Source organism: Vibrio sp. 10N.286.48.F5 (assembly GCF_041469785.1).
GTDB classification, from domain to species: Bacteria; Pseudomonadota; Gammaproteobacteria; order Enterobacterales; family Vibrionaceae; genus Vibrio; species Vibrio crassostreae_C.
The window spans coordinates 1-115,343 of sequence record NZ_JBFRLG010000016.1 but is presented as its reverse complement, the minus strand read 5'-3'; the positions used below and the strand labels follow the sequence as shown (position 1 = coordinate 115,343).

Genomic DNA, 115,343 nt, shown 5'->3' with positions numbered 1-115,343 from the left:
GTTTCAGGTCTGTTGCGCCTGGTAGCGGTGCAATCAAGATACCGCCCGTTTCTGTTTGCCACCATGTATCAACAATTGGAGATTGCTCATTACCGATTGTTTTGTAGTACCACTCCCACGCCTCTGGGTTGATAGGTTCACCCACTGAGCCCATGATTCTTAGGCTGTCACGAGAAGTACCTTCAACGGCTTCATTGCCTTTCGCCATCAATGCACGAATAGCCGTTGGCGCCGTATAAAGAATATTAACTTGGTGCTTATCGACCACTTCGCTCATGCGGCTGGTGTTCGGGTAATTTGGCACGCCTTCAAACAGAATCGTTTTTGCGCCATTAGCAAGCGGTCCGTAAACAAGATATGTGTGACCGGTAATCCAACCCACATCGGCTGTACACCAGAAAGTCTCGCCTTCTTGGTAATCGAATACGTATTTGAAGGTCATCGCAGCATAAACAAGGTAGCCACCTGTGGTGTGCATAACGCCTTTAGGTTTACCTGTTGAGCCTGACGTATAAAGGATGAATAGTGGATCTTCTGCGTTCATCTCTTCTGGTGGGCAATCTGCAGATACATTAGCAATAGCATCGTGCCACCACACATCGCGATGTTCGTGCCATGCCACATCACCGCCAGTGCGTTTGAATACAACAACCTTCTCGATGTTTTTCACTTCAGGGTTCGTCAGTGCTTCATCGACATTCTTTTTCAGTGGAACAGCACGGCCGCCACGCACGCCTTCATCGGCAGTGATAACGACTTTAGAATTTGAATCGATAATACGACCAGACAGTGCTTCTGGTGAGAAACCACCAAATACGACTGTGTGAACCGCACCGATACGGGTACACGCCAGCATGGCTACTGCCGCTTCTGGCACCATTGGCATGTATAAACAAACCACATCACCTTTGCGCACGCCTTGCTCTTTTAGAGCATTCGAAAACAGGCACACTTCTTTATGCAGTTCATTAAAAGTTAGAGTTTTATCATCTGCCGGGTCATCGCCTTCCCAGATGATAGCGACTTCATCACCGCGCTCAGCAAGGTGGCGGTCGATACAGTTAGCCGAAACGTTAAGCGTGCCATCTTCAAACCAGCGAATATCAATGTGGCCAGGGTCGAAAGAGGTGTTTTTTACTTGTGTGAAAGGTTTGATCCAATCAACGATTTTTCCGTGTTCACCCCAAAAGCCTTCAGGGTCAGAAACAGATTGCTGGTACATGGCTAGGTAAGTGTCATTATCCGCGTGTGTGGTTGATTTAATATTTTCTTTTACCGGATAAACGTGGGCTTCACTCATTGCATCTCTCCTTGTGCCTACATTCCTAATGAACTGGCAACTTCCTTTGTGTTCAGTTTCTAGGTCTATTACAGAACCGTCTTTGTGTTATCACTCTCGGCTAGGACGGCGATTTCCACAATTAGACTTTAGGATGAGACGCTGCTTTTCACTTACAAAATAGCGAGTTAAGTTCAATTTTGAGATGTTGCTCTCTATGTGAAGCGCCAGTGGTTGAATTAAGAATAAGAAGAGTTGAAACGGGGAAGGTCACCATGTTTCAGGCGCACAAAGATCAGCGCAGCGGAGATAGCGTCTTGTAATGCATCATGTTTATTGACCGGGATAGGTAAATCGAGTTGGCGACAGATGGCGTCCATACTGAGATCAAAATAGGCATTGGGCAGCTGTCTTTCGAGTTTGTCTTGATAGAGTTGGCTCACTTCGACTAATCGGTTAGGCAGTGGAAATCCAAGCTGTTTTAAACAGGCGCGGTCGAGAATTTTTTTATCATAGCGGATGTGATAGCCGACTAAAGGACGATTTCCAATGAAGTTCAGTAGCTCGATTAAAGCCTGTTTTTCTTCGATGCCGTGCTTTAGATCTTGATGACGGATACGGTGGATTTTTATTGAATTGCAATCGAGCGATTGGGGGGCGCGCAACCGGACTTCAAAAGGTTGGCTGGTAATGATTCGGTTACCGATGATCTTGGTCGCGGCAATGGTAACTAATTCTGCCTGATTGGGATCTAGGCTGGTGGTTTCACAATCGAGCGATACATATTCATGATCAATAGGCGCGGTAAACAGAGGCTGATAGAGGGAGCCTTTGAGCTTGTGATGCCAGTAATAGCGAACCAACCTATTCATCGTTCAATGCCTAATCCCGTATCTGATAGTGGTAGCCGAGCCATTGCTTGAATTTCTTCACCACGTGCAGGCTATGACGAAGCAGATCCCTGTCTGCTCGTTCCATCAGTTTGACGTTAATCTTGTTGCTGCTGTGCTGCTGAGAAAGCCTTTGGGCTAAGCGCCACTTAAAGAATTGCTTGAGTGCTTCACTGAGATTATCGGCAGTACTTTGCTCTAATACTTTCTTGCTGACCAGCTGCTCAATGCGTTCGAAGGTGTTGTTGACCGTGACACCATGTTCTAGGCAAAGCGCTCTCACACCATGCACGATAGGGAAAATACCGCCTTGTTTGATATCGAGTCCGGACTTAGATTGCTTCACATTACCAAACAGGGTCAGGGGAACTGAGAAGTTCAGCGCCGGGCGGCAGAACTCCGTCAGAATCAATTCTTGTCCGAGCATTAAATCACTGAGGTGCTGCTTTACAGGTTTTAATAACTCTCTATTCCCCGCTACTGCGTGTGCATCTGCCATGATCGCGATATCCATCACGGTGTCTGGCGTGGCTTTTTTTACCCAATGGGTGAGGGTTTGTTTCCACTCTTGTTCTGAATGCACCCATTTCGGATTGTTGACCATTACGTTGCCCGGGCACAGTGGGTAACCCAATTGTTGAAGGGTATGGGTGAGGTCGTTCATGGCACTTTGGCATTGATGCCATTCCAAACCATCTTGAATAATCAGAGCGTTGTCTTGATCGGTTTTGAGAATTTGCTCTCCACGCCCCTCAGAACCCAACACGATTAGGCAGCAATGATTATGCAGTGCAGGTGGGATCACCAACTCAAAAGCCTTCTCTATGATCTGTTCGTTGACCGCAGAAATCAGCTCCATGATAAAGCGTGTGCGAATCCCATTACTGAGCAAGCTCTCGACCAGTTGACGTTGTTTGTTGGATGCCATTGCCAATTCTTCAACGCTGGTGGCGCGCGCAATACGCAAAGTAAGAACGTGGGAGTGTGTGGAGAATGCACTGAGAATCTGTGTCATATCCACCATGCCGACCGCATTTTTACCATCACAAACCATCAACCTTTTTACTCGATTTCTGGTCATGGTAATCATGGCGTTAAATAAGAAATCGCCTTGGTTCACGTGCATCACCGGAAACGTTGCGATCTCACCGACAGGCGCATCCAGTGTGAAATTATCGAGCATCACAGCATGCAATAAATTGGTTCGAGTGACGATTCCATACGGCAAGGAACATGATGATCCAAAAGCTTTTGGATCATTATGTTCCAAATGGACTAGGGCCGAGTCTAACCCTTGTTCTTTAAGGGTTTGAGTGACTTGGTTGATCGGTTGGTTTGGTTCAAGTATCAGTGGTGGGTGATAGATAGAGTCATCCACTTTGGTTAATATAAACTCGGCAAGATTCTGTTGCTGCTGGGCGGCTTCTATCAAAGCTTTTCGTGTTGATAGGTTGCTATCAAAGTAGGCAGCGAATTGGCCATTGGCGTGGTAAAGCTCAAGAAAAATATCGGTGGGCAGCAGATAACTTAATGTATCTTCGAGTGCGATATATTGGTGTTTGGTGTGGGGTTCAAACTGGCTGCGGACATCAAAAATATCGTCATTGGCATAGTGTGCGTAAATCTCACCATCACTGCTCGCGCGCTCTTCAACAGCTCCTTTGATCAAAATATGCAGGTGTCGGCTCGGCCTTTCAGCTTCCAGTATCACTTCTTGAGAGCGGTAATACACCACGTCTAATGAAGAGCGAAGCTTCAACTGTTCGGCGTCGGACAGGCTATCGAAGGGCGGGTGCTGCATATTAAATTTGTCAGGCATAAGCATCACAAGAAGAAATGGGAGTCTTTAATCAGTCTGACAAAATACCAGCGAAGCTCCAGACGACTTTAGTCTAAATGCGAGTATGAGTATTGATGAGCGTGAAATCTCTTGTTGAAATGCGATATCCAGACCCATTGAATATGGGAATACTATCCCAGTAATAATTCCCTTTTTCATCGTATGCGAGATAGGCATAATTGGTGCTGCCTTTTTCCGCACACTTTATAGGTCATTTATGTTTAGCCCTTCACCCTATGGCTGGATCTCTCAGTATTTTCTTGGTTTCTTTTTTGCGTATGGCGTGTATTTGCCATTTTGGGCGTTGTGGTTTGAAGACCAAGGCGTGTCTGCTGGTGATATTGGCGTATTGATTGGTATCGGCTTTGCGACTCGTTGTGTGGCCAACTTAGTGATTACGCCGCGTATCCATAAAGTGGAACACTTGATGCCAGCGCTACGCTGTTTGAGTTTCGCTGCGCTGCTGTTTGTCGGTTTCCACTTCTTCACCGGTGGCAGCTTTATACTGATGTTGTTGGCAACGGTACTGTTTAACCTCTGTTGTGGGCCGATCATTCCTCTTTCTGATGCGATGGCTAACCATTACAGTCGTTTGAAAATGCTCGACTACGGCCGAACTCGTCTTTGGGGATCAATTGCCTTTATCGCAGGTTCAACGGTTGTTGGCTATTTGGTGGCACAATTCGGCACTGACATGATTTTGTATACTGCGCTTGCCGGTGTGTTGCTGTCATTGATTCTTGCGATGAGAAACCCCAATGTGATGCCAGTAACACAATCTGAGCAACAAGCGGCGCGACCAAAACTAGGTGAACTGCTGCGTGAGTCGTCAGTGGTAAAGTTTTTAGCCTTGATGGCGCTGCTGCAAGGTAGTCATGCGGCTTACTACAGTTTTAGTGCGATTTATTGGAAAGAAGCGGGTCACTCAGAAGCTATCATCGGTTATTTGTGGAGTTTAGGTGTTGTTGCTGAAGTGGCCGTATTTGCTCTGAGTAAGCGATTATTCTCAGGCTGGTCACTGCGTACTTTGTTTGTCGTCGCGGCTATTGGGGTGATGGCGCGTTGGGGTATTACCGCATCAACGACAGCGATTTTCGCACTGGTTATGGTGCAGCTACTGCATGGCGTGACCTTTGCCATGGCACACATCGCCGCGATTCAATACATCCAATCTGAAGAACAAAACAAGATGGTTGTGCTACAAGCTCTGTATAACGCGATTCCATTAGGTGCCTTTATTGCACTGATGACCACCTTAAGTGGTTGGGGTTATGAGCTTTGGGGTGCAAATATCTTCTGGGGTATGGCTGCTATGGGTGCACTTGCTCTGTTCATTAAGTTGGATGAAAGAAGTTCAGTGGTTGAGATTAATCAATCAGATTCGGAACAGTCAGAATCTCACAGCAAATGCTGATAATTAGAGTCTAAAGCACAGAATTTAAGCGATGCGATTGAGTTAATCACCCATCCTTAGTTAAATGAAACCTCTCCCTTATGGAGAGGTTTTTTTATGGATGAAAAAAGGGTTTTCAATGCAAGGATGGATAGTAATTCCAGTCTCTTTAGCCTACTTGGGCGTGTTATTTCTGATCGCTTGGTATGGAGACAGGCAGGTTCGTTGGCTATCGCGTTGGCGCCCGTGGATCTATAGCCTTTCGATTGCCGTGTATTGTACCTCTTGGACCTTCTATGGAACGGTCGGGCAGGCGAGTAACAACCCTTGGTCTTTTTTACCCATTTACCTCGCCCCGATTCTAGTCTTTACACTAGGCTGGCGGATCTTGGCGCGGCTGATCCTGATTGCGAAGCGGGAACATATCACCTCCATTGCCGACTTTATCGCGGCTCGTTATGGAAAATCTCAGGGCTTAGCGGTGGCGGTGACGGTTATCGCCGTGGTTGGTATCCTTCCTTATATTGCTCTGCAACTGCGTGGTATTACCATGGGGTTGGATATTGTTGCACCCAACCTAGCGGCTGACTTCGGTTATCAGGACTATCATGTGTCTTGGTTTGTGGTCGGTGCTTTGGCTATTTTCACCATGCTGTTTGGTACAAGACACATTGATAACACAGAGCATCACCGTGGCATGATGATGGCGGTGGCGTTTGAATCCATCGTTAAGCTCGCGGCATTCCTGATCGTTGGCCTATTCATCATGTATCTGGCGATGAGCAGCGACAAGATCGACTTGCTTGATGTGGCGGCTTCCACCTACGAATCACCCAATATTCCGACCTTAATTATTCATACCGTTTTGACCATGTTGGCGATTGTCTGTTTGCCCCGCCAGTTCCATACCATGGTGGTAGAGAACGAACGTCCTCAAGACCTGCATACCGCTCGTTGGTTGTTTCCGCTTTACCTGATTTTGATGGGACTTTTCGTGCTGCCAATTGCTTGGGCAGGACAAGGACTACTTACTGGTATGCCAGCGGATACCTATGTGATCAGTGTGCCAATGTCAGAAGGCGCTAATCACATTGCCTTGCTGGCTTTCCTTGGTGGTACGTCTGCGGCAAGTGGCATGGTGATAGTGTCGACCATCGCCTTGGCGATCATGGTGTCGAATGATTTAGTGATGCCACTGTTACTGCGCCGTATGCGCCTAACCCAAAGAACCCATCGACACTTTTCTGGCCTGCTATTGGTGATTCGCCGCGGGCTAATTTTACTGCTGCTACTGGGTGCTTGGCTGTTTTATCAAGCGCTCGATACCATCCATTCACTGTCAGCGATTGGCTTTCTTTCCTTTGCTGCGATTGCTCAATTCGCGCCAGCACTTATTGGTGGTTTGTACTGGCGCCCGGGTAACCGCAAGGGCGTGTATGTCGGCTTAATGGTGGGCTCGTTGATTTGGCTGATTACCTTGATGAGCCAAACCAGCATGTTGGCTGGCGACAGTGACAGTAACCTTTTACTGTGGATTATCACGCCGCCAGAACTGCTCAGTCGCTGGAATATCAGCAGTTCAAACTGGGGCATTGTGCTGAGTATTTTACTCAATACCTTGTGCTATGCCGTGGTCTCGATGACGACTAGGCCAAGCCTAAGTGAGCGCTTACAATCGGCAGCATTTGTTGGTACACCATTGCCTGAAAATGAGAATATCAGCCTCTATCAAAACCGTGTGACAGTCGCTGAATTAGAGATGTTGGCATCACGTTTTGTGGGTCGCAAGCGAGCGAAAAGCGCCTTACACAGCTATTGGCAGCAGCACGGTCAGCCGTTACTTCCCAATCAACAGGCGCCTGCAAGTCTGATTCGACACGCAGAGCGCGTGCTCGCCGGAGTATTCGGTGCTTCGTCTGCTAAGTTAGTACTTACTTCCGCTTTACAGGGAAGAAACATGCAGCTTGAAGAAGTCGCGACCATCGTGGATGAAGCTTCGGAACTGTACGACTTCAGCCGTGGTTTACTGCAAGGCGCGATTGAACATATTGGCCAAGGCATCGCAGTAATCGACAAACAAATGAGGCTGGTGGCGTGGAATCAGCGCTATCTAGAATTGTTTGAGTTCCCTGCTGGTTTGATACAAGTGGGCAGGCCGATCTCCGATGTGATTCGCCATAATGCTCAGCAAGGTTTGTGTGGTCCGGGTGACCCTGAAGATCATGTGCGTCGCCGTGTTTATCATTTGGAGCAAGGCACTCGACATACCTCTTCTCGCATTCGTCCTGATGGTCGAGTGATTGAAGTGCAAGGTAACCCGATGCCAAGTGGTGGCTTTGTGATGAGCTTTACCGACATCACGGTATTCCGACAAGCAGAGCAAGCGCTAAAAGATGCCAACGAAAGTTTGGAATCGAGAGTGCATGAGCGAACTCAAGAACTCGAAAAACTGAACCATCGCTTGGTAAAAGCCACGCAGATTTCGGATCAAGAATCACAATCTAAGAGTCGTTTTCTAGCCGCGGTAAGCCACGATTTGATGCAGCCGCTCAATGCCGCACGTCTATTTGCTTCGTCACTGTCTGAGGTGGCAAAAGAGCAAGAGGTGAAGCAATTGTCATCTCACATCGAGAGTGCACTTGGCGCCGCAGAAGATTTGATTGGTGACTTGCTGGATATCTCTCGATTGGAGTCCGGAAAGTTAGAAACCAACATTCACGCGATTGCCGTGCATGACGTATTAACCAATTTGAACGCGGAATTTAGCGCTCTAGCGAGACAACAGAAAATTGAGTTTAAGATGATTCCGTCGTCATTGTTCATTCATTCAGACCCTAAGCTGTTGAGGCGTGTGATTCAGAACTTTTTGACCAATGCGTTTCGTTACAACCCGGAAGGGAAAGTAGTACTGGGTGCGAGACGAGTGAATGGTCAGGTTAGAATTGATGTGTGGGATAACGGAACCGGTATCGATGAAGACAAGCAACAAGAGATCTTCGAAGAATTTACTCGTGGTAGCCAAGTGCGTGCTGATCAGGGGTTAGGGCTAGGATTAGCCATCTCCAAAGGTATTGCCCATGTGCTTGGTCATCAAATATCGATGCGCTCATGGCCGGGGCAAGGCAGTGTCTTTTCCATCACCTTAGCTAGAGCGGAAAAAGTGGCTCCAGTTGTGCAAGCTTCGACGCCAATGGCGACCAGCGACATCGAACATCTCAAGATATTGTGTGTCGATAATGAACGAGAAATCTTAGTCGGTATGGAAAACCTGATCGGACGTTGGGGCTGTGAGGTTAAGACGGCGGTTGATTTGGTCGAAAGCTTGCAGTGCCTAGATGAGGGTTGGCTACCTGATGTGATTTTCTCTGATTACCGTTTAGATAATGGCAGAACGGGTCTCGAAGTCCTGCAGCAGTGTCGCTTGCGCCTCGGAGACTCTTTTGAAGGGGTCATCATTAGTGCCGATAGAACCGATGACATGTTGGCAGCGATAAAGGCCAACAGCTTTCGCTTTATTGCCAAGCCAGTGAAGCCACTTAAGTTAAGAGCGGTCTTGAATCGAGTGAGCTAGTTTGGGTTAACAGGCTCGGATTAGTACGTTCGTGAGCGGATAGTGAAAAGGCCTCAGATGAGGCCTTTTTTGTCTCTGTTTTTTTTGCGAACGCCGATTCGCTTGTTAATTCAATAACTAACCAGCAATGCCACCTTGTGTCAGTGTGGTTGGATCAAGCAGTTTACTGAGCTCTTCTCGGCTAAGATCGGTTTCTCTTTCTGCGACATCCAGAATTGGTAAGCCTTCTTTGTAAGCTTTCTTGGCAATATCAGCCGCCTTCAAGTAGCCAATCACAGGGTTAAGTGCGGTCACTAGGATTGGGTTCTTTGACAGTGCCAAATCGAGATTGTCTTGGCGTACCGTGAAGGTCGCGATGGCTTTGTCCGCTAAAGCGACTGAGCTGTTTGCCAATAACTCAATACTTTCCAACACGTTATGAGCAATCACTGGCAGCATCACATTAAGTTGGAAGTTACCTGATTGTCCGGCTACGGTAATGGTGGTGTCGTTGCCAATGACTTGCGCCGCCGCCATAGCTGCAGCTTCTGGAATCACAGGATTTACCTTGCCAGGCATGATCGATGAGCCTGGTTGTAGAGCCTGTAATTCAATTTCCCCTAAGCCAGCCAACGGCCCAGAGTTCATCCAGCGAAGATCGTTTGAGATCTTCATGATCGCAACTGCTGCCGTTTTGAGCTGACCTGACAGCGCAACGATCGCGTCTTGACTGCTGAGGCTAAAAAAGAAGTTTTCACTCGAGCTAAAACTGATCTTTGTCGATTGAGACAGGTTACTCGCAAACTTATCGGCAAAGCGTGGGTCAGCATTGATCCCTGTTCCAACCGCAGTACCACCTTGTGCTAAAGCCTTGATAGCGGGCAGGGTGTTCTCTATTGCTTGCTTAGCGTGTTCTATCTGAAATTTCCAACCACCTAGCTCTTGAGCAAAGGTCATTGGCATCGCATCCATTAGATGAGTGCGGCCGGTCTTCACGACCTCCGCAAGTTCCTGTTGTTTGATGGTGAGTGCTTCAGAAAGGTGAGTTAATGCAGGTAATAGCTTATTTTCAGCCATCAAAGCAACGCTCACTTGAATTGCGGTTGGCACCACATCGTTACTGCTTTGGCCCATGTTGACGTGATCATTGGGGTTCACGTCGCCTTGCAAGCTTCTTGAGGCAAGCGTAGCAATCACTTCATTGGCATTCATGTTGGAACTGGTACCTGAACCGGTTTGGTAGACATCGATAGGGAATTGATCGAGGTGTTTACCCTCAATGATCTCTTGGCTGGCTTCGGCTATCGCGTTGGCAATATCACCTTCCAGTAGACCTAACTGAGCATTGGTATCTGCCGCTGCCTGTTTAATTAACGCCAGTGCTTGAATAAAACTGGTCGGCATCTTGTGAGAGCTAAACGCGAAGTTATCCGCTGCACGCTGAGTTTGTGCTTGGTATAGCGCATCGGCAGGGACTTTCACTTCGCCCATGCTGTCTTTTTCAATCCGAAATTGTAGGGTCATGTTCTATCCTTGTTAGCCAAGTGGGGCTTGGACTTGTTTTAGTGTTTGGCTGAGATTCAAAAAACGCGCTTGGCCTTGAGGTTGCTGGCAGTAGTGGCGCTTCAAATAAAATAGTGGTGAGTGAATAGAGTCTAGGCAGATATGACGAAAGGCGAAACTGCGCTGAGGAGACTCAATCGCTTCAATCAAATGAAAGAAAACTTGGCGTAGATACAGCTCGCACAACAAGATGTTTTCTTGAGCGGCATGCTTTTCATAGTAAGCCGAAAGCGTCAGTGCACACTCGATATACTCTCGAATTACAAACGGCTCATGGTCTTGAACTTGTTCTAATGAAGCAAAGCGATCCTGTGCTTTGTAAAATCTCGAATAGAGAACCTGCTGCTCTATCATCATCATCTGCATCTCTTTATTGGATGTTAATGATAATTATTATCAAATAAAATTTTAAAAACAACCCTTTGTTTATCTTTTTATAAAGTGAGCAGAAAAAGAAAAAGCCGATACACGAAGTATCGGCTTTCTGGAGTCAGTACCTAATCCCTACAATGTAAGTACTGATTCATTTTTTGCTAAACATCTTTGTTTAATGGTCGTGCTTAGTGGTCGTGAGCTTCACCTGCACCTTTCGGGTAACGGATGTTCTCAACCATATCTTGTACATCTTGTGGTACTTCAGCAGTTACTTTGTTTACAGCAATCGATACTACGAAGTTTAGACACATACCTAGCGTACCGATGCCTTCTGGGCTGATACCAAACCACCAGTTTTCAGGTGTGCTTGCTGCTGGGTTAATGAACTTGAAGTAGATGATGTAGCTTGCTGTGAAGGCAATACCTGACAACATACCTGCAATTGCGCCTTCCTTGTTCATCTTCTTGTAGAAGATACCTAGGATAATCGCTGGGAAGAAGGATGCTGCGGCTAAGCCGAAGGCAAACGCTACTACCTGTGCTACAAAGCCTGGTGGGTTAATACCTAAGTAACCGGCACCGACAATCGCGACCATGGCTGCCAGACGAGCGGCTAACAGCTCCTGCTTGTCGGTCATGTTTGGTCTGAAGCCTTTCTTCAACAAGTCATGTGAAATCGACGTTGAGATGACCAATAGTAGACCCGCGGCTGTTGATAGTGCGGCTGCTAGGCCACCGGCTGCAAGCAGTGCTACAACCCAGTTTGGTAGTTTCGCTAGCTCTGGAGAAGCCAGTACGATGATGTCACGGTTAATCTTCATCTCGTTGCGCTCATCGCCCGAGTAGAACATTTTGCCATCGCCGTTCTTATCTTCCCAACCTACTAGGCCAGTGCTTTCCCAGTTTTTGTACCAGCTTGGTGCGTCCGCTGCAGCGACACCTTGCATGTCAGGGCCGTTGATTGTTTCGATCATGTTTACACGAGCGAATGCTGCAACGCCTGGTGCTGTTGTGTATAGCAATGAGATGAACAGTAGTGCCCAACCCGCTGAGATACGAGCATCACGTACTTTTGGTACCGTGAAGAAACGAATGATTACGTGTGGAAGACCCGCAGTACCGACCATTAGAGCCGCACAGATGAAGAATACATCTACCATGCTCTTGTTACCTTCGGTATAGGCGGTAAATCCGAGTTCTTCGGTCAGTCCATCCAGTTTATCAAGAAGGTAAACATCTGTGCCTGATAGCGTAGAGCCCATACCAACTTGTGGAAGTGGGTTACCTGTCATCATGATTGAGGTAAAGATTGCTGGAACAAGGAAGGCGAAAATGAGGACACAGAATTGAGCTACCTGCGTATAAGTGATGCCTTTCATGCCACCTAGTACTGCGTAGAAGAACACAATACCCATACCAATGATGATGCCTAGGTTAATATCAACTTCTAGGAAACGAGAGAATACAACGCCCACACCACGCATCTGGCCTGCAACGTACGTAAACGATACGAAGATTGCACAGAATACCGCTACCATACGTGCCGTTTTCGAGTAGTAACGCTCACCGATGAAATCAGGAACCGTAAACTGACCGAACTTACGTAGGTAAGGTGCTAAACATAGCGCAAGTAGTACATAACCACCTGTCCAACCCATTAGGTAAACCGCACCGTCGTAACCAACGAATGAGATGATACCTGCCATTGAGATGAATGATGCTGCCGACATCCAGTCAGCGGCGGTCGCCATGCCGTTTGCTACTGGGTGTACACCACCGCCAGCAACGTAGAACTCACTAGTAGACCCTGCACGAGCCCAGATTGCGATGCCGATATATACCGCGAAAGTAATACCGACGAGAATAAACGTCCAAGTTTGAATATCCATGTTCTAGCCTCTAGTCTTCCTGTACGTTGTATTTTTTGTCGAGCGCATTCATGCGGACAACGTAAATAAATATCAGCGCCACGAAGGTGTATATCGAACCTTGCTGAGCGAACCAAAATCCTAGCTTGAACCCGCCAAACTGAACGGTATTGAGGGCATCCACAAATAAGATGCCAGCGCCGTAAGACACCGCAAACCAGACCGCGAGCAGTGTTCCCATAATTCCCAAGTTTTCCTTCCAGTAGGCTTGAGCATGTTCCGTAGATTCGAACGCCATTGCCTTCTCCTTTATTCCGTTTTCGTAGAAACTGTTTTTGTGAAACCGTTTTGTAAAATAGCGTGTTAACGTAATGTTACGATTTAGAATGTAGCAAGGATAAGTCAAGGGATCTGTGCAACTTTAGTCGGGATGGTATTAGCGCTAATGTACTGAAATATGGGAGCTAGGAGACATAACCATAGAAAAATGTGATGTTAAAATGTTGTTAAATTAGCCAAAGGTCTAACAAAAAGGGATGAATTAGACTGCGAGTCATAAAATTTAACAACTAAATGACCGAGAAACGGTATTTAGCCCTGCTTATGACACGAAGCGAAACATAAGTTTGTTATAGTAACAACGGCACTTTCACCGACCGTGCCTTGCTAAACGGCAGAAGATCAACAAGCTAGTGGCAAAAGATCAACAGGCTTAAAGCTCGGATTTTATTCTTTGGGGGAACGAATTGGACGCAATAACCATTAACCACTTATTCTTGACTGGTGCCGTACTCATCGCCATCAGCGTGCTTTTCTCACAAGTGTCCTCTCGATTGGGCGTTCCTATTCTTTTGATCTTTTTGTTCGTTGGTATGTTAGCGGGTGAAGATGGACCCGGTAATATTCATTTCGATGATTACTCACTGACCTACTTGGTGAGTAACCTTGCGCTTGCCGTGATTCTGTTGGATGGCGGTATGCGAACCAAGGTGGCGAGCTTCAAGGTCGCTTTCTGGCCTTCGCTCTCGCTGGCGACGATAGGTGTCGCATGTACAGCAACCTTAACCGGATTAATGGCGGCTTGGCTGTTTGACTTGTCATTAATGCAGGGCATCTTGGTCGGGGCGATTGTTGGTTCAACCGATGCGGCAGCGGTATTCTCTTTGCTGAAAGGACAGAGTCTCAATGAGCGTGTTGGCTCAACCCTAGAGATCGAATCGGGCACTAACGACCCAATGGCGGTCTTCCTGACGGTGACCTTAATTGCGCTGTTAGGTAACCCTGACGCTGAGATGGAAATGAACTTCCTACTGCAAAGTTTTGCGATGCAGTTTGGTATCGGTACTCTTGTTGGTATTGGCGGCGGCTGGGTTCTATGGAGCTTAATCAATCGAGTACAATTGGCTGATGGCCTTTATTCCATTCTGGTACTCAGTGGGGGCGTGGCTCTGTTTGCGTTCTCTAACATGCTTGGCGGCAGCGGCATCTTATCGATTTACCTAGTGGGCTTGTTCATTGGTAATCGTCCGACGCGCTCGCGACACTCGATTCTTAATGTTCTTGATGGCATGACGTGGCTAAGCCAGATCGTGATGTTCTTGGTATTGGGTTTATTGGTGACGCCATCAACGTTGATGGACATTGCTCTGCCTGCGCTGGCACTGGCCTTCGGTATGATTTTGTTTGCTCGTCCGCTGTCGGTTTGGTTGGGTTTGCTGCCGTTCAGAAGCTTTACCACCAAGGAACGTTGGTTTGTTTCTTGGGTCGGTCTACGCGGCGCGGTACCGATCATTCTGGCGGTGTTCCCGATGATGGCTGGCCTGCCTAATGCTCAGCTTTACTTCAACATCGCGTTCTTCGTGGTTATGGTGTCGCTGATTGTTCAAGGCGGCAGCTTGATGAAAGTCGCGAGATTGGCTCAAGTGACGCTACCTCCAACGCCGACACCGATTTCTCGTACTGGCATTGAAATTTACCCTGCTAGTGAGTGGGAGATGTTTGTCTACAAGCTGAAAGAAGAGAAGTGGTGTGTGGGCGAACCACTAAAGCGTTTGTCTATGCCGGAAGGAACGCGAATTACTGCACTGTTTAGAAAGGATGCCTTGCTTCACCCATCAGGCAGCACCGTGTTAGAGGCGAACGATATCTTATGTGTGCTTGGTCAAGATAAAGATCTAGATAGCCTAAGTGAGCTCTTCAGTGAGGCACCTTTGGCAGAAGAAGCCGCTCGATTCTTTGGTGACTTCTTCTTAGATGTTGGGTTGTCGGTCGCTGCGGTAAGCGATTGTTATGGTATTGAACTTGGCTCGGAAGAAGAGCGAGAAATGACCCTAAAACAATTGGTTGATCAGGAGCTTGGTGCACACCCGGTATTAGGCGACAGCTTCGAGTGGCATGACATCACTTGGGTGGTTGCAGATATAGATGATCATAAAGTCGTCAAGCTGGGTTTATGTTTGCCTAAGACGACTTTAGAAGAGGATGTAAACGAAGCTTAATTGTGGATTTCTTGTAGCAAGATAACTGCTTGAGTTCGGTTTTTCACATCCAGTTTACGGAAGATGGCTGTCATATGCGCCTTGATGGTCGCTTCCGAAACATTTAATTCATACGCGATTTGCTTGTTAAGCAAGCCGTCAGAAAGCATCCCTAATACCTTGTATTGCTGAGGCGTCAGTGTGGAAATCTTTTCTGCAAGGTCGCTACACGCTGCATTATTGGTGATAAGCCCTTCAGGGAAGAACGGGTCGCCATTCAGCACTTGATTCAGTGCACTCACCAACTCACGCATATCACTCGACTTAGGAATAAAGCCAAACGCACCGTGGCTCTTCACCTGAGTGACCACGCTGGCATCTTCACTGGCAGAAACCACCACAATCGGTAGATCTGGGTATTCAGCGCGCAGTTGAATTAAGCCTGACATGCCATTGGCGCCCGGCATTTTCAGGTCGAGCAGTAATAGATCCGGCTCGCCTTCTTTCTTTAGCAGAGTCAGTAAGGCATCGAGAGAATCGGCCTCAAGCAGGTTCGCACCACTGATCGCCATATGAACTGACTGAAACAGGGCGTTGCGAAAGAGAGGGTGGTCATCAGCAATGATGATGGTATAGGTCGAGTCCATGACGTTCATACTTTTAACAATTTAGTTAATATTTATTATCATCCTGATTGAGTATGTGGACAATATCTATACATTAAAAGTCTGAACCATATCGACTTTTATCCCCGGAATAAGAAAGCGTTACTCTGAATAGCAAAAAAGCCGCACTGCCATCTCGTTACGGAGGGGCGGTGCGGCTTTCGATTCGGCTTATATTTTAGTGAATATTGCCGTTATAGCTGGTGGTTTTGCATGTGTTTTAAGAATACATCGGCAGGCATAAAACCGGTTACACGAGCATTTGGAACATGGTTACCCTCACCATCCCAGAACTCAATCGTAGGTAAGCCAAGTACCTGTAATTGTTTAAGCAGTTCAATGTCTTGAGGCATGTTTCTCGTTACATCGGCTTGTAGCAGTACGAAGTCAGAAAGCTTGTTTTCCACATCAGCTTGATGGAAGGTGTACTTCTCGAATTCTTTACATGCCACACACCAATCGGCGTAGAAGTCGAGCATCACAGGCTTACCGAGTTTCTTCGCTTCGATGAGCTGGATTTCTAGTTCTTCAACCGTGTTGATGCGTGCAAATTGGATGTGTTGTTCTACCGTCACGCTCTTTTCTGCAAACCAGTAATTGAGCGCAGGTTGAGCTGATGCGAACAGGCCAAGCATCGCAATGATGCCCACAGCGCTTTGCTTCCAGCCACCAAATGGCAGTGCATTCTTACTGTGGTAAAGCCAACCAAAGGCGATGAAGCCAAGGCCAGACCAAAGCACGGTTGCCCACAATTCAGGAATGATGCGCTCTAGCAGGAAGATAGGCGCGGCAAGCAAGATAAAGCCGAATACGATCTTCACCTTGTTCATCCAGCTGCCCGCTTTAGGCAATAGCTTATTACCAAACACTGCCACTAAAATCAGTGGGATACCCATACCCATAGCCAACGCGTACAGAGCAATTGCACCGGTAAATAGGTCACCACTCTGAGCCACATACAGCAGTGCGCCTGACAATGGCGCCGTGGTACAAGGTGAACACACCAAGCCAGAGATAGCGCCCATTGCGAATACGCCCAAGGTATTGCCACCTTGCTGCTTGTTGCTTTGGTTGTTGAGCCAAGTTTGGATGCTGCTTGGCAGTTGCAGGTTATAAACGCCAAACATCGACATTGCTAACGCCACGAACAGAACACTCAGCGCGATCAGCACGTAAGGGTGCTGCATAGCGGCTTGGAATTGCATGCCTGCTGAAGCAACCACTAAACCTAATAAGGTGTAGGTTAACGCCATGCCTTGCACGTAAATAAAGGACAGCATCAGCGCGCGACCTTGGCTGAGTTTGCCACCACCTAAAACGATACCCGTTAGAATCGGATACATAGGCAGCACACACGGCGTAAAGGCTAAACCAACACCGAGTGCTAAGAATAATAGAGGGGTCCACCAACTGTCACCGAGCTTATCGGCTAAGCCTGCTTCTTTTGAAACGGGAGCATTGGTTTGTTGATTGGTATTGCTTGCTGCGTCAGCTGTAGGAGAAGAGGGTTGTACTGAATTGTCTGCTTCACCAGCTGCAGCAGATGAACCTTGTGAGGCACTGCTGTTTTGGGCATCACCACTGTTACTGTTTTGCACATCACTGCTCTTTATATCCCCAGGATTCGTCGCAGTAAACGGTTCGATGTCGATTACTCGAGTTTCTGGTGGGTAGCAGAAACCAGCATCTGCACAACCTTGATACTTAACGATCAGCTGTGAGCCATCTTGGTAACTCTGTAGCGGAACTTGCACGAATAACGGCTGAGTATAAATGCTCACCTCACCGAAGAATTCATCTTGGTGTGGTTGGCCATCTTCCATTTCAACATTGCCGATAGCGAGATTTTGGCCAGTGAACGAGAGGCTATGTTGATAGAGGTAGTAGCCCTCTTTTACTTGCCAGTCGAGAAGGACCTTGCCGTCTTGCTGGTAGTAATTGAAAGGGAAAGCTTGGTCTACAGGGACAAAACCGTTGTTATTGCCTCCGAAGCTTGGCTCGGCGTTGTCGTTTCCAAAAAGCGCCCACGCAGGCTGGGTGAACAGGGAAACACAAACAAAAAGTAATGTGGCAAGTCGTCGCATACTATTTAGTCATCAAAATGGAGTTGAAGGTATCTTAACTCAATCAGACCGTAATAGTTTGTGATTAGTTTCATCGACCAGCAAATATCCGCTAGGGCGGATGAGCCACTTTCTTAGGCAATCGAGAGAGGGTTAGCAGCGCAACTGCAGTGAACTGCCCTTGCCAATAAGACATTTAGGCAACACCCAAGCGTGCTCTTACTACTTGTTCGCAAGCATCAATGTTCATCGTGTCTTTCGGGATAATTAGCACGGTGTCATTGCCGCCAACCGTACCGATAATCTCAGTATGTGGGTCGATATCGACTAATCTTGCGACTAATTGAGCACAACCTGGATGAGTTTTTACGATGACCATCGCTTGGTTATGAGTGATGAATTCGATTTGCGATGAGATGGATGCATCGACACGAACCGGTGCACTTTCAACCGTGATGCAGTAAACCTTTTTACCGCAAGCATTCTGAATTTTGACAACACCAAGCTGTGACAAAATACGAGATACGGTCGATTGGCTGATACCGGTATAGCCAATATCGACGAGTTTCTCTCGCAGTTGATTTTGGGTCGAGAAGCTTTGTTGTTGTAGTAAGCGTTTGCACGCTGCAGTCAGTGTTTTATCTTCAGCTGAATACAAGCAACCGTGCTCAGTGATTGGGTTCATGAACAACTCCTTAAGGTCAACATGTGGTTATCGCTTGTCCATAGCGCCGAGCGTACTCCCAAAGCCGTAGAGTACGATTGTTAAATAGGGCTTACCGATGAATCCCGAAATAAAGAGGGAAGGTATGCGTGATGTATGATCGTCTATCCATTGAGTCTACCACTAAAGGATAGTTATCTTTTTGAAGGGGATCACCAAATAAAATTCTAGTTAATTGCTTTTATTTTGGAGTTTTATTCTTTTGTTAAATGGATATTTATTCCAAGTTTGGCATAAATATCCATCGGTATTAGGGTGCTTTGGAGACCGTGATAATGGCGCTAAGGGTTAGCGAATTTCACTCATGATCTCGCGAGAGAATACATTTTCACAGTAGTGACATTTTAGCTGCACGTTTTCCTGTTTTAGCTGCACTTTAAAGCTGCTTTCGACTGGCTCACCGTGCGAAATACAGTTGCTATTCGGGCAAGAGTAGACACTGTGGATTTGCTCTGGCAGCACAAGGGTTAGCTTATTAACCACTTTATACTCTTCAATCTGATTGACCGTTGCCTGCGGAGCATAAAGAGCCAATTGGTTGGCTTGTTCCTTGGTCAGGAAGATGTTCTCAATCTTGATTAGATCTTTATGGCCAAGTGCCGATGATGGCAGGTTTAAGCCCATAGTGATGCGCTGTTCTGTCTTGTGTAGCTTAAACAGTTTAAGGATTTTGATACCAAGGTGAGCAGGGATGTGGTCAATCACGCTGCCGTTACGGATCGCTTCTACTTGTAGCTGAGTTTGTTTAACCATGACTGTTTCTCCTGCTTATAAAGTGTCGTTAAGAACTAGGGCCAATAGGGCTTCGCGAGCGTATACACCGTTTTCAGCTTGTTCGAAGTAGTAAGCGTGTGGCGTTTTATCAACGTCGGTGGTGATTTCGTCGACGCGTGGCAGCGGGTGAAGTACCTTCATGTTTTGACGAGCGTCTTTCAATGTATCGGCGGTGAGGATGTAAGCCGATTTCATGTGCGCGTATTCCGACGCATCAAAGCGCTCTTTCTGCACGCGAGTCATGTACAGAACATCCAGTTCCGGCACGACTTCTTCAATGCTGCTGTGAGTGCTGTATTGGATGCCCATCTCTTCCAATTCTTCACAGATGTAATCTGGCATCTCTAAGACTTCTGGCGCGATAAAGAAGAAACGCACGTTATTGAATTTCGATAGTGCTTGGGTCAATGAGTGCACGGTACGGCCATATTTTAGGTCGCCGACGAACGCCACATTGAGGTTATCGAGCGTGCCTTGTGTTTCGTAAATCGAGAACAGGTCCAGCAAGGTTTGCGTCGGGTGCTGGTTAGCACCGTCGCCGCCGTTTACTACCGGCACACCGTTAGAAAATTCAGACGCTAAACGTGCTGCCCCTTCTTGTGGGTGACGCATTACAAAGGCATCGACGTAGGATGAAATAACCTGCACTGAATCGGCAAGTGTTTCGCCTTTCTTCGCCAGTGAGGTGTTACCGCCATTATCAAAGCCAATGACCGTGCCACCAAGGCGCTGGACGGCGGTCTCAAATGAAAGGCGAGTTCGAGTTGAAGGCTCAAAGAAGCAGCTCGCAACGACTTTATTTTTCAGCAACTCTGGGTTTGGCTCGGCCTTGAGTCTTGCTGCTGTGTCGACGATAAGCTCCAGTTCATTACGAGTGAGCTCAGGTATGGAGATGATGTGCTTGTTAAATAACGAATGCGCCATAACGGGTCTTCCTTCTATGCATACAGTCAAATTGCGGACAAAAAAAAGCCCCCTAAAAATAGGAGGCTTCGAAACGATCAATAGAGCAAAATAAAAATGACACCACCGCCACTCTTTGGCGTGTAGTTTGACAATCATGTGCGACAGAATTGCAGTTCATTTTTTGCTCTCTTAAGACAAATTGCGGAGGATTATACTCAGATAAAAACGGCATGCAATACTTTCTGTAAAGTATTCATTTAATGGATTTTTATGCGAAATAACCTCTACATTTTGCTTTGATTTAAGCCCTTGTTGAAACAGAAAATCTCAGGGTTTTTGGGGCGATAATGCCCTCAAGTACATGAAAAAAAATGCGGGCTTTATCCAAGGGCTAAATCCCAAGTTCGCCGCCCGCATTTCCCTGTCATTACACTTAACTTGTCAATGTCTCGCGAACAAGTGAGTGCTTAACTTCTTAGTTGTTTCGATTCTTAGCTGTTTAGGTAATTAACTGCCTAGTGTTGCAACCATTACTGCTTTGATGGTGTGCATGCGGTTTTCAGCTTCATCGAACACGATAGAGTATTCAGACTCAACTACCTCATCAGTCACTTCCACACCGTCTTTTAGCTGTGGATATTCAGCCGCAAGTTGTTTGCCTACCGTGGTATCTTCGCCATGGAAAGCTGGCAGACAGTGCATGAATTTCACATGTGGGTTACCCGTTGCTTTCAGCATTTCCATGTTCACTTGGTAAGGCATCATTAGGTTGATACGCTCAGCCCATGCTTCTTTCGCTTCGCCCATAGATACCCAAACGTCGGTGTACAGGAAGTCACAACCTTGCACGCCTTCTTGAACATCTTCAGTCAGTGTAATTTTGCCACCTGTGTGCTCTGCGATTTCACGACACTGAGCCAATAGTTCTTCTTGTGGCCAGAACTGTTTTGGAGCAACAAGGCGAATGTCCATGCCCATTTTCGCTGCGCCAACCATCAGAGAGTTACCCATGTTGTTGCGAGCATCACCTAGGTAAGCAAAGCTGATTTCATGCAGTTGTTTACCACGGCCGTATTCCGTCATGGTTAGGAAGTCAGCAAGAATTTGTGTAGGGTGGAATTCGTCAGTCAGACCATTCCATACTGGAACTCCAGCGTAAGCGCCTAGCTCTTCAACAATCTCTTGACCGAAGCCGCGGTATTCAATGCCATCGTACATACGGCCAAGAACGCGAGCGGTATCTTTCATTGATTCTTTGTGGCCAATTTGAGAGCCAGATGGGCCTAAGTAAGACACGCGAGCGCCTTGGTCGAATGCCGCTACTTCGAATGCACAGCGAGTACGAGTTGAGGTTTTCTCAAAGATAAGCGCAATGTTTTTGCCAGTTAGTGTTGGCTGTTCGTAACCGTTGTACTTCGCTTTTTTTAGCTCCATAGAAAGATCTAATAAGTGTTGAATTTCGCGTGGAGTGAAATCTAGTAGTTTTAGGAAGTTACGATTGCGTAGGTTAAAAGCCATGATGTATTCCTTCTTAGATTTAGGCGCTTTCTTGTTACAGGGAAAGAAAATTCAAGAAAGCGCGATTCAATTTTTGTGTATTAATTTCAGTTCAAACGGTGATTCAGTTTTCTCGCAAGGTTTGAAAAGCTCGCGAGTAGATTAATCTTTGGTGATGTTGGTGCCCGCCAAGCCTTGCAGGATTTGCAAACCATCTTCGAGTGCACCAATACCGACGACTTTGCCGCCTTGCTGAATGAATTCGCACGATGCTTCAATTTTTGGTCCCATAGAGCCTGCATCAAATTCGAATTTCGCCAGTTCACTTGGTGTGGTGCTGCGCAGTGCGTGTTGAGTCGGTTTGCCCCAATCAAGGTAAACAGCGTCCGCGTCGGTCAAAATAAGAAGTGCATCCGCATCCAGTTGTTTCGCTAAGAAAGCCGCTGACATGTCTTTGTCGATAACCGCTTCAACACCCACTAATTTGCCGTTCTCTTTTTTCACTGGGATGCCACCGCCGCCAGTACAAATCACTAGGTGGCCTGCATCGATAAGTTGGGTGATCGCTTCGTGCTCAACAATGCCAGTAGGGCGTGGGCTTGGCACAACGCGACGGAAGTGTTGGCCGTCTGGTTTGACGATCCAATGGAATTTCTCCGCCAATTCACGCGCTTCCGCTTCTTCGTAGATCGGGCCAATCGGCTTCGTTGGATCGGCGAATGCAGGATCGTTTGGATCAACGGTCATTTGCGTCAACATGCACGAGATGTTGCGGTTAGGTAGATAGTTCTTGAACTCTTGCATCAGCATGTAGCCGATCATGCCTTGAGTCTCACTGCCCAATACATCTAGCGGATACGGGTTTACTTTTTTGTATTCCAAACCTTGCAGAGCCAGTAAACCAACTTGTGGGCCATTACCATGTACTAGAACCACGTTGTACACTTTCGCGATTTCAGAGATGGTTTTAACCGCTGTTTCAATATTACGGCGTTGAACATCGGCTTCTAACGGCTCACCGCGACGAAGTAAGGCATTACCGCCGAGTGCAACAACAACAGTTTGCTTAGTCATAATTGTGTTCTCTCATTTTGGCCAAGCTGAGATTATTTAAGATCATTCAACTTGGCCGTTTTCGTCTTAGTGATTAGATACCATCACGCTCAATTGGGCAGCTCATGCAGCGTGCGCCACCGCGACCGCGGCCAAGTTCATCTCCAGGGATAGGAAGAACTGTGATGCCTGCTTTATCGTATTTTTCATTGGTGTAGGTGTTGCCTTCGTAGCCAATCACAACGCCAGGTTTAACCGTTAGAACGTTGTTTGCATCGTTCCACTGCTCACGTTCTGCATGGAAGTTGTCACCACCGGTCGTGATTAGGTTTAGCTTGTCTACGCCAAGTGCTTTTTCGATAGCTGTTACGAAGTAGCCTTCTTCTTTCACTTTCACTGCGCCAGACTCATCACCAGTTAGGTTCCAGCACTGTACGTCTTTACTCACCACTTCAGGGTAAACAGAGAACGTATCTTCGTTCATGTGCGTCATAACGGTGTCTAAGTGCATGCAAGAGCGGTGTTTTGGTAGCTGCATTGCGATAACTTGTTTCGCTTGACCGTGTTTGAATAGGCTAGATGCTAAGTGCTCAACACCTTGTGCTGTTGTACGCTCAGACATACCGATAAGAACCGTACCGCGACCGATTACAAGAACGTCACCGCCTTCAATGGTTGAGTTGTCGTAGCTGATGTTTTCTTCATCGCCGAAGTACTTAATGAAGTCTTGGCCAGCAAATGTTGGGTGCCAGCGGTAAATAGCGCGAACGTGGTTGGTTTCACGTTGACGAGCAGGTTTCGCCATCGGGTTGATGGATACGCCACCGTATACCCAGCAAGATGTGTCACGAGTAAATAGGTGGTTTGGTAGCGGTTCGATAATGAAGTCGGTTGGTGCGTGCATGCCTTGCATCATTGAAGATGATTTCATTGGCATCTCAGCGTAAGACAGACCACCCGTTAGGATTTTTGCTAGTTCTAGGTTTGGTAAGTCGCCCAAGTAGCAGCGCACATCGTTAGCAAAGGTTTTGCCTAAGCGGTAATCAGAAACTTGATGATTCAAAAGCCAATCTTTCGCTTCTGGCACTGCTAGCGTGTCTGCTAGTAGGTCAGTAAGAAGAAGAACTTCAACACCTTGATCACGCAGCGTTTGAGTAAATGCGTCATGCTCTTTACCAGCACGTTCAACAGCCAGTACGTCATCAAATAGTAAATCGTGACAGTTAGAGGGTGTTAGGTGAGTCAGTGCGCGTCTTGGACGGTGAACTAGAACGCGGCGTAATTGACCTATTTCAGAACCTACATAGAACTTACTCATGATCGTCTCTCTCTTATATATTTGAATTACTTTTATCGCTAAGAGTAATTATTTATTTTCAGTTGAGAAGAATGAATTATTTATTCATATCTCTTGTCTGGAATTAATATTACGCCTGCTAGTCAGGTATTCTTAGAGATCTATCACAAATCGTTTTTTATCCCGCAGCCCTTTAAAATTAAGGGTTTTAACAAACTTTATGCACTTTCAGTTATGAATAATACATTCTAAATAGTTAGCAGTTAGGGAACTTTATGCACGCTTTTTTGACGAAACTTACTAGAATCTAATTTACGAGGGATTATATGCAGAATAGTTTTATTGATAAGAGTGTACTTAGCTTGGAAGTATGCAGTGTTTTTATTTAGATATTTAATTTTGGATGTGGAATTAATTGTTTATTAACAAAGTAAATGCGAATAAAGCTGTTGCGATCACATTTTAAAATCGGCTGTTTAAGTGTGTTTTTTGATAGAAAAGGGCATTAATCCTCGTCTGTTTATTAGGCTATTAATTACTTTAAATATAATTAACGCTAATAAGTGACTAACTATTTGTTTAAACATCATGGTTGAAAATAGAGTGTTATTTCATCAAGAAAATTAGATGTTTAAAAGTAGGATTGATTCTTCTATTGCGAGTGCTTTGAGTTTAGTTGAGCTTGGCTACGAACAGAAGAACCTTGAATATCGCGTGTATGGCTTTGAGGATCTGTTTCAGTGGCAGAGGATTACATTGAGAGGGAACAATAAAAAAGCCGCTGTGAGAAGCGGCTTTGGATGAGAAAGGAGTGAAGTGCTGTTAGTTAGATCAGCGCACCAATACTCAGTACAACAATGCAGAACACCATCAATATACCGACTAGTGGCATCACCCATTTAACCCAGCGCACGTAAGGGACACGAGCAATCGCCAAACCACCCATCACCACCGCGGAGGTTGGGGTGATTAGGTTCACCAAGCCAGATGCAGATTGGTACGCAGTGATAACCAAGTCACGACCTACGCCAGCAAAGTCGGCCAGTGGTGCCATGATTGGCATGGTCAGTACCGCTAAGCCAGAGGTCGATGGCACTAAGAACGACAGTAGAATCTCTAAGAAGAACATCACGTTAATGAAGATAACCGAAGAAAGCCCCGTTACCATCTGTTCTGCTGAGAAGAGAATGGTATCGGTGATCATACCGCGGTCCATCACCACTACGATACCACGTGCAATACCTATGATGAGCGCAACGCCAAGTAGGTCGCGGGCACCATCAATGAAGCTGGTGGTAAACTCTTCTTCGCTCATGCGAGCCACAATACCAACGATGATGGTTGCTGCTAAGAACATCGCTGAGATCTCAGCCATCCACCATCCAGCAACGGATACACCATAAATCATTACAGCGAACGAGCCACCAAAAATGGTCAGAATCAGTTTGCGAGTCGCGGTGAATTCAAGTTTTTCGCCGCTCGCATTACCTAAGAAGTGCGCTTTGTTCTCTTCGTATTTGTCGTAGACAATTGATGTTGTTGGATCGGCTTGAACCATTCTTGCGTAACGCATTACGTAGGCAACACAAATACCCCAACCAATAATCAACATCGCAATGCGCAACACGATACCGTCTGTAAATGGAATACCAGAGGCGTTGGCAGCGATCACGGTTGCGAATGGGTTAATCGTTGAACCCAGCACCCCAATACCTGCACCAAGCAGTACGGTCGCAGCGGCAACAAGAGGGTCAAAGCGAGCTGCCATCATTACCGGCACTAGCAATGTATAGAAGGGCAGTGATTCTTCCGCCATGCCGTAGACGGTACCACCTGCGGCAAATAGCGCCATCAGTATTGGTATCATCAACTCTTCTCGCCCTTCTAAGCGGGCGGTGACGCGCTCGATACCGGCATCAATGGCACCCGTTTTGGTTACTAGCCCTAAGAAGCCACCAATGATTAAGATGAACAGCGAAACGTCGATAGCCGCCGCTTCATAGCTATTGTGGTCATAGAAGCCGTCAATAGGCGCGAGCAGTACATCAATCACGCCTTGAGGGTTACCTTCTACCGCTTGATAGGTTCCGGTTACGGGTACTTCTCGGCCTAGCTCTTCATTCATTGCACGGTCGTATTGGCCTGCTGGAACAATCCAGGTAAGCAGTGCGACGAACGCAATCAGAATAAATAGAATGGTGTAGGCAGAAGGGAATTTAAAGTTGGCAAAGAAGCCGCCCTTTTTTTTCTCGCTTGGTATCGTTTGAGTTGTCATGGCTATCTCCTTACATCATCTTAAATAGAAGTGATGTGAATTAGCGACTAATGATTTATAGATTGTAAATACACGGACACTTATAAAGCACTCAACGATATAAAGTTGCTGACTTTAAATATAAGTATCTTTATATTTATATATCCAAATGAATTTAGATTTAATTTAACTGCGGTTATTTTATTCCTTACGTTGGAATTTAAGTTTGGTATTGTTCACAAAAATAGTGACCAATGAATAGGCTGGAAAACGTTAGAAAAAGAGCAAGGTTTTTTGGTTGGTTAGCTTGGATTAATATTCGATGTTAATTAGAAAGAAACAAGGGGTGGTTGTGTTGGCAGGCATTGTTAATGAATGACGTGAATATTCCTGGAATTTTATTCAAACTTTATTTTTGTTCGGGTTTTTAGATTTATAATGTTTATTTGATACGTATCAAATAAACACATTGTTCAGAAAAGAAAAAAGGAAGCCGAAGCTTCCTTTTAGGTTTGGTTTTTCACCGAGTGTTAGATAAACAGACCGCCGAATGCGAAGCCGAGTGCTACCGCTGTACTGATTGTTGCCACACCAGGAATGAAGAATGGGTGGTTAAATACGTACTTACCAATACGCGTTGAACCTGTGTCATCCATCTCAACCGCTGCCAGTAGCGTAGGGTAAGTTGGAAGTACGAACAGTGCACTTACCGCAGCAAAAGAAGCCACGGCTGTTAGTGGTGCAACGCCAATCGCTAGAGCTGCAGGCATCAGTGCAACCGTTGTTGCGCCTTGAGAGTAAAGCAGCATAGAAGCGAAGAACAGAACAAGAGCCAGCATCCAAGGGTAGTCAGCCAGTAGAGCACCAGCAACGTCTTTGATTTCAGCAACGTGTGCATTCACAAACGTTGAACCTAACCAAGCCACACCCAGTACACATACACACGCAGTCATACCAGAGCGGAATGTTGGAGCCGAAGAAATCTTCGCTGCATCAATCTTAGTGAACATCACGATTGCCGCTGCTGCTGCCAGCATCACAGACATGATCGCTTCGTTACGGCCCAGTGCTGGGTTTTCAATTAGGCCAACAGAGCTAGAGATAGCGGCTGCGTAGCAAACAACAAAACCAATCGCCGCAAGGAAGATGTAAGTCGCTTTCTTCGCTGTTGGTAGAATTTCGCGTTTCTCTTCTGTTGCTAGCTTGATTAGACCTTTCTCTAGACGTTCTTGGTAAATAGGATCGTCTTTCAGTTCGCTGCCCATGTAGTTCGCGACAACCGCACCAACCATACAAGCGATGAAGGTTGTTGGAATACAAACCATCAATAGCGTTAGGTAGTCGACACCAAAGGGTGCCAGCATCGCTGCGAAAGCCACAACTGCTGCCGAAATAGGCGAAGCTGTGATCGCAATTTGAGAGGCTACAACTGCGATAGACAGTGGACGAGAAGGACGAACACCTTGGCCTTTTGCTACTTCTGCAATAACAGGCAACGTAGAGAATGCTGTGTGACCAGTACCCGCCATCAGTGTCATTACAAAGGTCACAATCGGCGCGTAAAAGGTGATTCGTTCAGGGTGTTTACGCAAAAAGTTTTCTGCAATTTGTACCAACCAGTCCATACCGCCAGCAACCTGCATTGCTGCAATTGCGGTGATAACCGACATGATGATCAAAATTACATCGACCGGGATGAAAGATTGGCTTGTTGGAACGCCAAGAATAAGTGAAAGGGCAATAACACCAGCACCACCGGCAAAACCAATACCGATACCGCCAATTCTGGCCCCCAAAAAGATAAAGAGCAGGACGACAAACAGTTCTACTGCAATCATAAGTAACACCTCATTTAGATTTTATTATGTGAACATTCGCCGCTGGAATGTTCACATAATAGTTCTATGGTTTAGATTCAATTTGGCAAAAGCGCAACCAACGGAAATCCACAAAATAATCATGGTTAACCGTATTGGAGCCTAAAAAAGGGCTCCGTTTGGAACCCTTTCTCGCTAACTTTATTCGTAGCGCTTCGCTTTATACTGAGGATGCATCAAATTTTCAACAGAGAAAATGTCATCAAGTTCTTCTTCGGTCAATAAACCGCGTTCTAGAACTACATCACGAACACTCTTACCTGTTTCTGCACAGATCTTACCAACAATGTCACCTTCGTGGTGGCCAATGTATGGGTTTAGGTAAGTGACGATACCGATAGAGTTAAATACGTGCGCTTCACATACTTCTTTGTTTACCGTAATGCCGTCTACACACTTGTCGCGCAGGTTCACACAAGCGTTTGTCAGAATGTCTAGAGACTCAAACATGCTTTGTGCAATAACAGGTTCCATTACGTTCAGTTGAAGTTGACCACCTTCCGCAGCGAAAGAAACCGTGTTGTCGTTACCTAGAACTTTGAAGCAAACTTGGTTTACTACTTCAGGTACAACTGGGTTTACTTTAGCAGGCATGATTGAAGAACCTGCTTGCAGTTCAGGTAGGTTTAGCTCGTTCAAACCAGTACGTGGACCTGAAGAAAGTAGACGCAAGTCGTTACAGATCTTAGATAGCTTAACTGCTAGACGCTTAAGTGCGCCGTGCGTCATTACGTATGCGCCACAGTCAGACGTTGCTTCGATTAAATCTTCAGCCGCTACACACTCTAGGCCTGTTACTTCTGCTAGGTGTTTCACTGCTAGGCCTTGGTAACCCGGTGCTGCGTTCAGACCTGTACCGATAGCCGTTGCGCCTAGGTTTACTTCAAGCAGTAGTTTTGAAGTGTATTCTAGGTTTTTGATTTCTTCATTGATGGTTACAGCCCAAGCGTGGAACTCTTGGCCAACCGTCATTGGAACTGCGTCTTGAAGCTGAGTACGACCCATCTTCAAAATCGTGTTGAATTCTTGGCTCTTAAGCTCGAATGCACCTTTTAGGTATTCGATCGCATCAATCAGTTTACGAACGCTGTTGTAAACAGAGATACGGAAGCCAGTTGGGTAAGCACAGTTTGTAGATTGGCTGCGGTTTACATGGTCGTTCGGGTTGATGAACTCGTATTGGCCTTTTTCTTTGCCCATAAGTTCAAGAGCTACGTTCGCAACAACTTCGTTTGCGTTCATGTTTACAGAAGTACCAGCACCACCTTGGAAAACGTCCGATGGGAACTGATCCATGCACTTACCCGTGTCTAGAATTAGGTCACAAGCTTGGATGATGTATTTAGCCACTTCGCTTGGAATTACACCTAACTCTTTGTTTGCTAAAGCCGCCGCTTTCTTAGTCATCACCATACCGCGAACGAATTCAGGTACATCTGAGATCGTTACATTTGAGATGTTGAAGTTTTCAACTGCGCGTAGAGTGTGGATGCCGTAGTAAGCATCAGCCGGAACATGACGTTGACCTAATAGATCTTCTTCGAGACGAGTAGCTTGAGGAGCTTCAACTTGAGCTTCTGATTGAGTAGCCATAACAGGATCCTTAGAGAATTATTCTGATTATATAGTTAGTTATTAGCCTATTCTGTGTGCAAATACTCCGTTCGCTAGAATATTGGGCTGATAAATCCGTCCTGACTTATGTGGCACATGATACTGTACTTAGCGCATAAAAATATTAAGTGGATCACCTTTTTCGGTTTTGTTTCGTCAATATTTTGCAAAGTTATTCTTGGTCAATAAACACGCTTATTTACAGGATAAATTTGAGATTGTTAGGGCTTTCAGCGTAAACTGCAAGTAACAAAGGAGGGCGTGTGTTTCCTATCTTATTATTACTATTTATCTTCGTACCCATCATTGAGATTGGGCTATTTATTCAAGTTGGTGGCTTCTTAGGATTGTGGCCAACTATTGCGTTGGTTTTGATCACTGCATTTGTGGGTGCATCGCTGGTTCGTAGCCAAGGCATTCAGACACTTATGTCTGTGCAAGGTCGTTTGCAACAAGGCGAAATGCCAGCACAACAGATTCTTGAAGGCGTGATGCTTGCAGTTGCCGGTGTATTGCTGCTGACTCCGGGCTTTATGACGGACGCACTCGGTATGTTGGTATTACTGCCAGCACCAAGAGCGATGATTGCCAAGAAAATGATGGAAAAAATGGTGGTGACTAATATGTCTGGCGGTTTCCATGCGGGTGGGCAAGCTGGTTTTGGCCAGAGCCCATTTGGACAAGACCCATTCAATCGCGAACCATCTGACCAATCAAAAGACGGCAACACCTTTGAAGGTGAGTTTGAGAAGAAAGACGACGACAACGATCGTAACCGCTTAAACTAATTAATTTTTTCTCTCTTTATATAGAGGGAAAACAGAAAAGGCTCTTACCTTTATCCTTCGCAAGAAAGTGATAATGGTAAGAGCCTTTTTTATTGTCTGTCGCTAGCTGTTACTTACTGTTACTTAATGTTTATTATTGATAACAGATAACAGATAACAGATAACAGATAACAGATAACAGATAACAGATAAGCTTGAGCGTTCGGTTATACCGCGCCTTCAAATCCCATTTGTCGCCATGCTTCGAACGCAATAATGGCCACTGCGTTAGACAGGTTCAAGCTGCGTGCTTCTGGCATCATTGGAATACGAATACGTTGCTCCATTGGCATACTTTCGATGAACTCAGCAGGCAGGCCGCGAGTCTCAGGGCCAAACATCAGCACATCGCCTTGTTGGAATTTCGCATCAACGTGGTGGCCTGTCGTTTTTGTGGTGCAAGCAAAGATGCGGAAATCACCCTCACGTTCATTCTCTAGATACTCAAGGAAAGCTTCTAGGTTCTTGTGACGCTTAACTCGCGCAAGGTCGTGGTAATCCAAGCCAGCACGACGAACCTTCTTCTCTTCAAAATCAAAGCCAAGCGGTTCAATCAGGTGCAGATTTGCGCCGCAGTTAGCACATAGGCGGATGATGTTACCCGTATTGGGTGCAATTTCTGGTTCGTATAGAGCGATATCAAACATGTTGGTTCACAAGAGTAATCAAAGATAGCCCGAGTATACGGTGGCAAGCTTAGTGAGTACAGTTCGCCACCGTCACCATTCGCTTACGCTTGGTTCGTTAGTGCTTGCGCGTAGTTTTCAGATACGGCATTCCAATTCACCACATTCCACCATGCATTGATGTAATCAGGACGACGGTTTTGGTAGCTGATGTAGTAGGCGTGTTCCCAAACATCGAGCGCGAGAATCGGTTCGCCATCACTCGCCACGGTATCCATCCACGGATTATCTTGGTTCGAGGTTGAGATGATCTTCAGTTGCCCTTGCTCTACCACTAGCCAAGCAAAGCCGGAGCCAAAGGTATTGATCGCCGCTTGGGCGAACTGATCTTGGAATGTCTCGAAATCACCGAAGGTACTCTTGATAGCCTCACCAAGCTCGCCCGTAGGTTCACCACCACCGTCTTGCGACATGCAATTCCAATACAAGATGTGATTGTAGTAGCCGCCGCCATTGTTACGCACGGCAGGGCTGTGCTGAGATATGTTGGCAAAGATCTCGGTCAGAGATTGCTGTTCTAGCTCGCTGCCAGACACTGCCGCAACAAACTTATCGTAGTAGGTTCTATGGTGCTTGCTGTAATGCACTTCCATTGTCTTAGCGTCAATGTAAGGCTCTAGGGCATCGTAAGCGTAGGGTAAAGCAGGGAAAGTGTGCGACATGGTAAATCCTCCTTAATTAGAGGATTTACCATAATGATAATAACAATCATTATCAACTGTGATCTTTGTGGGGGTATTACACCGGTAAGATAGGCAGCGTGATTTCGAGTTGTAATCCACCGAGCTGGCTGCGGGTTGCGGTGATGGTTCCGCTGTGTTGGCGAATCGCACTTTCAGTAATGGTTAATCCAAGCCCTGTGCCGCCAGAGTTTCTGTCACGCGCTGTTGAGACACGGTAGAAAGGTCTGAAGATAGAATCGAGTTCATCCTCTGGAACACCATCACCATTATCATTGACGCAAATTGTTAGCTGATCTTGAACCACATGGAACTGTACATCCACTTGGTCTTTACCGTAGTAGATGGCATTGCGTGTAATGTTGTCTAGCGCACTCATCAGCAGTTTAGGGTTCCCCGAAATAGAGCGTTCTGGGATCTCCGAGAACGTCAGTTGTTTGCCCATCTGTTCGGCTTCAAACTCTGCGTCTTTTAAGATCTCTTCCCATAGGCTCGAGATAGGCTGAACCTCACGAGTAATATGGCTGTCGACCTGCATACGAGATAGCGTTAGCAGCTCACTGATCATCTGTTCCAAACGCTGTGCTTCGGTATCAATGCGTTCTAACTCTTGGCTCTCGCCTTGTTTACGAATCGCCAGTGCATTGGCCATGCGAAGACGTGTCAGTGGCGAGCGGAGCTCGTGTGAGATATCAGAGAGCAGGCGTTGTTGCCCCGAAATCATCTGGTTTACCGCTTCTACCATCTGGTTAAAGCTTTCACCAGCTTGTCTGAACTCTGAAGTACCTTTTTCGAGTGTTGGATCGACCTCGAATTGACCTTTCGCCACGCGTTGTGCCGCGCGTTCTAGCCTGCGAGCGGGTTGACTCAGTGCCCAAGCTAGCCAAAGCAATAGCGGGGTACTCGCTAGCATAACCGCAAGCAGTAACTGCAGAGGTCTATCAAACAGGCGTAACAAGAACGGAGGTGGTTGAGTCCACTTTATTCCGGCGTACATCAACAACTCTTCACCCGCGAGTTTGATGGGTACTGGACCTGCCACCATGTAGTGTCCGTACAGTTTTTGTGTCGGCACTTCAGGGTTATCTATCGAGGTAACAAAGTTACGAATCGCCTTTAGCTTATAGTCTGAATGCCTTTTCGAGGTAAGGACTGCGCCCTCAAGATCGGTCAGGTAGATGCGAGCTCTAGAATCCTTGCGGCTGCGTGGTGCCTCCAGTTGGAAGACAATCTTGCCCAGATTAGGTTCTTTGGCGTAGCGTTTCTCTGTGATTTTAGCGATACGCTCGAGTTTATCGAGGTGATCTGCGGGCACATCTCGCGCGACTCGAGGGTCTAAATGGGGAAGTGACAGCACCGACAAAAGCACCAGTAACATGGTGAACCAAAAGATAGCAAAGATACGTCCATATAAGCTGGTGATTTTAGGTATACGCATTAATCTTCCTCTACCAATAAGTAGCCACGGCCTCGTAAGGTTTTGATGCGTGATTTGCCGTCAGTGCGCTCAGGAATCTTCTTACGTAGATTAGAGATGTGCATGTCTATCGCGCGGTCAAACGCTGCGAGCCTTTTACCCAGCACATCCAAACTCAATGCTTCTTTGGTGATCACTTGCCCTGGGTTTTGGATAAGGTGACTCAGTAGGGCGAACTCGGTTGTGGTGAGGTCGATGAGCTCCCCATTGCAGTAGGCTTCTTGTTTGCCAGGGAAGACTTCGATGTCTTGATATTGAACTCTATCACTGGCCGCCTTAGGTGCGGTGTTGGTTTGAGTACGACGCAAGATAGCTCGAATACGAGCTAACAACTCTCGGTCACTGAAAGGTTTAGGCAGGTAATCATCCGCGCCAAGTTCAAGACCAATCACACGGTCGATCTCTTCGCCTTTTGCGGTCAGCATCAGCACTGGTGTTTCCCAATTTTCTCTCAGTTTCTTTAGTGTTTCCATGCCATTAAGACGCGGCATCATCACATCCAAAAGAATCAGGTCAATCTCATCATTGATAGCTTCCAGCCCTGCATAGCCATCATTGGCTTCGGAAACAGTGAAGCCCTCAAAGCTCAGAATGTCTTTGAGTAAGCTGGTTAACTCGGTGTCGTCATCAATAAGAAGAATGTTCGCCATTGGGAAGCCTTAATCGGTTATCTACTATTTACAGGTTAATAATACTGCTAATTATTCGTCAACTTTCACTCTTTACGATTCTTTACGCTTTCTAAACGTCACTTTACGAGGGAAAGACTAATCTATATCTAAGCGCTGAGAAACAGACGCAACACATGACTTATTATACCGAATTGAGGCAACAATTATGAAAATGACTAAGAAACTTGTACTAGCAGCTGCGGCACTTCCACTAATGTTAGGTACAGCAAGCGCGTATGCTTACGGTGGTGGTGATAAAGGTGACCACAAAGGTATGCACGACAAGTGTGGCGGTTTCGATAAAAAAGTAATGCGCCAACTAGACCTAACCGACGCTCAAAAAGAACAGTTAAAAGAGATGCGTGAAGCAGACCGTGCTGAGATGAAAGCAAAGCGCGGTGCAAACAAAACGGCAAAAATGGCGCAAATGAAAGCGCATCACGAAAAGGTTCAAGCATTGGTACTTGCTGACAACTTTGACGAAGCAGCAGCAAACGACCTAGCAAGCCAAATGGTTGAGAAGCAAACTGAGCGTCGCGTAGCAATGCTTAAGAAGCAACACCAAATGATGAGCGTACTAACGGCTGAGCAAAAGACTCAACTGAAAGAAATCCAACAAGAGCGCATGACTAAGTGTGCTGACAAAATGGGAAAACGCATGAACAAAGACAAGTAATTCATTGCTTGAAAAATCAGCGTTGAATGAAAGTGTTTAGAAAGAAGCGGCCGAGTGTCGCTTTTTTTGATCCTTAAAAATGAATGTTTCACATCATGGCTGTCATATTCAATTGGTGGTTTGCAGGTTATACTTTGTGCTATCAGTCACTTTATAGCCAAGTTATGAAACAAGAATACGCACGTTTAGTTACGCTCGCCGCTTGGGCAGCCACCACCATCGCCACTATTTTATTGATAGTGAAAGTCGCAGCTTGGTGGGTGACAGGTTCCGTGAGTCTGTTGGCTTCCGTCGTGGATTCAATGCTGGATATCGCGGCCTCTGTCGTTAACCTTATCGTGGTTCGTTACTCTCTGCAGCCTGCCGACAAAGAGCACACCTTTGGTCATGGTAAGGCTGAATCTCTCGCTGCATTAGCGCAGGCAATGTTTATTTCAGGCTCTGCATGTTTCCTTATTCTCAATGGTATTGAGCGCTTCTTCCGACCTCATGAACTGAACTCTCCAGAAATTGGTATCTACGTCAGCCTGTTCGCGATAGTGATGACCTTTGGTCTGGTTCGCTTCCAAAAACATGTGGTCAACAAAACGGGTAGCCAAGCTATTGCAGCCGATTCATTGCACTATCAATCAGACCTTTATATGAACGCCGCGATTATGCTGGCACTGGCATTGAGTTGGTTTGGGCTTGGCCAAGCGGACTCTGTATTTGCGGTGGGTATAGGTATCTACATTCTGTACAGCGCTTATCAAATGGCGATGGAAGCCGTGCAATCTTTGCTTGATCATAAGCTGCCAGACGAAGAGCTGAAACAGATTAAAGAGACATCATTGAGCATTGAAGGTGTGTTGGGTGTGCATCAATTACGAACTCGTCGTTCGGGGCCGATTCGCTTTATCCAACTGCATTTAGAATTGGAAGATAATATCCCACTTATTGAAGCGCATCGCATTTCTGATGAAGTGGAGGCCAAGCTTATCTCTGTGTTCCCTGATGCTGATGTATTAATTCATCAAGACCCGTATTCGGTGGTGTTTGGCCCGGAGAAGCAGCAGAAATTCCATTCTTGGTAATAGGTGGGAAAAGCAGCCCGCAAATGGTAAGTGGGTGGCTTTTGAACTAAAGTGAGTAAAAATTGCGAATTCTTTGGTGATACAAAAACCACCGCATAACAATTAATGTTGATTCTGATGTGAATCAACAAAGTTACTGAGTAAAACTGTAATACTCTTACAGAAGTAGAAATGTTACATAAATTTACGCGATTTAAGTGCTATTCCCATTGAGGAAATGTAACATAAAGCACATATATAGATTTAAAATCTTGTTGATATACAATCGGCAAGCAAAAGAATTGAATAATAGATTCCCAAAAATCGAGGGTGAGCATGATTAAGAAGATCGGTGTTTTGACCAGTGGTGGTGACGCTCCAGGCATGAACGCAGCAGTACGCGGCGTAGTTCGTACCGCACTATCAGTTGGCATTGAAGTTTACGGCATTTACGATGGCTACCAAGGCCTTGTTGAAGACCGTATTGAAAAGCTTGACCGTTCAAGCGTATCTGACGTCATCAACCGCGGCGGTACTTTTTTAGGTTCTGCACGTTTCCCTGAATTCAAAGATGTTAAAGTTCGCGAGAAAGGCATCGAGAACCTTAAGAAGCACGGTATCGAAGCACTTGTTGTTATCGGTGGCGACGGTTCTTACATGGGTGCTAAGAAACTGACAGAAATGGGTTATCCATGTATCGGTCTTCCAGGCACTATCGATAACGATATCGCAGGTACTGACTACACAATCGGTTACCTAACTGCGCTTAACACAGTTATTGATTCAATTGACCGTCTACGTGACACGTCTTCTTCTCACCAACGTATTTCTATTGTTGAAATCATGGGCCGTCACTGTGGTGACCTTACGCTTATGTCAGCAATCGCCGGTGGTTGTGAGTACATCATTACTCCAGAGACTGGCTTAGATAAAGAACAGCTTATTAGCAACATCCAAGATGGTATTGCGAAAGGTAAGAAGCACGCAATCATCGCTCTAACTGAGCTAATGATGGATGCGAACGAACTGGCTAAAGAGATCGAATCTTCAACAGGTCGTGAAACTCGTGCAACGGTTCTTGGTCACATCCAACGTGGTGGTCGTCCTACTGCATTTGACCGTGTACTGGCTTCTCGCATGGGTAACTACGCTGTTCACCTTCTTCAAGAAGGTCACGGTGGTCGTTGTGTTGGTATCGAGAAAGAAGAACTTGTTCACCACGACATCATCGACTGTATCGAGAACATGCAGAACCCAGACCGTTCTGAGCTGTTCCGCGTTGCAGAAGAGTTGTTCTAAGCCACGCCTAGCGTTCGCTTAAAGAATTTAAAAACCGCTGATTATTCAGCGGTTTTTTTGTGCCTGCCGTTTGGGTTTCAGAAACGACAGGTAATAAAAAAGGCCAACCTAAGTTGACCTTTCATCTAATCTAAACGGTGAGGTTTAAATTAAGCTTTTGCTTCAGCTGCTGCTTTAGCGATAGCTGCGAAGCTTTTCGCGTCTAGAGCTGCGCCGCCAACTAGAGCACCGTCGATGTCTGGTTGTGCGAAGTAAGCTGCTGCGTTTTCTGGCTTAACAGAACCGCCGTATTGGATAACAACTTTCTTAGCAACTTCTTCAGATTTCTCTGCGATGTGTGCACGGATTTGAGCGTGGATGCGTTGTGCATCTTCAGCTGTAGCTGCTTTACCAGTACCGATAGCCCAGATTGGTTCGTAAGCGATGATAGCGCCTTCAAGAGCTTCAACACCTTGAGTGTTGATAACAGCGTCAAGTTGACGAGCACATACTGCAACAGTTTCGCCTGCTTCGTTTTGTGCTTCAGATTCACCGATACAAAGAACTGGAGTTAGGCCGTTCTCTTTTAGGAATGCGAATTTCTTAGCTACGAACTCATCTGATTCGTTGTGGTATTCACGACGCTCAGAGTGACCGATGATGATGTGAGATGCGCCGAACTCTTTAAGCATTGCTGGAGACATGTCGCCAGTGAATGCACCGCTGTTGTTTAGGTCAGAGTTTTGAGCACCTAGGATGATCGCGCTGCCCGCTTCAGTAAGCGTACGCTCTGCTAGATCAACGAAAAGTGCTGGTGGAGCAACTGCTACGTCTACGCCTGTTACGCCTTCAAGTTCAGCGTTAAGACCGTTTAGTAGATCAACAACCATTTCTTTGCTGCCGTTTAGTTTCCAGTTACCCATAACTACAGGATGACGCATAGGAATATCTCCAAAGTATTTAAATAAATCGAATGTAAAAAAGTAAACTTTATTACGAAATAATATAACAGATTAATATCAACAGATCATGACTGTGGTCATGACTTTCTTGGATCTTACTCAATGGTCAGAGTAGATTTTGAGCATATATCAGTGATCCGGCAGACAGAATAATAGCTAACTTCTCGGATTTTTCATCGTTAGTTGTTATTAAGGGACAAACGATTGCGTTAACAACAGGAAGTAACAATGCCGAATCTAGTTCTAGAGTACTCCAATTCAGTGGATGAGCGAGTAAATATCCAAGGCTTACTGGAAGATCTCCACCAAGTCGCTCTCACATGTGGCTTGTTTGATGTGCCATCAGTGAAATCTCGTTCACTGCGTTGCCATAATTGGTTGGTCGGTGATGAGGAAGATAGTGTAGACTTTATTCATATCAGCTTTGAGTTACTTTCGGGACGAACGGAAGAGCAAAAGCGAGAATTGTCACGATCGTTAATGCAGATCCTGCAAGAACAAGCGAGTCATGTAAGAAGCTTAACGGTGAATATTCGTGATATGGATAAAAGTTGCTTTCAAAAAGTAATAAACTAACCATTGCTGCTGACTTTTAGCGGCGTATAAATTTGAGTATTTAAGATGTCGATGAAAGAATTACTGCTCTCTTTCAAGGGGAGAATTGGTCGTAAGACTTACTGGATTTGGAATGTTTTCTACTACATAGCGATTACCGGTTTTGCTTCAGGTATCTCTGTGTTGTTCCCTGCTTACTCTTATATCCTGCTACCAATCATCCTATTGATGCTTGTGATCCCAGACCTTGCGGTAACCGCTAAGCGCTGGCACGACCGCAATAAGTCTAATTACTGGCTACTATTGAATGTGCCATTAGTATTGGGTCGTTTAGCTTCGCCAATGGTTGCAACGACGACAGAGCCGGTATCGCCAATTCATATGGCGGCAACCGTCGCGGCATTAGTGTGTGGTTTCTGGATTCTGATTGAGTGTGGTTTGTTGAAAGGTACAGAAGGCCGTAATGACTACGGCGAAGACCCATGTAAATATTGAACAGCGAACCAATAAGAAGGGGGCATTACGCTCCCTTTTTCTTTTTAGTGCTTTGCTAATTTCAGTACATTTTAGGTTCGGTATTCGGCTTAAAAGGCACGACATTTTCAGGCAGAGATTCTTCAAAGCCGCAGCGCCCTTCGAGTGCATCTTGGAACTTACAGACCTGACAGCGCAGCTCTTGCATGAGTACGACATTGGCGTGGTGTGGGTTTTTACAACGGCTAACCACTAAGTCGATGTGACTTTGCTGCGCACGAAGTCGGTCTTGCATCACGTCTGAAGCCGAACAAATCATCTGTTCGCACATCTCGTGTTTGAATTGATTGAATGCTTTCGGGTCGCTTTTCGCGAGTTGGACAAGTTCATCAAAGGGTGGCAGTTTTTGAGCGGGTTGTGGATGCGCCATCATTCCTTCCTTAGCATTAAGCGTGTTTCATATGCTCTAAGCTTAAGAAAGAAATCTGTACAAATTTTAATCTATTTGTATTTTCTCAATATTGAGACGGTATTAGCCGATTACCTTTGCAATCAAAGGGCGGGTGTTAAGGTGTAAGTGCAGCGTCGTTCGCCAGCAATGATGTGCTCTGTACGGCTCACGTGACACTCATCTTTTAGTAACTCAGTAAACACGTTGAGCTCAGATTGGCACAGGCTAGGGCAGCGAGTTGCAGCCTTACAGATAGGGCAGTGGTTCTCAATCAAGATGTAGTGATCATCATACTCTTGAAGCTCAGCCATGTAGCCTTCGTCTTCACGAAGCTGGGTGAGTTTTTTAAGCTTGCTGATGAGTGAATCACAGCCAGACAGCGCAGTTTGATACTGCTTAAGAGTGTGTTGTTCACGCTCGGCAGCAACCTTAGCCAGCCCTTCTTTACCAAATAGATTCTCGACAGCATCAATCACTTGAATGGTGAGTTCACCATGTCGGTCTGAAAATTGGTTATGACCTTGTTGAGTCAGGGACCAGTGGCGAGTCGGGCGACCCACTTTCACTTTCACATCATGAAACGCAAGAATACCGTCATCTTCCAGGCTTTGCAGATGTTGCCTTGCCCCCATTGTCGTCATGCCAAATTCTTCTGACAGTTGTTTCGCGGTTACCGCGCCTTGACGCTTAATGGTCTGTAAGATTCTGTCGCTTGTTTTCATACTATCCCTACCTAATGAACCTTACTATTATGAGGCAAGGTGTTTATAAAGCAAACCATTTACTATATTGATGATAATTTACTCTATAGATAGCGTTTTACTCTATTGGCTGCCATGGTCAGATTCTGGTGCGCTAATAAAACAAAAGGCTGATACTAGGTATCAGCCTTGGAATATTCTGTTTCACCGAATTTAGGCTTACAGGATATGACCTACTACTTCTGGATCTTTACGCTCTAGGTAGTGGATAGATTTGATGCGGCGAATTGTACGGCAGCGGCCACGGATAAGCAGGGTTTCTGTGGTTGCGATATTACCTTGACGAGAAATACCTTCTAGCAAGTCACCCTTAGTGATGCCTGTTGCTGAGAATACAACGTTGTCGCTGCGTGCCATGTCTTCCATCTTCAATACGATACCCGCCGTTACGCCCATTTCTGCGCAGCGCTCAAGTTCAAGTTCACCGTGCTTGCGGTTCTCTTCTGTGTCGCCTTTCACTTCGTGGCGAGGTAGAAGACGACCGTGCATGTCGCCGTCGAGTGCGCGAATTACCGCCGCCGAGACCACACCTTCAGGTGCGCCGCCGATGCAGTACATGACGTCTACTTCACTGTCTGGCATACAGGTTAAGATAGAAGCCGCAACATCACCGTCTGGCACAGCAAATACACGAACGCCCATTGCTTGCATGTCGGCGATGACTTGATCATGACGAGGCTTAGCAAGCGTGGTTACGACTAGAGTATCAAGTGTTTTACCTAGTGCTTTAGCGATGTTTTCTAGGTTTTCTGTTAGTGGCAGTTCTAGGTCAATCACGCCTTTAGCGCCAGGGCCAACAACCAACTTTTCCATGTACATATCAGGCGCTTTAAGGAAGCTGCCTTTTTCGCCCGCAGCCAATACAGCCAATGCATTTGATTGGCCCATTGCTGTCATGCGTGTCCCTTCAATTGGGTCAACTGCGATGTCGACAGCGTCGCCGCCCACACCTACGTTTTCGCCGATGTATAGCATAGGTGCATCATCGATTTCACCTTCGCCGATAACAATCTCACCGCTAATTTCGGTTTTGTTTAATAGGCTACGCATTACTTCTACAGCAGCGCCATCTGCAGCGTTTTTATCGCCACGGCCAAGCCACTTGTAACCAGCTAGTGCTGCACCTTCTGTGACACGAGAGAATGACATTGCTAAATCGCGTTTCATGCGGACTCCAAAATTTTCAAAGGGGGAATAGAAATTTCGCGGCGAATTTTACCATATCCAAAAGGAAACGTTTGCCTTTTTGTTTTTTGGAGATTGCTCTCGATCAATTCGCAGTGGAAAACAGTTATTATTCATCAAAATAATCGGTTTGCCGTTGTGGCGGTAATCGTTCACGTCAATATTCGGTAAAAAGTGCTGTTTTTTTCATCGAATGGCGCAAAATATCGAATATATTGAGTGTTTATCCTTGCTCTGCTGAGTAGAATGGGGAAATAAGTGGAGTGAACCTTCACCATCAAACGGATAACTTAAAGGTAGGCCAGAATGTCTTTTGAAGTACTAGAGCAGCTAGAAGCAAAAATTCAAACAGCAGTAGATACAATTGCACTTCTTCAAATGGAAGTGGAAGAGCTTAAAGAAGAGAAACAAGCACTAGCAACAGAAGCTGGTGAGCTTAAAGCAAGCCGTCACGAGCTAGAGCAAAAAACTCAGCAAATGCAGGAAGAGCATTCAGCATGGCAAGATCGCATCCGTAACCTTCTTGGTAAAATGGATGAAGTAGAGTAATCGACTCTTCAGATTTAAAAAAACGCCCGCTACTCAGTAGCGGGCGTTTTTGTTTGTGTTCTTATGATTTGTTTTATTATTTGAAGCTGAGTGAGAGTTACTCGACGTCTTCTTCCTCGACATCCAAATCGAGTTCTACATCTAGAGGTTCGGCAGAAAGAATGATGCCAGTGTTGTCTGCGTAGAGGTAATCTTCAGGTAAGAAGGTCACGCTGCCAAAGTTCACTGGAACGTCTAATTCACCGACACCTTCTTGGCTCGCACCAACAGGGATAGAAGCCAAGGCTTGGATACCTAGGTTCATGTCTTCAAGCTCATCGACTTCACGAACGCACCCGTAAACCACAATCCCTTCCCACTCATTGTCTTCGGCAAGTAGGGCTATCTCAGCATCGATCAGCGCTTTACGTAGTGAGCCGCCCCCATCGATTAACAACACACGCCCCAGACCGTCTTGCTCTAGTACAGAGCGAATCAAAGCGTTGTCTTCAAAACACTTTAATGTCGTGATCTGTCCTGCGAAGGATGCACGTCCACCGAAGTTGCTGAACATTGGCTCCACGACATCAACTTGATCCAAATATATGTCGCACAGTGCTGAAGTGTTGTATTCCATTAGTATACCTTTTGAACAATGAGCTTACTTTGAGTATATCGGCGCTTGATCCCTTTGCAATGATTAGTCTCATTTAACTCAATAGAGTTTGAGCTACGACAACCCCTGCAAACAATAGGTTAGTGACCAGTGAGCATTTCACAATCACGGGCATCATTGGTGCAATTTGCGCTGGCTTTTCGGTTTCCCAAACGGCTTTGCCATGCTTGTAAACAATAATAATGCTCAGCAAAAACGGCAGGCTGATCCAGACCGGTTTTTCTTGAATAAGCAGGTAGATAGCGAAAGACGCGAGAGCCAATCCAAGAAGTGCAAAGTGGTATTGCTTAGCTTTGCGTTGTCCTAGACGAACGGCCATGGTGCGTTTCCCGCATTCACTGTCGTTTTCGATATCACGCATGTTATTGATATTGAGTACCGCAACCGCCATCAGTCCGCAGCCTAACGCTGGAAGAAATAGACTTGGTTCAACATGACCAGTGTGTAAGAAGTAAGTACCAGAAACACCTAACAAACCAAAGAAGATAAAGACAGATAAGTCCCCTAGGCCAATATATCCATAGGGTTTGTTGCCTACGGTATATGCGATAGCCGCGACAATCGCTAATACGCCGAGTGCGATGAAAGACAGAATGCTTTCAATTGATGTCAGCGCATGGAAAATCAGAATGAGCCCTGCGATAACGGTAAACACGATATTGAGGATGATCGCTTGCTTCATGGTTGTTGCCGTCACCGCGCCAGATTGCATTGCGCGTGTTGGTCCTAGACGATTTTCGTTGTCGGTGCCTTTAGCCGCATCGCCATAGTCATTCGCTAGGTTCGATAAAATTTGTAAGAGTGTGGCGGTTAAAAAAGCCAGTAGTGCTATCGATAAAGAAAAGTGATCGCTGGAGAACGCTAAACTACTTCCTGTAAGAATAGAGACGAGTGCGAGAGGCAGAGTTTTCGGTCGTGCGGCATCAAGCCAAATCAGTAGAGATTGTTTCATCGTAGGTCTATTTCTTTGTAAGTCTTCGTTTCAAACTGTGATTTGAGTATACGCCCATTCTTCAAGTAATAAAAAGCCCACTCGAAAGTGGGCCTTGAATTCGCTTATTAGCTGCTATTTCTTTGAGATAGAGCAATAAGTTGGAGTTTCGTGTGCTACAGGATGAAGCGGCTTAGGTCTTCGTCTTCAACGAATTCACCGAGCTTCGACGTTACGTAAGCTTCATCAATGACGAGTTTGCTGCCGGCTTTTTCTGTTGCGTCGAATGAAATCTCATCCATTAGGCGTTCCATAACAGTATGTAGGCGACGCGCACCGATATTCTCCGTGGTTTCGTTAACACGCCATGCCGCGTCAGCAATCTGATTAATGCCATCTTCAGTGAACTCAATGCTCACATCTTCTGTTTTCATCAGGGCAATGTATTGCTCTGTTAAAGATGCTTTTGGCTCAGTAAGAATTCGTTTGAAGTCATGTGCAGAAAGCGCTTCAAGTTCTACACGGATTGGTAGACGACCTTGCAGCTCAGGGATCAGGTCAGATGGCTTAGCCACTTGGAATGCGCCTGATGTGATAAACAAGATGTGATCAGTTTTAACCATGCCGTGTTTCGTTGATACTGTGCTGCCTTCGATAAGAGGCAGTAGGTCACGTTGAACACCTTCGCGAGATACGTCTGGGCCTGAGCTGTCACCACGTTTACAGATTTTGTCGATCTCATCGATGAACACGATACCGTTGTTTTCAGCGTTGAAGATCGCGTTCTCTTTTAGCTCTTCCTGGTTCACAAGCTTCGCAGCTTCTTCTTCTGTCAGTGCTTTGAATGCGTCTTTGATTTTCATCTTACGCTTTTTCTTGGTGTCGCCAGCGAGATTTTGGAACATGCCTTGTAGCTGGTTAGTCATCTCTTCCATACCTGGAGGTGACATGATTTCAACACCCATTTGCGGTGCCGCTACATCAACTTCGATCTCTTTGTCGTCTAGCTTACCTTCGCGCAGTTTTTTACGGAAAATCTGACGAGTGTTTGAAGAGGTTGTGTCTTCAGTTGATTGCTCATTCTGACCCCAAGCATCACGAGCTGGTGGTAGAAGGGCATCAAGAATGCGTTCTTCAGCTTGTTCTTCAGCGCGGTATTGTACTTTTTCCATCGCTTGTTGGTGCGTCATCTTGATCGCAACGTCCGTTAGATCACGGATGATGGTTTCAACTTCTTTACCAACGTAACCCACTTCGGTGAACTTAGTCGCTTCTACCTTGATGAAAGGCGCGTTTGCTAATTTCGCTAGGCGGCGAGCGATTTCAGTTTTACCTACACCCGTTGGGCCAATCATTAGGATGTTCTTTGGTGATACTTCAACACGCAGGCTTTCTTCAAGCTGCATACGACGCCAGCGGTTACGCAGGGCAATAGCAACTGAACGCTTAGCGTTGTCTTGGCCGATAATGTGGCGATTGAGTTCGTGAACAATTTCGCGAGGAGTCATCTCAGACATGGTTTTTCCTTAATTCTTTAATCACTGTTGAATACAACGTTATTGATGGAAGCGGTCGTTACTCTGGCTTTGGCAGTTCAACGGTGCTTTCTAGTTCTTCAATAGTGTGGTGATGGTTGGTGAAGACACAGATATCGCCGGCAATGTTCAGCGACTTTTCTGCGATTTCACGCGCATCTAAATCAGTATTTTCTAATAGTGCAGTAGCTGCTGCTTGAGCGAAGTTACCGCCCGAACCGATCGCAATCAGATCATTCTCAGGTTGAACTACGTCACCGTTACCAGTGATGATCAGTGAAGCGGTCTCATCCGCTACTGCAAGCAATGCTTCTAACTTACGTAGAGCACGGTCGCTACGCCAATCCTTCGCTAGCTCAACGGCAGCTTTGGTCAGGTGGCCTTGGTGCATTTGTAGCTTGCTTTCAAATTTTTCGAATAGCGTGAAAGCATCAGCGGTACCGCCAGCAAAACCTGCCAGTACTTTGTTGTTGTATAGGCGACGTACTTTACGGGCATTGCCCTTCATTACAGTATTGCCTAGAGATACTTGTCCATCACCCGCGATGACGACTTTATTATTACGACGTACAGATACAATGGTAGTCACGAGTAGGGCCTCTTAATATTTCTTATCTTTGGGTATAAAAAGTATATGAGGATGGTGCTCGGATAATTCAAGGAAGGGCGAGTGATGTCGCGCAACTTATCGGCGGAAGTTGTAAGGAAAACTGACTAAAGGGAGTAAATAAAAGAAAACCTCCACAATGGGAGGCTTTCGGAGTTTGTTTTTCGGCTTTTGCTAAGATTAAGACTACGACTATCGCTAAATCTAATCGGTGTCTTTCCAAATAGCGCAAGGTTCGATTTTCGCCCGTTGCAGCTTATGGCGATCGCGCTCGGCGTCACGCTTCAACTTGTATGGCCCTAGAACCACACGGTACCAGCTACTGCCGTCTTTTTTACGGATTTCACTCGAGATACCTTGGAACGCAATATCTAACTTGCGCGTTTCTGCCTGTGCTGACGTTTTGTATGCGCCACACTGCATCACGTAAGGGATCTTAGAGATCTCTTGTTCTTTGGCTTTAACTTCAATCTCGCGGCTTGGCAGCGTTTCAACGTAGTCCCACTTCTCTTCTGGAGGCGGTGGAATCACTTTCGCTGGTTTTGGCTTAGGTTTTGGTTTGGTAGCCACAGGTGTTGGTGCTGGCGGCTCAGGATCATTACTCAATAAGTAAAGTCCATAACCAAAACCACCGGCAAGGAGGATCGCCAAAAGACCACTGCGCCAAGGTTTACGGCGAGGGGCTTGTTTCTTGGTCGGTTTTTTCGTGCCACGACCGCGTTTTACATAATCTCTATTAGCCACAAGACAATTCAATAGTTGCTGATTCTGTCCTCATGGTAATCCAGATTGCGCGAGGATAATAGTGCAGAAATGGAAGCGGCACATCAAAATGTGCCGCAGATTTATAAGGGTATTTCTAAGGGTTACATTCGAGGTGGTGCGGTGCTGCCTCTAACGACTAATTTAGCTTCAAGCAGACGCGAACCTGCTTGCACATCGTTGCCCTTCAATAGATCAAGCATCATCAACATCGCTTGGCGTCCAATCTCATAACGAGGCTGAGAAATAGTGGTTAGCGGTGGATCGCAGTATTGAGCGAATTGGATGTCATCGAAGCCAACAATCGATAGGTCTTGAGGAACGCGTAAACCTAGCTTCTTCGCTTCTTGAATCGCACCAATCGCCATCGCATCGTTATGACAGAAGATCGCTGTAGGTTGTTCAGGAAGTGCGAGTAATTGACGAACCGCTTGCGCACCAGCTTCAAAGGTGAAATCGCCCACAGTGCTGTAAGCTGGGTTCATTGATACTCCAGCGCGGCGCAATGCTTGTTGGTAGCCTTGTTGACGGAACTTACACAGGGTTGCAGTCGTTGGCCCAGAGATCTGAGCGATGCGCTTATGACCTAACTGAGCGAGGTAATTCACGGCTTCAAATGCAGAGGTTAGGTTGTCGATGTGAACCGTTGGCAGTTCAAGCTCAGGTGCGAATTCACACGCCATAACCATTGGCGGTAAATTCTTTTGCTCAGGCTTACTGACATCAAACGGATGATCAGTGCCAAGCAGTAGCATACCGTCTGCTTGCTTTGTGAAGACCAAGTTAACAAATGAAGACTCACGCTTCTTTTGTTGACCACTGTCACCCAGTAGAACGAGGTAGTCATTCTCTACAGCGGCATCTTCGATACCACGAATGATTTCGGCGAAGTAAGGGTCACAGATATCAGGAACGATAGTGATGATGGTTTTTGATTCGTTGCGACGTAAATTTCTAGCTAATGTATTGGGTGAGTATCCAGCTTCAAGTACTGCTGTCTCAACTCGTTTACGAGTAGAAACCGAGACTTTTTCAGGGTTCATCAATGCACGTGATACCGTTGCCGTTGAGACGCCTGCTAGCTGGGCAACATCCTTCATTGTCGCCATAAATTAAACCCTCTTTTAAGTTCCTTTGTCGCCTAAGTATTTAAGGCGTGAATAATAAATGTAATCGAATAGATATTATGAAAGTGTTGCTAACACTTTTTTTATTGCAATATTTTATTCGTTTAATCCGTGTAAAGTTACGGCTAGATTAACAAAAATCACATGACTAGTGTGAAGTTGCTCACGAGAAATATGAAATATTTGTGAACAAACTTATCATTAGTTTTAACCCAAGTGGGTTTAACTCAAATCTTGCGGCTCAATATCGAGTGACCAGCGAACTTTTTTCGCAGCAGGTAACATATTGATGGCCGGCTTGGCACTCATCAATAGCTTCTGCATTAACGAGCGCGTCTGAGTTTGTAAGATTAACTGCCAGCGCGATTTGCCCGCTCGTTTTGCTAACGGAGCCGGGGTTGGCCCTAACACCATGCAATATTGGTCAAACAGCGGGTGCGATTCCAATGTGTGACGAACCTGACGCAAGAACTCTTCCACCAAGCGAGTGTCATTGGCTTCTGCTCTAAACAGCGTCATAAAGGTATAGGGCGGTAACATTGCCTGCTTACGTTCTGCTAGCGCCGTCTGAGCAAAGTGGTTATAGTCTTTGTGTAGCAAGGCTTGCAACAACCCATGTTCTGGGTGGTGAGTCTGTAAGATCACTTCACCGGGTTTGCTTGCTCGTCCTGCGCGTCCCGCTACTTGGATGAATAGCTGCGCAAGACGTTCAGAGGCACGGAAGTCACTACTATATAAAGAGCCATCCACATCCAATAACGCCACAAGTGTCACGTCAGGGAAATGGTGACCCTTAGCAAGCATCTGCGTGCCGATAAGAATTTGGAATTCACCCTTACGAATCGACTCGAGCGCGCTTTCTAAGCTGCCTTTACGGCGGGTGCTGTCGCGGTCAATACGAATGGTTTTGTATTCCGGGAATAGTTGACCAAGTTGAGCTTCTAACTGCTCGGTACCGACACCCACTGTCACCAAGTTCACAGACCCACAACCTTGGCAGTTGTGCACGATATGCTGCTGAGAACCACAGTGGTGGCAGCGCATCTCATTACTGTATTGGTGATAGGTGTAGTAAGCATCACAACGTTTACACTCGGCTGTCCAACCACAATCGTGACACATCAATGCCGGAGAAAACCCTCGGCGATTGAGGAACAGCATCACTTGGTTGCCTGCTTTGAGGTGTCTTTGCATCTCTGCAATTAACGACGCAGACAGGCCACTTTCTAGATATTCACCTTTAACATCCAACACCTTATTGGTGGTCGGCAGTGCGACACCCGCACGTGAAGTCAGGGTGAGATAACTGTATTTACCTATTTGAGCGTTGTGCAGTGTTTCAAATGCTGGAGTTGCAGAGCCTAACACAACCGGGATCTGCGCTTTGTGCGCACGCATGATCGCCACATCACGAGCGTGGTAGCGCAGGCTATCTTGCTGTTTATAAGACGCGTCGTGTTCTTCATCGACAATGATAATACCTAGGTCAGCAAATGGCGTGAACAGAGCTGAACGGGTACCAATCACGATGCCTGCTATTTTATCGCGCGCCGATAACCACGCATTCAGGCGTTCTGAATCGTTTAAACCTGAGTGGATAACCTCAACAGGCACATTAAAGCGTCGCTTAAAGCGGTTAATCGTTTGAGGAGTGAGACCAATCTCGGGCACGAGCACTAACGCTTGTTTACCTTGATCGAGAATCGGCTTAATCATATTCAGGTAAACCTCGGTCTTACCTGAGCCAGTAACGCCCTCTAACAGGAAACAACCAAAGTCGGTTTGGCTATTTACGGTCGCAATCGCGATGGCTTGTTCGGCATTGAGCTTAGGTTTGTCTTGGTCATTCTCAAGTTCAACTGGCCAAGGTTGGCGCTTCGGCTTTTTCTCTACCGATTCAATCCAGCCTTTCTCTTCTAGCGTTTTGAGTACGGCGCTGCCAACTTCTTCATCAATGAACTCTTGATGAGGAACCGGGCCGTGTTCAAGCATGTGCATCACTTTGGCTTGCTTGACCGCGCGACCAAAACCTTGCATCAGTTGGTCTTTGCCTGATGGCGTTAACTGCCACTCAACCAGCGTCGCGAAGTCGGCGGCTTTGCCTTTTCTTAGAGCGCTCGGAAGGGCGTTAGCAAAGGTTTCGCCAAGAGGGTACTGATAAAACTGACTGCACCACATTAATAGTGAATAGACAGATTCCGGCCAAACAGGTTGGTTATCCAATAGCGCTTTTATTGGCTTGAGCTTATCTAGCTCGAATTCTGATTCGTTAACCAGAGCCGTGACAATGCCGGTTAAGGTTTGTCGTCCAAAAGGCACAGAGACGCGACCACCAATAATCGGGAATAGGTGGTTTGGAATCTTGTAATCGAACTGCTTGTCGAGTGGAACAGGCAGCGCCACACGGGCAATCATTGGACGCATAAAGGGACGGCTTTATCTGAATTGACGAGAGCGAACAGTCTAAAGGATAAGGCGGTTAAATTCGAGAAGCAGTTTGAATGTGATGTGGCAGAGAAGCGGGTGAGGTTGGGGCCAAGCCAAGAATCACAGCCAGCAAAGGAAATAACGCCGATATTGGCGAAAAATGTATCAAATCAGTTGATCCTGCTTTATAGATTCATTACTATACTGCGCCTTAAAGGTATGGCTTCATCACTCTTTTGTGTCGATGCGGTGTCTTTATTTCTTTTTTTAAACTACGTGTGGTGTGCGGCTTAGAATCGTATAGCGACACGGCCTACTTGAGGTTATCCCATGAAAGCTGGAATCCACCCAGAATACAAAGCAGTTACTGCAACTTGTTCTTGCGGCAACACATTTGAGTTCAACTCAACGCTAGCAAAAGAATCAATCCACCTAGACGTATGTGACAAATGTCACCCGTTCTACACTGGTAAGCAACGTATCGTAGATACTGGCGGCCGTGTTGATCGCTTCAACAAGCGTTTCGGTGCTCTTTCTAGCAAGAAGTAATTCTCGCTATTTAGACATGAAAAAGGACACTTCGGTGTCCTTTTTTGTTGCCTGTAATTTGAGAAAGCACTGACTTCTATTCAAGCATCACTCTCACCCAACGATAAGTTGCCTCTCTATTCTATTTCAGGGCAATTCCTTGCGTATCTCTCTTCACCAAAATTCAGCACGAAACTTCAACAAGCGATAGTAATTTCAACTGCTCACTGGTCTTATTAGTAGTGAAATCTCGTTTTTTAATGAGACAGAGGCTTCAACCACCTAGGAACTTTGAAGTACATCCATTAACATGAACCAGATCCCCCAAATAATAATATCCTAGGAACCTACACCTATGTCTGAAGACAGCAGCCAAGCTCAATCCTCTCAAGCGTTATCATCTGAAAAATCGTTATCGCCTCAAGAACAATTCCGTCAGCAAGCTCTTGATTACCATGAGTTCCCAATTCCAGGCAAAATTGCCGTAGAACTGACGAAGCCTGCAAACTCTGCAGAAGACCTAGCACTTGCATACAGCCCAGGCGTGGCTGAGCCTGTTCGCGAGATCGCACAGAACGTTGATAACGTTTATAAGTACACAGGTAAAGGCAACATGGTTGCAGTTATCTCTAACGGTACAGCGATTCTTGGCCTAGGTAACCTTGGCCCTATTGCCTCTAAACCAGTTATGGAAGGTAAAGCGCTCTTGTTTAAGCGTTTTGCTGGTTTAGATTCTATCGATATTGAAGTGAAACACCGCACAATCGATGAGTTCGTTGATACGGTTGCGAATATCGCAGATACATTCGGCGGTATTAACCTGGAAGACATCAAAGCACCAGACTGTTTTGAGATTGAACGCCGCCTGATTGAACGTTGTGATGTTCCGGTATTCCACGATGACCAACACGGTACTGCGATTGTAACGGCAGCGGGTATGCTGAATGCGATCGAGCTTCAAGGTAAGAAACTTGAAGAGTGTAAGATCGTTTGTTTAGGTGCTGGCGCAGCGGCGGTTGCTTGTATGGAACTACTGATTAAGTGTGGCGCTCAGCGTGAAAAAATCTACATGCTTGACCGTAAAGGTGTGATCCATACTCGTCGTGATGACCTAAACGAATACAAAGAGCTGTTCGCAAATAACACTGATAAGCGTACGCTTGAAGATGTTATCGAAGGCGCTGACCTGTTCTTGGGTGTATCGGGGCCGAATCTACTGCCTGCTGAAGCACTAACGCTGATGGCTGATAAGCCTGTTGTGTTTGCATGTTCAAACCCAGATCCAGAGATCAAGCCTGAGCTTGCACACGAAGTTCGTTCTGACCTAATCATGGGTACAGGCCGCAGTGATTACCCTAACCAAGTAAACAACGTACTTTGTTTCCCATTCATTTTCCGTGGTGCACTAGACGTGCGTGCGAGCGAAATTAATGACGAAATGAAGCTAGCGGCGGTTAAAGCGATTCGTGAACTGGCGAAAGAAGAAGTTCCAGCTGAAGTACTAGCAGCTGCGGGCGGGACTGCACTGGAGTTCGGTAAGGGTTACATCATTCCTAAGCCAATGGACCCACGTCTACTTCCTCGCGTAGCACGAGCAGTTGCGGAAGCGGCTGTTGAATCTGGCGTAGCTCGTATCGAGATGCCTGCTAACTATATGGCTTAATAGCTGTTGCTCTATTGAGCCAAAAAGAATAATAAAAAACCGACTCATCTGGAGTCGGTTTTTTTATGTCTATCATTCACAGCGCAATCATAAAAAGCTATGCGCGATGTGATAAATAAGGTTCAGCTAGAGCGAATCAATAATGAAGGCAGTGACTGAGTTGTTTTTATTCTTCGTCAAACGCTTCGAACTCGATACCCATCTCTGTCATCAGCTTTTTCACTTCAGCAGGAATATCGTCTGGGCGGTCTTTACGAAGGTCTTCATCCGTTGGTAGTGGTTGGCCTGTGTACGCATGTAGAAAGGCTTCGCACAGTAGCTCACTGTTTGTTGCATGGCGTAGGTTATTAATCTGGCGGCGAGTACGCTCGTCAGTAAGAACCTTTAACACTTTTAGAGGGATAGAAACTGTAATTTTCTTTACTTGTTCGCTTTTCTTTCCATGCTCAGCATATGGGCTTATGTATTCACCATTCCAGTCGGCCATTGCGTACCTTCATCACTTTAGTTGTTAGAATAAATTAATAGTGGTGATTTTAGCGGGATTTACTGCCATAAGCAAAGACATATAGACGTCTAGAAGTGTTGACGTCTCACGTTTATGAAAGTAAAGTGAATAACATATATCTAACACAGCCGCAAAATGCCGACAAGCCGCTGTGATTCTCAGACGCAAAACTTGTAAGGAAGCACCTATGAGCAGCCGGAAGCCAGCAACAATCGCAGTACGTACTGGTATCGAGTCAGACACGCAACACCATGCCGTTGTCCCACCCATTTATCTTTCGACTAACTATGGGTTTCCCGCTTTTGGTGAAGTGCCAAAGTACGATTACACCCGTTCTGGTAACCCAAACCGCGGTTTATTAGAGACGGCACTGTTTGAGCTTGAATCAGGCAAAGGCGCGGTTGTGACTAACTGTGGTACTTCGGCGCTTAACTTATGGGTTTCGGCTTTCTTAGGCGGCGATGATCTTATTATTGCACCGCACGATTGCTACGGCGGTACTTACCGTCTGTTTAACACTCGCTCGCTAAAAGGTGACTTCAAAGTTCTGTTCGTTGATCAATCGGATCAAGCAGCGCTGGATGCGGCGCTCGCGCTTAAGCCAAAGTTGATCTTAATTGAAACCCCATCGAATCCACTGGTTCGCGTGGTTGATATTGCAGAAACTTGCCGTAAAGCGAAAGAGGTTGGTGCTCTGGTTGCTGTCGACAACACGTTTTTGACACCTGTGTTCCAAAAGCCTTTAGAGCTGGGTGCTGATTTTGTTATCCACTCAACCACTAAGTACATCAATGGACACTCAGATGTTATTGGTGGCGTTGTGGTCACTAAGACAGAAGAACACGCTGAAGAGTTAGCATGGTGGGGCAACTGTATTGGTGCGACCGGCACACCATTTGATAGCTACATGACTTTACGTGGTATTCGTACGCTAGGTGCGCGTATGCGAGTTCACGAAGAAAGCTCACGTGAAATTCTAGCGTCTCTGCAGCAACAAGATCTTGTTGGCACTATTTACCACCCAAGCCTTCCTGAACATCCGGGTCATGATATCGCGAAGAAACAGCAATCGGGCTTTGGTTCCATGCTCAGTTTTGAGTTTGCGGGCTCATTCGAGGCGCTTAAATACTTTGTTGATAAGTTAGAGCTGTTTTCTTTGGCAGAATCATTGGGCGGTGTTGAAAGCCTGATTTGTCACCCTGCGTCGATGACTCACCGCGCGATGGGTGAAGAAGCCTTAGCAGAAGCGGGTGTTTCTCAGCAACTACTGCGTCTATCTGTTGGCCTTGAAGATGCAGAAGACCTAATCGATGACCTCAAGCAAGCGTTTGAAAGAACACAGCGCTTTATCGCTGAAGGGGAGGGTTAATAATGGCAACCTTTCGCCAGCTACATAAATTTGGTGGCAGCAGTTTAGCGAATCCTGAATGTTACCAACGCGTGGTCAACATTCTTAGAGAATACTCATCAGCATCTGATTTGGTGGTGGTATCGGCAGCAGGCAAAACAACCAACCGTTTGATTGAATTTGTTGAAGCGCTCGACAAAGATGGTCGTATTGCCCATGAATGCCTACAAGCACTTCGTCAGTTCCAACTCGATCTGATTGAAGCACTGCTTGAGGGTGAATCAGCCGCACAACTTACTTCAACCATTCAACAAGAATTTACCGCTTTGGGTGAGCTAACGGCTCCCTTGAGCGAAGCACAAAAAGCAAAAGTGCTTGGACACGGTGAGGTTTGGTCTTCACGTCTACTCGCGGCTTTGTTGTGCCAGCATGATTTACAAGCCGTTGCTCAAGATGCGCGTGCTTTTTTACGTGCAGAAGTGGGCGCTCAGCCTGAAGTCGACCGCGCACGTTCTTACCCTCTGATCAAAGAAGCCTTGGCGCAGCATGCACATTGCCGCGTGGTGATTACGGGCTTTATGGCTCAGAACTGCGAGGGTGAAACGGTATTGCTTGGCCGTAACGGTTCGGATTACTCAGCAACCGTGATTGGTGCTTTGGCTGAAGTTGAACGCGTGACGATTTGGAGTGATGTGGCAGGCGTTTACAGCGCTGACCCTCGTCTGGTTTCAGATGCGTGTCTATTGCCTCTACTTCGCCTTGATGAAGCCAGCGAATTGGCTCGTCTTGCCGCTCCAGTGCTTCACAGCCGAACGCTACAGCCTGTGGCTCAAAGTGCTATGGATCTCAGCTTACGCTGCAGCTATCAGCCGGAGGCGGGCTCTACACAGATCGAGCGTGTACTGGCATCGGGTCGTGGCGCAAAAATCATTACCTCTTTGGATGAAGTGCTTATCGTGCAACTGACCTTTGGTCACGGCCATGATTTCGACCGTCTAGAGAGTGAAGTGCTTGAAGGGCTTAAGCGTGCTCAACTTGAGCCGCTTGCTTATGAGCTTGAACCGGATCAACACTGTTTGCGTCTTGCCTACACAGAAGAGATCGCTGGTGGTGCATTAGAATATCTCCAAGACCATGCGATTGAAGCTGAGATTAAGCTAAAAGAAGGTTTCTCTCTGATTGCTGCAGTGGGTGCGGGTGTGACTAAGAACCCTAATCATTGCTACGGTTTCTACCAGCAGCTTAAGAGCTCGCCGGTTGAGTTCATCTCAGAAGCGAACTCAGGCTTAAGCTTGGTGGCTGTGATTCGTAAGAGTGAAACATCAAGTCTAGTGAAAGGCATTCATTCTCAACTGTTCCAAGCGCAGAAGCGTGTTGCGATTGCCTTGTGTGGTAAGGGCAATATTGGTTCAAGCTGGTTAAGCCTGTTTGCTGAGCAAAAAGCGGAACTTGAAAAGCGCCGTGGAATGAACTTTGAATTGGTTGCCGTGGTTGATAGCCAAACCTATTGGTTTGACGATCAAGGCATTGATGCGACGTCTGTTAGTAAGCGTTTTGATGATGAAGCGATTGCTAATAATGGTAACGATTGGTTAGAGCGCTTAGGTTCGATTCAGGGTTACGATGAAGCGGTGGTTCTTGATGTTACAGCGAGCCCAGTGCTTGCAGCAAAATATCTGCAAATCGCACAACAAGGCATTCATTTGATCTCGGCCAACAAGGTTGCAGGCTCTGCATCAAGTGAGTATTACCATCAGGTGCAAGATGCGTTTGCTAAGATCAGCCGTCACTGGTTATACAACGCGACCGTTGGTGCAGGTTTGCCGATTAACCACACGGTACGCGACCTGCGTGAGAGTGGCGATGACATCATTGCGTTGTCTGGCATTTTCTCAGGCACGTTGTCTTGGTTGTTCCAACAGTTTGATGGCACAGTACCGTTCAGTGAGTTGGTCGACTTAGCATGGCAACAAGGCCTTACTGAACCAGACCCACGTGCTGACTTAGATGGTTCAGACGTAATGCGTAAGTTGGTGATTCTAGCGCGTGAATCTGGTTTAGAGATCGAGCCTGAAAACGTAAAAGTCGAATCGCTAGTACCTGAAGCGCTGCAAGATTTATCAGTGGATGATTTCTTTGATAAGGCTTCTGTGTTGAGTGAAGAACTGGCCGAGCGTTTAGAAAAAGCGCACTCTCAGCAGAAGGTTTTACGTTACGTAGCGCGTTTAGAGAAGAACGGCAAGGCAACGGTCGGTGTGGAGGCGTTGTCGAAAGAGCATGCGCTGGCTAACTTACTGCCTTGCGATAACATCTTTGCGATTGAGAGCAAATGGTACAAAGATAATCCATTGGTTATTCGTGGCCCAGGAGCGGGGCGTGAAGTGACGGCAGGTGCAATTCAATCTGATCTAAACAGAATGTCTAGCCTGTTTTAAATTCTAAATAGCATACTATTCACTAAGATAAATAAGGCTGGAAGCACGATGTGTTTTTCAGCCTTTTTTTTACATTATCTCTTCTTGGCAACTCACCTATCGACTTGAGTTTTTCTCACGATCTACTTGAGAAAAATTCATAATGGATCTGTTGACATTAAATCGTATTCAATACATTCTACAGACATATAGACGTCTAAACGTCGTTTAAGGATTTGAGTTTTAGTGGTTGTTTTTGCCACAGGGAGAGTAAGATGGGATACACACACGCAGGCCATATCGACGCTTTAAATCAGAATATCGCTGAGCTTTCTGACAACATCAATGTGTCATTTGAGTTTTTTCCACCAAGCAGTGAGAAGATGGAAGAGACCTTGTGGAATTCTGTTCACCGTCTTAAAACACTCCAACCAAAATTTGTATCAGTAACCTACGGTGCAAACTCGGGTGAGCGTGATCGTACCCACTCAATTATTAAAGAAATTAAGAACCAAACAGGCCTAATTGCTGCACCACACTTAACGTGTATTGATGCTAGCCGTGAAGAGCTGATTCAAATTGCTGATGATTACTGGGCAAATGGCATTGAGAGCATTGTTGCGTTGCGTGGTGATATCCCAGCAGGCGGTGGCGCTCCAGATATGTATGCATCTGACTTGGTTGAGCTGCTTAAATCTCGCCACGACTTTGATATCTCTGTTGCAGCTTTCCCTGAGGTTCACCCTGAAGCAAAAAGTGCTCAATCAGACCTTATTAACCTGAAGCGTAAAGTGGATGCTGGCGCTAACCGTGCCATCACGCAATTCTTTTTTGATGTAGAAAGTTACTTACGTTTCCGTGATCGCTGTGTGGCGGCAGGTATCGATGTTGAAATCGTACCGGGCATCTTACCTGTTTCTAACTTCAAGCAAGCATCTCGCTTTGCTGCGATGAACAACGTAAAAGTACCGGGCTGGATGGCGAAGCAGTTTGAAGGTTTGGATGATGATCCAACGACTCGTCAGCTTGTTGGTGCTAGCCAAGCAATTGATATGGTTCGTACACTGAGCCGTGAAGGTGTGAAAGATTTCCACTTCTATACGCTAAACCGTGCAGAAATGACTTATGCACTTTGCCATACGCTAGGTGTTCGTCCGCAAGTCGCTGCGCTGTAAGAAAAGTCTAAGAAGTAAAGCCTAAGCACTTGTAAAAAGCCTCTGGCAGTAACATTTCAAATCCTATAGATACAAAAAAGGCTTGGACTCATAGAGTTCAAGCCTTTTGCTTTTCTAGCTTAACTTAAGCTAGAGCGCCAAGTTCAAGCAGTACTTCTTCAGCCCATACAATCCATGCTTCACGGATAAGTAGGTTACGACGAAGTGTTAGACGCTCAAGGCGTGCTTGCTTGTCTAGTGTCGATGGCGTTGCGTAGTAAGCTGCTTCGATTTCACGGTAGTGAGAAACCAGTTTGCGAGACTCTTCTACTAGCTCAGCAAGTTGTACACGGTAAGCGTCAGAAGGTTGTACAGCACAAGCCATTAGCTTAGCTGAGAACTCGTCACGAACGGTTGGGTGTGCAGTTGGTTGTTCAAACCATTCACCTAGCGCGCCACGGCCAGCATCAGTGATAGAGTAAACTTTACGATCAGGTTTGCCTTCTTGAGGCTCAAGCACGCAAGTTACCTGGTCGTTCTGAGCCATTTTATTTAGCTCGCGGTAAACTTGTTGATGGCTAGCTTTCCAGAAGTAACCAATGCTTGCGGAGAATTCTTTTGTGATATCGTAACCAGTAGCATCGCGTGTACTTAAAACGGTTAGAATTACGTGTGGTAATGACATGTCTGAAATCCAAATGGTAAACAGTAAACAAATACTTAAACAACAAGTGTGCTTCTAATGGCACGTTATATTGGTTATGTCTAAGTAGCACCAACTCATCGGTTGGTTATGTCACCTTACAAAGCCGTTTATCACCTAGGTTGACCAGTTTATTGGTCAAGATGCTGCAGATTATTTTTTGGAGTGTTTCCGCAGCGGAGCAGTAGTATATCTAAATAATAAGCATAAAGTAGAATACATGGACAAAATAACCCAAAAAACTGACAAAAAACTCACTATTGCTTATTTTGTGAAATAAAAAGGTCGCACTAGGCGACCTTTTGTCTGTTGAATGGTAGGAATCACTAATTAACCAGTGTTTCGCATGCCTGCTGCAATGCCTGCAATCGTCACCATTAGCGCTTCTTCAAGCTCTGCTGGTGGTGTTTCACACTTACGAGTACGGTAAAGCAGTTCAGCTTGAAGCATGTTTAGTGGCTCAACGTAGATGTTACGTAGGCGGATTGACTCAAGTCCCCAAGGGTCGCTCTGCATTAGGTTCTCGTTGTTCTCAACATTTAGCACGGCTTTGATGTCTTTTTGCAGCTGTTCACGCAGTAACTCACCTAATGGTAATAGCTCTTCGTCAACAAGGCGTTGGTCGTAGTACTTAGCGATTTCCATGTTGCACTTCGAGTACACCATTTCCAACATACCGAGACGGGTAGAGAAGAACGGCCACTCGCGACACATCTCTTCGAGCAGGGCTTGATGGCCTTGATCTACAGAGTACTGAATCGCTTCACCAGCGCCTAACCATGCAGGCAGTACCAAACGGTTTTGGCTCCAAGAGAAGATCCATGGAATCGCACGTAGGCTTTCTACGCCGCCGTTCGGGTTACGTTTCGCAGGGCGAGAGCCAAGAGGCAGTTTACCTAGCTCCAGTTCAGGTGTCGCTTGACGGAAGTAAGGTACGAATTTCTCTTCGCCACGAACCACGTTGCGGTAAGCCTCACAAGATACTTGAGATAGCACTTCCATTAGGTCGCGCCACTCTTGTTTTGGCTCAGGTGGCGGCAGAAGGTTCGCCTCTAGAATCGCGCTTGCGTAAAGGTTGAAGCTGTTTACAGCAACGTCTGGTAAGCCAAGTTTAAAGCGGATCATTTCGCCTTGCTCTGTTACACGTAAACCGCCTTTCAAGCTCTTAGGTGGCTGAGAAAGAAGAGCAGCGTGCGCCGGAGCACCACCACGACCAACCGTACCGCCACGACCGTGGAATAGAGTCAGTTCAATGCCTTCTTCATCACAAACCTTAACCAGTTTGTCCATTGCATCATATTGAGCCCAACCTGCAGACATTACGCCCGCATCTTTCGCTGAGTCAGAGTATCCGATCATCACCATTTGGTGGTTCTGGATAAAGCCACGGTACAAGTCGATGCTCATTAGCTGTTTCATTACTGCTTCTGAGTTGTTCAAGTCGTCTAGCGTTTCGAACAGCGGACATACGTCCATGCGGTATGGGCAGCCACATTCTTGCAGTAGTAAGTGAACAGCCAGTACATCTGATGCAGTACGAGCCATAGAAATTACGTAAGCACCGAAGGCTTCACGAGGTTGAGCAGCAATAACCTTGCAGGTGTCTAAAACCTCTTTAACCTGTTCAGATGGCTCCCAATCGCGAGGAAGAAGCGGACGCTTAGAGCTTAATTCATTGGTTAAGAAAGCAATCTTGTCTTGCTCGTTCCATTGGTCGTAGTCGCCAATGCCTAGGTAGCGAGTCAGTTCAGACAGTACATCTGAGTGACGAGTACTTTCTTGACGAACATCGAGACGAACTAGGTGTACACCGAACGCTTTTAGGCGGCGCAGAGTATCAAGCAGAGAACCGTCTGCGATTACGCCCATGCCACATTCGTGCAGCGATTGGTAACATGCGTAAAGCGGTGTCCAAAGTTGCTCGATGTTCTGTAGTGTTTCTTTCTTCGGAACCTCTGTGTCATGCAATTTTGCATCCAGCACTTCTAGCGTGTTGTTCAGTAGAGTGCGTAGGTTCTTCAGGATTGCACGGTAAGCTTCGTGTTCATCACCTGCTAGCTCACGAACGGCATCATTACACTTAGTCATCGACAGTTCGGTAATCAGCTCGTTTACGTCGCCTAAGTAAAGATCGGCAGCTTTCCAACGAGATAGGCGCAGAACTTCCTTAGTGATGGTGTGCGTTACGAATGGGTTGCCATCGCGGTCACCGCCCATCCAAGATGAGAAGTGTACTGGGCGTGCATCGATCGGCAGGCCTTCACCAAGATAACCTTTTAGTCGGCCATCCATTTCACGTAGGAAGTCAGGAACGGCTTCCCATAGAGAGTTTTCTACAACCGCAAAGCCCCACTTAGCTTCATCAAGTGGCGTTGGGCGTTGTTGACGAATCACATCTGAGTGCCAACCTTGAGCGATCAGTTGCTCTAGGCGGCGTTCGGTTTTCACGCGCTCTTTGTGTGATAGGTCGCTTAATTCTAATTTAGACAGACACTCGTTGATCTTAACTAGCTTGTTGATCATGGTGCGACGAGTGATTTCTGTTGGGTGTGCAGTCAGAACGAGTTCAATGTTCAGGTCGCGAACGGCTTGAGCCGCGTCTAGCTTGCTGATGTCATTCTGGTTTAATTTGGAAAATAGAGATTGCAGCACGTCTGGTTCACAAACATGCTCCTCACAGTGGCGAGAGATGGTGTGGTACTGCTCTGCCATGTTGGTGAGGTTGAGAAATTGGTTAAATGCACGAGCAACAGGAGTGAGTTGTTCGTTCGGCAGGTTTTTGATTTCTTCAACTAGGCTGTCACGGTCAGCTTTGTTGCCTGCGCGGGCGGATTTGGAAAGTTTACGGATAGTCTCCACTTTCTTTAAGATAACGTCACCATGTGCATCTTGGATTGTGTTACCTAGCAAGCGTCCCAGCATGCTTACGTTACTCTTGAGAGCGGCGTATTTCTCGTTCATTGTCATCCTGCCTCGTAAAAAAATTACATCCATTGTTCCTTGTTAAGTACACAATCTAGCGAAAAGTGCTGTATCTAGTCAAATAAAGCATTCTAAGTTTGCAATTATTAGTTTTCGAAATGCGGGAGAAGTAAATTTTCCAAGACTTCGGAATAAAGTGAAATTTAATTACAAGATCAGGCTTTGGCTGGGATAACAGAATAAAAGCCACCTTTTAGGGCAGCTTTTATAAAAAAGTATCGCAAGGGTAGCAATAGCTAGAAACAATATTTACGAATAGATTTACTCAGAACATCAATCGTTGGATCGATAAAATCGAAGCTTAGGAACTCATCTGGTTGGTGAGCTTGGTCGATAGAGCCCGGCCCCAGCACTAAGGTTGGGCAAAGTTCTTGAAGGAAAGGTGCTTCTGTACAGTAGTTCACGGTTTGTGATTCAGTTTCGCAAACTGATTCCATGCCACCAATAAATGGATGGTCGTGTTGGCACTCATAACCTGGGATAGGTTCGTGCAGTGGCGTAATCTCGATTCTGCCCGGCCATTTTGCTTCCACTTCTTTAAGTGCGCTGCGCAGCATGTTATCCAAGCCATCTAGGCTGATACCTGGCAAAGGACGCACATCATAGTGCAGCTCACAGCAACCACAGATACGGTTGGCACTGTCGCCACCGTGGATATGGCCAAGGTTTAGAGTGGGGCTTGGAATTGCGAAACCCGGGTGGTGATACTCTTTGACTAGCTTGTCACGCAGTTGCATTAAAGCGAACAACACTTCATGCATGATCTCGATGGCGTTGACACCTAATGCAGGATCAGAAGAGTGACCTGATTTACCCGTTACTCGCACAGCGTTAGCAACATGGCCTTTATGGCCACGAATCGGCACAAGGCTGGTTGGCTCACCAATAATGCAGTAATCCGGTTTAAACGGTGCATTTTCAGTGAAATGACGCGCACCCAGCATGGTGGTCTCTTCGTCACAGGTTGCCAATACATATAGCGGCTTGGTCTGTTTGCTCCAATCCATCTTCTTTGCCGCTTCATAAACGAAAGCGAAAAAGCCTTTCATATCGGCTGTGCCTAATCCATAGAAGCGATTGTTGTGTTCTGTTAGTGCGTGAGGGTCAAAGTTCCAACGTCCTTCATCAAATGGCACTGTGTCGCTGTGTCCTGCGAGTAGCAAGCCACCTTCGCCCGATCCCATCTTAGCGACCATATTATGCTTGCCGGGTTCGACTTCCACGACTTCAACGCTAAAGCCTACGTCTTTAAACCATTGAGCCATTTTTTCGATCACTTTCTCGTTGCCATGATCCCAGCTTGGATCGGTCGAGCTAATAGAGTCTGTGGAAATTAGGCCTTTGTAGACCTCAAGAAAACTCGGTAATTGCATAATAACTTCACTTCTACTATTGACAGGAAAACCATAAGTCGGTAAAACACATATTAAATCATATTTAATGCATAAGAAATCAAATAAAGCTAAAAATTAAGTATGAATAGTCAAATTTGAAATGTAACTTACCTCAAAAATGGATGTGTTGAGATGTTGAAAACCACGATCATTGGCGCAAGCGGCTACACAGGAGCAGAACTGGCTCTAATGATAAACAGACACCCTGAGCTCACGCTATCAGGTTTATATGTCTCAGCCAATAGTGTAGACGCAGGTAAACCTATTGCGGCACTGCACGGTAAGTTAGCTGGCTTGATTGATATGCCAGTACAACCTTTAACAAATCCGGAAGAAGTAGCTAAACAATCTGATGTGATTTTCTTAGCAACGGCACACGAGGTTAGTCACGACCTAGCGCCAATTTTTCTAGAGAACGATTGCCAAGTCTTCGACCTATCGGGTGCATTCAGAGTTAAAGGCGAAAACTTCTATCAAGAGTTTTACGGTTTTGAACATCAACACGAACAATGGCTAGACAAAGCGGCTTACGGTTTAGCTGAGTGGAACGAACAAGAAATTAAAGAAGCTCAGCTTGTCGCTGTCGCGGGTTGTTACCCAACCGCATCACAACTGGCGATTAAGCCTTTGGTTGAAGCCAAGTTACTGGATGAAAACCAATGGCCAGTGATTAACGCAACCAGCGGTGTGACTGGTGCAGGCCGCAAGGCGACGATGGTCAACAGCTTCTGCGAAGTGAGCTTGCAAGCTTATGGTGTATTCAATCACCGTCATCAACCTGAAATGGCTGCACATTTAGGATGTGATGTGATTTTTACCCCGCACCTCGGCAACTTTAAGCGTGGCATTTTGGCAACCATTACCATGAAATTGGCTGAAGGCGTGACAGAACAACAGATACAAGATGCCTTCGAGCAAGCTTACCAAGGTAAACCTGCGGTGAGATTACTCGAAGAGACACTGCCAAGAATTCAAGATGTAGAACAGACACCTTTCTGCGACTTGGGTTGGAAGGTTCAAGGTCAACACATCATCGTTGTTTCAGCGATTGATAACTTATTAAAGGGTGCATCTAGCCAAGCGATGCAGTGTTTAAATTTACGTTATGGTTTTGCGCCATTAACTGCGTTAGTGTAAGGAAATCTAGATATGAGCCTTAATAATCAACCATTAATCATAAAGTTAGGTGGCGCAGCGCTATCTTGTGGTGAAACACTTAGCAAGTTATTTGGTGCTATCTCTGCTTACCAACAACAGGCACAACGACCAATCGTGATTGTTCACGGTGGCGGTTACCTTGTTGATGATTTGATGAATAAGTTGAATCTAGAAACCGTTAAGAAAGAAGGGCTACGTGTTACTCCTTATGATCAGATCCCTGTGATCGCTGGTGCACTAGCGGGCACGGCCAACAAACTACTTCAAGGTCAGGCAATTAAAGACGGTATCAATGCCGTTGGTTTAAGCCTAGCAGACGGTGGTTTATGCAAAGTGAGCGAACTGAACCCTGAACTGGGCGCGGTAGGAAAAGCGGAGCCGGGCGACTCAACCGTTCTGCAAGCGATTCTTAATGCGGGCGCACTGCCAATCATTAGCTCAATTGGTCTTACTGAGCAAGGTCAACTGATGAACGTCAATGCCGACCAAGCTGCGGTTGCCGTTGCGGGCGCACTTGATGCTGAACTGGTACTGCTTTCTGATGTAAGTGGTGTGTTGGATGGCAAAGGCCACCTCATTCCAAGTCTTAATCAACAGCAAGCCGATGACCTTATTGCCGGCAAAGTGATTACCGACGGCATGATCGTTAAGGTTCAAGCTGCACTAGAAGCCGCTAACGACCTTGGACGACCAATCGAAGTTGCCACTTGGCGATACCCAGAAAAGCTAACACAACTGTTTTCAGGTAAAAGCATAGGAACACAGTTTTTACCTCAGTAGGTCTCACAACGAGTCACTACTTAAAGAATTTAGACAAATTAAATAAACATATAATTATGAAGTCATTTCCAACGCTGACCGCCATGTGCAGTATGGAAACTAGGAGAAAGAAAATGAGCAAAGTTAACGTAAAGAAAGTTGTAGTAGCCTACTCTGGCGGTCTAGACACATCAGTAATCATTCCATGGTTGAAAGAGAACTATGACTGTGAAGTGGTTGCGTTTGTTGCGGATGTTGGTCAAGGCGACGAAGAGTTGATTGGTATCGAAGAGAAAGCAAAAGCTTCTGGTGCATCTGAGTGTTACATCGCAGACCTTAAAGAAGAGATGGTTGCTGACTACATCTACCCAACGCTGAAAACGGGCGCTTACTACGAAGGTAAATACCTACTAGGTACGTCGATGGCGCGTCCAATCATCGCGAAAGCACAGGTTGAAGTCGCACGTAAAGTAGGTGCAGACGCACTGTGTCACGGCTGTACTGGTAAAGGTAATGACCAAGTTCGTTTTGAAGGCGCATTTGCTGCACTAGCACCTGATCTACACGTAATTGCACCATGGCGTGAATGGGATCTAGTGAGTCGTGAAGAGTGTCTAGATTACCTGGCTGAGCGTAACATCCCTTGTACGGCTTCTCTTACTAAGATTTACTCGCGTGATGCAAACGCATGGCACATCTCAACAGAAGGCGGCGTTCTAGAAAACACATGGAATGCACCTAACGAAGATTGCTGGGCTTGGACTGTAGACCCTGAGCAAGCGCCAAACGAATCTGAAACAGTGACGCTTAAAGTTGAAAAAGGCGAAGTGGTTGCGGTTGATGGCGAAACAATGACGCCATACAACGCACTGGTTTACCTAAACGAGAAAGGTGCTAAGCACGGTGTTGGTCGTATCGATATCGTAGAGAACCGTCTTGTTGGCATGAAGTCTCGTGGTTGTTACGAAACTCCGGGTGGCACAATCATGATGGAAGCACTGCGTGCAGTAGAGCAACTGGTTCTTGATAAAGCGGCATTCGAATTCCGTGAAGAGCTCGGTGTTAAGGCTTCTCACCTTGTATACGATGGTCGTTGGTTCACTCCACTATGTAAGTCAATCCTTGCCGCGACAGAAGAGCTAGCACAAGACGTGAATGGTGAAGTGGTTATCAAGCTTTACAAAGGCCATGCAACGGTGACTCAGAAGCGTTCTGACAACAGCCTGTACTCAGAAGAGTTTGCAACCTTTGGTGAAGATGAAGTTTACGACCAAAGCCATGCTGAAGGCTTCATCCGCCTTTACTCGCTATCAAGCCGTATCCGTGCTTTGAATAGCCAAAAGTAATCCTAACAATGAGTTAGTGAGCTAGCCTTTGATGAAAGATTGAAGGTTAGTAAACAGACATTATTATGCAAAGCCCATTCACTATTGATTAGTGAGTGGGCTTTTTACTTTCTATTTGCCTAATAAATCAGCTTCGGTTTTTACTATCGGATGGCATATAATTCGCGCTCCACGCTAAAAATAATCAATGGATTGAACTGTTGGTGAATAAATATGTGAAAATAATGAATTAATACTTTATTTTCATTTTGAATTGCCGTAAGTTTAAACCATCAGAAAAATACTGAATCTTAATCAGAATTATCATTTGCAAAAACAGTGAGCACTGTGCAATTAGGAGATACACAATGGCATTATGGGGCGGTAGATTTACCCAAGCAGCAGACACCCGGTTCAAAGATTTTAACGATTCTCTTCGTTTTGATTACCGATTGGCTGAGCAAGACATTGTGGGCTCAATTGCCTGGTCTAAAGCTCTACTGTCGGTCAACGTATTAACAGAAGAAGAGCAACAGAAGCTTGAGTTAGCGCTGAATGAGCTAAAACTTGAGGTGATGGAAGATCCTGAACAGATTCTACGTTCTGATGCAGAAGATATTCACAGCTGGGTTGAGCAGCAACTTATCGGCAAAGTCGGTGACTTGGGCAAAAAACTTCACACTGGCCGTTCTCGTAACGACCAAGTGGCGACAGACCTGAAACTATGGTGTCGTCAGCAAGGTAACCAACTGCTACTGGCATTGGATCGCCTACAAAGCCAAATGGTGAACGTTGCTTCTCAGCATCAAGAAACCGTGCTTCCTGGCTACACTCACTTACAACGTGCTCAGCCGGTAACTTTTGCTCACTGGTGCTTGGCTTACGTTGAAATGCTTGAGCGTGATTATTCACGTTTGAATGATGCGATTAAGCGTCTAGACACATGTCCGCTGGGTTCTGGTGCCCTTGCTGGAACAGCTTACCCGATGGACCGTGAAGAGTTAGCTCACAACTTAGGTTTCCGTCGTGCAACGCGCAACTCTCTAGATTCAGTTTCTGACCGCGACCATGTGATGGAGCTAATGTCGATTGCTTCTATCTCTATGCTTCACCTTTCGCGTCTTGCAGAAGATATGATTTTCTACAACTCAGGTGAATCAAACTTCATCGAGTTAGCGGATACCGTGACGTCAGGTTCATCTCTGATGCCACAAAAGAAAAACCCAGATGCGCTAGAGCTTATCCGTGGCAAAACTGGCCGTGTTTACGGTTCATTAGCGGCAATGATGATGACAGTAAAAGCTCTGCCTTTGGCGTACAACAAAGACATGCAAGAAGATAAAGAAGGTCTGTTCGACGCTTTAGATACTTGGAATGATTGTATGGAAATGGCAGCACTCTGTTTTGACGGCATTAAAGTGAACGGCGAACGTACACTTGAAGCCGCGAAACAAGGCTACGCGAACTCAACTGAATTGGCTGATTACCTAGTAGCGAAAGGGATTCCTTTCCGTGAAGCTCACCATATTGTTGGTGTGACGGTAGTGGCGGCGATTGCTAAAGGCTGTGCATTAGAAGAATTAACCATCGCAGAGATGAAAGAGTTCTCTGAGGTGATTGAGGAAGATGTGTATGACATCCTGACCATTGAATCGTGTCTTGAAAAACGTAGCGCGCTAGGCGGTGTATCTCCACAGCAAGTGGCTTACGCGGTTGACCAAGCTGAGAAACGTTTATCACAGCGTGATACGTCCATCGTCAAGGTTCGTCCTGCTCGTCTGACCGATATTGAAGCGTTGGAAGGTATGGTCGCTTACTGGGCGAACATGGGTGAAAACCTACCTCGTTCTCGTAATGAACTGGTGCGTGATATTGGCTCGTTTGCGGTCGCAGAGCATCATGGTGAGGTGACAGGTTGTGCATCACTCTATGTGTATGACTCTGGCCTAGCGGAAATCCGTTCACTGGGTGTCGAAGCTGGCTGGCAAGGTCAAGGGCAGGGTACCGCAATTGTGCAGCACTTGGTTGAGAAAGCGCGACAAATGGCCATCAAGAAGGTGTTTGTGCTGACTCGTACTCCAGAGTTCTTTATGAAGCATGATTTCTTACCAACATCGAAATCTCTGCTGCCTGAGAAGGTACTGAAAGATTGTGACCAGTGTCCTCGTCAACATGCGTGTGATGAAGTGGCATTGGAAGTGAACTTGGTAGAGCAGATAATTGCTAAGGTTAATGTTGCATAAGGCATTGATTTTATAGCTCCTAAAAAAAAGATCAAAAATCTGATCTTTTTTGGGAACAAACTAAGAAAAGCCCGGTCTATTAAAGTACCACTGCTTTTTCTTAGAATTTTCTAAGAAAGCCCTAGAATCGATTGGTTCTGGGGCTTTTTTCTATCTGCTGTTCGGGAAATGACAATAGCTCGAAAATTATGATGAATTATCGGATTGTTTAGCCCTGTCTCTAATCACTACTCTTTATCCAATAAAGACTTCCAGCTAACGTTTTTTGCCCTTTAACGGTAGCACCACAAACTTCATGACCCAATGCAACGACAGCAAGCCACTGAACGCGAAAGCGGCCATCATCAACGCGATGGCATTGATGGTTTTTGGGTCTTCTCTGAAAAACAGCCACCATACTCCCCAACTCAAAATCGACAACACCATCAGCTGATTCATGCAACGCTGGCAGCGACCGAGTTTGTTACGGATTTTTTCACTTTTATTGCAATGAATGCATGTCATCTTGGGTTTGATTCGCGTTATGCTTGTTGCCCTGATAATAACACGTCACAAGATATTGGATCACGGTGACACAGAGAGAGAAAGTCGATGATTGAGCGCCAAGAAACCAAGCAACGTATGAGCCGTATTGTTAAACACAACGGTACTATCTACCTATGTGGCCAAGTTTGTGCTGATGCAACTAAAGACATCACTGAACAAACTCAAACCATGTTAGATAAAGTAGAAGCGCTACTTGAGCAAGCAGGCAGCGACAAAGAGCACATGCTGTCAGCAACGATTTACTTGAAAGACATGAAAGACTTCCAAGAAATGAATGCAGTGTGGGATGCATGGGTACCAGAAGGTCACGCTCCAGCTCGCGCATGTGTGACTGGCGACATGGCTCGCGAAGCGCTACTTGTTGAGATCTCTGTGATTGCTGCTGAGAAGTAATTGCTTAAAGCTTTTAGTGACGCAATGGCTTCAAGAGATTCCAGATACCTCGTCCCTCGGTTCTGGAATGACGAGTTTAGTTTTGGTTTAGCTGATGCGTCACTTTGGTCTGCTTCAGCTTAGATGCGTTTTGAAAAGCACCGTTATTCTGGTTAGCTTCGCCTAGACGTGTATGAAAATTGCTGTCATTCCCGAGAGCGACGAAGGAGCGTAATCGGGAATCTATAGTTTACTCGTTGCCAAAAACAAAAAGGAAAGCCAATGGCTTTCCTTTTTAGTATCTAACGTTTGTTAACTGCTAATTGACTGGCGCTAGTCTGAGATTAACAGCCCGGGCCACAATCTAGGCAGTGTTTCACCATCTCTGGGCCTAGGTGCAGTTTCGCATTCAGGTCACGTAGGGCAGTTCGTACACCCTCTTCGATTACTGGGTGGTAGAACGGCATGTCTAGCATCTCAGAAACCGTCATCTTGTTCTGGTGTGCCCATGCTAACAAGTGAGCCAAGTGTTCTGCGTTTGGTCCCATCATCTCAGCACCAAGGAAGCGGCCTGTACCTTGCTCGCCGTATACGTGCAGAATACCTTTGTTGCGCAGCATCACTCGAGAACGACCTTGGTTTTCGAAAGACACTTCACCCGTTGCGAAACAGCCACATGTGCCCAAGCGTGTGGTGATCTCTTTGTAGGTTTCACCAACCATCGCGATTTGCGGGTCAGAGAATACTGCCGAGATTTTAGAGCGGCGTAGGCCTGCACGAATCTCTGGGAAGCGACCTGCATTGTCACCCGCAATACGAGCTTGGTCTGCTGCTTCATGCAGTAGAGGCAGTTGGTTACTCGCATCACCAGCGATAAATATTGATGGTAGTGATGTTTGTAGCGTGTAGTGGTCTGCGATTGGCACACCACGTTCATCAAGCTCTAGAGAGGTATTCTCTAAGCCAAGCTTGTCAGTGTTAGGGCGACGACCTGTTGCTGCTAGTACGTATTCAACGACGTTAGTTTCTAATTCACCTTGTTTATTGATGAACTGGATTTCGACACGTGGCTCACCCGATTCAGTGGTAATGCGCTTCATGCTTTCGATTTTCACGTCGGCATCGAGATAGAACTCTTCATTGAAAGCTTTATCTGCATAAGCCATGATCTCTGGATCAGTTACTGGGCCAACTTGACCACCCAAACCGAACAGTTTGGTCTTCACGCCTAAGCGGTGCAGTGACTGACCAAGCTCAAGACCAATAACACCAGGGCCAAATACCGCAACCGATTCTGGTAAATCATCCCAGCTGAACACGTCGTCGTTAATGATCAGGCGATCGCCAAGCTCATTCCAAACGGCAGGGTATGCAGGGCGAGAACCGGTCGCGATAACAATACGCTTAGCGGTGACAACCGTGTGGTCATCAATTTGTAGTGTGTTGTCATCTAAGAACTTTGCGTAGCCAGAGATCTTGTCTTGCTCTGGGATTTCATCAACACCTTCTAAAACAAAACCAACAAAACGGTCACGCTCAAACTTCACTCGGTCCATCACTTCACGGCCGTTAATCACGATATCACCTTGTGGGTGAACGCCAAAAGCCGGAGCTTTCTCGATTTGGTGTACGCTTTCTGCAGCTGCAATAAGCAGTTTAGATGGCATACAACCAACGCGAGCACAGGTAGTACCGTAAGGGCCGCCTTCAATCATCACGACACTGTCAGTGTGTGCTTTTGCAGCGCGGTAAGAACCTAGACCTGCCGTACCGCCCCCGATAACTGCTACATCTACATTGACTTGTTTCATAATAATTTTCTCGCAATGGCTGAATTTAGTTTGAACGAACCCCTCCAACTCTGGTGATTTTTTTGAGAGTCAGGATAACGGGTCAGTTTTGTGATTCTGTTTTATTAGGTTTAGCTTGTGACTCTGCTTTTATTGCTAACTATAGGTTAGTAAAAGACAGGCGAGTCACCAGCTATATTCTTTTTCCCAAAACTCAGATAAGAGTGTTTGGAATAGCTAACCCACAAGAGGGTGGGTTAGCTGATACTTCTAAGCCTATATCGGCGATGAAGCGATTAGCCTAGGAAAGTTTCTAGTTCTTCACTACCACCGATGTGTTTGCCACCGATGAATACTTGAGGAACGGTAGTGCGACCAGAGATTGCACGTAGGCTTACTGTTGTTGCATCTTTACCTAGAACCACTTCTTCGTAGTTCAGACCTTTGTCGATTAGGTTCTGTTTTGCTTTCATACAGAAAGGACAGCCTGGCTTAGTGAATACTGTGATTGACTCTTGCTCTTTGTGCTCAGGAGCAAGGTAGTTCAGCATAGTGTCTGCATCAGAAACCTTGAACGGGTCGCCTGGTACGTCTTCTTCGATGAACATTTTTTCTACCACGCCGTTTTTAACCAGCATGCTGTAGCGCCATGAACGTTTGCCGAAGCCGATGTCGTTTTTCTCAACTAGCATACCCATGCCGTCTGTGAAATCACCGTTACCATCAGGGATGAATGTGATGTTTTCCGCTTCTTGGTCTGCTTTCCATGCGTTCATTACGAACGTGTCGTTTACAGAAACACAAAGGATGTCATCAACGCCGTTTTCTTTGAACACTGAATGTAGTTCGTTGTAACGAGGTAGGTGGCTTGAAGAACATGTTGGAGTAAACGCACCTGGTAGGCTGAATACGATAACTGTCTTGTCTTTGAAAAGCTCTTCTGTCGTTACGTTAACCCATGCATCGCCTTGGCGAGTTGGGAATGTTACTTGAGGGATTGATTGACCTTCTTTAGATGCAAACATATTGATTTCCTTAAATAGTATTTTTAATTTTGTTCTATTAGAGCTTAACGTTTTTCGTTGCTCTGTTTCGTTTCGTTGAGCCCATTATTAGATAAATCCTTTGATAGCTCTAATCGTTTGATGTTATGGTTTTGATAGGTAAATTCTATCAAGAGCATTTTTCTTTTAAATGTTTCTATTAGAACCCTTGTTCTTATTAAAACCTGAGGTAAGAGACTGATCATGAACATTCGTGACTTTGAATACTTGGTGGCGCTCGCAGAGCATAAACACTTCCGAAAAGCGGCAGAAGCGTGCTTTGTCAGTCAGCCGACACTAAGCGGTCAAATACGCAAACTCGAAGATGAAATTGGACTTCAGTTAACCGAGCGTAGTCCAAGGAAGGTGATATTTACAGAATCAGGGTTACAACTTGTTGAACAAGCCAAGCGTATTCTCAATGAAGTGAAAACTTTTAAAGATATGGCGAGTGGACACGGTGAAGCGATGACGGGGCCAATGCACATTGGTTTTATTCCAACCGTGGGTCCTTACATCTTGCCTAAGATTGTTCCTCATCTTAAAGAGAGCTTCCCAGATCTTGAGCTTTACCTGCATGAAGCTCAGACCCATCAGTTAGTGAGCCAACTTGAAGATGGCAAGCTTGATTGCTTAGTACTGGCTGCGGTTGATGAAACGGCGGTGTTCAAAGAGATCGATGTGTATGACGAGCCGTTAAGTGTTGCCGTTCCATGTGACCACGAGTGGGCTCAGCAAGACACTGTCGATATGCTGCAGCTAAATGGACAAACCGTACTTGCGCTAGGTGACGGTCACTGTTTAAGAGACCAAGCCTTGGGTTTCTGTTTTGCTGCGGGTGCAAAAGACGATGAGCGCTTTAAAGCGACCAGCTTAGAGACGCTGCGTAACATGGTCGCGGCGGGGGCGGGCATTACCTTGCTACCTCAATTGTCTGTACCCAAGGAAAAGCAAAAAGATGGTGTGTGCTACGTGCCTGCGGTAAACCCAACACCTTCACGTCGTATTGTGGTTGCGTACCGTCCTGGCTCTCCATTGAAAGGGCGCTTTGAGCAACTGGCTGAGACGATTCGAACTCAACTGGAGAAGACGGCTTAGCGCTTGAATTTAGAGCCTAGTCTGGTCAGATATATAAAAAGGGTTGATATGAATTCATATCAACCCTTTTTGTTGGTTCATGTTACTAGGTTCTACAAACCCTAGTTAGAACAGTTCTTCTACTGCTTCACCTGATGAGGTTGAGTAGATGTCATCATTGAAACGCTCAGTGATGTACTCGGTTGGCTCTGTGCCTTTCTCGAAGTACTCGAACATTGATGAGCTATCGAACTTGTTGGTCAGTAAGCCAGTTTCACGGTCGATTCGAACACGGACGATGTTCTCCGGAATTTCTTTACGCTCAGCAGGAACACCCGCTAACGCCGTACCCATAAAATCAACCCATGCAGGTTCTGCTGTTTTCGCGCCAGCTTCTGCACCAGTAATCTGATTTTTACCAAGGTTCGAGTTCGCTTTAGTACGGCCTAGGTTGCGGTTGTGGTTATCAAAACCAACCCATACCGTAGCCACCATGCCAGGGCCGTAGCCGCTGTACCAAGTATCTTTAGAATCGTTGGTGGTACCCGTTTTTCCGCCAATGTCACGACGCTTCAACGGTTGTGCACGCCAACCAGTACCGTTCCAACCAGTGCCAGCGCTCCAATCACCGCCACCCCAGATGTTGCTGTACATCATTTCACGAACAAGGAATGCGTTCTGTTCAGAGATAACTTGAGGTGCGTATTGTACTTTGGCATCCACATCTTGCTCTGCAAACTCATCAGCCATTAGGTCTGAGGTCATTTGCTGTTGGCAATCGTCTTTACAAACCACTTTTGGTGTCGCTTCAAATTCAGTCTCACCAAATGGTGTCTCAATGCGACTGATGTAGAAAGGTTCAACGTAGTAGCCGCCATTAGCGAATACTGAGTAACCTTGAGCTACTTTCATTGGCGTTAAGCTACCCGCACCCAGAGCAATGGTCTCTGAACGAGGCACTTCGTCAATATCAAAACCAAATCGAGTTAGGTAGTTACGAGTATCATCTAGGCCTACTTCGCGCAGTACACGTACCGCCATTACGTTTTTAGACTGAGCTAAGCCAATACGTAAACGAGTTGGACCCACGTAAGTCGGTGGCGAGTTCTTTGGTCGCCATGCGGTACCTTGGCTCTTATCCCATTGGTTAATCGGTGCATCGTTGATCAGTGAGGCTAGCGTTAAGCCTTTCTCAATCGCTGCTGAGTAGATAAAGGGTTTGATACCAGAACCCACCTGACGAATAGATTGCGTTGCACGGTTGAACTTGTTGTGGACAAAGTTAAAGCCACCGACCATCGACAATACCGCGCCGTTGTTCGGGTTCATTGCAACAAATGCTGTGTTCGCATTCGGTACTTGGCTTAGTCGCCATACAATCGGTGTTTCTGATTCTGCAGTCGCTGACTCTTCTGTCGGCTCTTCAGAGACTTCATCGCCGGTAACGGCTTCATGGCGAACCCAGATTTGTTCACCAACCGCCAGAATTTCTTTCGCTTGAGAAGGCGCTGGTCCTTGGCGGTTATCCGTTAGGAATTTACGCGCCCAGTTCATGCCTTGCCATTCGATAGTGCCTTCACCTTGGTTCTTAACCCAAATTTGAGCACTTTTCGAATCAACCGCGGTAACAACAGCAGGGACTAGGTCACCATAGGTTGGTTGAGACTTAAGGTGTTTAACGATTTGTTCTTGATCCCACGCTGCTTGCGCAGTCTGCCACAATACTTTTTCAGCACCACGGTAGCCGTGACGCTCATCGTAGCCAAGTAGGTTCTTAATTGCGGCTTGGTTCGCTGCTTTTTGCAGTTTCGAATCAACGGTCGTGTAGACCTTCATGCCTGATGTATAAGCTTCTTCACCATAGCGTTCCACCATCCAAGCACGTGCAACTTCAGCAACATATGGCGCGCTCAGTTCGATCTCTGCACCGTGGTATTTCGAGATAAGCTCTTCGCTACGAGCGTCATCGAACTCTGCTTGAGTGATGTATTTCTCGTCTAACATACGACGCAATACAACGTTACGACGGTTAGTCGCGCGCTCAACAGAGTAAATAGGGTTCATTGTCGAAGGTGCTTTTGGCATACCCGCAAGGGTCGCAATTTCACTCAGCGTGAGATCAGGAAGATCTTTACCGAAGTAAACACGTGCTGCCGCGCCAAAACCATACGAACGGTGACCAAGGAAGATCTTGTTGACGTAAAGCTCCATGATCTCTTCTTTACTAAGAAGTTGCTCAATGTGGATCGCAATGAAGATCTCTTTGATCTTACGCATAATCTTTTTCTCATTAGATAAGAAGAAGTTACGCGCAAGCTGCTGAGTAATGGTACTCGCACCTTGTTTGGCTGAACCCGACATTGCAACCACGAGTGCTGCACGTGTGATACCGATTGGGTCAATACCTGGGTGTTCATAGAAACGGCTATCTTCGGTGGCAATCAGAGCCTCAACTAAGTGGCGAGGAATCTCGTCATAAGTGACTGGATTACGACGCTTTTCACCAAATTGAGAGATCAGCTTACCGTCTTGACTGAAGACTTGCATCGGCGTTTGGAGTTCTACGTCGCGCAAAGTGGCAACATCAGGCAACTCTGGTTTTACGTAAAAATAAAACCCGAAAATTGTACTGACTCCAAGAATCATGCAAATCAATGTAAATATGAATAATCGCTTTATGAACTTCACCGGATAATCCCTGATTAGTTAAGGCTGATAAGCAGCAAACCCTTGTACTCTAGGCTAAAAACTTAGCTTTCGTTTATTAACGCTTATTTAACTAATAATCACAACCCCTAGATAATCAACGAAATGCTTGGCACTTCAGGAGCTAGGTCACATGGGTTCATCATTAATTACAGGTATAGATATAAATCATCACAGCATCAAAGCCGTGGTACTAAAACCCGTGGGGGAGTTGTATGCCCTAGTGGGATACAAAGAGCTGCCGATTTCGGACGACATTTTTACAGCTAACCATACTTTGGAGTATCAGAAAACTGTTAAGAAACTTAAAGAACTTAGGAAAGGACTGCCTTTTGGCTGTCGCAAAGTCGCCATTTCGGTACCTGATAACACGGTGATCAGCAAAGTACTGCAAATAGAGAGTGAGTTAGAAGACAGAGAAAAAGAGTTTTCTATCTATCAAACCTTCGCCCATCAATCTCCCTTTCCTATCGAGGAGCTGAGTTTAGATTTTGTAAAGCTGGAAGACAAACGATTTGGTAAAGGTTCGACAAGCAGTTATCAGGTATACGCCACTCGTAAAGAAGTTGTGGATAGCCGAGCGGATGCATTAACCAAGGCTGGCTTCAAACCTGTGGTGGTGGATACACAGGCGCATGGGCTACTTAATATCTGGCAATTGGCCTCGCGCCTGTATCCCGATAAGAAAAACTGGTTGCTAGTGGATGTTGGAATCGACCAAACCTCGCTAGGGGTTATCCCGCAGAATTCGGCGCCTTTCTATAAAGACATCGCCTTTGGCACTCAAGATCTTCGCAGCTCAGATGACCCGAGTGATATCGAGAGCGTGTTCGGTACTATGGAAGAGACACATCAATTCATTGTTAACCTGATTGAGAAGCTCAAGCGTCAATTGCAGCTCTATTCATCGGGAAATGCGCAGCAACCTATCTCAGGGATTTGGTTGATGGGCGAGGGCGCCAGCATCCCTATGGTAACCGAAGAGCTAGAACGCCATTTTCAGTTGAGCTGCGAGTCATTGAATCCTTTGTCTTTATTTGAGAATAAGGTCGCCAAGAGACGCCGACTGCCGATTGACTGGCAACACTTTGGTATCGCGGCGGGTATGGCGATGAGTGGACTCAAGTGGCAGGGAGAGAAGCATGTTGCATCAAATTAACCTGCTGCCGTGGCGTGATGAGATTCGTGCTCAGCACAAGAAGCGTTTTATCCATCTGGTCATTCTTGGCGTCATCATTGCGCTTATAGGGCAGTGGGCGGTTGGTCACTATTTTCACGATCAACAAGCCAAGCAGCAAGCTCGCCTCAATTACCTCAATCGGTACATTGCTGAGCTCGACCGACAAATTCAGTCGTTAAAAGTCGCAGAGCAAGAACACAAAGCCATTCTGACTCGACTTGATGTGGTTGAGTCGCTGCAGCTTGGCCGTAATAAGACCACCGACTTCATGAACTTGATGCCGGAGCTGATTCCAGAGGGTGTCTATGTCGACAAGATAAAGATGAATGGTCAGGAGATTGAAATGTCGGGCATCAGCGACAGCACTGCTCGTCTCGCCACCATGTTGGACAACCTCGAACGTTCAGATTCTTTGAAAGGGGTCGAGATGCACTCTATCGTTCATAACCGCAAGCGCTTCAATAAAGAGTTTCAGACCTTCAAGGTCTCTTTTGTGTTTAGCCCTGTGTCTTTAGAAAACACAACCGCGAGCAGAAAAGATAAGGGGGCGCATCATGGCTAACCTTCAAAATAGGATTAGTAGGCAAAACAGGATGAGCTTGCAAGATCTCGATGTTGATGAGATCACCGAATGGCCATTGTTGCCTCAGCTTCTCGTGATTCTGGTGTTGATGGTGTTAATCCAAGGTGTTGGCACTTGGCTGTATCTGCTGCCGCTCGACGAGGAACTGAAACAGATGAAGCAACAGGAGCAGACCTTAAAAACGACCTTGAGGATAAAGGCGAATAAGGTTGCAGCCTTGCCTAAGTTGCAGAGCCAGTTGGATGAGCTAACTAGTCGCTACGATTATCTATTAGAGCAGCTGCCCGTTCAAAAGGAGTTAGCGAGCATGTTGGCCTCCGTGAATGAGCTCGGCTTGGATAACTCGCTGACCTTCACACGAATCGATTGGGGGCAAAAGCAGAATAAGGAGTTTCTCTATCGATTGCCTCTCAATATAGAGCTGACAGGTGACTATCACGAGATTGGTGACTTCTCTGCTGCCATCGCCAAGCTGCCGCGTATTATTAGCTTTGATGATGTGAATTGGCAGCGAGTCAGTCAAGAAAGTAGCACGCTGCACTTTAGGGTTCGAGCTTATACCTACCAGTTTAAATCGGAGGTTAATGATGAAACCCAATAGCGCGTTTTACTCAATCGTATTGATGCTTGCGTTGTCAGGCTGCAAAGCTAATCAAGACTCACTGCAAGATTTTGTGGCGCAGGTTGAAGCCAAGGCGAGAAAAGATGTCGAGCAACTTGTCCCAGCAACTGAATTCACGGCGGCGACTTATCAGCGCCGATCTTTGCGTCCTCCCTTTGAACTGCCTAAAGAAGCCATTGTGCAAAACCAACCCTTGGTTAAGAAAGACTGTTGGCAACCCAGCGCCCGTTCTCGTAATGGCAAGTTAGAGAAGTACCCGCTGAGTAAGCTTCGTTTAAGAGGCGTGATGGGCAGTGGCTCAAGCGTGTTTGGCTTAGTGCAAACACCCAAAGGCAACGTGGTAAACGTCAAGAAAGGCCAGTTTATCGGCTTAAACAATGGCCGAGTTACTAAGGTGACGAGCCAATACGTTCAGATTAATGAAACTCTTCCAGATGGCTTAGGTTGTTGGCATAAGCGCAACGTTAGGCTGGCTCTGAAGTAAACCAATGTCACATGATGTGGATATGAGATGTAAATATGATTAAAGGAATAAGTGGATTAGTGAGCAAGGCTCTACAAGGTTTTGCTGTGTCTGTGATGTTGGTTGTTAGCGTGCTCAGCCATGCCGAGAGCTTACCGAACAAATTGGAGAATATTGATTTTAGGGTCAATAAGGATAAAGACGCCGTCATCATTATTGAGCTGGCGACCAGCACAGCAGTGGTGGATGTTCAACGAGCTCAGGAAGGGTTAAGTATCGAGCTAATCAATACTCAAGTTGATGATGACAAGCTCTACCTGCTGGATGTGAAGGATTTCGCTACCTTGGTTGAAGGCATTGAAGTCTATAAAGAGACACCAAGCACTCGGCTTCTAGCGACGATTAGCAATGACTATCAGTATGAATACAACCTAAAGGGGCGCTTTATTGAGGTGGTGATCAGCAAACCGGTGCTCGATGAAGCGACCAAAGAAAAAAGCGTTCTAGAGAAAGAGGGCAAGCTGATATCGATTAACTTCCAGGATATCCCGGTACGAAATGTCCTGCAACTGATTGCCGATTACAACGACTTCAATCTCGTGGTGTCTGATTCGGTAGCCGGAAACCTGACGTTACGCTTAGATGGCGTACCTTGGCAGCAAGTTCTCGACATTATCTTGCAAGTTAAAGGCTTGGATAAGCGTGTTGATGGCAATGTTATCTTGGTCGCGCCGAAAGCGGAGCTCGACCTTCGAGAGCAACAAGCGTTAGAGAAATCGCGCTTAGAAGAGGAGTTAGGGGAGCTTAAATCGGAAATCATCAAGATTAACTTTGCTAAAGCCACCGACATCGCTGACATGATTGGAGGTGAAGGTGCGGTCAGCATGTTGTCCGATCGTGGTTCGATTACCATTGATGAGCGCACCAACTCACTGCTCATTCGTGAATTGGAAGAAAACATTGCCGTGATCCGAGGCATCATTGAATCGTTAGACATTCCCGTGAAGCAGGTACAGATAGAGGCACGTATTGTCACGGTTACTGAGGGTAATCTTGATGAGCTTGGCGTGCGCTGGGGCGTTTCCTCAACCAACGGAAGCTTCACCGTTGGTGGCTCAATCGAAGGTAACCACCCATCAGCGATTACGCCGTATGACGACGATAGCGGCAGCAGCGTGATTGATGACTATCTCAACGTCAATTTAGGGGCAACATCGCCGAACGCCTCGAGTATTGCGTTTCAGGTGGCCAAACTGGGTTCAGATACCTTACTCGATCTTGAACTGTCGGCACTGCAACAAGAGTCAAAAGCTGAAATCATTTCTAGTCCACGCTTAATCACCACCAATAAAAAGCCGGCTTATATTGAGCAAGGTACTGAAATTCCTTACTTAGAGTCATCTTCAAGTGGTGCTACGTCGGTTGCATTTAAGAAAGCCGTGTTGAGTCTTAAGGTGACACCGCAGATCACGCCCGATAATCGTTTGGTATTGGATTTGAGCGTGACTCAAGATAGGCCAGGGCAAGTGGTAAAAACTGGAACCGGTGAAGCGGTCGCCATTGATACGCAAAGAATAGGTACGCAAGTGCTTGTTAATAATGGTGAAACTGTCGTGCTTGGCGGGATATTTCAGCACAGCGTGAGCAGTACAGTGGATAAAGTTCCTCTGTTGGGGGACCTGCCAGTTTTGGGCGCATTGTTCCGTCGCAGCTATGAAAATGTGGGTAAAAGTGAACTACTTATTTTTGTCACACCCAAAGTTGTGATTCAGTAATGAACAATTAGATTAAAAATAAAGTTGCATTAGTGGCACCTAACCTTGATAATTTCGGGTCTTATCACGAATTATCTGTGAGGAATCGGTGCCACGGGCCTTTTAATTTCAGTACTTGTACTGACCTACCTTGTGGCGATGTCATTGAATTAACGTTGTAAATTACTGCTAAAAACATGGCTGAGAAACGCAATATTTTTCTTGTTGGCCCAATGGGCGCCGGCAAAAGTACAATTGGTAGACACCTAGCTTCCCAACTTCATATGGAGTTTCTAGACTCTGACACTGTGATCGAAGAGCGCACTGGCGCAGACATCGCATGGGTTTTTGATGTTGAGGGCGAAGAAGGTTTCCGTAAGCGCGAAGAATCTGTAATCAATGATCTGACAGAAGAACAAGGTATTGTTCTTGCGACAGGTGGTGGTTCAGTGTTGAGCAAAGAAAACCGTAACCGTCTATCTGCACGAGGCATTGTTGTATACCTAGAGACAACAATTGAAAAGCAACTTGCTCGCACTAACCGCGACAAGAAACGCCCTCTACTTCAAACAGACAACCCGCGTGATGTGCTAGAAGATCTAGCTGTATCTCGCAACGCACTATACGAAGAAGTGGCGGACTACACAGTTCGTACTGACGACCAAAGTGCAAAAGTGGTAGCCAACCAGATCGTAAAAATGCTAGAAGAACGTTAAGTTCATTTTTTCGGAGAGCAAACCCATGGAACGGATTACGGTCAATCTAGCTGAGCGTAGCTACCCTATCTCTATTGGCGCCGGGTTATTTGAAGACCCGGCGTACCTTTCTTTTTTATCAGGTAAGCAGAAAGTTGTTGTTATCAGTAATGTGACAGTAGCGCCTCTTTATGCTGATAAAATTTTATCGCTATTGGATCAAGTCGGCTGTCAGACATCTCTTCTCGAACTGCCAGACGGTGAACAGTACAAAACCCTTGAAACGTTCAATTCAGTGATGAGCTACATGCTTGAAGGAAATTACAGCCGCGATGTGGTGGTGATTGCTTTAGGAGGTGGTGTTATCGGTGACTTGGTCGGTTTTGCTGCCTCTTGTTACCAGCGCGGTATTGATTTCATTCAAATCCCGACGACCCTTCTTTCTCAAGTGGACTCTTCTGTTGGTGGTAAAACCGCAGTAAACCATCCTCTTGGTAAGAATATGATCGGCGCTTTTTACCAACCGAAATCTGTGATCATCGATACCAACTGTTTATCAACGCTTCCAGAGCGTGAGTTTGCAGCGGGCATTGCTGAGGTGATCAAATACGGCATCATTTACGATGAAGCCTTCTTTGATTGGTTGGAGCAGAATCTAGAGAAACTTTATCAACTTGATGAAGAAGCACTGATTACCGCGATTGCTCGTTGTTGTGCAATTAAGGCTGAAGTGGTGGCTCTAGATGAAAAAGAGTCAGGAATCAGAGCGTTATTGAACCTAGGTCATACATTTGGTCATGCGATTGAAGCAGAACTAGGCTATGGTATTTGGCTACATGGTGAAGCTGTGTCGTCAGGCACTGTAATGGCAGCTAAAACAGCTCAATTACAGGGACTGATCTCTCAGCAGCAACTTGAGCGAATTATTTCTATACTCAAGAATGCGAAACTACCAATCCATACGCCAGAAAGCATGTCTTTTGAAGACTTTATGAAGCACATGATGCGCGATAAAAAAGTGCTGTCTGGTCAGTTGCGTTTGGTATTACCAACAAGTATTGGTACTGCTGAAGTGGTTGCTGATGTGCCTCAAGACATCATTAAACAAGCGATCGATTTCTGCCGTACTCTTTAAATTTGGTTGTGAGGTTGCCTAGCTAAACTCTAGGCAACTGAAGCGTTTTACTGATCGATCTTATCAGTAGGGATCCCCAATGAGTTTGGCTCATGAATTAAGAGTATTAGAGTTAGAATCTCAAGTTGAGCTGCTAGAGCGCTTACAGCTTTTGACTAACTTTGGTTCAAACCTTGTGACGGTGGCGGGCAAAGCTGGCTCTGGCCGATCTTGGTTGGCTCAGCGTTATCTTGAAGCATGGTCGACAGAAAAAAATCAGTGTTTACTGCTTTGTCATCCAAGCCAAGACGATCAACAACGCCGCGCGCTTATTCTTAGCCAAATTGTTTCTGATCCCCTGTTTAATCAACATGATTCCTTATCGGATAGCCTAACAAGGTTACTGGATGGAGAACCGTGTAATGTGGTTATCGTCGTTGATGATGCCCAACGACTTTCTGAGCTATTGGTATCCGAATTATGGATGTTGGTACTGGAAGCTCAATCAAACACTCAATGGACGATCAATATCGTTCTCTTCTCGGAACCTGGCCACTTAGATACGTTATTAACGCGTTTGAGTTACGGTCAACAACACAAACCTATCGATCTTGAGATCGATGACCTTTCGCAACCAGAAGCTGAACATTTCTTTGAATCACTGGTGATTCGATATGTTGATGATGAGTCTGAAACTCGCGTGCGACGTGCGTTTAATAAAGCGCAACCTCTGCCCGGTGAGTTAATGGCTTTAGGAGAATTGAAAGTGGAAAAAAGGATTATTATTCGCTCAATTATTGGCTCACCCATCAATATCGCGATTGTGGTGGCCTTGCTGTTGATTTTAATTGGTGGTGGTTATTGGTGGATGTTCAGTCAACCAACCCCTGACGATAAAGCGCAATCTCTTATCGCTCCGATTGAACAGACAGCTATCCCAACTTTTGAAGTGGAAAGTGGTACCGAGCAAGCTGGAATCGACGGAATGGACGATTCTGAAGCCGAAGCTGACATGAGTTATCAAGGTGCTGATGACGACAGCTCATCTTTGCCACCGACTGTCGTTGAAGATACCGCGAGTGTTGGAGAAGTCGAACAAGATCAGCAGCGTGTCGTAATCACCTCTGATGTGGTTGATGCCTTGCTTGATGATAAACCTGAAAGTGCCGATACCAGTGCGATTGATGCTGCTGTTGAAGAAAACACAGGTGCCGCGGTGAGTTCGCAATCAGATGCAGACAAAGTGGAGTCACAACCTTCAGCCGATGAAGCAACAGACCTAACACAGTCCACGCCACCGACTAAGAAAATTACATTCTCATTTTCTCGCGAAGAGTTACAAGCTATCTCTCCGCGAGCTTATACTTTGCAGTTGAGTGCGATGACCTCATTGGACGACGTACAGTCTTTCATTGAAGAGTATGACCTTGAGAACAAGGTTCGTATTTACCCAACACTTCGCAACGACACCAAGTGGTTTATTATCACTTATCAAGATTACCCAACGATTCAAGTGGCGAGAGACGCGGTAAGTGCGTTATCAAAACCCCTTCAACAGTTGGAACCTTGGGCAAAATCGATGAATCAAGTGCATCGAGAGATAGAACGTGCGAAATAACCCTGAGCTTAGCCTCAAAATATGTTACATTCCGCAGCCTTATTTTTGAGTTGATAGATAGAGCAGTAAATGAAAAAGCAGCGTGCCTTTCTAAAATGGGCTGGTGGTAAATATGGCCTAGTTGAAGACATCCAACGTCACCTGCCACCTGCTCGTAAATTGGTAGAACCGTTTGTCGGTGCCGGCTCAGTATTTCTGAATACTGACTTTGAACAGTACCTGCTTGCAGATATCAATCCCGATCTTATCAACCTGTACAACCTGCTTAAAACCGATCCTGAAACTTATATCACGGAAGCGAAGCGCTGGTTCTGTCCTGAGAACAACCGTAAAGAAGCCTTCTTAGATATTCGCGCTGAGTTCAATGGTACAGATAACGTCATGTATCGTTCATTGGCTTTCTTGTATATGAACCGATTTGGCTTCAATGGCCTATGTCGTTACAACAAGAAGGGCGGTTTTAACGTTCCATTTGGTTCTTATAAAAAACCTTACTTCCCAGAAGCTGAGCTGGAATTTTTTGCCGAGAAAGCGAAAAAAGCCACCTTCGTCTGTGAGGGATACCATGAAACCTTTAGCCGCGCGCGCAAAGGCTGTGTGGTTTACTGCGATCCTCCATACGCACCACTATCGAACACGGCAAACTTTACCTCTTACGCAGGTAATGGCTTTAGCTTAGATGACCAAGCTGCACTGGCGGATGTTGCTGAAAAAGCAGCGATGGAACGAGGCATCCCTGTCTTGATCTCAAACCATGACACCACCTTAACGCGCCGTTTATACCATGGTGCAGAACTGAACGTGGTCAAGGTTAAGCGCACCATTAGCCGTAATGGCGCAGGGCGCAATAAAGTCGATGAGTTACTGGCACTTTTTCATAAAGAGAAAAACCAGCAACACGCTTCAGAAGAATTGTAGCGGCCAACATAACCCTCGAACTCATTAAATTGAGTGACCAACGGGTACTTTCATAAACTAATCTTTCGAACTGCTAGGATCTGCTTAGTTGCTTAGGTAGAATTGCACACCAAATAGTCTTGGAATTGAGTCTTGTATTTGTATATGAGATGTCACAAGGCGGTGATATTCGCAATTTACTCACTCTTAAGAGGTTTGGTATGAAAGATTTTCTAATCGCTCCATCGATTTTGTCTGCAGATTTTGCTCGTCTTGGTGAAGACGTAGAAAAAGTACTCGCAGCTGGTGCTGATGTTGTGCACTTCGATGTGATGGACAACCACTACGTACCTAACCTGACTTTTGGCGCGCCTATCTGTAAAGCGCTGCGCGACTACGGTATTACGGCTCCTATCGATGTTCACCTTATGGTTAAGCCAGTAGACAGCATCGTGCCTGAGTTTGCTAAAGCCGGCGCATCAATGATTACCTTCCACGTTGAAGCTTCAGAGCACATCGATCGCACTCTACAGCTAATCAAAGAGCACGGCTGTAAAGCGGGTGTGGTTCTTAACCCTGCAACGCCGCTTTCTTGCTTAGATTACATCCTAGACAAAGTAGACATGATTCTACTGATGTCTGTGAACCCAGGCTTCGGCGGTCAATCTTTCATTCCGCACACGCTAGATAAACTACGTGCTGTTCGTAAGCTGATTGATGAGTCAGGCCGTGACATTCGCCTTGAGATTGATGGCGGCGTGAAGGTTGATAACATCCGTGAAATCGCAGAAGCGGGCGCAGATATGTTCGTTGCGGGTTCAGCTATCTTCAATCAACCAGATTACAAAGAAGTGATTGATGAGATGCGTGCAGAGCTTGCAAAAGTAAACGCATAATCGTAAAACTACAGATAGATTGAATATTAAGGGGCTAATTTGCCCCTTTTTTACGTCTTATCGCTCAACTCATAAGACGAATATAATAAATAGGAAAGTAAGATGTCATTAAGCTCAATAAAACTGATCGCCTTTGATTTGGATGGAACCTTGTTAGACAGCGTGCCTGATTTGGCCGTTGCTGCTGACCAAGCTTGTCAGGAGTTGGGCTTCCCTTCAGTGAGCGAAGAACAAGTTCGCGACTACGTAGGTAATGGTGCTGATGTTCTTATCGGACGTTCACTCAGCCGTAACTTGACGGTTGACCCAAGCCTAGAGCCAGAGCTACTGAAAAAAGCACGCATCCTGTTTGATGATTTCTATGAGCAGGGCGGTCACAAGCTAAGTCACCTTTACCCATCGGTTAAAGAGACGCTGGCTGAGCTGGATAAAGCCGGCTTCACTATGGCGCTGGTTACCAACAAGCCATCGAAGTTTGTACCAGACGTACTGGCGCAACACGGTATTGATAAGTACTTTGTTGATGTGTTGGGTGGCGACTCTTTCCCAGAGAAAAAACCGAACCCAGTCGCTCTGAACTGGTTGCTAGAAAAGCACAATGTAAAAGCGGAAGAGATGTTGATGGTTGGCGATTCAAGCAACGACATTAAAGCGGCTAAGAATGCAGGTTGTCACTCGTTTGGTCTGACTTACGGTTATAACCACGGCGAGCCGATTTCAGCATCAAACCCTGACTATGTCGCGGATAACGTCGCGCAATTACTAGATGTCGTTCTAGTTTCAGCATAAAGCGGACAAAAGTTAGCTAACCTACTAGCAAAATACTTATCAATGAGTACACTGGATGAGCCGTACAGAAGAGCTGTGCGGCTTTCTATTTTAAAGTTAAGAAGCTAAGTTTTTCAGATACTAGGTTAAGAAACTAAGTTAACGAGCTTAGCGAACAAGCAAAGGAATTAAAAGCATGAGCAAGCCCATCGTATTGAGTGGTGTTCAACCATCTGGTGAACTAAGTATCGGTAACTACTTGGGTGCTCTACGTCAATGGCAACAGATGCAAGATGATTACGATTGCCAATACTGTGTTGTAGACCTTCACGCAATTACGGTTCGCCAAGACCCGAAAGCACTGCATGAAGCGACTCTAGACGCACTAGCAATCTGTCTTGCTGTCGGTGTTGATCCAAAGAAGAGCACGCTATTTGTTCAGTCACACGTACCAGAGCATGCTCAACTTGGTTGGCTTCTTAACTGTTACACGCAAATGGGTGAACTGAGCCGTATGACTCAGTTTAAAGATAAGTCTGCACGCCACTCAAACGACGTAAACGTAGGCCTATACGACTACCCAGTGTTGATGGCTGCAGACATCCTGCTTTACGGTGCTCATCAAGTGCCTGTAGGTAGCGACCAGAAACAACACTTAGAGTTAGCGCGTGATATCGCAACTCGCTTCAACAACATCTACGGTCCTGAAACGCCAATCTTCCAAGTACCAGAACCTTACATTCCAACAGTGAATGCACGTGTAATGAGCCTGCAAGATGCGACGAAGAAGATGTCTAAGTCAGACGACAACCGTAAGAACGTGATTACTTTGCTAGAAGAACCTAAGTCGATCATCAAGAAGATCAACAAAGCGCAAACCGATGCAGAAACACCACCACGCATTGCTCACGATTGGGAAAACAAAGCGGGTATCTCTAACCTAATGGGTCTGTACTCTGCAGCGACAGGTAAAACGTTCGAAGAGATCGAAGCGCAGTACCAAGGCGTTGAAATGTACGGTCCGTTCAAGAAAGACGTAGGCGCAGCATTGGTTGAGATGCTTGAGCCGATTCAAGCTGAATATCACCGTATCCGTGCTGACCGTGCCTACATGGACGCAGTAATGAAAGCCGGTGCTGAAAAAGCCTCTGAACGTGCTGCAGTGACACTGAAAAAAGCATACGAAGCAGTAGGTTTTGTTACTCGCCCATAGGGTGAACTAACACAACTCGCTTGAGAATTTGAGCCCAAAGTAGCTGTTGTTTACTTTGGGCTTTTTCATGCCCATTCCATTTGCCTTCCTCGAAACCCCCTTGTTTGAATTGATAATTTACCCAGTATTTAGCTAGCATATCCATCACTGTAATGCTGTGCAGATGATCTTATTTGGTACCCTCAAGCTTTATAAAATTACACTCGTTTCTATATATGTTGGAAATATATAACGTGCCAAACAATTGATGATTCCAAAGTGATAAGTTCCTCATTTTCTTGCCAACTGACTTATTCCTTTCATAAATAAACCTGATAGTTACCACAAAATACATGACTGCCCATAGATGGCAGTGACTATAACTCGATGAACTCAGGTGAAACGGATGGCTCTTTTACACAAACCTTCATTGCTAGCAGTGGCAATTGGTAGCTTGTTAACTACAAGCGCACACGCTGATTTGTTTATTTCACAATATGTGGAAGGCGGCAGCTATAACAAAGCGGTTGAGATTGCCAATAGTGGCGATAGCAGCATTAGTTTAGATGGTTACTCATTGGCGAAATCTGCCAATGGCAACGGATCATGGGGTGCCACTTTACCTTTAGATGGACACGTTTTAGCACCCGGTGAAGTACTCGTGGTCGCACATTCTAGTGCGAGTGATGAGATTAAAGCTCAAGCTGACATCATTAATGCCTCTATCGCCAATCATAATGGTGACGACCCGCTGGCTATCTTGAATTCAGACGGCTCGGTACATGATGTTGTTGGTTTGATGGGCGATGTGGACTGGGGCAAAGATGTTACTTTGGTTCGTGCGACACAAACACCTTCTGCGACGTTTGATGCTTCACAATGGGTATCGCTACCAAAAGACAGCATTGAAGGCCTAGGTTCACTAGACAGCGTTGAACTGCCAGAAGCGTTCACTTGTACACAAGATGGCTCTGACCCAGTATTCACCACCATTCAAGAAATCCAAGGTGAGGGCGCTACATCGCCATTCATCGATGACTACCCATACATCACCGACGATGAATATTTCGTAAAAGGTGTGGTAAGTGCGGTAACAACAGGCCTAACTAAAGGCTTCTACCTGCAAGCACTTGAGGATGATTTCAACTCAAGCACTTCTGAGGGTCTATTTATTCATACCAACCAGTCGAGCTCAGAGCTAGTAGCCGGTGATGTAGTGTGTGTGAAAGGCAAGGTTCAAGAATACTACAGCCACACTCAGCTGAAAGTAGAAAACAACCAATGGCTAAAACAGGGCGAGCGGCAGGCACCTGAAGCTACGGCGATTGAAGTGCTAGACAGTGACGAGAACTTCGCTGCAACGCTTGAACGCTACGAAGGCATGTTGGTGAAAACAACCGAAGCGCTTGATATGCGTGTGACGCGTACCTTTGGTTATGACTACGCAGGTCGTCGTAACAACATGGTACTGGCGCATGAGCGTATTAACATGCAGCCGAACCAGCTTTTCGCCGCGGGATCTGACGAAGCGAAGCAGCAAACTGAAGACAACGCAGACCGCCGTCTTTTCGTTGAAACCGATCAAAAAGCGGCTGATGGACAAGTCCCTTTCTACCCAGATTTTGGCCGCACTGATATCGACCAAGATGGTTCAACAGAAGATTACATCCGCATTGATGACACCATTGTTGGCCTAGAAGGCGTGCTGACTTACAGCTACGGTGAGTACCGTTTAATTGCGACTAACCAGATCTCGGCTGAAAACTATGTGCGTAACGATCCGCGTACCGACAAACCAGACATGGATGAAGGCGACCTACGTATTGCGACCTTCAACGTATTGAACTACTTCAACTCTCCATTTGGTGGCGACGCGAATCAGCACGGCAATAACCGTGGCGCGAACACCATCACTGAGTTTGAGATGCAGCAAGAGAAGATTGTGAACGCGATTCTTCGCTTAGATGCAGACATCATTGGCTTGATGGAAATTGAGAACAATGGCTTTGGTGAAGGCTCTGCCATTCAGCAACTTGTAAACCAACTGAATGATCGCATTGAGCGTAAGAAAGACCGTTATACCTTTGTGGCTGTCGACTCGAACGAAGACGGCGTAACCGACGAGATGGACTCGATTGGTACCGATGTAATCACAACCGGTGTTATCTACCGTAAGAAGGTGGTTAAGCTTAAAGACAGCCGTGTTATCGCGATGCCAAGCCAACAAGCACCAGAGGTGTTAGACGATTCAGGCAAGGTGATTGAAGACGGTAAGAACTACCAACGTGACTCATTGGCGCCAACCTTTAAAGTTAAAGGCACCAAAGAGAAACTCACCGTAGCGATCAACCACTTTAAATCGAAAGGCTCTAAGTGTTGGGAAGATGCTGCTCCGATTGAGCAGGGCGGCCAAGGCGGCGTTGATGCCGATAAGCAAGGTTCATGTGAGAACTTCCGTGTTGCTGCGGCGGTTGCATTAGGTGAAGCGCTAGACGGCATCAAAGGCCATAAAGTGATTCTGGGTGATATGAACTCGTACGGCATGGAAGATCCAATGCTGGTGCTAACCGATTACTCGGAAGAGAAATACGGCAAGCAGATCAAAGCAGCTCGTAATACCTACATTGATGGTGTTGAGCAGTTTGGTGATAGCGGTGCGGTGATTACGAAGAACTACGGTTATATCAATGCTGTGGCTCAAAAGCACCCAGACAGCTGGAGCTACTCATACAATGATGAAGTTGGCGCTCTAGACCACCTGCTGATCAGCGAAAGCCTGAAAGATAGGGTTGTCGATGCTACCGATTGGCACATCAATGGGGGTGAGTCGACGTTGTTTGACTACAACGAAGAGTACAAAGGTGACCTACCTAAGTACCAAGATCACTTCCGTTCATCGGATCATGATCCTGCCGTTCTTGAGCTAAGAGTAGGCGGTTCATTTGGCTTCGGTGCTCTTATGTCACTATTTGGCTTAGCAATGTGGCGTCGTCGTAAGTAGCTCAATCACAAATAGATTGGCTTGCCATACAAGTAAGCCAATTCAGATAACTTAACGCTATCTGTAAACAATTAAGGTCAACTTAGGTTGGCCTTAATTATTGGCGAAATGCAGTTTCCACTTGCCTTTCGCTATGAGTATTGCACAATACCGCCCCTATATCTCCCAATCCTTTAGTATTTAGCAAACGATTTCGACCCATGTTACTTATCATCGATAACTACGACTCTTTTACCTATAACTTGTATCAGTATTTCTGTGAGTTAGGGGGAACTGTAAAAGTTGTTCGCAACGATGAGATTGATATTGCGGGCATCGAAGCGCTAAATCCTAGCCATCTTGTTATCTCGCCGGGCCCATGTACGCCCGATGATGCGGGAATTTCGCTGCAGGTGATTGAACACTTCGTTGGTAAGCTGCCGATCTTAGGTGTGTGTCTTGGTCATCAAGCCATTGCTCAAGTCTTTGGTGGTGAAGTGGTGAGAGCCAGACAAGTGATGCACGGTAAAACCTCGCCTATTCGTCATAACGGGAAGAGTGTTTTTCAAGGTCTCAATAACCCTCTGACTGTGACTCGTTACCACTCTTTAGTGGTGAAAAACGGCACATTACCAGACTGTTTTGAGCTGACGTCTTGGACGGAATTTGAAGATGGTAGCATGGATGAGATCATGGGTTATCAACACAAAACCTTGCCGATTGATGCCGTCCAATTTCACCCTGAATCGATTAAAACAGAGCAAGGACACCAGCTTCTCGCTAACTTCCTAGCACGCTGAGTGTTTAAATTTGACTCTTTCTCCGTCTAAATAAGCCAGTTTAACGTATTCCATTACCCGTTAAGCGTTTAAATTCGGGCGCTACGCGTCTTCATCCCTCTGACGCCGATCACTTTTTATAACATTTCTCCCTCGTCAGGCTAAGTTTTTAGCCTATGCAAAATTATTCGCGTTATTTCGTCTCGAACCCAATATACCGCAATGCCAGTAAGGCTTTGCTGTTGCTGGTTATACGTTTAGGTAAAAAAAGCTTCATAAAACAGATTAATTGATGCATAAATAGTCATAGGTAGTGACGTTTAGCTGGTTGTAAGGGATGGCTAAAGAATAATCTACTATTGAAAAGGTTAATTAAATGTAAATATAATGCTGCAGCGGGATTATGGCGAGACAAAATATCTTTGTCTCACTTATGAACCATTACGCTTATTTGCGAAGCTTGCGGTATCGAGAAGGAATGTACGATGACAGTGGAAAATAAAGTAGAACGTAGTCTGTTTAATGAGGTGATGGTGCCTTGTTATAACCCAATGGAAATGATCCCAGTAAAAGGGGAAGGCGCACGCGTTTGGGACCAACAAGGCCGAGAGTATATCGACTTTGCTGGTGGTATCGCTGTGAGCTGTTTGGGTCACTGTCACCCAGCAATGGTTAATGCTGTTACCGAGCAAGCAAACAAGATTTGGCACCTAAGTAATGTAATGACTAACGAACCTGCACTGCGTCTAGCGAAGAAGCTAACTGACGTATGTTTTGCAGAAAAAGTATTCTTTGCGAACTCTGGTGCAGAAGCGAACGAAGCAGCACTTAAGCTAGCTCGTCGTTGGGCGGCAGATGTTCATGGCCCTGAGAAATCTGAAATCATTGCATTCAAACAAGGTTTCCATGGTCGTACTTTCTTTACTGTAACTGTAGGTGGTCAAGAAGCTTATTCTGACGGCTTCGGTCCTAAACCGGGCGATGTAACTCACCTGCCTTACAATGATATTGCCGCGCTAGAAGCGCACATCTCTGATCGCACATGTGCAATCATGATGGAACCTCTGCAAGGTGAGGGTGGCATCATCTCTCCAACCTCTGAGTTTGTGAACACGGTTCGTGAGCTGTGTGACAAGCACAATGCGCTGCTTATTTTTGATGAAGTGCAAACAGGTAATGGCCGTACGGGCAATTTTTATGCGTATCAAGGCCTAGGTGTGACACCTGATATCTTAAGTACAGCAAAATCACTCGGTGGTGGTTTCCCTATCGGCGCGATGCTAACAACGACTGAACTCGCGACACACCTAAAAGTCGGTACGCACGGTTCAACATACGGCGGTAACCCACTAGCGTGTGCCGTTGCTGAAGCGGTTGTTGACGTCGTTAGCCAACCAGAAACCTTAGCTGGCGTAAAAGAGCGTGAAGCGCTGTTTCGTGACGGCTTAGCTAAGATTAATGACAAATATCAAATATTCAGTGAAGTTCGTGGTAAAGGCCTATTGTTAGGCGCTGCACTAAATGACGAGTGGCAAGGACGTGCACGTGACGTATTAGTAGCGGCAGGCGAACAAGGCTTGATGGTACTGGTTGCGGGTGCAAACGTGGTTCGTTTTACGCCATCACTGGTTATTACTACACAAGAAATTGAAGAAGGCTTATCAAAACTAGACAAAGCAATCGCTACGCTAGTTTAGCCTAAGCGGCGTCATAGGAATGATCGCCATTAGAGCGATCCCATGACGTTTTGCTAAAGGCCCAAGCTTCTGGTTTTGGGCCTATTTTGCATCTGGAGGGAATATTGATGCTAGTTGTTCGCCCAATAAAACTGTCTGATTACGATGCGCTGCACACCTGTGCAGTTGAATCAGGTCATGGATTCACATCTCTTCCGGTTAACGAAGAATTGTTAACTAACCGAATTACCCATTCTGAATACAGCTTTGCGAAAGCAGACGTGACCGAACCCGGTGATGAAGGCTATCTAATGGTGGGTTTCGACGCTGAAACTGGCGAAGTTGCTGGTACCACAGGCATTGAAGCTTCAATTGGTTGGGACGTTCCGTTTTACTCTTACCACATCAGTAAAGTGGTTCACTCATCGCAAAAGCTTGGCGTGAATAACGTGGTGAAGCTGCTGACTTTCGGTAACAACTACACAGGGTGCAGCGAGATTTGTACGCTGTTCTTACGTCCTGATTACCGCAAAGGCTTAAACGGTCGACTGATGTCTAAGTGTCGTTTCCTACTGATGGCTGAGCACCCAGAGCGTTTCTCAAAAACGATCTTTGCTGAGATGCGTGGTGTATCAGATGCGGAAGGCAATTCTCCTTTCTGGCAATGGCTGCAAGAACATTTCTTCTCGATTGACTTCACGCTTGCCGATTACCTAACCGGTATTGGTAAGAAAGGCTTCATTGCTGACCTAATGCCTAAGCTACCTATCTACGTGAACCTACTGAGCAAAGAAGCTCAAGCGGTGATCGGAGAGGTACATGACAATACGCGCCCTGCACTTAAGTTGCTGGAACGTGAAGGTTTCACCAACCGTGGTTATGTCGACATCTTTGATGCAGGCCCAACGGTTGAGTGTGATCTAAGAAACATCGAATCTGTGCGTCACTCAATTCGAGCACAGGTTCAAATTGCAGAGCACTCTAGCTCTAAAGACTTCCTAATTGGTAATACCTCGTTTGAGAACTTCCGCGCAGTAGCCGCGAAAGGTGCGTATGACCAAGCAAGCGACACAGTGATTTTATCATCTGAAGTAGCAAGCGCTCTTGAAGTAAAAGAAGGCGAATTCGTTCGCATGTTGGCTCAATAAGAGCGGCGATTATCTGTCGAAGATTTTAAGGATAGAAGTATGACTCAGTGGATAGCAGGACAGTGGGTGGCAGGTCAAGGTGACGCCATGACATCAGTAAGCCCATACAACAATGAAGTAGTGTGGCAGGGTGATAGCGCGACACCAGCACAGGTTGAATCTGCAGTAGCAGCAGCTCGTGAAGCCTTCTTGGTTTGGAAAAAACTGAGCTTTGCAGAGCGTGAAGCGATCGTGTTGAACTTTGCTGAGAAAGTTAAAGAGAACAGCGAAGAAATCGCGCAAATCATCGCGAAAGAGACGGGTAAACCGATTTGGGAAACTCGCACTGAAGCGGGCGCAATGGCGGGCAAGATTGCTATTTCAATTCGTGCTTACCATGAGCGTACCGGTGAAGCTTCTCGTGAAGCGGCAGGCAACCAGATTGTACTGCGTCACCGTCCATTAGGCGTGATGGCAGTATTTGGTCCTTATAACTTCCCTGGTCACCTACCTAACGGTCATATTGTTCCTGCACTGCTATCGGGTAATACCGTGGTATTTAAGCCTTCAGAGCAGACACCTTGGACGGGTGAGTTTGCGATGAAATTATGGCAAGAAGCGGGTCTTCCTGCTGGCGTAATCAACCTAGTACAAGGCGCTAAAGAGACAGGTATCGCACTGGCCGATGCTAAAGGTCTTGATGGCGTGCTGTTCACAGGTAGTGCTAATACGGGGCATATCCTTCACCGTCAATTCGCAGGTCAACCGGGCAAGATGTTGGCGCTAGAGATGGGCGGCAACAACCCTATGGTGATCACTGACCAATTTGGTGATGCTGACGCGACGGTTTATACCATTATCCAGTCGGCCTTCATCAGTGCGGGCCAACGTTGTACATGTGCACGTCGCTTGTATGTACCTGTTGGAGAGAAGGGCGATCAACTGCTCGATAAGCTCGTTGCTGCTACCTTGAAGATTCGTGTTGATCAGCCATTCGCTGAGCCAGCACCCTTCATGGGGCCACAAATCTCTGAAGCGGCGGCTAAGTTCATTCTGGACGCGCAAGCTAATCTGCAATCGTTAGGCGGTGTCAGCCTAGTAGAAGCAAAAGCGGGTCAAGCGGCGTTTGTTTCTCCGGGTATTATCGACGCAACCAACATTGCTGAGCTGCCGGATGAAGAGTACTTCGGTCCACTGCTACAAGTGGTTCGTTACCAATCGCTAAAGCAAGCGGTTGAGCTAGCTAACGACACTCGTTTTGGTTTGTCTGCGGGTCTTGTATCAACAGATGATTCTGAATGGGAATATTTCGTTGACCATATCCGTGCGGGTATTGTTAACCGTAACCGTCAGCTAACAGGCGCAAGTGGTGATGCACCATTTGGTGGTCCGGGTGCTTCAGGCAACCTACGCCCAAGTGCTTACTATGCGGCGGACTACTGTGCTTATCCTATGGCTTCAATGGAAGGCGGTGAAACTCAACTTCCAGCAACGTTTAGCCCGGGTATTGAGCTTTAATTTAGGCTAATGAGTCTTAGGCTCATGCGTTAAGCTTGAAATAGGGAAGTGGTGCTATCGCTTCCTTTTTCCATCACGCCCAACACCTAGATTGGGCGGTAGATAATAATAGAAAAGTATGTCACAGGCTGATGGCTGCTGACTCTGTGTCTCAGCCTCTCCCTTTCTAATCCAAATTACTAGCTTGCTAGAACCTTTGACAAGGAGTCACCATGACGCCCGATCTACTCTTTAAATCACTTTGGGACGATTACATTCACAGGCTTTGTCCATCGGCTGAGAAAGTGCATCACTTGCTGAAAGAAGACGAAGCTCTGATTAATGATCACATTGCACTGCGTACTTTCAATGTTGCTCCGCTAGGTATTGAAACATTGGCTAAGCCTTTCCTTGAGCTAGGTTATAAAGCGTGTGGCGATTACTTGTTTGAGAGTAAGAAGCTAGTCGCGAAGCATTACGAGCACCCAGATCCAAATCAACCTAAAGTGTTCATTAGTGAGTTGAAGGTCGAAGAGTGTTCAAGTGACTTACAACAGATCGTTGCTAAATTGGTTGAGCAAGTCGACGTAAGCAAGCTTCAAGGCCATGAGTTCTTGTTTGGTGGTCGTCTTTGGGATTTGAGCTTCGCTGACTTCCAAGTACTAGCGAAAGAGAGCGAATACGCGTCTTGGCTCGCGGCTCATGGATATGGTGCAAACCACTTTACGGTGAGTGTGAACCAGCTAAATGAATTTGATGAAGTGCAGGCGGTGAATGACTACCTGAGCGAGTCAGGCTTCACGATCAATGCATCTGGCGGTCAGGTTAAAGGCTCTCCAGAGGTCTTATTAGAGCAATCATCAACAATGGCAGACAAAGTCCCAGTTTCATTTGTTGAAGGCAATGAGATGATTCCTGGCGGCTTCTATGAGTTCGCTAAGCGTTATGCGATGGTCAACGGTGAGCTTTACACAGGTTTTGTTGCAGCATCAGCTGACAAAATCTTCGAAAGCACTAACGGTTAAAGAAAGATACGAGTACGGACTTTACCCTAAAGATGCAGATAGGCTTCGCTTCGAGAGTGTTTGCGCTTCGAAGCTGTAGGTGTTTCATTCGTATTTTCTTTGTAGATCTTTAGAAAACAAAAAAGCCACCAAATTTGCATTTGGTGGCTTTCAAATTTTAGGCTCAGTTAATCGAGATTAACGAGTGCCATATACCACGATAGTTTTACCGTGTGCAGAAATTAGGTTCTGCTCTTCTAGCATCTTCAAGATACGACCAACTGTCTCACGAGAACAACCAACGATCTGGCCAATCTCTTGGCGAGTGATCTTGATTTGCATGCCGTCAGGGTGAGTCATTGCATCTGGTTGTTTTGCTAGGTTTAGTAGCGTTTGTGCGATACGACCAGTTACGTCAAGGAACGCTAAGTCACCAACTTTTTGGCTAGTTACTTGTAGACGGTTTGCCATTTGCGCTGATAGACGCATTAGGATGTCTGGGTTCACTTGGATAAGTTGACGGAATTTCTTGAAAGAAATTTCAGCTACTTCACAAGGAGATTTTGCACGAACCCAAGCTGTACGCTCTTGGTCTTCTTCGAATAAGCCTAGCTCACCGATGAAGTCGCCTTGGTTTAGGTAAGAAAGAATCATTTCCTTACCTTCTTCGTCTTTGATAAGAACTGCCACAGAACCTTTAACAATGTAGTACAAGGTTTCTGCCTTTTCACCAGCATGAATCAAAGTACTTTTTGATGGGTACTTATGAATATGACAGTGTGAAAGGAACCACTCTAATGTTGGATCGGTTTGAGGTTTACCTAGAACCATAATATCTCACTTCCTCTGCAGGGTATGCTTGCCGCTTTCCGTATTTTAGCTAAGCCTGGATTGACTTGTAGGATAAGAGCACTCGTTGAGCGCTGCAAGCTATCTTGTGTTTCGTTTAAGAATAGTATCCTTTTTCAGGTACTATTTCTTGATTTTAATCGTGACCAAGCTACGATTTTTTACGCAAAATTGTGCACATGATCACGGTATGAAAAGTAATCAACCAGAATGGTGCTCTGTTAACCAATTTTTCCGGTTTCGATGAGTTGTTGTAGGATCGGCCTTACAATGAGCTCCATAGCAAAACTCATCTTCCCTCCTGGTACCACAAGCGTGTTGTGGCGAGACATAAATGAGCCATCAATCATAGCTAAAAGGTAAGGGAAATCGACGTTTTTGATGCCGCGCAAACGTATAACAACGAAGCTTTCGTCTAAACTTGGGATCCCTTTAGCGTTGAGAGGGTTTGATGTGTCTACGGTTGGAACACGCTGAAAGTTGATGTGAGTACGCGAAAACTGAGGAGTAATGTAGTTAAGGTAATCATCCATCGAGCGAACAATCGAGTCCATTACTGCTTCACGAGAATGACCACGATCGCGTGTGTCGCGAACGAATTTCTGGATCCATTCTAAGTTGACGATAGGTACCATGCCGATCAGCAAGTCGACGTGTTGAGAAACATTGATATCGCCATCAACCACACCGCCGTGCAGGCCTTCGTAAAACATCACATCTGAATTTTCTGGGATCTCTTGCCATGGCGTAAAGGTGCCTGGCATTTGATTGTAAGGAACGGCTTCATCGAACGTGTGCAGGTAGCTACGTACCTTGCCTGTACCTTCGTTACCGTATTTACGGAAGAACTCTTCTAGCGCACCAAAGTCGTTGGCTTGTGGACCAAAGTAGCTGATGTGCTTACCTTGCTCGCGCGCTTTACGGATCTCGACATCCATCTCTGGTCGAGTGAAGCGATGGAAACTATCCCCTTCAACCCAAGCGGCCTTCACGTCCATCATATTGAACATTTTACGGAAGGCTTCTGAGGTGGTGGTGGTGCCGGCTCCAGATGAACCCGTCACCGCAATAATTGGATGTTTAGCGGACATGACAACCCTTGTCTTTTGAGTAACTTACTTGTTAGCAATCGTTTACCACTATAACACGGCTCCTTTATGAGCGCAGCTTAGAAGCGTTTTGTGACTTGAATATCAACGGTTTCATGGAGCTCAGAAAACACAATGCTGACTTCTCCTGAAGCTAATTGATGTTTCACTTGATCAATCTTGTTTTGCAGTGAAACCTCTACGTCGCCGTAGTCTGTGCCTTCACGCAGCACGAACTCTTTGATGAGGTTTTCCAGTGTCTCTGGCGCAATGTCTTGCCATGGGATGATCATAAATACTTCTCTCTTTTATGTTCATAAATAGGTTTATTGATGTAGAAATGCGTGTGCTTAGTATTGTTTTACTTCTATTTACTAAGGCTCGGTCATTATGCCGAATCTTGGATACTTTCATAGTAGGCAGGCAAGGCTTCTTCTAACCAAAACCTTGGCTTGAGTGTACTGCCAGTAATAAACCCAACATGGCCGCCTTTTTGAAACAGTCGATAATCGATGTTATCGGGCAGAACAAATTTTGGGATCACATCATCGGTCATGAAAGGGTCGTCTTTGGCATGAATGATCTGAGTCGGTAGTTTGATCTTATTGAGCTTAGGCAGAGCAGAACATTGCGCATAATAATCTTGGGCATTTTTGAAGCCGTGCAGAGGCGCAGTGATTCGTTCATCAAACTCATACAGTTTGGTGATGTTCTTGATGGCTTCAGCGGTGATGCCAAGTTTTTCCTGCAGCAGGTTAACCTTTTTTAGCGCATTCGATTTTAGAGAGTTGAGCAGGTACTTCTTATAGAGCTTGGAGAAACCACGCTCAATACGACTAGAGCAACACGCTAAGTCAAAAGGAGCAGATACGATGGTCGCCGCCGACAGCAATGGGTCGTCTGCGTACTCAGCCAAATAGTTCGCCAGCATGTTTCCACCTAAAGATATGCCAACCGCAACCTTAGGGTTATTCGGAAACTGGGCGTGCAGGTGTCTTAGAAAAAAGCGCGCATCTTCGACTTCACCTGAATGGTAAGCGCGAGCCAGGCGATTGGGTTTTCCGCTGCAGCCTCTGAAGTGCATCATCACGGACAACCAACCATCTTTAGCAAACGCATTCATTAATCCATTGGCATAAGGGCTCTCAAAGCTACCTTCTAAACCGTGGAATAGAACGAATATCGGCTTGCTACTGCGATCATTTTTATTTGAGGTGTCACCGTCTGGTGATTCGCTCCAAGCAAGATCAAGAAAGTCACCATCGGGTGTTTCTAAGGTTTGCCAGTGAGGATGAAACAGCGCCTGCTTTCGAATAAACCGTGGCACTAAGGTTTGTAAGTGCGGATTAGAGAGACCAGCAGCTGCGGTAAATATTGTCATAAAAACGATCCATGCTTCTTTATACGGGTTTTGATAACGTGTTGAGTTTGTAACGAAACGCCCACGTTTTTATTTGAGCTTGGTTGATTCTCGGCATAAGCGCAAGGCTTCACTTATACGAGATACAAAAACAGACTATGGGTAACCGTTTGAATAATATCAAGGTTAAGCTTGGATCTTGATTGAATAAAAGGGAAAGAGAACGAGCTAGGGCTGTGGTGCTGGTTCAGAAAAAGCGTCGCAGAGGTTTTCAGCCCCTAATAAACGACAGTACTGAAAAGTGAGCGGTGATTGCTGGTTAGCGTACAGTTGTAGGGAGTTTATACAGTCGACCAGATCGGACTGTTGTTGCTTTTCAAGCTGTAACTCAAACTTTAGCGCTTCACGGTATAGAGAGTCGACAACGTGTGCTTTGAGATGCTTACGTAGCTCTCGATAACTATGAAGCAGGGTTTCAGAGCGGCTCAAGCACTGTTGAACTTTGTGCCACTCTTCTTCGGCAAAAGACAATTGCTGCTCATCAAGCCATTTGAGCAGCAGCAGTAGATTGACGTTGCCGTGAAACTGGTTTTGTAAAGCTAGGCACGCATCCTTTACACCACGCACACTGTAATACTGAAGGCTAAATTGCCATAGTCGTTCCAGTGTTAGTGATATTGGGGCGTGCTCTGGGCTCATAAGCTATCCATATCCTGTTCCATCTGCTCAAGCTCTTCTTGAGTGGACATCCAATCCATTTCAACTTCTTCTAGCTGTGATTTACTGCTCGCTTGGAGAGCGAGTACTTTATTCAGTTTAGCCTTATTTTCAGCTTCATACAGTGAAGTGTCGGATAATTCTTGCTCGGCTTCTTCAAGAGCCAACGTTAATTTATCCATCTGCTTTTCAAATTGACTCAGCTTTTTACGAATTGGTGCCGTTAGTTTACGGAACTCTGCTTCTTTACGTTTCTGATCTTTTTTTGCTGTTGCACTGTTGGCGCCGTCTTTTGCTGGTGCCAATGCTTGTGCTTCTTTGCGTTCAACTTTCTGCTGTTCGGTTAGCCACTTGTAGTAATCGCTTAGGTCACCATCAAACGGTGCCACTTGGCGGTCGTGTACCAAATACAAATCATCGGTAGTCGCACGGAGTAGGTAACGGTCATGCGATACGATAACCATTGCGCCTTCAAACGTCTGCAATGCAAACGTCAGCGCCTGACGCATGTCGAGATCCAAGTGGTTGGTTGGTTCATCGAGCAGCAACAGATTCGGTTTTTGCCATACTAGTAGCGCCAGAACTAAACGCGCTTTTTCACCGCCTGAGAAGGGGGCTACTTTATCGAGCGCTTTTTCACCTTGGAAACCGAAGCTACCTAGGTAATCACGCAGTTGTTGCTCTGTGTGTTTAGGGGCAATCTGCATCATGTGTTGCAGCGGTGTTTCTTCTGGGTGCAGCGTCTCTAACTGGTGCTGTGCAAAGTAACCCATCTTAACGCCTTGTGAATAGCTCAGTTCACCACCTTGCTGTTTCAGTTCGCCAGAAAGGAGTTTAATCAGCGTTGACTTACCAGCGCCATTTCGGCCAAGTAGACCAATACGACTGCCCGGTACTAGGTTCAAGCGAATCTTCTCTAGAATCAGGTTGTCATCGTAGCCCGCAGAGACTTCATCCATCATCATGATTGGATTTGGTAGCGCGTCTGGTTCTCTAAACTCAAAGCTGAATGGGTTATCAAATTGAGCGGGCAGCACTTGTTCCATTTTCTCTAGCGCTTTAATACGGCTTTGCGCTTGGCGAGCCTTTGAAGCTTTGTAACGGAAACGGTCAATGTAGCTCTGCATGTGAGACATCTGTTTCTGCTGCTTTTGGTACATTGCTTGTTGCAGAATCAGTTTTTGCGCTCGTTGGGTTTCGAACGATGAGTAGTTACCCGTGTACTCATTGAGCTGTTGGTTTTCAACGTGCACGATGCGGTTGACGATAGGGTCTAAGAAGTCTCTATCGTGCGAGATAAGCACTAGCGTGCCAGGGTAGCTTTGTAACCAACGCTCGAGCCACATTACTGCGTCTAAATCCAAGTGGTTGGTAGGCTCATCGAGTAGCAGTAGGTCACTGCGACACAGTAGGGCTTGCGCTAGGTTCAAACGCATACGCCAACCACCTGAGAATTGAGTCAGGTTCCATGTCATTTGTTCTTGGCTAAAGCCTAGGCCATCCAGTAACTCGGCAGCACGTGCCTTTATGCTGTAACCACCAATGGTTTCAATCTTGCCGTGGATCTCTGCTACCAATGTGCCATTGTCGGCTTGTTCAGCTTTCTCTAGTTGATCTTCAAGGCCGCGGTATTCACGGTCACCATCAATCACGTATTCAATTGCTGTTCTTTCTAATGCAGGGGTTTCTTGAGCAACCCAAGCCATTTCCCAATGGGCAGGTTTGCTGAATGAGCCCGCATCAATAGACAGTTCGTCCTTAATTAAGGCGAATAGCGTAGATTTACCACAGCCGTTTTTACCAACCAAACCGATCTTGTCGCCAGGGTGAAAAGTCGCAGATGCTTGGTCGAGGAGTGGCTTACCGCCGCGTAGCAATTGAATATCAGAGAAAGTAATCATAATTGAAATAGCATAGAAATTAGAGGTGAACAGACGCCTGCATAGTAGGCTGAAACCAGATAAAAGTCGATCACAATGCAATTTGCGTTATGATGCCAATAACATATTAATAACTTTTGCTTAAATTCTTGTGGCCTTGCCACCGTTTAGCCCTCAAAGGAATGTTTCAAAGGAATGAGTAATACTCCCTCGACAGACAAAGTCGTGCCAAAGGTGTTGATCATCTACGCGCACCCAGAGCCGCAAACCTCTATTGCTAACCAGATGATGGTTAAGAAGGTAGAGTCGCTCGGTCATGTCAAAGTTCATGATCTCTACGCCATCTACCCTGACTTCTTTATTGATGTGCCTTATGAGCATGAATTGCTCCTTCAGTACGATGTGATCGTGTTCCAGCATCCTCTGTTTATGTATTCTTGTCCTTCGTTATTGAAGGAGTGGTTTGATCGAGTATTAGGCAAGGGCTTTGCGTTTGGTGAGCAAAGTGCACTTAAGGGTAAGCATTGGCGCAGTGTTATCACCACGGGTGGTAAAGAAGAGGCGTTTGGTGCTGCAGGCTATAATAAGTATCCCTTACAAGAGATCTTGCAACCGTTTGAGCTAACTGCCGCTTTGTGCCAGATGCACTGGATGTCACCTTTAGTTTTACATTGGGCTAGAAATGTCTCGGATATGACGCGTTACCAACACGCTGAAGAATATCGAAATTGGTTGCGAGATCCGCTACAAGATATAGGAGCGAATGATGGCTCTGACTAATGATTTCCTACAAAGTAGCGCTATATTTTTAGCGGCGGCTGTGGTTGCGGTTCCTATCGCGCAGCGAGCAGGCTTAGGTTCAGTATTAGGTTACTTATTAGCGGGTGTCGCTATTGGTCCATGGGGGCTTGGCCTAATCAGTGACGTAGAGGCCATTCTACATTTCTCAGAGTTCGGGGTGGTGCTGCTGCTCTTCCTTATTGGTTTAGAGCTTAACCCCAAAAAACTGTGGCAGATGCGGGCGCCTATTCTCGGCTTAGGGGGGGCGCAAGTGTTGATCACCACCTTGATTATTACCGCCATCGCCTGTCTATTTGGATTAACCTGGCAAACCAGTCTCGTGATAGGTATGGGTTTGGCGCTGTCTTCGACTGCGATTGCCTTGCGTGTTATTGAAGAGCGAGAGCTCGGCGGCAAAGAAGCCGGGCAGTCGGGCTTTGCAGTACTGCTTTTCCAAGATATCGCTGTTATTCCAATGCTAGCAATGTTGCCTCTACTTGCGGGTAATACCGGCGGTAGCTGGGCTGACATGCTGTGGATGCTGGGTGGCGTGATTGGCCTACTGGTCGGTGGCCACTTCTTGTTGAGACCACTTTTCCGATACGTAGTGATGAGTGGTGTGCGTGAGTTATTCACCGTTGCAGCGCTGTTACTTGTGATTGGTATTGCCGTGATCATGCAACAGATTGGCTTATCGATGGCATTAGGTACCTTCCTTGCGGGCGTGCTTCTGGCTGAAAGTGAATACCGACACGAGCTTGAAATTGCGATTGACCCATTCAAAGGGTTACTGCTCGGCCTGTTCTTTATCTCGGTTGGCATGGCGGTAAATCTAGGTTTATTGGCAGAAAGCCCATTCGCAATACTAATAGCTGTAATGGCCCTCGTGGTGTTGAAAGGTTTAGTGCTGTACGCGCTAGCTCGTATCTTTGGAACACAGGCAAAAGCGCGTAGCCGAATGGCGATGATACTCAGCCAAGGTGGTGAGTTCGCTTTCGTTATTTTTACTGCGGCGAGTGCTCAAGGCATCTTAAGTGGCGAACAAGTGTCGTTCTTACTGGTGGTTGTGAGCCTTTCTATGGTGACCACGCCATTGATGCTTAAACTGCAAGACCGATTCTTTGCACGTCAGCTTAATCAAATCAGTGAAAGTGCGATGTCTTCGGATGTGGTTGATCGCAGCCCTCGAGTGATTATTGCGGGCTTTGGTCGTTTTGGTCAGATCATTGGTCGTCTGATGTATGCCAACAAGATTCGTATCACTGTCCTTGAAAGTGATGCCAGCCAAATACACATCCTTAGAAAGTTCGGCTACAAGGTGTTTTACGGAGACTCGACTCACCTAGAGCTATTACGCGCAGCCGGTGCTGATAAAGCAGAGGCGATTGTGTTGTGTACTGACTCCCCAGATGAAATCATGAAAACCGTCGATTTATGTAAGCAGCACTTCCCACGCTTAAAGATCTTGGCGCGTGCACGAAGCCGTGTTGAAGCGTATCAACTACTTAACCACGGTGTGAGTAACTATTCGCGTGAAACCTTCCTTGGAGCATTGGATTTAGGTCGTCAAACATTGACTGAACTTGGCATGCATCCATATAAAGCGAAGCGAGCAGAAGCACACTTTAGAAAGTTGGATAATGGTATGCTGAAAGAGTTGCTGCCTCAGCATAACGAAGATGCCGAGTTAGCCCAAAGAGCGAAAGAGGCTCGTAAAGAACTTGAAGAGATCTTTGGACACGAGATGGAAAACGATCACCAATCTCGAAACTATTGGCAGTAGCTTGAAGTGATAACTCATGCTTGAGCTTAGAAATAGAGCTTGGGCATAGAAATAACAGACTATAGAACTAACCTAATAATAAACGCGGTCTCTGCTTAACTTATCAATAAAGTGAGTGGGAAGAACCGCGAATCCAGAGCAGTAAAGGATATGAACGTGAAACAGAAAAAACGCTTTATCGCAGGGGCAAGCTGCCCAAGTTGCAACACTCAAGACACACTCCGTTGGTGGATTGAAAATAATATCGAGCTGGTGGAATGTGTCGATTGTGACTTCACAGAACAGCGTAAACCGAAAACTGTAGAGAAATCTGAACACGCGAATCAAGAAATGATCGGTATTTTTAAGCCAGAATGATTGAGTTTCGTTGATTGATCCCCATAATATCCCGGTACAGAATTTTTCCTAAGCTCAACTGTTCGAGCTTAGTCCAAACCTCCTTGGAGCTCTCATGAAAATTGAAAAGAACGTAGTAGTTAGTGTTGCATATCAAGTGAAACTTGAAGATGGCGTAGTAGTTGACCAATCAACTGCAGAAGCTCCACTAGATTACCTTCACGGTCACAACAACCTAATTACAGGTCTTGAAAAAGAGCTTGAAGGCAAAGTAGCTGGCGACAAGTTCTCTGCAACTGTTACTCCAGAAGACGCATACGGCGAACACAACGACGCACTAGTTCAACGTGTTCCTGCTGACGTATTCCAAGGTGTTGAGCAAATCGAAGTTGGCATGCGTTTCCTAGCGGATACTGACCAAGGTCCAATCCCAGTTGAAGTTACTGAAGTAGATGGCGACGAAGTTGTTGTTGATGGTAACCACATGCTAGCTGGCCAAACTCTAACGTTTGACGTTGAAGTTGTAGCGGTTCGTGAAGCGACTGAAGAAGAAGTTCAACACGGTCACGTACACCAAGAAGGCGGCTGTGGCGGTCACGACCACGATCATGACCACGAAGGCGGTTGCTGTGGTGGCGAAGGCCATGACCACGGTGAAGAGAAAAAAGACGGCTGCTGCGGCGGCGGTAGCTGTGGTTCTCACTAATACCGAATTAACGGTTTAGTTTAAGAATCTTGAAAGCCTCCCTTGTGGAGGCTTTTTGCGTTTAGGAGTCTCGCTTTTTGACCTCGCTTTTCTCTACCAAACTAAGTGTCCGCAAATCTAAGCATTCGTAAAAGTTTGGTTTTCGTTATCAGACATCGAACCATGGATGTGGTATTGATAGCACAACATTATAAGACGACGTCAGTGGAGAGTTTGTATGTCACAGCCTTTTTCAATTGCCATTCATGGTGGTGCAGGAACCATCTTGCGCGAGCAAATGAGCTATGAATTAAAAGCGGGTATTACCGAGGCTTTGGAAAAATCGGTTTTGGCTGGTTATCAAATATTGCAATCGGGTGGTGATGCTCTGGATGCGGTAGTGGCATCGGTTAAGGTGATGGAAGACAGCCCGCACTTTAATGCCGGTAGGGGCTCTGTTTTAACGCATGATGAATTTGTTGAGATGGACGCTTCTGTGATGCATGGCCGCGAAATGGATGCAGGTGCTATTGCAGGCGTTCGCCATATCAAAAACCCAATTGAGCTTGCACGTGATGTGATGCGGAAAAGCGACCATGTGTTGCTGATTGGTGAAGGTGCCGAGAAGTTTGCGTTTGAGCATGACTACACATTTACCGAGCAAGACTACTTCTTTACTGAGCGCCGCTATGACCAACTTCAGTCGATGAAAGAGAAAGGCATCTTTGCTCTGTCTGAAGCGAAATATGATGAACAGCAAGCTGAGAAATACCCTGACGATAAAAAGTACGGCACGGTTGGTGCGGTCGCATTAGACCAAGCGGGTAACTTAGCGGCAGCAACCAGTACCGGTGGCGTGACCAATAAGAAATACGGTCGTGTGGGTGACTCTCCGATCATTGGTGCAGGAACCATCGCTGAAAATGGCAATGTTGCCGTCTCAACAACCGGGATGGGTGAGTTCTTCCTACGTAAAATGGTCGCCAGTGATGTCGCAGCACGAATGCGTTATCTGAAAGAAGATGTGCACACCGCTTGTGAAACGATCATTCAAGGTGGATTGAAAACCATGGGTGGAGAAGGTGGCTTGATCGCTATCGATGGCCAAGGCGATATACATTTTGGTATGAACAGCTCAGGAATGTATCGTGCAAGCGTTGATACTCAAGGTCGTGTTGAAGTGAAGATTTATGCCGACGACTAAGTTGGTATCGGCTTAATTGGCTTTAGCTTATTCACTGAGATGAAATAAACAAAAGGGCGACAGATAAGTATCTGTCGCCCTCTTAGTTTTCTATGTCCCGTCCTGAAATGTGTTTACACATTGAGGACGAGAAACTAACGATATGCGTCGTTAGATTTAATTGGTTATTTTGAACCGCACTTAATAGTGTGGAGGTGGCGTCTCTTCTGATGCGTCAGCTAGATTAGAGCCATCCATATTTTTTACTTTGCCAACCACGAACTTCATCTGATCTTGCATTCTCGTGATTAACATTTGTTGTTGGCTAAGCGCTTCATTGAGTTCTTCAATGGTCTGTTCTTGGAAAGCTAGCTGACACTCTAGGTCATTTACGCGGCTTTCTAGTTGTTCAACTCGCTTTTCTGTCATCGTTCTTAATCCACATTCCAAGCTTGGGCAATGCCCGCAGAGGTGCCCGATATCACACGGTTCTTATCATCAAAGGCTGCATCATACACTACCGCACGAGGAGGGCGAGCATCTTTTAATGGCTCAGCATCGTGGCGAGAAATTCGCTTGCCATCCTGAGTATTCCACACACTCACTTGGCTGGATGGTGTGCCCGTCACCAACAGACTGCCGTCATCAGAAAAACGCGCACTCGAGAAAATCAACTGTCGAGACCAGCTTTGCAATTGCGCTTGAGGTTCGCCCGTTTCAAGATCCCAAATCATCGCTTGATTGCCGCCATCAGAGGTAAAAGCCAGTTCACCATCGCGTTGTAGCGCGACTCGTACTACTCTTTGTTCATGCTCAAAGGTGCGCAACACCAAGCCCGACTCGGTATCCCAAAGGTAAGCTTTGTAGTCGTTGCCGCCTGATAATGCGTAGCGGCCATTAGAAGAGAGGGAGACTGAATTCACTTTTTCTCGGTGAGCAAGGAACTCCAGACGGCGTCCGGTGACTAAGTCCACATAGATGGCTTTTCCATTAGAAAGGCCAAGCAGTACTTTTTCACCATTGCTAGAGATATCGACATCGCGAATCAAGCCGTCGGAGATAGACCAGAGCCCTTGTGCTTGAGTCCAAGATAAGTCCCAAACGGCGAAGTTCATCTGGCTAGCGGTAATGGCAAAACGGCCATTGTCCGAGATACGGATACGCGATACTTGGTTTTCTAACTGGTCTTGTGGACCAAGCCGAGCCAACTCTTGGTCTTCGGCGAGGTCCCAAAGGAGCAGTTGCTTTTGCTGAGAGTAGAGCAGGGCGAAGCGTCCATCTCTGCTAAGGGCAAAGCTGGTGGCACCATTGGGTTCAATTTCCCAACGCTGCTCATCATCTTGGAAGAAAAAGCAACCATTTAACAAGGTGATGACAATTGTACATAGCAATGAGTGGAAAAATATTCGCATCACATCTAATAATCCGGTTTGTGTCGAAAGACATATGACTAGTATATTGTTATAACTAACGTATTCACACCAATCTAATCATTAGATTTGTGCACAATAACCAATGGCTTGGCCATTAATTGGAGAATTCAATGAAATCAGTTTTAAAAGTATCACTGCTTGCCGCAACGGTTATGCTAGCAGTTGGTTGTCAGAAAGAAGAACCAAAGGCAGAAGCTCCACAGGTAGAAGAAGTTAAAGTTGAAGCAGTAAACTTTAAAACAGAAGATGACAAAGCGGCTTACGCAATCGGTGTATCTTTCGCTAACTACCTAAGCACAAGCATTGATAAGCCAAGCGAGCTAGGTATCAACCTAGACAAAGATATGGTTCTTCAAGGTATCGAAGACGTATTCGCAGAGAAAACAGCACTTAACGAAGAAGAAACTCGCGCAGCTCTTGAAGCTCTAGACAAGCGTGTTGCTGAAACGATGCAAGCACAAGCGGCAGAAAAATCTGCAGAAGTGAAGAAAGCCGGTGATGACTTCCGCGCTGAGTTCGCTAAAACTGAAGGCGTTAAGCAAACTGAATCTGGTCTACTTTACCAAGTAATGACTGCTGGTGAAGGCGCTTCTCCAAAAGACACTGATACCGTTCAAGTACACTACAAAGGTACGCTAACAGACGGTACTCAGTTCGACAGCTCTTACGATCGTGGCGAACCAGCAACATTCCCACTAAACCGCGTAATCCCAGGCTGGACTGAAGGCGTACAACTGATGCAAGTTGGTTCTAAGTACAAGTTCGTTATCCCGCCAGAGCTAGCATACGGTGAGCAAGACACACCGACTATCCCAGCTAACTCAACGCTAGTATTCGAAGTAGAACTACTAAACATCGATAACGCTGAAGCAGCTCCTGCACAGTAATATCGGTTAAAAGCCTCGTACTAAAATACGTTGATTGAATAAAAAGCCTAACTTTGAGTTAGGCTTTTTTTATGATTTGAAGATGAGTATTTGATTTTTAAACTTGTTCTAAATCACTAGTTGCAATGTTAGCTAGGTGTGCAATTAAAATTTTCTGATAAACTTACATAAATTTGTTGATTTTTCACACGAAGGTAAGGAATAAGTGACTACTACAGAAACAGTCAATGCAGATGTGTTACTTGAAATGGAATCAGTCCACGTTATGCCATTCAGTGAACACGATAAAATCATTCTAAGATCTTATGAGGCCGTTGTTGACGGTATTGCGAGCCTTATTGGTCCGTTTTGTGAAATCGTTTTGCACTCTTTAGAAGACCTCAATACTTCTGCGATTAAAATTGCCAACGGCGAAAATACAGGTCGTCAGGTTGGCTCGCCGATCACCGATCTTGCATTGAAGATGCTAAAAGATATTGAAGGTTCTAAGCGTAACTTCTCACGTTCATACTTCACTCGCGCTAAAGGCGGAGTGTTGATGAAGTCGATCACGGTTGCTATCCGCAACGGTGAAGACCGAGTGATTGGCCTACTGTGTATTAACGTGAATCTAGACGCGCCATTCTCACAAGTGCTGCAATCGTTCATGCCTACACAAGACGCAGACGAAGCCGCATCATCGGTTAACTTCGCTAGTGACGTTGAAGAACTTGTCGACCAAACGGTTGAACGCACCATTGAAGAAATTAACGCTGACAAATCGGTATCGAACAATACTAAGAACCGTCAGATCGTGATGGAGCTGTACGACAAAGGTATTTTCGATATTAAAGACGCGATCAACCGCGTTGCTGAGCGACTGAACATCTCTAAGCACACCGTGTACCTATACATCCGCCAACGTAAAACAGAGGATGAAGAGGGTTGCTAAGCTATACACTCCTAGTGAATGGGCCAGTCTATGGCTCACAGTCAGCAAGAAGTGCCTACCAGTTTGCCGTGGCTCTGATTAAACAGGGCCACAAACTTCACAGTGTGTTCTTCTATCAAGATGGCGTCAGTAACGGCTCAGACCTTACCGTACCGGCTAACGATGAATTTGATTTAGCTTCTGCTTGGCAAAAGCTGGCTGATGAACACGATGTTAGCCTTGAAACCTGTGTGGCAGCTGCGCTAAGACGCGGAGTGATTAGCTCTGAAGAAGCAGAGCAACATCAACTAAGTGCCTCTAACCTAGCCACTGGATTTACTCAAGCCGGATTAGGGAGCTTATCGGAAGCGCTACTAACGCAAGATAGGGTTGTGCAGTTTTGAGAAAGTTAGCCTTTATATTTAACAGTTTCCCTCATACGACCGCTGCGGGTAGAGAAGGGTTAGACGCATTACTTGCTGCATCTGCTTACAGTGAAAATATCGCCGTGTTCTTTGTTGGCGATGGCGTGACACAGCTTCTCAAGGCGCAGCAGCCCGACGAAACACTATCGCGTGACTACATCTCTGCATTCAAACTTATGGACCTGTACGACATCGAACAGGTGTATGTGTGTCAGCGTAGTCTGAGTCAGTTTGGTCTTTCAGCAGACAACCTGCTGATCGATGTGACCACCGTTGAAGCCGACGAGTTAACGCAGAAGTTAGCTCAGTGCCAACAGATACTGACTTTCTAGGGGACGCTATGCTTCATATTGTAAAATCAGTCGACAAACTTAAACTCGCATTGACCTATTCTCAGCCACAAGATCAGTATCTTTTGGTGGAAGATGCGGTGTATGTTTGCCTTCCCAATCATGAGTTATTCACTCAAATCTGCGCAGTAGAGCAGGTGTCGGTGTTAAAACCAGATCTCGATAGCCGAGGTTTACAACTACTTGTCTCAAGTACCATTGATCAAGTTGACTTCGATGGCTTCGTTAAACTGACGGTTTTGAACGACAAATCAGTCACTTGGTAGCTGTGTTTTATCAGTTTGGTTAAAAGTAGACCATCCTGAGCTCTAGACGGCTAAAAAAGATCTGTATATTTCTTGACACACCTCCCACTGCTGAATAGAATTTTGCGTCCCTAATTACGACTTGTGATTAGGGATAGATTTTTCACAAAGCTTACTTTCAAGTAAATTTCAGGAGCTAGTTAATGGCAACTATTAACCAGTTGGTTCGCAAACCTCGTGTAAAGCAAGTTGTTAAAAGCAACGTGCCTGCACTAGAAGCGTGCCCACAAAAACGTGGTGTATGTACTCGTGTTTACACTACTACACCTAAAAAACCTAACTCGGCACTACGTAAAGTATGTCGTGTACGTCTAACTAACGGTTTCGAAGTAACTTCGTACATCGGCGGTGAAGGCCACAACCTACAAGAGCACAGTGTTGTACTAATCCGTGGCGGTCGTGTAAAAGACCTTCCGGGTGTTCGTTACCACACTGTTCGCGGCGCACTTGACTGTGCTGGCGTTAACGACCGTAAACAAGGTCGTTCTAAGTACGGTGTGAAACGTCCTAAGTCTTAATTGATTCTCTTTTTTAAAAAGAAATCGTTAAGTAAGGCCAAACACTATTTTATTTATTATTCTGAAAAGTTTTGGAAAAAACCTGAAGAAGACAACGGAGAATATCCATGCCACGTCGTCGCGTAATAGGTCAGCGTAAGATCCTTCCAGATCCTAAGTTCAAATCTGAATTGCTGGCAAAATTCGTTAACATCCTTATGGTTGACGGAAAGAAATCTACTGCAGAAAAAATCGTTTACACTGCACTAGATTCAATGGCTGAGAAGTCTGGTAAAGACCACTTAGCTGTATTTGAAGAAGCTCTTGAAAATGTTCGCCCAGCGGTAGAAGTTAAATCTCGCCGTGTAGGTGGTTCAACTTACCAAGTACCTGTAGAAGTTCGTCCGGTTCGCCGTAACGCTCTTGCTATGCGTTGGGTAGTTGAAGCTGCGCGTAAGCGTGGTGAAAAATCTATGGCTCAACGCCTAGCTGCTGAAATGCTAGACGCGTCTGAGAACAAAGGTACTGCGGTTAAGAAACGTGAAGACGTTCACCGCATGGCTGACGCAAACAAAGCGTTCGCACATTACCGTTGGTAATACCTTTTTAGTGCTGCAAGGTTCCTTGCAGCACTTCTTTAGTTCCTATGCTTATGCTAGGAACTATTGCTATTTCTAGGGCAAGCAATTTTTAGCGAAGCATCGCTTTTAACGCCTAATCTAGACATAGCAATAGTCCCTAAGTCTCTAATAAGAGGATTCAACCGTGGCTCGTAAAACTCCTATAGAGCAATACCGTAATATCGGTATCGTTGCTCACGTAGATGCAGGTAAAACAACCACAAGTGAACGTATTCTGTTCTATACCGGTCTTTCTCACAAAATCGGCGAAGTTCACGATGGTGCAGCAACCATGGACTGGATGGAGCAAGAGCAAGAGCGCGGTATTACGATCACTTCAGCAGCAACCACTACGTTTTGGCGTGGTATGGAAGCTCAGTTCTCGGACCACCGTATTAACATCATCGACACTCCTGGACACGTTGACTTCACAATCGAAGTAGAACGTTCTCTGCGTGTGCTTGATGGTGCAGTTGTTGTGTTCTGTGGCTCATCTGGTGTTGAACCTCAGTCAGAGACAGTATGGCGTCAAGCTGATAAGTACCAAGTTCCACGTATGGTTTTCGTTAATAAAATGGACCGTACCGGCGCTGACTTCTTGCGCGTAGTTGAACAGATCAAGGACCGCTTAGGCGCAACTCCTGTTCCAATTCAACTGAACATTGGTGCTGAAGAAAACTTCCAAGGCGTTGTCGATCTTATCAAGATGAAGGCAATTAACTGGAATGAAGCTGACCAAGGCATGACTTTCACGTACGAAGATATTCCTGCAGACATGCAAGAAATGGCTGAAGAATATCGTACAGAACTTGTTGAAGCTGCTGCAGAAGCAAATGAAGAGCTGATGGATAAGTACCTTGAAGAAGGTGAACTAACAGAAGCTGAAATCAAACAAGGTCTTCGTACTCGTACCCTTAATAATGAAATCGTACTTGCTACTTGTGGTAGTGCATTCAAAAACAAAGGTGTACAAGCTGTTCTAGATGCAGTTGTTGATTTCCTTCCTTCTCCAGTCGATGTACCTGCAATTAAAGGTATCGATGAAGACGAGAATGAAGCAGAGCGTCACGCAGACGACAAAGAACCGTTCTCAGCGCTAGCATTTAAGATTGCAACAGACCCATTCGTTGGTACTTTAACTTTCATCCGTGTTTACTCTGGTGTTGTTGAAAGCGGTAAAACAGCTTATAACTCTGTGAAGAAACAACGTGAACGCTTAGGTCGCATTGTTCAAATGCACTCAAACAAGCGAGAAGAAGTAAAAGAAGTACGAGCAGGTGACATCGCAGCCATCATTGGCCTGAAAGATGTGACTACTGGTGAAACCCTTTGTGACCAGAACCATAAGATTGTTCTTGAGCGCATGGAGTTCCCAGACCCAGTTATTCAGATCGTTGTAGAGCCAAGCTCTCAAGCTGATCAAGATAAAATGACTATCGCTCTAGGTAAACTAGCAGCGGAAGACCCATCGTTCCGCGTTGATATGGATGCGGAAACTGGCCAGACTCTGATTTCTGGTATGGGTGAACTACACTTAGATATCATCGTTGACCGTATGAAGCGCGAATTTAGCGTGAACTGCAACGTTGGTAACCCGCAAGTGGCTTACCGTGAGACTATTCGTGGTACAGCGAAAGCGGAAGGTAAATTTATCCGTGAACATGGTGGTAAAGGTCAGTACGGTCACGTATGGCTGAAACTAGAACCATCAGAAGCTGGCGAAGGCTTTGTCTTTGTGGATGAAATTGCCAATGGTATCGTACCGAAAGAGTTTATCGCTTCAGTTGCTAAAGGCGTTGAAGAGCAGATGAACAATGGTGTGCTTGCTGGCTATCCAGTTTTGGATATCAAAGCTACACTATATGATGGTTCTTACCATGAAACAGATTCAAGTGAGATGGCGTTTACAATCGCTGCCTCTATGGCTTTCAGAGCGGGTGCACTTGAAGCGCAACCGGTTCTGCTTGAGCCTATGATGAAAGTTGAAGTAACTACTCCAGAAGACTGGATGGGTGACGTTGTTGGCGATATTAACCGTCGTCGCGGCATCATCGAAGGTATGGACGAGGGGACAGCTGGCCTGAAGATAATTCGTGCACAAGTTCCGTTGTCTGTCATGTTCGGTTACGCAACTGATTTACGTTCTGCGACACAAGGTCGTGCTTCTTACTCTATGGAGTTTAGTGAGTACGCTGAAGTGCCTAACAATGTTGCAAAAGCAATCATTGCAGAGCGTGGTTAAACAAAAGGAAGGCATTTTTTTTCATTTTTTGAAAGAACAATGCGTCCAAATATTGCGCTAACGAGAGTTGGCGCATAAAATAGCAATTTCTGGCGCGTCTCGCTCAATAATGAACGTGGCGAATCATAACTAGGAAGGAACACGATTGTGTCTAAAGAAAAATTTGAA

Annotated in this window: 102 protein-coding genes (1 of these 102 running past the window's edge); 52 read left to right on the top strand and 50 right to left on the bottom strand. The window is 46.0% G+C overall.

Annotated features, from left to right (window positions below):
* The 3 genes from acs to AB4185_RS11480 form a co-directional block, all read right to left on the bottom strand.
* On the bottom strand, positions 1-1,300 hold the 5' portion of the coding sequence (gene acs / locus AB4185_RS11490; protein ID WP_009844693.1) for an acetate--CoA ligase. 650 nt of this gene lie to the left of the window's left edge; the window shows 1,300 of its 1,950 coding nt (coding positions 1-1,300); it begins with the start codon at positions 1,298-1,300; the stop codon falls past the left edge of the window.
* 218 nt (positions 1,301-1,518) lie between these two features.
* On the bottom strand, positions 1,519-2,151 hold the full coding sequence (locus tag AB4185_RS11485) for a 3'-5' exonuclease (RefSeq protein WP_017062708.1): 633 nt from the start codon (positions 2,149-2,151) through the stop codon (positions 1,519-1,521).
* Between the two features lie 10 nt (positions 2,152-2,161).
* Entirely contained in the window at positions 2,162-3,994 is a 1,833-nt protein-coding gene (locus tag AB4185_RS11480) for a DUF294 nucleotidyltransferase-like domain-containing protein (RefSeq protein WP_017071170.1), read from the bottom strand.
* A gap of 232 nt (positions 3,995-4,226) precedes the next feature.
* Here AB4185_RS11480 and AB4185_RS11475 point away from each other — a divergent pair, with 232 nt between their 5' ends.
* Positions 4,227-5,423, top strand: coding sequence for a 3-phenylpropionate MFS transporter (locus tag AB4185_RS11475; protein ID WP_372135470.1), 1,197 nt, complete (start codon positions 4,227-4,229; stop codon positions 5,421-5,423).
* 118 nt (positions 5,424-5,541) lie between these two features.
* A complete protein-coding gene (locus AB4185_RS11470; RefSeq protein ID WP_372135469.1) occupies positions 5,542-8,973 on the top strand; it encodes a PAS-domain containing protein in 3,432 nt (1,143 codons plus the stop codon).
* A 117-nt stretch (positions 8,974-9,090) separates the two neighbouring features.
* Here AB4185_RS11470 and AB4185_RS11465 read toward each other — a convergent pair whose 3' ends face one another.
* The 4 genes from AB4185_RS11465 to AB4185_RS11450 all read right to left on the bottom strand — a co-directional run bounded on the left by AB4185_RS11465 (position 9,091) and on the right by AB4185_RS11450 (position 13,056).
* A complete protein-coding gene (locus tag AB4185_RS11465; protein ID WP_017062713.1) occupies positions 9,091-10,476 on the bottom strand; it encodes a lyase family protein in 1,386 nt (461 codons plus the stop codon).
* A gap of 12 nt (positions 10,477-10,488) precedes the next feature.
* Positions 10,489-10,875, bottom strand: a complete 387-nt coding sequence (locus tag AB4185_RS11460; protein WP_372135468.1) for a hypothetical protein — start codon at positions 10,873-10,875, stop codon at positions 10,489-10,491.
* Positions 10,876-11,075: 200 nt separating this feature from the next.
* Complete coding sequence (locus AB4185_RS11455; protein WP_017062715.1) at positions 11,076-12,779, bottom strand: sodium:solute symporter family protein; 1,704 nt, start codon at positions 12,777-12,779, stop codon at positions 11,076-11,078.
* 10 nt (positions 12,780-12,789) lie between these two features.
* The gene (locus tag AB4185_RS11450) at positions 12,790-13,056 is read right to left on the bottom strand and encodes a DUF4212 domain-containing protein (RefSeq protein ID WP_010435433.1); all 267 of its coding nucleotides are present in this window, start codon (positions 13,054-13,056) and stop codon (positions 12,790-12,792) included.
* Between the two features lie 448 nt (positions 13,057-13,504).
* Here AB4185_RS11450 and AB4185_RS11445 point away from each other — a divergent pair, with 448 nt between their 5' ends.
* Positions 13,505-15,256, top strand: a complete 1,752-nt coding sequence (locus AB4185_RS11445) for a potassium/proton antiporter (RefSeq protein WP_102333894.1) — start codon at positions 13,505-13,507, stop codon at positions 15,254-15,256.
* Here the strand turns inward: AB4185_RS11445 and AB4185_RS11440 are convergent.
* The 11 genes from AB4185_RS11440 to aspA form a co-directional block, all read right to left on the bottom strand.
* Positions 15,253-15,882, bottom strand: coding sequence for a response regulator transcription factor (locus tag AB4185_RS11440; RefSeq protein ID WP_102333893.1), 630 nt, complete (start codon positions 15,880-15,882; stop codon positions 15,253-15,255). The genes AB4185_RS11445 and AB4185_RS11440 overlap by 4 nt on opposite strands.
* A 212-nt stretch (positions 15,883-16,094) precedes the next feature.
* Positions 16,095-17,984 (bottom strand): protein-disulfide reductase DsbD, encoded by a 1,890-nt coding sequence (locus tag AB4185_RS11435; RefSeq protein ID WP_372135467.1) that lies wholly within the window; start codon positions 17,982-17,984, stop codon positions 16,095-16,097.
* A 175-nt stretch (positions 17,985-18,159) separates the two neighbouring features.
* Complete coding sequence (locus AB4185_RS11430) at positions 18,160-18,648, bottom strand: arginine repressor (protein WP_017062719.1); 489 nt, start codon at positions 18,646-18,648, stop codon at positions 18,160-18,162.
* A gap of 327 nt (positions 18,649-18,975) precedes the next feature.
* Positions 18,976-19,440, bottom strand: a complete 465-nt coding sequence (gene pyrI, locus AB4185_RS11425; protein WP_372135466.1) for an aspartate carbamoyltransferase regulatory subunit — start codon at positions 19,438-19,440, stop codon at positions 18,976-18,978.
* A gap of 15 nt (positions 19,441-19,455) precedes the next feature.
* Positions 19,456-20,385, bottom strand: a complete 930-nt coding sequence (gene pyrB, locus AB4185_RS11420) for an aspartate carbamoyltransferase (protein WP_017062721.1) — start codon at positions 20,383-20,385, stop codon at positions 19,456-19,458.
* A 489-nt stretch (positions 20,386-20,874) separates the two neighbouring features.
* Positions 20,875-21,885 (bottom strand): ornithine carbamoyltransferase, encoded by a 1,011-nt coding sequence (locus tag AB4185_RS11415; RefSeq protein WP_017062722.1) that lies wholly within the window; start codon positions 21,883-21,885, stop codon positions 20,875-20,877.
* 141 nt (positions 21,886-22,026) lie between these two features.
* Complete coding sequence (gene arcC, locus AB4185_RS11410; RefSeq protein WP_017062723.1) at positions 22,027-22,938, bottom strand: carbamate kinase; 912 nt, start codon at positions 22,936-22,938, stop codon at positions 22,027-22,029.
* 73 nt (positions 22,939-23,011) lie between these two features.
* Positions 23,012-24,235, bottom strand: coding sequence for an arginine deiminase (gene arcA, locus AB4185_RS11405; protein WP_017062724.1), 1,224 nt, complete (start codon positions 24,233-24,235; stop codon positions 23,012-23,014).
* An 805-nt stretch (positions 24,236-25,040) separates the two neighbouring features.
* On the bottom strand, positions 25,041-26,489 hold the full coding sequence (locus AB4185_RS11400; RefSeq protein ID WP_017062726.1) for a YfcC family protein: 1,449 nt from the start codon (positions 26,487-26,489) through the stop codon (positions 25,041-25,043).
* A gap of 509 nt (positions 26,490-26,998) precedes the next feature.
* Entirely contained in the window at positions 26,999-28,306 is a 1,308-nt protein-coding gene (locus tag AB4185_RS11395; RefSeq protein WP_004729714.1) for an anaerobic C4-dicarboxylate transporter, read from the bottom strand.
* Positions 28,307-28,486: 180 nt separating this feature from the next.
* The gene (gene aspA / locus AB4185_RS11390; RefSeq protein WP_017063668.1) at positions 28,487-29,938 is read right to left on the bottom strand and encodes an aspartate ammonia-lyase; all 1,452 of its coding nucleotides are present in this window, start codon (positions 29,936-29,938) and stop codon (positions 28,487-28,489) included.
* A gap of 284 nt (positions 29,939-30,222) precedes the next feature.
* Here aspA and AB4185_RS11385 point away from each other — a divergent pair, with 284 nt between their 5' ends.
* Positions 30,223-30,747, top strand: a complete 525-nt coding sequence (locus AB4185_RS11385; protein WP_372135465.1) for an FxsA family protein — start codon at positions 30,223-30,225, stop codon at positions 30,745-30,747.
* Positions 30,748-30,953: 206 nt separating this feature from the next.
* Here the strand turns inward: AB4185_RS11385 and trmL are convergent, their stop codons facing one another.
* From trmL to AB4185_RS11365, 4 genes are all read right to left on the bottom strand, one after another.
* Positions 30,954-31,433, bottom strand: coding sequence for a tRNA (uridine(34)/cytosine(34)/5-carboxymethylaminomethyluridine(34)-2'-O)-methyltransferase TrmL (gene trmL, locus AB4185_RS11380; RefSeq protein ID WP_102540996.1), 480 nt, complete (start codon positions 31,431-31,433; stop codon positions 30,954-30,956).
* Between the two features lie 83 nt (positions 31,434-31,516).
* Positions 31,517-32,134, bottom strand: a complete 618-nt coding sequence (locus AB4185_RS11375) for a superoxide dismutase (protein ID WP_372135464.1) — start codon at positions 32,132-32,134, stop codon at positions 31,517-31,519.
* Positions 32,135-32,210: 76 nt separating this feature from the next.
* Positions 32,211-33,590: an envelope stress sensor histidine kinase CpxA gene (cpxA, locus tag AB4185_RS11370; RefSeq protein ID WP_372135463.1), complete on the bottom strand. Its 1,380-nt coding sequence runs from the start codon at positions 33,588-33,590 to the stop codon at positions 32,211-32,213.
* Complete coding sequence (locus AB4185_RS11365; protein WP_017061163.1) at positions 33,590-34,279, bottom strand: response regulator; 690 nt, start codon at positions 34,277-34,279, stop codon at positions 33,590-33,592. Before AB4185_RS11365 ends, cpxA begins: the two co-directional genes overlap by 1 nt.
* A gap of 187 nt (positions 34,280-34,466) precedes the next feature.
* On the opposite strand from AB4185_RS11365, the gene AB4185_RS11360 reads away from it, so the two are divergent.
* The 3 genes from AB4185_RS11360 to pfkA all read left to right on the top strand — a co-directional run bounded on the left by AB4185_RS11360 (position 34,467) and on the right by pfkA (position 37,327).
* The gene (locus AB4185_RS11360; RefSeq protein ID WP_229647415.1) at positions 34,467-34,976 is read left to right on the top strand and encodes a CpxP family protein; all 510 of its coding nucleotides are present in this window, start codon (positions 34,467-34,469) and stop codon (positions 34,974-34,976) included.
* A 164-nt stretch (positions 34,977-35,140) separates the two neighbouring features.
* Positions 35,141-36,049 (top strand): CDF family cation-efflux transporter FieF, encoded by a 909-nt coding sequence (gene fieF, locus AB4185_RS11355; protein WP_102433326.1) that lies wholly within the window; start codon positions 35,141-35,143, stop codon positions 36,047-36,049.
* Between the two features lie 315 nt (positions 36,050-36,364).
* Complete coding sequence (pfkA, locus tag AB4185_RS11350; protein WP_029223212.1) at positions 36,365-37,327, top strand: 6-phosphofructokinase; 963 nt, start codon at positions 36,365-36,367, stop codon at positions 37,325-37,327.
* A 149-nt stretch (positions 37,328-37,476) separates the two neighbouring features.
* Here pfkA and tpiA read toward each other — a convergent pair whose 3' ends face one another.
* A complete protein-coding gene (gene tpiA, locus AB4185_RS11345; RefSeq protein ID WP_017061158.1) occupies positions 37,477-38,247 on the bottom strand; it encodes a triose-phosphate isomerase in 771 nt (256 codons plus the stop codon).
* A 249-nt stretch (positions 38,248-38,496) separates the two neighbouring features.
* On the opposite strand from tpiA, the gene AB4185_RS11340 reads away from it, so the two are divergent.
* The gene (locus AB4185_RS11340; RefSeq protein WP_017061157.1) at positions 38,497-38,844 is read left to right on the top strand and encodes a 5-carboxymethyl-2-hydroxymuconate Delta-isomerase; all 348 of its coding nucleotides are present in this window, start codon (positions 38,497-38,499) and stop codon (positions 38,842-38,844) included.
* A gap of 45 nt (positions 38,845-38,889) precedes the next feature.
* Complete coding sequence (locus tag AB4185_RS11335; protein ID WP_017063673.1) at positions 38,890-39,318, top strand: DUF805 domain-containing protein; 429 nt, start codon at positions 38,890-38,892, stop codon at positions 39,316-39,318.
* 61 nt (positions 39,319-39,379) lie between these two features.
* Here the strand turns inward: AB4185_RS11335 and AB4185_RS11330 are convergent, their stop codons facing one another.
* The 3 genes from AB4185_RS11330 to glpX form a co-directional block, all read right to left on the bottom strand.
* Positions 39,380-39,727, bottom strand: a complete 348-nt coding sequence (locus AB4185_RS11330) for a DUF3135 domain-containing protein (protein ID WP_017061155.1) — start codon at positions 39,725-39,727, stop codon at positions 39,380-39,382.
* 122 nt (positions 39,728-39,849) lie between these two features.
* The gene (locus AB4185_RS11325) at positions 39,850-40,470 is read right to left on the bottom strand and encodes a metalloregulator ArsR/SmtB family transcription factor (RefSeq protein ID WP_065584290.1); all 621 of its coding nucleotides are present in this window, start codon (positions 40,468-40,470) and stop codon (positions 39,850-39,852) included.
* 198 nt (positions 40,471-40,668) lie between these two features.
* Positions 40,669-41,676: a class II fructose-bisphosphatase gene (gene glpX / locus AB4185_RS11320; RefSeq protein WP_017061153.1), complete on the bottom strand. Its 1,008-nt coding sequence runs from the start codon at positions 41,674-41,676 to the stop codon at positions 40,669-40,671.
* Between the two features lie 324 nt (positions 41,677-42,000).
* On the opposite strand from glpX, the gene zapB reads away from it, so the two are divergent.
* Positions 42,001-42,243, top strand: a complete 243-nt coding sequence (gene zapB, locus AB4185_RS11315) for a cell division protein ZapB (RefSeq protein WP_008219652.1) — start codon at positions 42,001-42,003, stop codon at positions 42,241-42,243.
* A 97-nt stretch (positions 42,244-42,340) separates the two neighbouring features.
* Here zapB and rraA read toward each other — a convergent pair whose 3' ends face one another.
* The 7 genes from rraA to priA form a co-directional block, all read right to left on the bottom strand.
* On the bottom strand, positions 42,341-42,859 hold the full coding sequence (gene rraA, locus AB4185_RS11310; RefSeq protein WP_017061152.1) for a ribonuclease E activity regulator RraA: 519 nt from the start codon (positions 42,857-42,859) through the stop codon (positions 42,341-42,343).
* Positions 42,860-42,932: 73 nt separating this feature from the next.
* On the bottom strand, positions 42,933-43,850 hold the full coding sequence (locus AB4185_RS11305; RefSeq protein WP_372135462.1) for a 1,4-dihydroxy-2-naphthoate polyprenyltransferase: 918 nt from the start codon (positions 43,848-43,850) through the stop codon (positions 42,933-42,935).
* Positions 43,851-44,005: 155 nt separating this feature from the next.
* Complete coding sequence (gene hslU, locus AB4185_RS11300; protein WP_016767976.1) at positions 44,006-45,346, bottom strand: HslU--HslV peptidase ATPase subunit; 1,341 nt, start codon at positions 45,344-45,346, stop codon at positions 44,006-44,008.
* 58 nt (positions 45,347-45,404) lie between these two features.
* Entirely contained in the window at positions 45,405-45,953 is a 549-nt protein-coding gene (gene hslV / locus AB4185_RS11295; RefSeq protein WP_004729692.1) for an ATP-dependent protease subunit HslV, read from the bottom strand.
* Positions 45,954-46,175: 222 nt separating this feature from the next.
* The gene (gene ftsN / locus AB4185_RS11290) at positions 46,176-46,715 is read right to left on the bottom strand and encodes a cell division protein FtsN (RefSeq protein WP_029222060.1); all 540 of its coding nucleotides are present in this window, start codon (positions 46,713-46,715) and stop codon (positions 46,176-46,178) included.
* Between the two features lie 122 nt (positions 46,716-46,837).
* The gene (cytR, locus tag AB4185_RS11285) at positions 46,838-47,842 is read right to left on the bottom strand and encodes a DNA-binding transcriptional regulator CytR (RefSeq protein WP_004729690.1); all 1,005 of its coding nucleotides are present in this window, start codon (positions 47,840-47,842) and stop codon (positions 46,838-46,840) included.
* A 240-nt stretch (positions 47,843-48,082) separates the two neighbouring features.
* Positions 48,083-50,284 carry a primosomal protein N' gene (gene priA / locus AB4185_RS11280; protein ID WP_102393043.1) on the bottom strand — a complete coding sequence of 734 codons (2,202 nt, stop codon included), beginning with the start codon at positions 50,282-50,284 and terminating at the stop codon, positions 48,083-48,085.
* Between the two features lie 333 nt (positions 50,285-50,617).
* Here priA and rpmE point away from each other — a divergent pair, with 333 nt between their 5' ends.
* Positions 50,618-50,836, top strand: coding sequence for a 50S ribosomal protein L31 (gene rpmE, locus AB4185_RS11275; protein WP_004737142.1), 219 nt, complete (start codon positions 50,618-50,620; stop codon positions 50,834-50,836).
* Positions 50,837-51,170: 334 nt separating this feature from the next.
* Positions 51,171-52,478: a malic enzyme-like NAD(P)-binding protein gene (locus AB4185_RS11270; RefSeq protein ID WP_372135461.1), complete on the top strand. Its 1,308-nt coding sequence runs from the start codon at positions 51,171-51,173 to the stop codon at positions 52,476-52,478.
* Positions 52,479-52,644: 166 nt separating this feature from the next.
* On the opposite strand, the gene metJ is transcribed toward AB4185_RS11270, so the two are convergent.
* Complete coding sequence (gene metJ / locus AB4185_RS11265; protein ID WP_004415993.1) at positions 52,645-52,965, bottom strand: met regulon transcriptional regulator MetJ; 321 nt, start codon at positions 52,963-52,965, stop codon at positions 52,645-52,647.
* 208 nt (positions 52,966-53,173) lie between these two features.
* Between metJ and AB4185_RS11260 the strand changes: the two genes are divergently transcribed.
* The 3 genes from AB4185_RS11260 to metF all read left to right on the top strand — a co-directional run bounded on the left by AB4185_RS11260 (position 53,174) and on the right by metF (position 57,923).
* Positions 53,174-54,355 carry an O-succinylhomoserine (thiol)-lyase gene (locus tag AB4185_RS11260; RefSeq protein WP_017063681.1) on the top strand — a complete coding sequence of 394 codons (1,182 nt, stop codon included), beginning with the start codon at positions 53,174-53,176 and terminating at the stop codon, positions 54,353-54,355.
* Between the two features lie 2 nt (positions 54,356-54,357).
* Positions 54,358-56,769: a bifunctional aspartate kinase/homoserine dehydrogenase II gene (locus tag AB4185_RS11255; protein WP_372135460.1), complete on the top strand. Its 2,412-nt coding sequence runs from the start codon at positions 54,358-54,360 to the stop codon at positions 56,767-56,769.
* Positions 56,770-57,023: 254 nt separating this feature from the next.
* Positions 57,024-57,923, top strand: a complete 900-nt coding sequence (gene metF / locus AB4185_RS11250) for a methylenetetrahydrofolate reductase (RefSeq protein WP_371724714.1) — start codon at positions 57,024-57,026, stop codon at positions 57,921-57,923.
* Between the two features lie 124 nt (positions 57,924-58,047).
* Here metF and AB4185_RS11245 read toward each other — a convergent pair whose 3' ends face one another.
* The 3 genes from AB4185_RS11245 to argE form a co-directional block, all read right to left on the bottom strand.
* Positions 58,048-58,587 carry a PadR family transcriptional regulator gene (locus tag AB4185_RS11245; protein ID WP_017061141.1) on the bottom strand — a complete coding sequence of 180 codons (540 nt, stop codon included), beginning with the start codon at positions 58,585-58,587 and terminating at the stop codon, positions 58,048-58,050.
* A 348-nt stretch (positions 58,588-58,935) separates the two neighbouring features.
* A complete protein-coding gene (ppc, locus tag AB4185_RS11240; RefSeq protein WP_372104527.1) occupies positions 58,936-61,572 on the bottom strand; it encodes a phosphoenolpyruvate carboxylase in 2,637 nt (878 codons plus the stop codon).
* A gap of 251 nt (positions 61,573-61,823) precedes the next feature.
* The gene (argE, locus tag AB4185_RS11235; protein ID WP_009848891.1) at positions 61,824-62,960 is read right to left on the bottom strand and encodes an acetylornithine deacetylase; all 1,137 of its coding nucleotides are present in this window, start codon (positions 62,958-62,960) and stop codon (positions 61,824-61,826) included.
* A 153-nt stretch (positions 62,961-63,113) separates the two neighbouring features.
* Between argE and argC the strand changes: the two genes are divergently transcribed.
* The 4 genes from argC (at position 63,114) to argH (ending at position 68,466) form a co-directional block, all read left to right on the top strand.
* Positions 63,114-64,118, top strand: coding sequence for an N-acetyl-gamma-glutamyl-phosphate reductase (gene argC, locus AB4185_RS11230; protein WP_017063685.1), 1,005 nt, complete (start codon positions 63,114-63,116; stop codon positions 64,116-64,118).
* A 12-nt stretch (positions 64,119-64,130) separates the two neighbouring features.
* Entirely contained in the window at positions 64,131-64,919 is a 789-nt protein-coding gene (gene argB / locus AB4185_RS11225) for an acetylglutamate kinase (protein ID WP_017063686.1), read from the top strand.
* A 113-nt stretch (positions 64,920-65,032) separates the two neighbouring features.
* Positions 65,033-66,244, top strand: coding sequence for an argininosuccinate synthase (locus tag AB4185_RS11220; protein ID WP_017061137.1), 1,212 nt, complete (start codon positions 65,033-65,035; stop codon positions 66,242-66,244).
* Between the two features lie 347 nt (positions 66,245-66,591).
* Complete coding sequence (argH, locus tag AB4185_RS11215; protein WP_017061136.1) at positions 66,592-68,466, top strand: argininosuccinate lyase; 1,875 nt, start codon at positions 66,592-66,594, stop codon at positions 68,464-68,466.
* A 255-nt stretch (positions 68,467-68,721) separates the two neighbouring features.
* Here the strand turns inward: argH and AB4185_RS11210 are convergent, their stop codons facing one another.
* Positions 68,722-68,970 (bottom strand): DUF3624 domain-containing protein, encoded by a 249-nt coding sequence (locus AB4185_RS11210; RefSeq protein WP_029235423.1) that lies wholly within the window; start codon positions 68,968-68,970, stop codon positions 68,722-68,724.
* A gap of 87 nt (positions 68,971-69,057) precedes the next feature.
* On the opposite strand from AB4185_RS11210, the gene AB4185_RS11205 reads away from it, so the two are divergent.
* A complete protein-coding gene (locus AB4185_RS11205) occupies positions 69,058-69,405 on the top strand; it encodes a RidA family protein (protein ID WP_004729674.1) in 348 nt (115 codons plus the stop codon).
* Positions 69,406-69,728: 323 nt separating this feature from the next.
* Here AB4185_RS11205 and AB4185_RS11200 read toward each other — a convergent pair whose 3' ends face one another.
* The 3 genes from AB4185_RS11200 to AB4185_RS11190 all read right to left on the bottom strand — a co-directional run bounded on the left by AB4185_RS11200 (position 69,729) and on the right by AB4185_RS11190 (position 72,423).
* On the bottom strand, positions 69,729-71,195 hold the full coding sequence (locus tag AB4185_RS11200) for a dihydrolipoyl dehydrogenase (protein WP_017061134.1): 1,467 nt from the start codon (positions 71,193-71,195) through the stop codon (positions 69,729-69,731).
* A gap of 275 nt (positions 71,196-71,470) precedes the next feature.
* Positions 71,471-72,199 carry a glutathione peroxidase gene (locus tag AB4185_RS11195; RefSeq protein ID WP_017061133.1) on the bottom strand — a complete coding sequence of 243 codons (729 nt, stop codon included), beginning with the start codon at positions 72,197-72,199 and terminating at the stop codon, positions 71,471-71,473.
* Positions 72,200-72,243: 44 nt separating this feature from the next.
* A complete protein-coding gene (locus tag AB4185_RS11190) occupies positions 72,244-72,423 on the bottom strand; it encodes a hypothetical protein (RefSeq protein WP_372135459.1) in 180 nt (59 codons plus the stop codon).
* Between AB4185_RS11190 and oxyR the strand changes: the two genes are divergently transcribed.
* Positions 72,422-73,315, top strand: a complete 894-nt coding sequence (oxyR, locus tag AB4185_RS11185; RefSeq protein WP_017061132.1) for a DNA-binding transcriptional regulator OxyR — start codon at positions 72,422-72,424, stop codon at positions 73,313-73,315. The genes AB4185_RS11190 and oxyR overlap by 2 nt on opposite strands.
* A 105-nt stretch (positions 73,316-73,420) precedes the next feature.
* On the opposite strand, the gene AB4185_RS11180 is transcribed toward oxyR, so the two are convergent.
* A complete protein-coding gene (locus AB4185_RS11180) occupies positions 73,421-75,982 on the bottom strand; it encodes a penicillin-binding protein 1A (RefSeq protein WP_372135458.1) in 2,562 nt (853 codons plus the stop codon).
* A 151-nt stretch (positions 75,983-76,133) separates the two neighbouring features.
* Here AB4185_RS11180 and pilM point away from each other — a divergent pair, with 151 nt between their 5' ends.
* From pilM to AB4185_RS11090, 18 genes are all read left to right on the top strand, one after another.
* The gene (pilM, locus tag AB4185_RS11175; RefSeq protein ID WP_372135457.1) at positions 76,134-77,159 is read left to right on the top strand and encodes a type IV pilus assembly protein PilM; all 1,026 of its coding nucleotides are present in this window, start codon (positions 76,134-76,136) and stop codon (positions 77,157-77,159) included.
* Positions 77,143-77,742 carry a PilN domain-containing protein gene (locus AB4185_RS11170; RefSeq protein ID WP_372135456.1) on the top strand — a complete coding sequence of 200 codons (600 nt, stop codon included), beginning with the start codon at positions 77,143-77,145 and terminating at the stop codon, positions 77,740-77,742. The genes pilM and AB4185_RS11170 overlap by 17 nt, the downstream gene beginning before the upstream one ends.
* Complete coding sequence (locus AB4185_RS11165; RefSeq protein WP_017061128.1) at positions 77,735-78,364, top strand: type 4a pilus biogenesis protein PilO; 630 nt, start codon at positions 77,735-77,737, stop codon at positions 78,362-78,364. Before AB4185_RS11170 ends, AB4185_RS11165 begins: the two co-directional genes overlap by 8 nt.
* Positions 78,351-78,869, top strand: coding sequence for a pilus assembly protein PilP (locus AB4185_RS11160; RefSeq protein WP_017063694.1), 519 nt, complete (start codon positions 78,351-78,353; stop codon positions 78,867-78,869). The genes AB4185_RS11165 and AB4185_RS11160 overlap by 14 nt, the downstream gene beginning before the upstream one ends.
* Positions 78,870-78,904: 35 nt before the next feature.
* Entirely contained in the window at positions 78,905-80,623 is a 1,719-nt protein-coding gene (locus AB4185_RS11155) for a type IV pilus secretin PilQ (protein ID WP_032545762.1), read from the top strand.
* 176 nt (positions 80,624-80,799) lie between these two features.
* On the top strand, positions 80,800-81,318 hold the full coding sequence (aroK, locus tag AB4185_RS11150) for a shikimate kinase AroK (protein ID WP_017061125.1): 519 nt from the start codon (positions 80,800-80,802) through the stop codon (positions 81,316-81,318).
* Positions 81,319-81,343: 25 nt separating this feature from the next.
* Positions 81,344-82,432 carry a 3-dehydroquinate synthase gene (gene aroB, locus AB4185_RS11145; protein WP_017066199.1) on the top strand — a complete coding sequence of 363 codons (1,089 nt, stop codon included), beginning with the start codon at positions 81,344-81,346 and terminating at the stop codon, positions 82,430-82,432.
* 79 nt (positions 82,433-82,511) lie between these two features.
* On the top strand, positions 82,512-84,029 hold the full coding sequence (locus tag AB4185_RS11140; RefSeq protein WP_017066200.1) for an SPOR domain-containing protein: 1,518 nt from the start codon (positions 82,512-82,514) through the stop codon (positions 84,027-84,029).
* A 69-nt stretch (positions 84,030-84,098) separates the two neighbouring features.
* On the top strand, positions 84,099-84,947 hold the full coding sequence (locus tag AB4185_RS11135) for a Dam family site-specific DNA-(adenine-N6)-methyltransferase (protein ID WP_017061122.1): 849 nt from the start codon (positions 84,099-84,101) through the stop codon (positions 84,945-84,947).
* Between the two features lie 200 nt (positions 84,948-85,147).
* Positions 85,148-85,822 (top strand): ribulose-phosphate 3-epimerase, encoded by a 675-nt coding sequence (gene rpe / locus AB4185_RS11130; protein ID WP_010435263.1) that lies wholly within the window; start codon positions 85,148-85,150, stop codon positions 85,820-85,822.
* A 102-nt stretch (positions 85,823-85,924) separates the two neighbouring features.
* Positions 85,925-86,611, top strand: a complete 687-nt coding sequence (locus AB4185_RS11125) for a phosphoglycolate phosphatase (protein WP_017061120.1) — start codon at positions 85,925-85,927, stop codon at positions 86,609-86,611.
* Between the two features lie 175 nt (positions 86,612-86,786).
* Positions 86,787-87,803 carry a tryptophan--tRNA ligase gene (gene trpS / locus AB4185_RS11120; RefSeq protein ID WP_016796005.1) on the top strand — a complete coding sequence of 339 codons (1,017 nt, stop codon included), beginning with the start codon at positions 86,787-86,789 and terminating at the stop codon, positions 87,801-87,803.
* A gap of 385 nt (positions 87,804-88,188) precedes the next feature.
* Positions 88,189-90,783 carry an ExeM/NucH family extracellular endonuclease gene (locus AB4185_RS11115; RefSeq protein ID WP_372135455.1) on the top strand — a complete coding sequence of 865 codons (2,595 nt, stop codon included), beginning with the start codon at positions 88,189-88,191 and terminating at the stop codon, positions 90,781-90,783.
* A gap of 200 nt (positions 90,784-90,983) precedes the next feature.
* Complete coding sequence (locus AB4185_RS11110) at positions 90,984-91,562, top strand: aminodeoxychorismate/anthranilate synthase component II (RefSeq protein WP_171313449.1); 579 nt, start codon at positions 90,984-90,986, stop codon at positions 91,560-91,562.
* A 464-nt stretch (positions 91,563-92,026) separates the two neighbouring features.
* A complete protein-coding gene (locus AB4185_RS11105; protein WP_372135454.1) occupies positions 92,027-93,238 on the top strand; it encodes an aspartate aminotransferase family protein in 1,212 nt (403 codons plus the stop codon).
* Between the two features lie 107 nt (positions 93,239-93,345).
* Complete coding sequence (gene astA, locus AB4185_RS11100) at positions 93,346-94,365, top strand: arginine N-succinyltransferase (RefSeq protein ID WP_372135453.1); 1,020 nt, start codon at positions 93,346-93,348, stop codon at positions 94,363-94,365.
* A gap of 39 nt (positions 94,366-94,404) precedes the next feature.
* A complete protein-coding gene (gene astD, locus AB4185_RS11095) occupies positions 94,405-95,862 on the top strand; it encodes a succinylglutamate-semialdehyde dehydrogenase (protein WP_372135452.1) in 1,458 nt (485 codons plus the stop codon).
* Between the two features lie 212 nt (positions 95,863-96,074).
* On the top strand, positions 96,075-96,866 hold the full coding sequence (locus AB4185_RS11090) for a DUF1338 domain-containing protein (RefSeq protein ID WP_372107215.1): 792 nt from the start codon (positions 96,075-96,077) through the stop codon (positions 96,864-96,866).
* A 177-nt stretch (positions 96,867-97,043) separates the two neighbouring features.
* Here AB4185_RS11090 and crp read toward each other — a convergent pair whose 3' ends face one another.
* The 6 genes from crp to AB4185_RS11060 all read right to left on the bottom strand — a co-directional run bounded on the left by crp (position 97,044) and on the right by AB4185_RS11060 (position 102,760).
* Positions 97,044-97,676: a cAMP-activated global transcriptional regulator CRP gene (gene crp / locus AB4185_RS11085; RefSeq protein WP_004729651.1), complete on the bottom strand. Its 633-nt coding sequence runs from the start codon at positions 97,674-97,676 to the stop codon at positions 97,044-97,046.
* Positions 97,677-97,915: 239 nt separating this feature from the next.
* Positions 97,916-98,785 carry a phosphoribulokinase gene (locus AB4185_RS11080; protein ID WP_010435210.1) on the bottom strand — a complete coding sequence of 290 codons (870 nt, stop codon included), beginning with the start codon at positions 98,783-98,785 and terminating at the stop codon, positions 97,916-97,918.
* A 77-nt stretch (positions 98,786-98,862) separates the two neighbouring features.
* Positions 98,863-99,075, bottom strand: coding sequence for a YheU family protein (locus tag AB4185_RS11075; protein WP_010435208.1), 213 nt, complete (start codon positions 99,073-99,075; stop codon positions 98,863-98,865).
* 95 nt (positions 99,076-99,170) lie between these two features.
* Positions 99,171-100,163: a hydrolase gene (locus AB4185_RS11070; protein ID WP_019825349.1), complete on the bottom strand. Its 993-nt coding sequence runs from the start codon at positions 100,161-100,163 to the stop codon at positions 99,171-99,173.
* 207 nt (positions 100,164-100,370) lie between these two features.
* Entirely contained in the window at positions 100,371-100,841 is a 471-nt protein-coding gene (locus AB4185_RS11065) for a TIGR02444 family protein (RefSeq protein WP_017066206.1), read from the bottom strand.
* Positions 100,838-102,760, bottom strand: coding sequence for an ABC transporter ATP-binding protein (locus tag AB4185_RS11060; RefSeq protein WP_372135451.1), 1,923 nt, complete (start codon positions 102,758-102,760; stop codon positions 100,838-100,840). The genes AB4185_RS11065 and AB4185_RS11060 overlap by 4 nt, the downstream gene beginning before the upstream one ends.
* A gap of 174 nt (positions 102,761-102,934) precedes the next feature.
* Here AB4185_RS11060 and kefG point away from each other — a divergent pair, with 174 nt between their 5' ends.
* The 5 genes from kefG to AB4185_RS11035 all read left to right on the top strand — a co-directional run bounded on the left by kefG (position 102,935) and on the right by AB4185_RS11035 (position 107,527).
* Positions 102,935-103,519, top strand: coding sequence for a glutathione-regulated potassium-efflux system ancillary protein KefG (gene kefG, locus AB4185_RS11055; RefSeq protein ID WP_017071307.1), 585 nt, complete (start codon positions 102,935-102,937; stop codon positions 103,517-103,519).
* On the top strand, positions 103,506-105,302 hold the full coding sequence (gene kefB, locus AB4185_RS11050) for a glutathione-regulated potassium-efflux system protein KefB (protein ID WP_102428186.1): 1,797 nt from the start codon (positions 103,506-103,508) through the stop codon (positions 105,300-105,302). Before kefG ends, kefB begins: the two co-directional genes overlap by 14 nt.
* Before the next feature lie 156 nt (positions 105,303-105,458).
* On the top strand, positions 105,459-105,659 hold the full coding sequence (locus AB4185_RS11045) for a YheV family putative zinc ribbon protein (protein WP_029235422.1): 201 nt from the start codon (positions 105,459-105,461) through the stop codon (positions 105,657-105,659).
* 94 nt (positions 105,660-105,753) lie between these two features.
* The gene (gene slyD, locus AB4185_RS11040) at positions 105,754-106,344 is read left to right on the top strand and encodes a peptidylprolyl isomerase (RefSeq protein ID WP_017061108.1); all 591 of its coding nucleotides are present in this window, start codon (positions 105,754-105,756) and stop codon (positions 106,342-106,344) included.
* A 217-nt stretch (positions 106,345-106,561) separates the two neighbouring features.
* Complete coding sequence (locus AB4185_RS11035; RefSeq protein WP_102428187.1) at positions 106,562-107,527, top strand: isoaspartyl peptidase/L-asparaginase family protein; 966 nt, start codon at positions 106,562-106,564, stop codon at positions 107,525-107,527.
* Positions 107,528-107,707: 180 nt separating this feature from the next.
* Here AB4185_RS11035 and AB4185_RS11030 read toward each other — a convergent pair whose 3' ends face one another.
* Both AB4185_RS11030 and AB4185_RS11025 read right to left on the bottom strand, forming a co-directional pair.
* The gene (locus AB4185_RS11030; protein WP_009848930.1) at positions 107,708-107,935 is read right to left on the bottom strand and encodes a SlyX family protein; all 228 of its coding nucleotides are present in this window, start codon (positions 107,933-107,935) and stop codon (positions 107,708-107,710) included.
* Between the two features lie 5 nt (positions 107,936-107,940).
* Positions 107,941-108,918 (bottom strand): WD40 repeat domain-containing protein, encoded by a 978-nt coding sequence (locus AB4185_RS11025; protein WP_102428188.1) that lies wholly within the window; start codon positions 108,916-108,918, stop codon positions 107,941-107,943.
* A gap of 131 nt (positions 108,919-109,049) precedes the next feature.
* Here AB4185_RS11025 and fkpA point away from each other — a divergent pair, with 131 nt between their 5' ends.
* The 8 genes from fkpA (at position 109,050) to fusA (ending at position 115,175) form a co-directional block, all read left to right on the top strand.
* Complete coding sequence (fkpA, locus tag AB4185_RS11020) at positions 109,050-109,826, top strand: FKBP-type peptidyl-prolyl cis-trans isomerase (protein WP_017061105.1); 777 nt, start codon at positions 109,050-109,052, stop codon at positions 109,824-109,826.
* A 205-nt stretch (positions 109,827-110,031) separates the two neighbouring features.
* Complete coding sequence (locus AB4185_RS11015) at positions 110,032-110,757, top strand: transcriptional regulator (protein WP_004729851.1); 726 nt, start codon at positions 110,032-110,034, stop codon at positions 110,755-110,757.
* Positions 110,751-111,140: a sulfurtransferase complex subunit TusD gene (gene tusD / locus AB4185_RS11010; RefSeq protein ID WP_017063709.1), complete on the top strand. Its 390-nt coding sequence runs from the start codon at positions 110,751-110,753 to the stop codon at positions 111,138-111,140. The genes AB4185_RS11015 and tusD overlap by 7 nt, the downstream gene beginning before the upstream one ends.
* Positions 111,137-111,493 (top strand): sulfurtransferase complex subunit TusC, encoded by a 357-nt coding sequence (gene tusC / locus AB4185_RS11005; RefSeq protein ID WP_102428189.1) that lies wholly within the window; start codon positions 111,137-111,139, stop codon positions 111,491-111,493. The genes tusD and tusC overlap by 4 nt, the downstream gene beginning before the upstream one ends.
* 8 nt (positions 111,494-111,501) lie before the next feature.
* Positions 111,502-111,777, top strand: coding sequence for a sulfurtransferase complex subunit TusB (gene tusB / locus AB4185_RS11000; protein ID WP_017063711.1), 276 nt, complete (start codon positions 111,502-111,504; stop codon positions 111,775-111,777).
* A gap of 182 nt (positions 111,778-111,959) precedes the next feature.
* Positions 111,960-112,334, top strand: a complete 375-nt coding sequence (rpsL, locus tag AB4185_RS10995) for a 30S ribosomal protein S12 (protein ID WP_004737194.1) — start codon at positions 111,960-111,962, stop codon at positions 112,332-112,334.
* Between the two features lie 107 nt (positions 112,335-112,441).
* A complete protein-coding gene (gene rpsG, locus AB4185_RS10990; protein WP_010435163.1) occupies positions 112,442-112,912 on the top strand; it encodes a 30S ribosomal protein S7 in 471 nt (156 codons plus the stop codon).
* Between the two features lie 166 nt (positions 112,913-113,078).
* A complete protein-coding gene (gene fusA / locus AB4185_RS10985; RefSeq protein WP_065584305.1) occupies positions 113,079-115,175 on the top strand; it encodes an elongation factor G in 2,097 nt (698 codons plus the stop codon).
* Positions 115,176-115,343: the final 168 nt, after the last annotated feature.

Excerpts from the sequence above, each read along its gene's own strand:
- rpmE (WP_004737142.1), top strand. The coding sequence starts at position 50,618 with ATGAAAGCTGGAATCCACCCAGAATACAAAGCAGTTACTGCAACTTGT.
- glpX (WP_017061153.1), bottom strand. The coding sequence starts at position 41,676 with ATGAAACGCGATTTAGCAATGTCATTCTCTCGTGTCACAGAAGGTGCA.
- AB4185_RS11480 (WP_017071170.1), bottom strand. The coding sequence starts at position 3,994 with ATGCTTATGCCTGACAAATTTAATATGCAGCACCCGCCCTTCGATAGC.
- AB4185_RS11245 (WP_017061141.1), bottom strand. The coding sequence starts at position 58,587 with ATGTCATTACCACACGTAATTCTAACCGTTTTAAGTACACGCGATGCT.
- AB4185_RS11400 (WP_017062726.1), bottom strand. The coding sequence starts at position 26,489 with ATGACAACTCAAACGATACCAAGCGAGAAAAAAAAGGGCGGCTTCTTT.
- ppc (WP_372104527.1), bottom strand. The coding sequence starts at position 61,572 with ATGACAATGAACGAGAAATACGCCGCTCTCAAGAGTAACGTAAGCATG.
- AB4185_RS11080 (WP_010435210.1), bottom strand. The coding sequence starts at position 98,785 with ATGTCCGCTAAACATCCAATTATTGCGGTGACGGGTTCATCTGGAGCC.
- AB4185_RS11075 (WP_010435208.1), bottom strand. The coding sequence starts at position 99,075 with ATGATCATCCCATGGCAAGACATTGCGCCAGAGACACTGGAAAACCTC.
- argB (WP_017063686.1), top strand. The coding sequence starts at position 64,131 with ATGAGCCTTAATAATCAACCATTAATCATAAAGTTAGGTGGCGCAGCG.
- kefG (WP_017071307.1), top strand. The coding sequence starts at position 102,935 with ATGAGTAATACTCCCTCGACAGACAAAGTCGTGCCAAAGGTGTTGATC.
- aspA (WP_017063668.1), bottom strand. The coding sequence starts at position 29,938 with ATGGCTACTCAATCAGAAGCTCAAGTTGAAGCTCCTCAAGCTACTCGT.
- AB4185_RS11115 (WP_372135455.1), top strand. The coding sequence starts at position 88,189 with ATGGCTCTTTTACACAAACCTTCATTGCTAGCAGTGGCAATTGGTAGC.
- AB4185_RS11260 (WP_017063681.1), top strand. The coding sequence starts at position 53,174 with ATGAGCAGCCGGAAGCCAGCAACAATCGCAGTACGTACTGGTATCGAG.
- crp (WP_004729651.1), bottom strand. The coding sequence starts at position 97,676 with ATGGTTCTAGGTAAACCTCAAACCGATCCAACATTAGAGTGGTTCCTT.
- AB4185_RS11430 (WP_017062719.1), bottom strand. The coding sequence starts at position 18,648 with ATGAACCCAATCACTGAGCACGGTTGCTTGTATTCAGCTGAAGATAAA.
- pyrI (WP_372135466.1), bottom strand. The coding sequence starts at position 19,440 with ATGGTTAAACAAACTCAGCTACAAGTAGAAGCGATCCGTAACGGCAGC.
- AB4185_RS11270 (WP_372135461.1), top strand. The coding sequence starts at position 51,171 with ATGTCTGAAGACAGCAGCCAAGCTCAATCCTCTCAAGCGTTATCATCT.
- rpsG (WP_010435163.1), top strand. The coding sequence starts at position 112,442 with ATGCCACGTCGTCGCGTAATAGGTCAGCGTAAGATCCTTCCAGATCCT.
- AB4185_RS11470 (WP_372135469.1), top strand. The coding sequence starts at position 5,542 with ATGCAAGGATGGATAGTAATTCCAGTCTCTTTAGCCTACTTGGGCGTG.
- AB4185_RS11455 (WP_017062715.1), bottom strand. The coding sequence starts at position 12,779 with ATGGATATTCAAACTTGGACGTTTATTCTCGTCGGTATTACTTTCGCG.
- AB4185_RS11305 (WP_372135462.1), bottom strand. The coding sequence starts at position 43,850 with ATGAAACAATCTCTACTGATTTGGCTTGATGCCGCACGACCGAAAACT.
- AB4185_RS11195 (WP_017061133.1), bottom strand. The coding sequence starts at position 72,199 with ATGTTTGCATCTAAAGAAGGTCAATCAATCCCTCAAGTAACATTCCCA.
- trmL (WP_102540996.1), bottom strand. The coding sequence starts at position 31,433 with ATGTTTGATATCGCTCTATACGAACCAGAAATTGCACCCAATACGGGT.
- AB4185_RS11335 (WP_017063673.1), top strand. The coding sequence starts at position 38,890 with ATGTCGATGAAAGAATTACTGCTCTCTTTCAAGGGGAGAATTGGTCGT.
- AB4185_RS11070 (WP_019825349.1), bottom strand. The coding sequence starts at position 100,163 with ATGACAATATTTACCGCAGCTGCTGGTCTCTCTAATCCGCACTTACAA.
- kefB (WP_102428186.1), top strand. The coding sequence starts at position 103,506 with ATGGCTCTGACTAATGATTTCCTACAAAGTAGCGCTATATTTTTAGCG.
- slyD (WP_017061108.1), top strand. The coding sequence starts at position 105,754 with ATGAAAATTGAAAAGAACGTAGTAGTTAGTGTTGCATATCAAGTGAAA.
- metJ (WP_004415993.1), bottom strand. The coding sequence starts at position 52,965 with ATGGCCGACTGGAATGGTGAATACATAAGCCCATATGCTGAGCATGGA.
- tpiA (WP_017061158.1), bottom strand. The coding sequence starts at position 38,247 with ATGCGTCATCCTGTAGTTATGGGTAACTGGAAACTAAACGGCAGCAAA.
- argC (WP_017063685.1), top strand. The coding sequence starts at position 63,114 with ATGTTGAAAACCACGATCATTGGCGCAAGCGGCTACACAGGAGCAGAA.
- tusB (WP_017063711.1), top strand. The coding sequence starts at position 111,502 with ATGCTTCATATTGTAAAATCAGTCGACAAACTTAAACTCGCATTGACC.
- AB4185_RS11110 (WP_171313449.1), top strand. The coding sequence starts at position 90,984 with ATGTTACTTATCATCGATAACTACGACTCTTTTACCTATAACTTGTAT.
- AB4185_RS11475 (WP_372135470.1), top strand. The coding sequence starts at position 4,227 with ATGTTTAGCCCTTCACCCTATGGCTGGATCTCTCAGTATTTTCTTGGT.
- metF (WP_371724714.1), top strand. The coding sequence starts at position 57,024 with ATGGGATACACACACGCAGGCCATATCGACGCTTTAAATCAGAATATC.
- arcA (WP_017062724.1), bottom strand. The coding sequence starts at position 24,235 with ATGAGTAAGTTCTATGTAGGTTCTGAAATAGGTCAATTACGCCGCGTT.
- AB4185_RS11340 (WP_017061157.1), top strand. The coding sequence starts at position 38,497 with ATGCCGAATCTAGTTCTAGAGTACTCCAATTCAGTGGATGAGCGAGTA.
- pilM (WP_372135457.1), top strand. The coding sequence starts at position 76,134 with ATGGGTTCATCATTAATTACAGGTATAGATATAAATCATCACAGCATC.
- AB4185_RS11220 (WP_017061137.1), top strand. The coding sequence starts at position 65,033 with ATGAGCAAAGTTAACGTAAAGAAAGTTGTAGTAGCCTACTCTGGCGGT.
- astD (WP_372135452.1), top strand. The coding sequence starts at position 94,405 with ATGACTCAGTGGATAGCAGGACAGTGGGTGGCAGGTCAAGGTGACGCC.
- AB4185_RS11435 (WP_372135467.1), bottom strand. The coding sequence starts at position 17,984 with ATGCGACGACTTGCCACATTACTTTTTGTTTGTGTTTCCCTGTTCACC.
- AB4185_RS11105 (WP_372135454.1), top strand. The coding sequence starts at position 92,027 with ATGACAGTGGAAAATAAAGTAGAACGTAGTCTGTTTAATGAGGTGATG.
- pfkA (WP_029223212.1), top strand. The coding sequence starts at position 36,365 with ATGATTAAGAAGATCGGTGTTTTGACCAGTGGTGGTGACGCTCCAGGC.
- oxyR (WP_017061132.1), top strand. The coding sequence starts at position 72,422 with ATGAACATTCGTGACTTTGAATACTTGGTGGCGCTCGCAGAGCATAAA.
- AB4185_RS11460 (WP_372135468.1), bottom strand. The coding sequence starts at position 10,875 with ATGATGATGATAGAGCAGCAGGTTCTCTATTCGAGATTTTACAAAGCA.
- AB4185_RS11160 (WP_017063694.1), top strand. The coding sequence starts at position 78,351 with ATGAAACCCAATAGCGCGTTTTACTCAATCGTATTGATGCTTGCGTTG.
- AB4185_RS11375 (WP_372135464.1), bottom strand. The coding sequence starts at position 32,134 with ATGTCGCACACTTTCCCTGCTTTACCCTACGCTTACGATGCCCTAGAG.
- AB4185_RS11450 (WP_010435433.1), bottom strand. The coding sequence starts at position 13,056 with ATGGCGTTCGAATCTACGGAACATGCTCAAGCCTACTGGAAGGAAAAC.
- rraA (WP_017061152.1), bottom strand. The coding sequence starts at position 42,859 with ATGGAATACAACACTTCAGCACTGTGCGACATATATTTGGATCAAGTT.
- AB4185_RS11205 (WP_004729674.1), top strand. The coding sequence starts at position 69,058 with ATGATTGAGCGCCAAGAAACCAAGCAACGTATGAGCCGTATTGTTAAA.
- astA (WP_372135453.1), top strand. The coding sequence starts at position 93,346 with ATGCTAGTTGTTCGCCCAATAAAACTGTCTGATTACGATGCGCTGCAC.
- trpS (WP_016796005.1), top strand. The coding sequence starts at position 86,787 with ATGAGCAAGCCCATCGTATTGAGTGGTGTTCAACCATCTGGTGAACTA.
- AB4185_RS11035 (WP_102428187.1), top strand. The coding sequence starts at position 106,562 with ATGTCACAGCCTTTTTCAATTGCCATTCATGGTGGTGCAGGAACCATC.
- priA (WP_102393043.1), bottom strand. The coding sequence starts at position 50,284 with ATGCGTCCAATGATTGCCCGTGTGGCGCTGCCTGTTCCACTCGACAAG.
- AB4185_RS11165 (WP_017061128.1), top strand. The coding sequence starts at position 77,735 with ATGGCTAACCTTCAAAATAGGATTAGTAGGCAAAACAGGATGAGCTTG.
- AB4185_RS11030 (WP_009848930.1), bottom strand. The coding sequence starts at position 107,935 with ATGACAGAAAAGCGAGTTGAACAACTAGAAAGCCGCGTAAATGACCTA.
- AB4185_RS11465 (WP_017062713.1), bottom strand. The coding sequence starts at position 10,476 with ATGACCCTACAATTTCGGATTGAAAAAGACAGCATGGGCGAAGTGAAA.
- AB4185_RS11140 (WP_017066200.1), top strand. The coding sequence starts at position 82,512 with ATGAGTTTGGCTCATGAATTAAGAGTATTAGAGTTAGAATCTCAAGTT.
- cpxA (WP_372135463.1), bottom strand. The coding sequence starts at position 33,590 with ATGCGTATACCTAAAATCACCAGCTTATATGGACGTATCTTTGCTATC.
- aroB (WP_017066199.1), top strand. The coding sequence starts at position 81,344 with ATGGAACGGATTACGGTCAATCTAGCTGAGCGTAGCTACCCTATCTCT.
- AB4185_RS11415 (WP_017062722.1), bottom strand. The coding sequence starts at position 21,885 with ATGGCTTTTAACCTACGCAATCGTAACTTCCTAAAACTACTAGATTTC.
- AB4185_RS11065 (WP_017066206.1), bottom strand. The coding sequence starts at position 100,841 with ATGAGCCCAGAGCACGCCCCAATATCACTAACACTGGAACGACTATGG.
- arcC (WP_017062723.1), bottom strand. The coding sequence starts at position 22,938 with ATGACTAAGCAAACTGTTGTTGTTGCACTCGGCGGTAATGCCTTACTT.
- AB4185_RS11090 (WP_372107215.1), top strand. The coding sequence starts at position 96,075 with ATGACGCCCGATCTACTCTTTAAATCACTTTGGGACGATTACATTCAC.
- pyrB (WP_017062721.1), bottom strand. The coding sequence starts at position 20,385 with ATGGCGCATTCGTTATTTAACAAGCACATCATCTCCATACCTGAGCTC.
- AB4185_RS11125 (WP_017061120.1), top strand. The coding sequence starts at position 85,925 with ATGTCATTAAGCTCAATAAAACTGATCGCCTTTGATTTGGATGGAACC.
- rpe (WP_010435263.1), top strand. The coding sequence starts at position 85,148 with ATGAAAGATTTTCTAATCGCTCCATCGATTTTGTCTGCAGATTTTGCT.
- AB4185_RS11025 (WP_102428188.1), bottom strand. The coding sequence starts at position 108,918 with ATGCGAATATTTTTCCACTCATTGCTATGTACAATTGTCATCACCTTG.
- hslU (WP_016767976.1), bottom strand. The coding sequence starts at position 45,346 with ATGTCTGAGATGACTCCTCGCGAAATTGTTCACGAACTCAATCGCCAC.
- cytR (WP_004729690.1), bottom strand. The coding sequence starts at position 47,842 with ATGGCGACAATGAAGGATGTTGCCCAGCTAGCAGGCGTCTCAACGGCA.
- AB4185_RS11395 (WP_004729714.1), bottom strand. The coding sequence starts at position 28,306 with ATGATTGCAGTAGAACTGTTTGTCGTCCTGCTCTTTATCTTTTTGGGG.
- rpsL (WP_004737194.1), top strand. The coding sequence starts at position 111,960 with ATGGCAACTATTAACCAGTTGGTTCGCAAACCTCGTGTAAAGCAAGTT.
- AB4185_RS11325 (WP_065584290.1), bottom strand. The coding sequence starts at position 40,470 with ATGAAAACAAGCGACAGAATCTTACAGACCATTAAGCGTCAAGGCGCG.
- AB4185_RS11365 (WP_017061163.1), bottom strand. The coding sequence starts at position 34,279 with ATGGCGAACATTCTTCTTATTGATGACGACACCGAGTTAACCAGCTTA.
- AB4185_RS11060 (WP_372135451.1), bottom strand. The coding sequence starts at position 102,760 with ATGATTACTTTCTCTGATATTCAATTGCTACGCGGCGGTAAGCCACTC.
- fieF (WP_102433326.1), top strand. The coding sequence starts at position 35,141 with ATGAAACAAGAATACGCACGTTTAGTTACGCTCGCCGCTTGGGCAGCC.
- AB4185_RS11485 (WP_017062708.1), bottom strand. The coding sequence starts at position 2,151 with ATGAATAGGTTGGTTCGCTATTACTGGCATCACAAGCTCAAAGGCTCC.
- AB4185_RS11190 (WP_372135459.1), bottom strand. The coding sequence starts at position 72,423 with ATGATCAGTCTCTTACCTCAGGTTTTAATAAGAACAAGGGTTCTAATA.
- fkpA (WP_017061105.1), top strand. The coding sequence starts at position 109,050 with ATGAAATCAGTTTTAAAAGTATCACTGCTTGCCGCAACGGTTATGCTA.
- AB4185_RS11155 (WP_032545762.1), top strand. The coding sequence starts at position 78,905 with ATGATTAAAGGAATAAGTGGATTAGTGAGCAAGGCTCTACAAGGTTTT.
- AB4185_RS11360 (WP_229647415.1), top strand. The coding sequence starts at position 34,467 with ATGAAAATGACTAAGAAACTTGTACTAGCAGCTGCGGCACTTCCACTA.
- aroK (WP_017061125.1), top strand. The coding sequence starts at position 80,800 with ATGGCTGAGAAACGCAATATTTTTCTTGTTGGCCCAATGGGCGCCGGC.
- AB4185_RS11170 (WP_372135456.1), top strand. The coding sequence starts at position 77,143 with ATGTTGCATCAAATTAACCTGCTGCCGTGGCGTGATGAGATTCGTGCT.
- AB4185_RS11255 (WP_372135460.1), top strand. The coding sequence starts at position 54,358 with ATGGCAACCTTTCGCCAGCTACATAAATTTGGTGGCAGCAGTTTAGCG.
- AB4185_RS11330 (WP_017061155.1), bottom strand. The coding sequence starts at position 39,727 with ATGGCGCATCCACAACCCGCTCAAAAACTGCCACCCTTTGATGAACTT.
- AB4185_RS11440 (WP_102333893.1), bottom strand. The coding sequence starts at position 15,882 with ATGGACTCGACCTATACCATCATCATTGCTGATGACCACCCTCTCTTT.
- argE (WP_009848891.1), bottom strand. The coding sequence starts at position 62,960 with ATGCAATTACCGAGTTTTCTTGAGGTCTACAAAGGCCTAATTTCCACA.
- argH (WP_017061136.1), top strand. The coding sequence starts at position 66,592 with ATGGCATTATGGGGCGGTAGATTTACCCAAGCAGCAGACACCCGGTTC.
- AB4185_RS11200 (WP_017061134.1), bottom strand. The coding sequence starts at position 71,195 with ATGAAACAAGTCAATGTAGATGTAGCAGTTATCGGGGGCGGTACGGCA.
- AB4185_RS11135 (WP_017061122.1), top strand. The coding sequence starts at position 84,099 with ATGAAAAAGCAGCGTGCCTTTCTAAAATGGGCTGGTGGTAAATATGGC.
- zapB (WP_008219652.1), top strand. The coding sequence starts at position 42,001 with ATGTCTTTTGAAGTACTAGAGCAGCTAGAAGCAAAAATTCAAACAGCA.
- AB4185_RS11210 (WP_029235423.1), bottom strand. The coding sequence starts at position 68,970 with ATGACATGCATTCATTGCAATAAAAGTGAAAAAATCCGTAACAAACTC.